Raw genomic sequence first — 115343 nt, forward strand, 5'->3', positions numbered from 1 at the left:
GGCACCCGCAGCTGACGGTACGGGGCGCCCCCGCCGCAGCCGCACCCGCCGCCGCAACGGCGAGGTAGTCGGCAAGACCAGCCCGGCCGCCGAGTAGCGACGCCGCGCGACGGCTATGGCAACTCCTTTGTGGACGCCGGACGGCGGGTCGCTGGTGGTACACGCGGACAACGCGGAGTTCCTCCCGACCCTGCCGGACGGCTCCTTCACCATGATTTACGTGGACCCGCCCTTTAACACGGGGCGGGCCCAGCGACGCCAGCAGACCACCATGGTCCGCAGCACCGACGGCAGCGGCGACCGGATCGGTTTCAAGGGCCGCAGCTACAACACGGTCAAGGGGCTGCTTTCCAGCTACGACGACGCGTTCGAGGACTACTGGGCCTTCCTGGAGCCGCGGCTCGCGCAGGCCTGGCGGCTGCTGGCCGACGACGGCACGCTCTACGTGCACCTGGACTACCGCGAGGTGCACTACGCGAAGGTGATGCTCGACGCCCTCTTTGGCCGGGACTGCTTCCTGAACGAGATAATCTGGGCCTACGACTACGGCGGCCGGGCCAAGAACCGCTGGCCGGCGAAGCACGACAACATCCTGGTCTATGTGAAAAACCCGGACTCCTACCACTTCGACAACGCCGAGGTGGACCGCGAACCGTACATGGCACCGGGGCTCGTGACGCCCGAAAAGGTGGCGCTGGGCAAGCTGCCCACCGACGTCTGGTGGCACACCATTGTCTCCCCCACCGGGCGGGAAAAAACGGGATACCCCACGCAAAAGCCCGAAGGCCTGCTGCGCCGTGCTGTGGCTGCCAGCAGCCGCGAAGGCGACTGGGTGCTGGACTTCTTCGCCGGCTCCGGCACGCTGGGTGCCGTGGCGGCCAAGCTCGGACGCAAATTCGTGTGTGTGGATGCCAATCCGCAGGCCATCGAGGTAATGGCCCGCCGGCTCGGCACCGCTGCCGCCGTGGTTTCGGCCGAAACCGGCGAGCCGCTTCCGGCCGCCGGCACGTAGCGCGGGTCTGCCCGGGTTCCTAGCCCGGCAGGTCTCCCACCACGCCGGTGCCGGTTGCCAGTTCGGCAATCCGGGCCAGGACGGCCGGGTCAGTGGTGTTTTCCGCCAGACGGTTCGGCTTGCCGGTGCCGTGATAGTCGCTGGAGCCGGTGACCAGGAGCGAGTTTTCCTTCGCGAACCGCCGCAGCCAGTCCCGGCCCTCGGCGGGGTTGTCCCGGTGGTCCACCTCCACGCCCTGCAGGCCGGCGTCGATCATCTCGTGGAAGGTCTCCTCCCCCACCACCCGGCCGCGGGAGGATGCCACCGGGTGTGCGAACACGGGTACGCCCCCGGCCTGGCGGACCAGTTCCACGGCCCGTGCCGGGTCCGGGGCGTAGTGCGCCACGAAGTACGGGGACCGTGCCGTGAGGATGCCGCTGAATGCCGCCGACCGGTTCGGCACCACCCCGGCGGCCACCAGGGCATCCGCAATGTGCGGCCGGCCAATGGTTGCCCCGGGTGCCACCTGCTCCTGTACGGCGTCCCAGTCGATAGGGAAATCCTCGGCCAGGCGCTGCACCATCAGTTCCGCCCGCGAGACCCGGGCAGCACGGGAGCGGCCTATTTCCTCCAGCAGGCCCGGATGCGCCGGGTCGTGCAGGTAGGAGAGCACATGGACGCTGATCCCGTCGGCGCTGCGGCAGGAAACCTCCATGCCCGGCACCAGCGTGATGCCCAGCCGGCGGGCGGCCGCCGCCGCGGGGTCCCACCCCGCCGTCGTATCGTGGTCGGTCAACGCGATGGCATCCAGCCGTTCGCGGGCGGCCGCGGCGACCACGCCGGCCGGCTCTTCGGTGCCGTCGGACACACTCGAGTGGGTGTGCAGGTCGATTCTCACGCTTACAATCTACGCCCTGGCGGGCATCCGCCCGTGCACACCCGCGGGACCGGTACTGCAGGGTGTTTTGCCGGCCCGGGGGGCAGTGAGAGCATGGAGGGGTGACTACAGACGCTAACTCCTTCCCCGAGAAGACAATGACAGAGCCCGTCCTGCCCGAGCCCTCCGAAGGGCAGCCGCTGGAGGACCGGGTCAACAACCGGTCCCAGCGCCCGTCCTCGGAGGCGTTCAAGAAGTTCATGTCTTCCGGCTGGGCGGCGGAATCCGGTGACCTCCCGGAGCGCGACGCCGTTGCCGCCTTCGCGGCCCGCCGCCGCCGCGCGCTTTCGGAACGGTTCCCGGGCGAACGCCTGGTGATCCCGGCCGGGCCGCTGAAGGTCCGCTCCAACGACACCGACTACCGTTTCCGCGCCCACTCCGGCTTCGCCCACATGACCGGCCTGGGCCTGGACCGCGAGCCCGACGCCGTCCTGGTGATGGAGCCCGTCGAATCCGGCAGCGGCGACGACGGCGGCAACCACACTGCCGTCCTGTACTTCCGCCCGCTGGCCGGCACGGACAGCGACGAGTTCTACTCCAACGCCCGCTACGGCTCCTTCTGGATCGGTGACCGGCTGGGCCTGGCAGAAGTCAACGCCCTGCTGGACCTGCCCACCCGGCACCTGGATGAAGCCGAAACCGCCATCACCAACAACGTCGGCGATCCGCAGTTCGGCGGCATCTCCGTACGGCTGCTGCGCGGCGTGGACGAAATGGTCGACGCCCTGGTGGACACCGTCCGCTACAACACCGCCCTGGACCCGGAGAACGCCGACCTCAGCGCCCTGGATGCCCTGGACGGCGAGCTCACGGAAGCCCTCTCCGAACTGCGCCTGATCAAGGACGAGTGGGAAATCGAGCAGATGAAGGCAGCCGTTGCCGCCACGGTCAACGGCTTCACCGAGGTGGTCAAGGCGCTGCCGCGTGCCATCTCGCACCCGCGCGGCGAACGCGTGGTTGAAGGTGCGTTCTTTGCCCGCGCCCGCGAAGAAGGCAACGACCTGGGCTACGACACCATTGCAGCCTCCGGCAACAATGCCACCGTGCTGCACTGGATCCGCAACAACGGCGCGGTCAACGCCGGCGACCTGCTCCTGCTGGACGGCGGCGTGGAGGCCGACAGCCTGTACACCGCAGACGTCACCCGTACCCTGCCGGTGAACGGCACGTACTCCGAGGTGCAGCGCAAGGTCTACCAGGCCGTGCTTGACGCCGCCGACGCCGGTTTCGCTGCGGCAAAGCCGGGCGCGAAGTTCCGCGACGTACACGCCGCATCCGTGAAGGTCCTGGCCGAACGCCTGGATGCCTGGGGCCTGCTGCCGGTGCCGCTGGAGGAAGCACTCTCCCCCGAGGGCCAGCAGCACCGCCGCTGGATGCCGCACGGCGTCAGCCACCATCTGGGCATGGACGTGCACGACTGCGCCCAGGCACGCGCCGAGCTGTACCTGGACGGAACGATCACCGAAGGCATGGTCTTCACCATTGAGCCCGGCCTCTACTTCAAGGACACGGACCTGTCGGTGCCCGAGGAATACCGCGGCATCGGTGTCCGGATCGAGGATGACATCCTCATCACCGCCGACGGTCCCGTGAACCTCAGCAGCGCGCTGCCGCGCAACCCCGGGGACGTCGAGGACTGGATGGCCGGCATCTACGCCGCGGAGTAGTCCCGCCGGACAGCACAGACGCAGGAAACGTAAAAGGCCCGCATCCGAAGATGCGGGCCTTTTACGTACCGGGCGGATGCCCGTTCCCGGGCTACTGCCGGGGCTGTTCGTCCCGGGACTCCGGGGACCCCGGCTGCGGGGCCGAGCTGCCCTCGGGCGCCTTCTCCAGGCTGGGCGCCTGGCCGGCGTCCGGGCCGGAATGCCGCCCGGGGTTCTGCGCGGACGCGGGTCCGGCGGAGCGGCGGATGCCGTACTGCGGCCGGCCGTCCGGGAGGTCGGGGAACTGGCCGCGCCGCGTGGTGCCGGGTGCCACGGGCTTCTCCTGCCCGGCGGAAGCGGGCTGATTCGGCTCTGCCGGAGCACTGTCGGGGCCCGGCCGCCCGTAGGGGTTGGCCCAGCCGGAAGGACGCTCCGGCGACTGTCCGCCTGCCGGCGGGCCGAACGGCGGAACTCCGCCCTGCTGGGGATTACCGGGAGCCTGCGGATGCCCGGCCTGGCCCACCATGGGCAGCTGGTGCAGCAACCGCCGGGCCTCGTTGGCGGCCTCGGGAGCCACAATGACGTCGTAGCTGGTGGCAATGACCTGGCTGGTGGAGGTGAAGTCCCGGCGTCCGCGCTGCAGTGCGTACGCCAGCACCCCGAAGAGCACCCAGAACACGGCGCCGAGCGCCATGGACGGAATCAGTGAGATCCCGGCACCGCTGCCGCCGAACAGCATCAGCGCCAGGCCCACGAAGAGGCCGAACCACGCACCCGTGGCGGCGCTGGACAGGGCCACCCGCGGGTAAGTCAGCCGGCCGGTGACCCGTTCCACGGACTTCAGCTCGTTTCCCACAATCGAGACAAGCTGGACGGGGAACTTGCTGTCCGCGAGATAGTCAACCGCCTTCTGCGCATCCAGGTAGGCCGTGTAGCGTCCCACCGTTTCGCCTTTGGGCAGGCTGCGGGCTGCGTCACGCGGAGGTGTGGCACCAAATAGGTTCGACATTGCTCCATTCTCGCTTATCCGGCGTCCGCACGGGGGAGGTATCGCTCGCAGTGAACGGCCAGCGCCGTCGTACCTCTTAATACGTCGTTAGCCGCGGGCGCAAAGTAGCCTTATAAGGTGAGCACAAATCCTACCCGTGTCTTTATTGCGCGCCTGCTCGGCCTTGACGTCTTCGACCCGCTCGGGGACAGGCTCGGCCGGCTGCGCGATGCCGTGGTGCTCGACCGCGGACCGGGACGGCCGCCCCAGGCGGTGGGCATTGTGGTGGAGGTGCCCGGCAAGAAACGCGTTTTTGTGCCGCTCACCCGTATCACCTCGATGGATCCGAGCCAGATCATCTGCACCGGACTGGTCAACCTGCGCCGGTTCGAACAGCGCGGCGCCGAGATGCTGGTGGTCGGCGAACTCTTCGACCGGCGGGTGAAGCTGCGGGACGGCAGCGGCGAAGCCACCATCGAAGACATAGCCATTGAGCAGAACCGCGCCGGTGACTGGCACGTCTCCAACCTGTTTGTACGCCGCGGCGGCCACGAGTCCCGCCTGCGTCCGCTGCGCCGGCGCGGCGAGCAGATGATTGTGGACTGGAAGGACATCATCCACTGGGACACTTCCGGCCCGCAGGCCGCCACGTCCTTCGTGGCGCAGAATGATGACCTCAAAGCCGCCGACTTCGCGGATGCGCTGCACGAGATGAGCGGCAAGCGCCGTATCGAGGTCGCCAGCGAGCTGCAGGACGAACGCCTCGCGGACGTGCTGCAGGAGCTGCCCGACGACGACCAGGTGGAGATCCTGCAGTCCCTGGATGTGGAACGTGCGGCCGACGTGCTGGAGGAGATGGACCCGGACGACGCAGCCGACCTGCTCAACGAGCTGCCCGAGGACCAGAAGGAAGAGCTCCTGCAGCTTATGGAGCCCGAGGATGCCCGCGACGTGCGCCGCCTGCTGAACTATGAAGAGGACACCGCCGGGTCGCTGATGACTCCGGTGCCCGTCATCCTGCCGCCGGAGGCCACGGTGGCTGAAGCCCTGGCGCACGTGCGGCGCGAAGAACTCACCCCGGCCCTTGCTTCCTCGATTTATGTCTGCCGGCCTCCGCTGGAAACCCCCACGGGTAAGTACCTCGGCGTGGTCCACATCCAGGCGCTGCTGCGGTCGGCACCGCCGGAGGCGCTGGGCAACATCCTCGACACGGACCTGGAGCCGGTCCGTGACTATGCCACCATCAGCGAAGTCTCGCGGATGCTGGCAACCTACAACTTGAACTCGCTGCCGGTTATCAACGACGCCGGTCGCCTGGTAGGGGCGGTGACAGTGGACGACGTGCTGGACCACCTCCTGCCGGATGACTGGAGGATCGAAACCGGCCCGATAACGCAGCAGGGAAGGACAAATGGCTGAAAAGATTAAGTCAACTACCAGCGGCCTCGACACTCCCCGCACTGCACGGACCCGATGGATGCCGCGGCTCTCCCCCAACCCGGATGCCTTCGGGCATGCCACGGAGAATTTCGCCCGCTTTATGGGCACCCCCCAGTTCCTGGTCTACATGACGGTGTTCTGCGCTGTCTGGCTGATCTGGAATACGTGGGGCCCGGAATCGGCCCGCTTCGACAGCGCCGCGCTGGGCTTCACCGTGCTGACCCTGATGCTCTCGCTCCAGGCCTCCTACGCCGCTCCGCTGCTGCTGCTGGCGCAGAACCGCCAGGATGACCGGGACCGCGTCTCCGTCCGGCAGGACCGCGAACGCGCTGAGCGCAACCTGATGGACACCGAATACCTGACCCGGGAGATCGCCGAGCTGCGCATCGCCCTGCGCGAGGTTGCCACCCGCGACTACGTCCGCTCCGAAATCCGCGGGCTGCTGGAAGAACTCCTCGAAGCCAATGACGAGGACGGCGGGACTCCCCGGCGGCGGCGCCGGTCCCCGGAGAACGCCGACACCATGCCCAAACTCAATCCCGGTGGAAGGGAACGCTAGGCCGTGGCCGTTTCCGAACCAGCTTCCGCGTTGGAAGCCCAGGTGCTCCGCGCCCTCGACACCGTCCAGGACCCGGAACTGCGCCGCCCGATCACCGAACTCGGCATGCTCAAGGACGTCACGGTGGACCCCTCCGGGCAGGTCAGCGTCGAGGTGCTGCTGACCATTGCCGGCTGCCCGCTCCGCGGCACCATTACCAGCGACGTCGAACGCGCACTGGCCGCGGTGCCCGGTGTCACCGGCGTGGGTGTCAGCCTGGACGTGATGACCCCGGAGCAGCGCAATGCCCTCAAGGACCGGCTGCGGGGCGGCGATCCGGTGCGGACCATTCCCTTCAACCGCCCCGATTCACTGACCCGCGTCTATGCCGTGGCCAGTGGAAAGGGCGGTGTCGGCAAGTCCAGTGTCACGGTCAACCTTGCCGCTGCCATGGCCGCGCAGGGACTGCGGGTAGGCATTGTCGACGCCGACGTGCACGGCTTCTCGGTGCCCGGCCTGCTCGGTATCACCCAGCCGCCGACCCGGGTGGATGAAATGATCCTGCCCCCGGTGGCCTACGGCATCAAGACCATCTCCATCGGGATGTTCGTTGACGGCAACCAACCCGTGGCCTGGCGCGGCCCCATGCTTCACCGCGCGCTGGAGCAGTTCCTCACCGATGTGTACTTCGGGGACCTGGATGTCCTGTTCCTGGACCTTCCCCCGGGGACGGGCGACATTGCCATTTCCGTCGGCCAGCTTCTGCCCGGTTCCGAGATCCTGCTGGTGACCACCCCGCAGTCCGCGGCCGCGGACGTGGCCGAGCGGGCCGGCAGCGTAGCCAAGCAGACCGGGCAGAAGGTGGCCGGGGTGATCGAGAACATGTCCTGGCTGGCCCTGCCCGGCGGGGAACGCCTTGAGGTGTTCGGCTCGGGCGGCGGAACCACGGTGTCCGGGCGGCTCGGCGATGCCCTCGGCTACCCGGTGCCGCTGCTCGGCAGCATCCCGCTGGACGTTGCCCTGCGGGAGGGCGGCGACGGCGGCCTGCCGGTGGTTCTTGATGCAGCCGGCATTGCGGCTGACGGCACTGAGGTCGACAGTGCTGAGGCTGACGGCTCGGCGGCACAGGAGCTGCGCCGCATTGCCCGTGAACTGGCGCGCCGGCCGCGCGGACTGGCAGGACGGAACCTGGGGGTCAGCCCGGTCTAGCCGGGCTCACCGCGCCGTCCGCCGGTCAGGGGAAGCCGGTTACGGGAAACTAGGTGGCTTCGATGTCGAAGGGCGCCGGTTCGCCGGCGGCCAGCCGTTCGAGGGGCTTCACTGCGGGCGGCCGGGAAGCGGCAGGAGCCGCCTGGGCCGGGGCGGCCGCACCTGAGCCCGGCGAGGGGGCCGGAGCGGGGGCTGTTCCGGTACGCGGGGATGCGGGCGCACCCTTCGCAGCCGACGCCGCATCCTCGAAATCGTCCAGCAGCGCTTCCTTAATGATGCGCCGGGGGTCGTACTGCCGTGGATCCAGCTTCCGCCAGTCCACTTCGTCGATTTCCGGGCCCACTTCTTCACGCAGCTGTTCGCGTGCTCCGCTGGCCATCCGCCGCACTTCCCGAACCAGCCGGGCCAGTTGCGAGGCGTATTCGGGCAGGCGTTCGGGGCCCAGTATCACGACGGCGAGGATCGCCAGGATAATGAACTCGTAACCGTTGATTCCTACCACTCTTGAAGACTACCTTTTCCCGGGAGCGGGGAGCCACTTGCGGGCATGTCACAGGCTCCAGCCGTTGCGGGCGAACACGGCCAGTCCGTGGACAAGGCGTTCCACCGGCTCGGCGTCGGCGTCCGGCCGGGCCAGACGTGCCGATTCCAGCAGGAACAGTTCCTCCACGGCGTCCGGCAGCGACTTGACCGGCAGGCTCGAATCGAAGGTGTAGGTGACGTCTCCGGCGGCCAGCACCCGCTGTCCCGGGTGCTCATCGGAACCGAAGACGGCCGGCCCCTCATCCGATCCCAATGCCGTAAATCCGTCGGCCGCGACCGGACGCCCGGTGAAGGCGTTAACCACCGGCTGCTGGTCGTGACCCGGCATGGGGTGCTGCTCTATGAGCCGGATCTGCTCCCCCTCTCCGGTGAAGACCATTTCCACCGCCGGTTGGCCCTGCACCTGCAGGGCCCGTGCGGAGTCCAACTCCAGCCCCAGGTCCGCCAGTTCGGGGCAGGACCAGCCGCGGTCCCGCAGCGAAGCCAACTGGTCCGGTCCCAGGACAACCGGACGGTAACCGGATACTTCCTGCCAGGCGGCAGCCATGGTGGTCCGTGCGCCCGTGTCGGGCGGGACCTCCAGGAGGGCACCGGCAGCGTAGGCACCGCCCAGCAGCACCACCGCCACTGCGGCCAGTGCCGCACCCGCCGCAAGGATGTGACGGTCGGGGGAAGCTGTCCCGCGCGGGTCCTGTATTTCGGGCGCCCGGCCAGCTGAGGCCGTTGCTATCCGGTGCGAGAGTTGCGGTTCCGCCGGAGGGACGCGCAGCGCACGCAGGCGGCTGCGCAGCCGGCGCTCCTCGGCAACGGCAGCACGGCAGGAGGCGCAACGGGACAGATGCGCCTCCACGGCCCGCCGCCGCTCCGGGGTCATTTCGGCGTCTACGTAGTCCCGCAGATATCTTCTGGGATGCCGCACCGTTCAGTTAGCTCCGGCAACTCGGGGCAGTTTCAGCCGCGGGCGGGACACCTGACGCTGTTGAGGGTCCCGGTGGGCCAGCTTCTCTTTGAGCATCGCGCGGCCGCGGTGGATCCGGGAACGGACCGTGCCAAGCTTCACGTCCAGCACCCGGGCCACCTCGTCGTAGGACAGGCCCTCAAGGTCACAGAGCACCACGGCGGCTCGGAAATCCGGGGGAAGTTCCTCCAGCGCGCGGGCAATGTCCACGTCCAGGTTGTTGAATTCGAAGCTGCGTTCCGGGCCGGGACCGTTGCTGGGCAGGCGGCTCTGGGTTTCCTCGGTCATCCCGTCAAAGCGGATCCGGCTCCGGCGTCGGGCCTGGTCCAGGAAAAGGTTGGTGGTGATCCGGTGAAGCCAGCCGTCCAGCGTGCCCGGCTGGAAATTCGCAAGGGATCGGAAGACCCGGACAAACACTTCCTGCGTCAGGTCCTCGGCATCCTGCCTGTTGCCGGTGAGCCGATAGGCCAGCCGGTACACTTTCGCCGAGTGCGCTTCCACCACTTCCTCCCATGTGGGGCGCACCCAGTCCGCAGCCATGTCTGCCGCAGCCGCATCCGGCGTCGCTGCCATAGTCTTCCTCCCTTCCATCTGCTCTGCCACCTGCTCTGCAATCTGCTCCGCCGAACCTGAAAAACCCGCCAATTACCCATGTTTCCGCATCAATCTGGGAGTTGTCTGTTAGCACGCCTTTAGTTCCGGCACAAGGCGCTCCGGCGCGTATACGCGGTTCCGTCCGGCTTGGCCTTAAGCTTGTGGAAGCACAAGCCCCTCCGTACCGAAAGTGACACCATGCGCGCCGACAAGCAGACCAGTTGGTCCTACACGGAGGCTCTGCCTACCGAGGATGAGGTGCTGCTCCGGGCGCGCGAACGGTCCTACGAGCTTGGTGTCAGTGCCGTATCCAGCGGCGTCGGTGCCGCCCTCACGGTGCTGGCCGCGGCCAGCAAGGCCACCACGGTAGTGGAAGTGGGCACCGGTGCGGGAGTTTCCGGTGTCTGCCTGCTGCGCGGCCTTGGCCGGAACGCGGTGCTCACCACCATTGATTCCGATGTGGACCACCTGCGTGCAGCGCGGGAAGCTTATGCGGAGGCGGGCATCCCGGGCAACCGCACCCGCACCATCTCAGGCCGGGCCGCTGCGGTACTGCCCCGGCTCACGGACGCCGCATACGACATGGTCTTCATCGACGCCGACAAGCCCTCTTTCCCGCTTTACGTCACACAGGCGGTACGCCTGCTCAAGCGCGGAGGTCTGTTGGTAGTCAATGACGCCCTGGACCACGGAAAAGTAGCCGATCCCGCCGTCCGCGAGGCAACCACCAACACCATGCGCAAAGTCGGCAAGGCCATCCGGGAAAACGAGGAGCTGGCCTCGGCGCTCCTGCCCACCGGTGACGGCCTGCTCCTGGCCGTCAAGACGGCCTAGCCAGGCCGCAGGCCCAGGGCCAGCGGGCGGCAGTTCCGCAGGCCCCGCGGCTCAGCGGACGGCGGAGTTCCTGCCGTCAAGGTAAGCCAGCAGCAGGCGCACCCCGAAACCGGTAGCCCCCTTGACCAGTTCCCTGCTGTCCTTCCCCGTACGTGCGGGGCCGGCAATATCAACATGTGCCCACGGGACGCCGTGCGTGAATTTCTCCAGGAAGAGCGCGGCAACAATCGCCCCGGCACCAAACTTGGCCTTCACCGGGGCTATGTGGGCAACATCAGCGACGTCGGAGGACAGGATGTCCGCGTATTCGGCCACCAGCGGCATCTGCCAGACGGCGTCGCCGGAATCCTGTCCGGCCGTTTCCAGTGCGGCGAGGACGCCTGGGGCATTGCCGAACAGCGCGGCGTGGTTCAGGCCCAGTCCCAGGGCGGCGGCCCCGGTGAGTGTAGCGACGTCGATCAGGACATCCGGGGACAGTTCCGCGGCCGCGTAGGCCAGGGCGTCGGCCAGCACCATCCGCCCCTCGGCGTCGGTGTTGCCCACCTCCACGGTGGTGCCGTTATAGGTCGTGACCACGTCGGCAGGCCGGTAGGACGCGGCACCGATGGCGTTTTCCGCCAGAGCCAGCACCGCGGTCACCCGAACCGGCAGTTCCAGCTCCGCGGCGGCCTGCGCCACTGCGAGGACTGCGGCTGCTCCGGCCATGTCCGTCTTCATGGTCATCATGGCGTCCCGCGGCTTGAGCGAAATGCCGCCCGAGTCGAAGGTGATCCCCTTGCCCACCAGGACCACGTGCTCCGCGTTCCCGTCCCCCGACGGAACGTAGGAAACCTCCACCAGACGCGGCGGATGCTCAGAGCCGGAGCCTACGGCGAGCAGGCCGCCGAAACCTTCGGCGCGCAGTTCCGCCTCGCTCCGGACCCGGACCTGCAGTCCGCTGCTTCCGGCCACCGAACGTGCCTGTGCGGCTATCCAGTCGGGGGTTGCCGTATCGGCAGGCGTGTTGGTCAGGTCCCGGGCCAGCCATACCGCCCGTGCACCGGCCAGGGCCCGGCGGGCGGCGCCGTCGTCGAGGCCCGTCAGCTCAAGATGGGCGGCCATCGGAGCCGGAGCGTCCGTGATTCCGGCACGCGGCGGGCGGTACCCGCCCAGCAGGAAGCCCTCAATGAACGCTGCCTGGGCGGCCGGGCCAAGCCCGTCCACCACGCTGCTGCGGATTTTGTTTGCGCCCATGGTGGCACGGGCAAGTGCTGCGCCGGCCCGGCGCAGGGCCGCAGGAGATTCGTCGCCGATCCCCGTGAAGATCAGCTTGCCGGGCAGGTCCGCGGCACCGCGGGGCGGTTCGATCACCAGGAGTTCCCCGGCCCGGCCGGTGACCTTGGCGCTGCGCGCCCGTGCGGCAATGTCCGCGCCGTAGCGGACGGCAGCTTCCGCTGCCCCGCGCCGGGGCTGCGGAACCGGATGCGCTGCCTCCTCGGCATCCTCCCGGCCGGAGGCCGGTGCCGGGGCCATGGCCACGGCCAGGACGTCCACGCCCTCGTCCGTCTCCGGTTCCAGTCCGCTGCCGGTTTCCGCCTTGCCGGTGCGGTGGTTCAGTGCGGCCAGGGCAGTGACTCCCGGCAGCGTTGCGGTGGCGAAGGCGGCGGCCGGCACCGGGCCGGACTTGGACGAGGGCTTCGGAGGCAGCTGCATGGTTTAAGGCTAGCCCGTCACGCCCAGAAGGCATTCCTTCAGCTTGCCGGCCTCTTCTGCGTTGAGCTCAACCACCAGGCGCCCGCCGCCGTCGATCGGTACTCGCAAAATGAGGCTGCGCCCCTCCTTTGTAACCTCCATGGGCCCATCGCCCGTTCGCGGTTTCATCGCAGCCATCTCAGATTTCCCCTTTCACAGTGCGCCGGTTTTCCCGGATCACCTGTAATCCGCTGCCGACGAAAGTAAAATATCCCCCCGGCAATTGCTGTCATTATTCCGTACAAGTACCGGGCAAACGAAATTTCGTGTGTTGCGCGCCACAACTCAGGGCGGATAGTCGCCTCCGCCGGGCAGCTCCGTCCAGCGCCACAGCCAGACCACCCACACAATCTGCAGCAGGGCGAACGCCGCTGCGACGGTGCCCCGGTAGGCACGCGAGCGGCTGAGCCAGGCCGTGGACAGTGCCAGTGGGAACAGCGGCAGCAGCAGCCGGAACGTGCTGGTCTGCGGATTCAGAAACACCAGCAGGTACAGCAGGTAGCTCGCGCACCACAGCTGCAGTTCCAGCCCCAGCCTGCGAACGGACGGCGAGGTCAGGTAAAGCACGGCCGCGAGCAGCACAGCCACCAGCAGCACGGGCCCGAAGACCGGCCCGAACAGGTGTCCGGCCATGGTCAGCCACGGTTTGAACGGGACCAGGTCCCCGTACCGCCAGGCGCTTTCCGTGTCCGTGTAAGCCCGCAGGTCACCGGTGGAAAGCCAGGCGATCACCGGCCAGGCCAGCGCGGACACTCCGGCCGCGCCGGTCAGGGCGGCCAGCCGCCAGGCCTGCCCGGCCGGGAACGGGGTGCGACGGCGGCGCAGGAACCGGACGGCGAACACCAGCCCGACGGCGAGCGCGAACGGAACGCCTACCGGCCGGGACAGGCACATCAGGGCCACCACCGGGATGGCGGTGAGGTACCGTCCGGCCAGGAGCAGGTACAGCGACCCCGCCAGCAGCAGCAGGTTCAGCGCTTCCGCGTAGGGCACCTGCAGGATCGGGGACACCGGGAAAACGGCTACGAACGCCACACCCCACAACGCGGTCCCGTGCGGTGCCTTCAGCCGGAACAACCGGTAAATGACCACTGCAGCGGCAAAGCCGGCCACGGTGGCAACCGCCGGGGCCAGGACGTCCCAGCCCAGTCCGGTCACCGCGTTCAGGCCCCGGATCAGGAGCGGGAACAGGGCATAGAACGCCCACTCGTTCTCCAGCGCATTTCCGGCTGCGTCCCGGGGCACTGTGGAGGGATACCCGTCCGCGTAGATCCGCGAATACCACTGGGCATCCCAGATGTTGATGAACTGCCAGTACGACGGCGATGGCCCGCCCCAGGGTCCGGCCGGTTGGAACCGCGCCGCCCCGGCCAGCACGGCAACCGAGAACAGCCGGGCGGCGGCCCACAGTGCCAGGACCTGGACATACCAGGGCCAGCAGGCCATGGCAGCGGTTGCCCGCCTTCCCAGGCGGGCTGCGGCGGAGGGTGCGGCGCCGTCGCCGGCGGGGACAGCGGAGGTAGTCGGAGCTTCTTCAGCCATTGCGCACCCAGCAGCCGGCGAGGTGGTCGTTGACGTACCCGGTGGCCTGCAGCATGGCATACGCCGTGGTGGGTCCGACAAAGCGGAAACCCCGCTTCTTCAGGTCCTTCGCCAGCGCCGTGGATTCCGGCGTGGTTGCCGGTACGTCGGCAAGTGTCTGCGGGGCGGGCCGGTCGGCAGGCGCCCGGTAGCGTTCCAGCAGCCCGCCGAGGGTTTCGCCGTCTTCCAGCGCCAGCAGCGCGCGCGCATTGCTGATCACCGCATCAATTTTCGCCCCGTTGCGCACAATGCCGGCGTCCATAAGCAGGCGTGCCCGGTCGGCGTCGCCGAACCCGGCCACCCGTACCGGGTCAAACCCGGCAAAGGCGGCCCGGAATGCTTCCCGCTTGCGCAGGATGGTGATCCAGCTCAGCCCGGACTGGAAGGCTTCAAGGCTCAGCCGTTCAAAGAGCGCGGCCTCGCCCTGCACGGGCCGGCCCCACTCGGTGTCGTGGTAGTGCTGGTAGTCCCCGCTTGCCAGGGCCCAGCCGCAGCGGGGGCGGCCGTCGGTACCGGGAACCGCACTCACGCCCCGTCCCCGTCCGTGGCCTTCGGTACGCCGCCGGCTTCGAGTTCGCTGATCCTGGCGTCCCGCTCCGCCAGGGCATCGGCGAGCCGTTCCAGGACCGCGTCCACCTGGTCCATCCGGTAGCCACGCGGGGCCACGGAGAGCCGGAGCCGGCCTACGTCTGCGGCAGCGGGATACTCGGGCAGCAGCACCGGCGGCAACCGGGGGTCCGGTTCCGGCAGGCCCTGCACCGCGTCCCGGGCACGCCCGGGGGTGCTGTCCGGACGCAGCCGGCCGACACCGAGGGCGATCGTCAGGCCCAGGACGGCGATGGCCAGGAATACGAGGAGGAGTGTCACAGGACCATGGTGCCAGATCGCTTCGGCCGCACGTCGTCAGGGCGAAATGTGCCCCGCAGTGTCGGCGATCATCAGCCGGACCGCTTCGGCGGGATCATCCACCACGTGCAGGAGTTTGAGGTCCGGTTCGGACACCATGCCTTCGGCCAGCAGTGTGTGGCGGATCCAGTCCAGCAGCGGGTTCCAGAACTCCGAGCCGATCAGCACAATCGGGAAGGAGGTGACTTTCTGGGTTTGGACCAGGGTCATGGCCTCGAACAGCTCGTCCAGTGTCCCGAATCCGCCGGGCAGCACAATGAACCCCTGGGCATATTTGACGAACATGGTCTTGCGGACAAAGAAGTACCGGAAGTTGACCCCCAGGTCCACCCATTCATTCAGGCCCGTTTCGAACGGCAGCTCAATGCCCAGCCCCACGGACAATCCGTCGGCTCCCACTGCTCCCTTGTTAGCCGCTTCCATGGAGCCGGGACCGCCGCCGGTGATCACGGCCAGGCCGGCCTCCGCCAGCAGCCGTCCCACTTCCTCCCCCAGCTTGTAGTAGCGCGAACCGGGAACGCTGCGTGCCGAACCAAAAACGCTCACGGCCGGACCCAGCTCCGAGAGCGTCCCGAAGCCCTCCACGAACTCGCTCTGGATCCGCAGCACCCGCCACGGATCGGTATGCGTGAAGTGGGCCGTGTCCGCGGAATCAAGCAGGAAACGGTCCGACTGCGGGGTCAGGGCGGCACCCCTGCGCAGTTCCACCATGCCCCGCTTGCGCGGGCGGCCGGCGGACGTGGAACGGGGGTCTTCGCTGATAGGCATGCCTCTAGGCTAGCCGTCTGGACGCGGCTGGCAACGAGGCCGGACGCTTCCGGCGGGAAAGCCGGGATTTGGTTGCTCTTACGTCACGATTACCTGCCGCGGTGGGCCGCGACACATACTGGCAACAATCTCTGGTTAGATTTTCCTTATGACCAGTGACACATCCCCAGGCACGTCCGCGCCTGAAACCTCTGCACCGCTTGTTTCGCTGAAGAATGTGAACAAGCATTTCGGGGACCTCCACGTCCTGCAGAACATCAATCTCGACATTGCCCGCGGCGAGGTCGTCGTGGTGATCGGCCCCTCCGGGTCCGGCAAGTCGACCCTGTGCCGTGCGATCAACCGCCTCGAGACCATCGACGACGGCGAGATCACCGTCGACGGCGCCGTCCTGCCGGCCGAAGGCCGCGCCCTGGCGAAGCTCCGGGCCGACGTCGGGATGGTCTTCCAGTCCTTCAACCTCTTTGCGCACAAGTCCATCGTGGACAACGTGGCGCTGGGGCCTGTGAAGGTCCGCAAGTCCAAGCCGGCCGAGGCCAAGAAGCTGGCCATGGAGCTGCTCGAACGCGTCGGGGTGGCCAACCAGGCCAACAAGCTGCCCGCCCAGCTCTCGGGCGGCCAGCAGCAGCGCGTGGCCATTGCCCGCGCCCTCGCCATGAAACCCAAGGTAATGCTCTTCGACGAGCCCACCTCCGCCCTCGACCCGGAAATGATCAACGAGGTCCTGGACACCATGGTGGGGCTGGCCAAGGAGGGCATGACCATGGTTGTGGTCACCCACGAGATGGGCTTCGCCCGCAAGGCGGCAGACCGGGTCATCTTTATGGCCGACGGACAGATTGTCGAAGAAGCCACTCCCGAGGAGTTCTTCACCAACCCGAAGAGCGACCGTGCCAAGGACTTCCTCGGCAAGATCCTCTCGCACTAGATTCGTCCACCGCAGTACCTGCAGTAACCGCAGTACCCGGGTTTCACCAGTTGGGGGAAATCCTTATGAGGCTAGGTGCCCCGTCCACCGGAGCACCGCAATGCAAGGAGAAAACATGCGCAAGACCCGTATGGCCGCAGCCGCAATCGCTGCAGTGGCCGCACTGACCCTGTCCGCCTGCGGTTCCGAGTCCGGCTCGGAATCCGGCAGCACCGAAGGTGCCGGAGAGAAGATCCGCATCGGCATCAAGTTCGACCAGCCGGGCCTTGGCTTCAAGGACGGCAGCGCGTACACCGGGTTCGACGTCGACGTCGCCAAGTACGTGGCCAACGAGCTCGGCTACCCCGAGGACCGGATCGAGTTCATCTCCAGCCCCTCCGCCCAGCGCGAGAACATGCTCGAGAATGACCAGCTGGACATGATCTTTGCGACCTACTCCATCACGGACACCCGCAAGGAAAAGGTTGCCTTCGCCGGGCCGTACTTCGTGGCCGGCCAGGACCTGCTCGTTCCCTCCGACAGCGACATTTCCGGCCCCGAGGACCTGGATGGCAAGACGCTGTGCTCGGTCACCGGCTCCACCTCGGCGCAGAAGATCAAGGACAACTACGCTGCCGGCGTGAACCTGCTGGAGCAGCCGAGCTACGCCGAGTGCGTGACCGCCATGCAGGGCGGCTCCATTGACGCCGTCACCACCGATGACATCATCCTTGCCGGCCTGGCCTCCACGGATGCCAACAAGGGCAAGTTCAAGGTTGTCGGCAACACGTTCTCCGAGGAGAAGTACGGCGTCGGCCTGCCCAAGGAAGGCGGCATCGTCAAGTGCGAGGACATTAACGCAGCGATCACCAAGATGATCGAGGACGGCGCCTGGGAAGAAGCCATCAAGAAGAACACCGAGGGCGCTGACTACACCTTCAACGCAGAGCTGAACCCGCCTGCAATGGACGCCTGCGCCTAACCTGTACCACCGGTGCTCCGGCACCTTCCGTTCCACCCCGCGGCCGGGAGAGCTACCTGCTCTCCCGGCCCGGGCTTCGTCCACCATAAAGAGGTGAAACATGGAGGGTTTTACTGCCCTCTTCGAGCAGTACGACGTCGTCGGCGCTTTCTGGGTCAACATCCAGCTCGCGTTCTGGGCGGCTCTCTGGTCGCTGATTCTCGGTACCGTCCTGGCGCTGATGCGGATCTCGCCGATCCCCAGCCTGCAGTGGTTCGGTGCCGCCTACGTGAATATTTTCCGGAACACACCGCTGACCATCATCATGGTGTTCGGTTCGCTTGCCCTGTGGTCGCAGCTGAACGTCAGCCTGTCTTCTGACTTCACCACCAACTTCTTCCGCCTGGCCGTGCTGTCGCTGACCATCTACCACGCGGCATTCTTCTGCGAGGCAATCCGCAGCGGTGTCAACACCGTTCCGCTGGGACAGGCCGAAGCTGCCCGGGCCATCGGTTTGGGCTTCCTGCCGGCCGCACGGATCATCATCATGCCGCAGGCTTTCCGCGGCGCCATTGCCCCGATGGGCAACGTGCTGATCGCCCTGGTGAAGAACACCACCGTGGCCGCCACGGCCGGCGTAGCGGTGGAAACCTCCAGCACGATGAAAACAATGATTGAGTTCTACCCCAACCTGATGACGCAGATCTTCCTGACCTTCGCCATCGGTTACGTCATTATCGTCATCCCCATCGGCCTGCTCACCACCTGGGCCTCGAAGAAACTGGCGGTGGCACGATGAGCGCACAAAACGTCCTGTTCGACACCCCGGGTCCCAAGGCCCGGCGGAACATCATGATCGGCAACGTCCTCGGCGTCCTGCTGGTCCTGGCACTGCTCTGGCTGGCGGTTTCCGGCCTGGCCGAGAAGGGCCAGTTCGAGGCGGCCAAGTGGACGCCGTTCCTTGAATGGGGAACCTGGCAGTACTACCTGCTCCCCGGTCTGCTCTCCACCCTGAAGGCTGCCGCCGTGGCCGTGGTGGCGTCCATTGCCTTCGGCCTGCTGTTCGGCATCGGCCGGCTCTCCGCCTTCAAGCCCATCAGCTGGATCTGCGGCATTGTGGTGGAGTTCTTCCGCGCCGTTCCCGTGCTGCTGATGATGGTGTTCTTCTACCAGTTCCTCTCCAAGTCCACCTCCGTGGACCCGGCACAGGTTCCGTTCTGGGCCGTGGTCATTGCCCTGACCCTCTACAACGGGTCCGTGATTGCAGAACTCGTACGCTCGGGCGTCTTCGGCCTCCCGAAGGGGCAGCGCGAGGCCGGCCTGGCCATCGGGCTGACGCCGGGACAGTCGCTGCGCAGCATTGAAATGCCGCAGGCACTGGTAGCCATGCTGCCGGCCCTGCTGAGCCAGTTCGTGGTGATCCTCAAGGACTCCGCGCTGGGCACGTTTATCGGTTACACGGAGCTGCTCGAATACGCGCGCCGCCTGGCCTCGGGCGAGGGCAACATCCTGCCGGCCCTGATAATCACCGCGGCCATCTTCATTCTGTTGAATTTCCTGCTGACATTCGCAGCCCAGCGCCTCTCCCGGCGGCTGGGTGCCCGTGCCGGCAAGCTGCTCAAGATCGAAGACACCATCGATCCCGAAGGCATCGAAGCCCCCGCTACCGCCCGGTAGCAGGACGCAACACTGCAAAAGCATCAAAAGGCGTCAACGGGGAGGACAGGCAGTGCCTGTCCTCCCCTTTGTTTGTCCCGGGCCATTCGTCCCGGTTGATTCGCCCCGGGGCATTCGTCCCGGGCCGCTCAGGCCAGCCAGGTGCGCAGCGCGGCCAGGCAGTTCCGGATGGCGGCGGCCTCTACGTGCTCGTTGTCCGTATGGGCCAGCAGGGCATCCCCGGGACCGAAGTTCACCGCGGGGATACCGAGTTCGCTGAAGCGTGCGACGTCGGTCCAGCCGTACTTGGGCTTGGGTTCCTCCCCGACCACGGCCACAAAGCTCGCCGCGGCAGGCTGGTCCAGGCCGGGCCGCGCGCCGGCAGCCGCGTCGGTGCGAACCACATCGAAGCCGGACAGCAGGTCACGGACGTAGGCTTCGGCTTGCTCAATGCCCTTGTCCGGGGCAAAACGGTAGTTGATCTCGACGGTGGCAGCATCGGGGATAACGTTGCCGGCCGTGCCGCCCCAGATGCGCACGGCATTGAGCGATTCGCGGTAGTCCAGGCCCTCCACGGACACGGTGGCCGGCGTGTGGTCGCGCAGGCGTTCCAGGATTTCCGCGGCGGCATGGATGGCGTTCTCCCCCATCCAGGCCCGGGCTGAATGGGCGGCGCGGCCGGTGGTGGTGGCATGGAAGCGCATGGTGCCGTTGCAGCCGCCCTCCACGGTCCCGTTGGTGGGTTCGAGCAGGATGGCGAAGTCCGCCTTCAGCCAGTCAGCGTGGCTTACCGCCAGCCGTCCGAGCCCGCTGAGCGAGGCTTCCACTTCCTCGTGGTCGTAGAACACATAGGTCACGTCGCGGGAGGGGTTGGTGAGCGAGGCGGCCAGCGCCAGCTGCACCGCCACGCCGCCTTTCATGTCCGTGGCGCCCCGGCCGTACAGGACCTCGCCGTCCCAGGAGGAAGGAACGGTGCCCCGCGACCCGGGCACAGTGGGCAGCGGCACGGTGTCCAGGTGGCCGGCCAGGATCACCCGTTCGGGCCGGCCCAGGTTGGTTCGGGCTACTACGGAGTCGCCGTCCCGGGAGACTTCCAGATGCGGATATGCCCGCAGCGCCGTTTCGACGGCGTCCGCAAGCGTCTTTTCGTTGCCGGAAACGCTTTCGATGTCCATCAGGGTCGCGGTAAGCTGCGCCACATCGTCGGTCAGGTCCAGGGAAATCGCATCAGTCTCAGTCACGTTCCCACAGTACCGCTCGGTAGACTGGGGCCCATGACTTCAAGCACTGCCCCCACTCCCCCTGAAGCCCCCACCGAGGCCCGCACCGCCTCCGGACTCGGCCTTGCCACGGTTACGGCCAACGGAGACGTGCTCGACGTGTGGTTCCCCCGCCCCGTGCTGGATGGAGCCACCCCGGATTCCACCCTGCAAAGCGATCTCGAAGCCGCGGCCGCTGCCATGGCTGACGGTATCCGCGGTACGCACGGCGAGGTCCTGGACACCCGGATCGACCTTGACGCAGCCCCGGCCGGCACCGCGGACGCCTACCTGCGCCTGCACCTGCTCTCCCACCGCCTCGTCCGGCCGAACAGCATCAATCTGGACGGAATCTTCGCAGCCCTGCCCAACGTGGTCTGGACCAACCACGGTCCGTGTGCGGTGGCGGACTTCGACGCCGTCCGGCTGCGGCTGCGCAGCCGCGGACAGGTGACCGTGTTCGGGGTGGATAAGTTCCCCCGCATGACCGACTACGTCCTTCCCTCCGGCGTGCGGATTGCCGACGCAGGGCGCGTCCGCCTGGGCGCGCACCTGGCCGAAGGCACCACGGTGATGCACGAGGGCTTCGTGAACTTCAACGCCGGGACACTCGGCACGTCCATGGTCGAGGGCCGGATCTCGGCCGGCGTCGTGGTGGGTGACGGCACCGACGTCGGCGGCGGCGCCTCGATCATGGGCACCCTTTCCGGCGGCGGCAAGGAAAAGATCACCCTCGGTGAGCGTGTGCTCCTCGGCGCCAATTCCGGCGTCGGCATCAGCATCGGCGATGACAGCGTGGTGGAGGCCGGGCTGTATGTCACGGCAGGAACCCGCGTGACGGTCCTGGACGGCGAGGGGCAGCGCCAGGTGAAGGCCGCCGAGCTCTCCGGCGTACCCAACCTGCTCTTCCGCCGCGATTCGGTTTCCGGTGCCGTCCAGGCCCTGCCCCGCAACGGCCGCACGGTGGAACTGAATTCCGCCCTGCACGCCAACTAGCAGGGAAGCACCATGCAACGGCTCCAGCGGCATGAGACCCGCAGCTTCCGGCTGCTGGTCCTGCTGCTGGGGCTGTGCGTGGCAGCGTTTGTCTCGCTCTTTGCCGTCTCGGCGCTCACCGGCAAGAAGCAGACGCCCGTCATCGCCGAGCGCTGCATCGCCTCCGTGGGCGGTACCGACTACTCGCTGACCCTGGAACAGGCACGGAACGCGTCGATCATCTCCGGTGTCGCCGTCGCCCGCGGCCTGCCGCCGCGCGCGGTGTCCATTGCGCTGGCCACTGCCCTGCAGGAATCCGGCCTGCGCAACCTGGACTACGGCGACGACGCCGGCCCGGACTCGCGCGGGCTGTTCCAGCAACGCCCCACGCAGGGCTGGGGCAGCGAAGCGCAGGTAATGGACCCCGTGTACGCTGCCAACGCCTTCTACAACGGACTGGAAAAGGTGCCGGGGTACCTGGACCTGCCCATCACGGACGCGGCCCAGGCCGTCCAGCGCAGCGCCTTCCCGCAGGCCTACGCCAAGCACGAGGGGCCCGCCCGGGCCTTTGCCTCAGCGCTCACCGGCCAAACACCGGCGGCGCTCTCCTGCTCCCTCCACCTCCCCGCCGCCTCCGCGGATGCCGCCGCGTTCCCCGCCTCGGTCGAAGAGATCTACGGGCCGCTGGGCGGGTCGGTGCTCGGCCCCCTGTACCTGGCCGACGTCGACGGTGCCTACGGTTGGTCCGTTGCACAGTGGTTCGTGGCCAACGCCGGCCTGCTCGGCATCGAGTCCGTGGCTTATGACGGCCGTACCTGGCATATCGGCAGCCCGGTGTGGGCGGAGTCCGCCGCCGTTCCCGGGCAGGTGGCCGTCACCGCTTTCAGCCTGCCCGCCGAATAGCGCGCCGCGCGCCCCTCACGGCATGCCCTGAGGCAAGCGATTAGGCTTAGGGCATGCGTATTCTTGTCACCGGTGGCACCGGCTATATTGGATCCCACACCACTCTTGCCCTGCTCGAAGCGGGCCATGACGTGGTGGTCCTGGACAACCTGATGAACTCCAGCGAGGAGTCTCTTCGCCGGGTCCAGGAACTGACCGGGCGGAAGGCCTCGTTCGTCAAGGCCGACCTGCTGGATCCGGCAGCGCTGGAAACCGTCTTCGCGGAGGGTTCCCTGGACGCCGTCATCCACTTCGCCGGGCTCAAGGCGGTGGGTGAATCCGTTGCCAAGCCGCTGTTCTACTACCACAACAACGTAGTGGGCACCATCAACCTCCTCGAAGCCATGGACCGGCACAACGTGCGCACCCTGGTGTTCAGTTCCTCCGCCACCGTCTACGGCGCGTCCGAGGAAGTGCCGCTGACCGAAGACGCACCCATGGACGCCGTGAACCCCTACGGCCGGACCAAGGAGCAGATCGAGGACATCCTCAGCGATCTGGGGGCTGCCGACGGCCGCTGGAACATCGCCCTGCTGCGCTACTTCAACCCGGCCGGCGCCCACGAGTCCGGACGGATCGGCGAAGACCCCACGGGCATCCCCAACAACCTGCTGCCGTTCGTGGCGCAGGTGGCCGTGGGCCGCCGCGAGAAGGTGATGGTTTTCGGTAACGACTACCCCACCCCGGACGGCACCGGAGTTCGCGACTACATCCACGTTGTAGACCTTGCGGCAGGCCACCTTGCCGCCCTGAACTTCCTGCAGGGTACCGGCGGCGTGCACCGCTGGAACCTCGGCACCGGCAACGGCTCCTCCGTCCTGGAGGTCCTGGGGGCCTTCTCCGCCGCGGCCGGGCGCGACATTCCCTACGAATTCGCCGACCGGCGCCCGGGCGACGCGGCCGTCAGCTACGCCGATCCGTCCGCTGCCCACGCCGACCTGGGCTGGCGTGCCGAACGCAGCCTGGCCACCATGTGCGAGGACCACTGGCGCTGGCAGAAGAACAACCCCAACGGCTACGCCGCGTCCTAACCGGGCCGTCAGCCGGGCTTGCCGGCCGGGAAAAACCTCCTGGCCGGTGGGCCCGGAAAAAACAGTCAGGTCGGCAGGGCCGGAAAAAACAGACAAAAAGGGCAGGCCCCCGGAAAGTCCGGGGGCCTGCCCTTTTATTCAGCCCTTATGCGAAGAAATCAGCGCTGCGGGTAGTTGCGCTCGGGAGCGCCCGTGTACAGCTGGCGCGGACGGCCGATCTTCGTCTGCGGATCCTGCATCATTTCGCGCCACTGGGCAATCCAGCCCGGCAGGCGTCCGATGGCGAAGAGCACGGTGAACATCTTCTCCGGGAAGCCCATGGCCTTGTAGATCAGGCCGGTGTAGAAGTCTACGTTCGGGTACAGCTTGCGCTCGATGAAGTAATCGTCGGCCAGGGCCTTTTCCTCCAGGCGCATGGCGATGTCCAGCAGCTCGTCGTTGCCGCCGAGCTTGGCCAGGATTTCGTGGGCCGTGGCCTTGACGATCTTGGCGCGCGGATCGTAGTTCTTGTAGACGCGGTGCCCGAAGCCCATAAGCTTCACGCCGTCTTCCTTGTTCTTGACCTTCTCCATGAAGGTTTCCGGCTGCATTCCGGTGGCCTGGATGTCGCGGAGCATGTTCAGCACTGCCTCGTTGGCGCCGCCGTGCAGCGGACCGAAGAGGGCACTGATGCCGGCGGAAACCGAGGCGAACATGTTGGCGTTGGAGCTGCCGACCAGGCGCACGGTGGAGGTGGAGCAGTTCTGCTCGTGGTCCGCGTGCAGGATCAGCAGCAGGTCCAGGGCCTTCACCAGGTCCGGGTCGATTTCGTACGGCTCGGCGGGCAGGCCGAAGGAGAGCCGCATGAAGTTCTCCACCAGGTTCATGGAGTTGTCCGGGTAGAGCATCGGCTGGCCGATGGACTTCTTGTGCGCGTACGCAGCAATCACCGGCAGCTTCGCCATGAGGCGGACGGTGGAAAGCTCAACCTGTTCTTCATCGAACGGGTCCAGGGAATCCTGGTAGAACGTGGACAGTGCGCTCACGGCCGAGGACAGCACCGGCATCGGGTGGGCGTCGCGCGGGAAGCCGCCGAAGAAGCCCTTGAGGTCTTCGTGCAGCAGGGTGTGGCGGCGGATCCGCTGGTCGAAGTTTTCCAGCTCGGCGGGGGCCGGCAGTTCCCCGTAGATCAGCAGGTACGAGGTCTCAAGGAAGCTCGAGTGCTTGGCCAGCTGTTCGATCGGATAGCCGCGGTACCGCAGGATGCCCTGGTCGCCGTCGATGTAGGTGATCGCGGACGTGGTGGCCGCCGTGTTCATGAACCCGGGGTCAAACGTGACGGTACCGGTCTGCTTCAGCAGCTTGGAAACGTCGAGTCCGTCGTTTCCTTCCGCTGCGGCAACACGCGGCAGCACAAGCTCGTCTTCCGGGTTTGCCCCGTACTGAAGCTTGGCACTAGGTTGCTCAGTCATTAAGTCTCCTTTAGGAGTTTTCGAAACCGCCGCTATGTGGATCCGCTTCCAACGGGACATAGTGCATTCCGCTAAACTATTTCGCTAAAACGCTACCCGTTTCGGTGCCCTTACCACTAATCGGAGCGGGCACCGTTGTACAAGCGCAACATGGGCAGGGACTGTTTTCCGGTGCAGTGCCCAATACTATTCCTGCGCGGCTATTCCTGCGCGGCGGAGTGCAGCCGACCGGCGGCGGCACTGATGCCGGCGTCGGAGCCCGTCAGGGCAATCCGCACAAAGCCTGCGCCGGCGTCGCCGTAGAAAACGCCCGGGCCCACGACAATACCCAGTTCCGCGAACCGGGAAACCGTGGTCCAGGTGTCTTCACCGGCACTTGCCCACAGGTACAGCCCGGCCTCGGAATGCTCGATCTTCAGGCCGAAGGCTTCCAGCGCCGGCACCAGCTGCTCCCGCCGGGACCGGTAGAGGTCCTTCTGGGCAGCCACGTGCTCGTCGTCCCGCAGGGCGGCGGCCATGGCGGCCTGTACCGGTGCGGGGACGATCATGCCGGCATGCTTGCGGCTGTTGACCAGGTTGGCGATCAGGGCGGGGTCACCGGCGGTGAACGCGGCGCGGTAGCCGGCCATGTTGGACTGCTTGCTCAGGGAATAGACGGCGAGCAGCGACTCGGTGCTGCTGCCGGCAATCCGCGGGTCCAGGATGCTGGGGACGGGCTCGCCGCCCCGCGCAGGATCCCAGGCGCCCCAGCCCAACTCGGCGTAGCACTCGTCCGATGCCACCACCGCGCCGATTTCCCTCGCCTGTTCCACGAGGGTGCGCAGCGATGCCGCCTGGCGCACAATGCCGGTGGGGTTGCCGGGAGAGTTCACCCAAATGAGCCGCACGCGTGAGCGCGTCTCATCATCCAGCTCGTCAAGGTTATCCGCGGCCACGGCCGTGGCACCGGCAAAAACCGCTCCCATGTCATAGGTGGGGTAGGCCACCACGGGGCGGACGACGACGTCGCCCTCCCCCAGCCCGAGCAGCAGCGGCAGCCAGGCCACCAGTTCCTTGGACCCGACCGTGGGCATCACCGCCTGCGGATCCAAGCCCGGTACACCTCGGCGCCGGGCGAACCATTCGGACACCGCGGCCCGCAGGTCCGCGGTCCCGTGGGTGGTGGGGTAGCCCGGGGCGTCTGCGGCGGCGCTGAGCGCCTCGCGTACGACGCCGGGGGTCGGGTCCACCGGGGTGCCGATGGAGAGGTTAACGGCACCCTCAGGATGCTCTGCGGCCCGGCGCTGGTACGGCGCCATGGCGTCCCAGGGGTACTCCGGGAGGTCCAGGCCGAAGCTCCGGGGTGCTGCGGGGCTCATGCCTGGTTCTGCGGAGGCAGGGCAGCGATAATCGGGTGGTCCTTGTGGGTGTTGCCCACCTTGGCTGCTCCGCCCGGGGAACCCAGGTCATCGAAGAACTCGACGTTGGCCTTGTAGTAGTCGGCCCATTCCTCGGGGGTGTCATCCTCGTAGTAGATGGCCTCTACCGGGCAGACAGGTTCGCAGGCACCGCAGTCCACGCATTCGTCCGGGTGGATGTAGAGGGAGCGTTCACCTTCATAGATGCAGTCCACGGGGCATTCTTCGATACATGCCTTGTCTTTTACATCTACGCACGGCTGCGCAATTACGTACGTCACGTCCCTTGCCTTCCTGATCTGCGGACCGCCTGCCGGCGGGTCGCGGGGGTGTTGGTTCCACGTTAGTAGCCGAAACCATTATCTCCCAGCCGGAGTGCCCCCGGGCACGGTGCAGGCCGCCCGGCGGCCAGGGCCCGGCCGGCTGTTCCAGCGTCTGCCGGACACCGGGACATAGGATGGGGGCATGACTTTCCAGGAACCGGCGGCCCTGCTGCGCAGCCTGCAGCCGGGTGTGCGGGTGGTGGTCCGGTACCGGATCGAGGGCGGCGTCACGGATGCCCTGGGGACGTTGGAGGCCGTGGGCGATGCCGGCTGCACCGTGGCCACCCGGCGCGGCGCCGTCGTCATCCCCTATCCGCTGGTGACCGCGGCCAAGACCGTCCCGCCGCCTCCCCCGCACCGGGCTCCCCGCCGGGTGTAAGGCTGCTGCCGAAGGCCCGGAACACGAAAAGGCCGCCGGAACACATTGTTCCGGCGGCCTTTTCGGTGCCTGGTTGCCCGCGGCTACTGCTTGGCGGCCCGGTCGCGGGCCAGCACCCGTGAGCAGGCCAGTACGGCCCCCACGGTGGCCACGGCCTGGCCGAACAGCCAGACCAAACCGGCCGTCACCACGGGCGGCGTCTGGTCTGCGGCGGCGCCGGTCACGATCAGGGGTGCCTCGTTGAGCAGGTCCAACGAGAACAGTCCCAGCAGCAGGTAGGTGATGACGCCGGTCGCGGCGCTGAGTGCCATACTGCGCTGCCACAACCCGACCAGCAGGGCCACGGCGCAGCTGAAGACCACGGCCAGCACCGCGCCTACCGGCAGGCCGGCATCCCCGGCATACACCACCTGGCTATGCAGTGAGGTGCCGAGTACGGCGGCGAGGATGCCGCCGATCACAGCGGCCAAAGGCCCCCGCCAACGCGGGGGCCTCCGGGCGGATTCTGCGGGTGTGGCGATGATGCTAGGCCTTTGCCCGTGCGCGGTAAGCCTTGGCGCGCTCGTTGGCATCCAGGATCAGCTTGCGGATGCGGATGGACTCCGGAGTAACCTCCACGCACTCGTCCTCGCGGGCGAATTCGAGGGACTCTTCCAGGGTGAGCTTCCGCGGCGGGGTGAGGTTCTCGAAGGTGTCCGAGGAAGCGGCACGCATGTTGGTGAGCTTCTTTTCCTTCGTGATGTTCACGTCCATGTCATCGGCGCGCGAGTTCTCGCCCACGATCATGCCTTCGTAAACCTCGGAGGTGGGCTCCACGAAGAAGGAGCCGCGTTCCTGCAGGTTGATCATGGCGAACGGGGTCACCACGCCGGCGCGGTCAGCGATCATCGAACCGTTGGTGCGGTACTCGATGGGGCCGGCCCACGGCTCGTAGCCTTCGGCGATGGATGCGGAGATGCCGGCGCCGCGGGTTTCCGTGAGGAAGCGGGTGCGGAAACCGATCAGGCCGCGGGCGGGAACGATGAATTCCATGCGGACCCAGCCGGTGCCGTGGTTGGCCATGTTGACCATCCGGCCCTTGCGGGCGGCCATCAGCTGGGTGACGGCACCGAGGTATTCCTCGGGTACGTCAATGGTCATGTGTTCCATCGGCTCGTGGACCTTGCCGTCGATCATCTTGGTGACAACCTGCGGCTTGCCGACGGTGAGCTCGAAGCCTTCGCGGCGCATCTGCTCCACGAGGATGGCCAGGGCAAGCTCGCCACGGCCCTGGACTTCCCAGGCATCCGGACGCTCGGTCGGCAGGACCTTCAGGGACACGTTGCCGATCAGTTCCTTGTCGAGGCGGTCCTTCACCTGGCGGGCGGTAACCTTGGCGCCCTTGACCTTGCCGGCCAGCGGCGAGGTGTTGATACCGATGGTCATGGAGATCGCAGGATCATCCACGGTGATCAGCGGCAGCGGCTTGGGGTTGTCGACGTCGGTCAGGGTTTCACCGATGGTGATGTCTTCGATACCGGCCACGGCCACGATTTCGCCGGGTCCGGCGGATTCGGTGGGTACGCGCTCCAGCGCCTTGGTGGCGAGGAGTTCGGTGATCTTGACGGTCTTCAGGGTGCCGTCCTGGCGGGCCCAGGCAACCTGCTGGCCCTTGCGGAGGGTGCCGTTGAAGATACGCAGCAGGGCAAGGCGGCCCAGGAACGGCGAGGCGTCCAGGTTGGTGACGTGCGCCTGGAGGACACCTTCGGGGTCGTACGTGGGAGCGGGGATGTGCTCCAGGATGGTCTGGAACAGCGGTTCCAGGTTGTCGTTCGCGGGAGCTTCGCCGTCGGCCGGCTGCTCCAGGGAGGCGGCGCCGACGCGGGCTGCGGCGTAGACAACGGGAACGTTCAGGACCAGGTCAAGGTCCAGGTCCGGAACTTCGTCCGCGAGGTCGGAGGCCAGGCCGAGCAGCAGGTCCATGGACTCGCTGACGACTTCGTCGATCCGGGCATCGGGACGGTCGGTCTTGTTGACCAGCAGGACTACCGGCAGCTTCGCGGCAAGTGCCTTACGCAGCACGAAGCGCGTCTGGGGCAGCGGGCCTTCCGAGGCATCAACCAGCAGGACAACGCCGTCGACCATGGACAGGCCGCGCTCGACCTCGCCGCCGAAGTCGGCGTGGCCGGGGGTGTCGATGACGTTGATGGTGATGGTTTCGCCGTTGGCAGCCGGGCCGTTGTAGAACACGGTGGTGTTCTTGGCCAGGATGGTGATGCCCTTTTCGCGCTCCAGGTCACCGGAGTCCATCACGCGTTCTTCCACGTCTCCGTGGGCGGCAAACGAGTTCGTCTGCTTCAGCATGGCGTCGACGAGGGTCGTCTTACCGTGGTCAACGTGGGCCACAATAGCAACGTTGCGGAGATCGCTTCGCACTGCGCTGTTTACAGCCGTGTTGGTTTCTGACATGCGTGAGGACTCAATTCATAGGAGATCAGTTCGGGGGTGTTTCTTATCGGCCGGATTGGTTCCGGCGTATCCGGCTGTTCTGTACGAATGCTGATTCAATCTCTTGCTCAATCACCAGTCAGAATCCACCGAAGGCCCCGCCGTCAGCGGGCACGCTAACATTCTAGTCCCAAGACCATATCTTCCCTAATGCAGCTTCACCGAGGGCGCAAATCCGGGGCGGAAGCGCTTGCCGGCCAAGCGGTACAGACGCCGAAGGCGGGGAACCCCCATGGGGCTCCCCGCCTTCGGTGCGGTCAGGCGCTTGTCAGGCGACTTCCGGCGGCAGTTCCAGGCGCGAGCCCGGGATGGCCGCCAGCAGGGCCTGCGTGTAGGCCTGCTGCGGGGCGTCGAACACGTCGTCCGTGGAACCGGTTTCGACCAGCTTGCCCTTCTCCATCACGCAGACAAAGTCGGCGATCTGGCGGACCACGGCGAGGTCGTGGGTGATGAACAGGTAGCTCAGCCCCAGCTCCGACTGCAGTTCCGCGAGCAGGTTCAGGATCTGGGCCTGCACCAGCACGTCCAGTGCCGACACGGCTTCGTCGCAGATGACCACTTCGGGATCCAGGGCCAGTGCCCGCGCAATGGCGACGCGCTGGCGCTGGCCGCCGGAGAGCTCGTTCGGGAACCGGCGCATGACCGACGACGGCAGGGCCACCTGGTCCAGGAGCTCGCGCACCTTCGCCTCACGGCTCTTGGCAGTGCCGATCTTGTGCACCCGCAGCGGTTCTTCGATGGTGCGGAAGATGTTGTACATCGGGTCCAGGGAACCGTAGGGGTCCTGGAAGATCGGCTGTACTCGGCGGCGGAACTCGAACAGGCGCTTGCTGTTCAGCGTGGTCATGTCGACGCCGTTGAACAGGATGGAGCCGCTGGTGGGCGTCTCCAGGTTCAGCACCATGCGCGCCACCGTGGACTTGCCCGAGCCGGACTCCCCCACGACGGCGGTGGTGGTGCCGCGCTTGATGTTAAAGGACACGTTGTCCACAGCCGTGAAGTCGGTGGACCGGCCCAGGCCGCTGCGCAGCTTGAACACCTTGGTCAGGTCCTTGACCTCGATGACGTTGTCCGCCGCTTCCAGCTTCGTCTCGTCTTCGGACGTCAGCAGGTCCGCGCTCTCCAGGCCGAGGCTCTTGGCGGAGTCGATCCGCTTCGAGGCCAGCGAGGGCGCCGATTCCACGAGCTTGCGCGTGTAGGGGTGGCGCGGGTTGGTGAGGATTTCCAGGGCAGGCCCGGCTTCCACCACGCGCCCCTTGTACATCACCACCACCTTCTGCGCACGCTCCGCGGCCAGGCCGAGGTCGTGGGTGATCAGCAGTACGGCGGTTCCCAGTTCATCGGTCAGGGTGCCCAGGTGGTCCAGGATCTGCCGCTGCACGGTAACGTCCAGTGCCGACGTCGGCTCATCGGCGATCAGCAGGCGGGGCCGGCAGGAAAGGCCGATGGCGATCAGCGCGCGCTGGCGCATGCCGCCGGAGAACTCGTGCGGGTACTGCTTGGCACGGCGGGCGGCGTCCGGCAGGCCGGCCTGCTCCAGCACCTTGGCAATGTCTGCCGGTGCGTGGGGCAGCCCGTTGGCGCGCAGGGTTTCCTTGACCTGGAAACCGATCTTCCAGACCGGGTTGAGGTTGGACATCGGATCCTGCGGAACCATGCCGATGGAGTTGCCGCGCAGTTCCTGGATCCGCTTGGCGCTGGCGTTGGAGATGTCCTCGCCGTCGAACAGGATCTGTCCGCCGCTGACGCGGCCGTTGCCGGGCAGCAGCCCGATGGCAGCCAGCGCGGTGGTGGACTTGCCGGAGCCGGACTCACCCACGATGGCCACGGTCTCGCCGGGCATGATCGTCAGGTGCGCATCGCGGACCGCTTCGACGTCGCCGTTGGCGGTGGCAAAGGTAATGGCCAGGTCGCGGATTTCGAGCAGCGGCTTCACAGCCGTGGTTTCAGTGTTGGTGGTCATCGTTTGCGCGCCTTCGGATCAAGAGCATCACGGACCGCGTCACCGAGCATGATGAAGCTCAGCACGGTAATGGACAGGGCGGCAGCCGGCCAGAGCAGCGTCGCCGGGTTGGACCGCAGCGAGGTCTGCGCTGCCGAGATGTCGTTACCCCAGGACATGATGCTGGGCGGCAGGCCGATGCCCAGGAAGGACAGCGTGGCCTCGGCGACAATGAACGTGCCCAGCGAAATGGTCGCGATCACGATCACGGGAGCAATCGAGTTGGGGATGACGTGCTTCATCAGCGCGGAGAACTTCGAGACGCCCAGGGAGCGCGAGGCCACCACGAAGTCGGCGTTGCGCACCGAGATCACGGCACCGCGGGTAATGCGGGCAACCTGCGGCCAGCCGAAGATCAGCAATGTGAAGACCACCGTCAGGACGGTGCGGTTTTCACGGAACGCCGGCAGCTGCATGATGATGATGGCGCCGAGGATCAGCGGCAGGGCGAAGAAGATGTCGCCGAGGCGGGCAATAACGGCGTCGAGCCAGCCGCCGTAGTAGCCGGCCAGGGCGCCGAGGATCCCGCCGATGATGACCACGGCAATGGTGGTCAGCAGGCCGACCATAACGGAGGCACGGGCGCCGTAGATGACGCGGGCGTACACGTCGCAACCCTGGAGGGTGAACCCGAGCGGATGCCCGGGCGCGGGGCCGCCGTCGGAATTGGACAGCAGGCAGCCTTCGTCCGGCGATGCGCTGGTGAACAGGCCCGGGAAGGCCGCGACGGCAAGGATCAGCAGGATCAGCAGGGCGGAAATGATGAACAGCGGCTGCTTGCGCAGGTTGCGCCAGGCCTCCCCCCAGAGGCTCAGCGGCTGGACATCTTCCTTGACGCTGTCGGTTGCTGCCAGAGGGGTCTCCTCCAGCGGAGCCACGTAGTGCTCGGTGCTTGTGGTGTCTTTATGCATAACGGATCCTCGGATCAAGCCAGGCGTACAGGAGGTCTACCAGGAGGTTGGCGATCACGTAGACGAAAACGAGGACGCTCACGATCGAAACGATTGTGGGACCCTCTCCCCTGATGACGGACTGGTAAAGTCGCTGTCCCACTCCGGGGACGTTGAAGATGCCTTCGGTGACGATGGCGCCGCCCATCAGCGCACCCAGGTCGGCCCCGAGGAACGTCACCACGGGAATCAGTGAGTTGCGCAGGATGTGGACGGTAACTACACGCGGACGGGAAAGGCCCTTGGCGGTAGCGGTGCGGACGTAGTCGGCGTTCATGTTTTCGATGACCGATGTACGGGTCAGGCGAAGCACATAGGCGAAGGACGCCAGGCCGAGCACAAGTGCCGGCAATATCAGGTCCGTAAACCCGGCGTCGCCGCCCACTGTCGGGGACGTCCATTGGAGTTTCACGCCTACCAGGAACTGCAGCAGGAAGCCGAGGACGAAAACCGGGATCGCGATCACGATCAGGGAAACAACCAGTACCGTGCTGTCGAAGATCTTGCCCTTCTTGAGGCCGGCAATGAGGCCGAACACAATACCGAAAACGGCTTCGAAGAGCAGGGCCAGGATGGCCAGGCGGATCGTCACGGGGAAGGCCTGGGCAAGGACGTCGGTGACCTGGCGGCCGGAGAAGTCGACGCCGAGGTCGAAGGTGACCAGGTTCTTCAGGTACAGGAGGTACTGGACGATAAAGGGCTGGTCCAGGTTGTACTGGCTGCGCAGCTGGGCGGCAACGGCCTCATTAACGGGCTTGTCGCCGAAGAGCGCGGCGATCGGGTCGCCGGGCAGGGAGAAAACGAGGAAATAGACGAGGAAGGTGGCCCCGAAGAAAACGGGAATCATTTGAAGGAAGCGTCGGATGACGTAGCCGGCCATTAGGGGTGGCCTCCTGCCAGCTGTGGGAGATTGGAGTCTCGCATTTTTTGTATGCCTGTTCTTGGGGGTAAGAACCCGAATACAAGCCGGGGCCCGGCCTTTTGGCCGGGCCCCGGTTCGGTCGGTCTAGATAGTGCTACTTGGCCGTGACGTTGTAGTAAACCGGGACGCCGTTCCAGCCGGTCTCAACGTTATCCACGTTGGAGCTCCAGCCGGACTGTGCCACCTGGTACCACAGCGGGACAACCGGGAGGTCCTTCAGGAGGACTTCCTGTGCCTGGTTGAGAATCTTCGCTCCGTCTTCCGGAGTCGAAGCGGCCAGGCCTTCGGTCAGCAGGCTGTCGAACTCTTCGCTCGAGTAGTCGCCGTCGTTGGAACCTGCACCGGTGCCGTACAGCGGGCCGAGGAAGTTGTTCAGCGACGGGTAGTCTGCCTGCCAGCCGGTGCGGATGGCACCGGACAGGGTCTTGGCGGTAGCGTCTGCGCGCAGTTCCTTGAACGTAGCGTAGGGCTTGCCTTCGGCGTTGATGCCCAGGTTGTTCTTCAGGCCGTTGGCGACGGCGTCAACCCATTCCTTGTGGTTGGCGTCGGCGTTGTAGCCAATAGTGAAGGCCTTGTCAGCGGGCCACGGCGAAATCTTCTCCGCCTGCTCCCACAGTTCCTTGGCCTTCTCGGGGTTGAACTCGAGCACCTCGTTGCCGGGGATGCTGTCGCTGTAGCCCTCGATCACCGGAGCGGTGAAGTCCTTGGCGGGTTCACGCGAGCCGGAGAAGATCACGTCGGTGATCTGGTTCCGGTCGATGGCCATGGAGATGGCCTGGCGGCGCAGCTCGCCGGCTTCACCGGAGAACTCCGGCAGGTAGCCCGGGATGGTGATGGTCTGGTTGCCGGCGTACGCCTTCTCGGAGTAGCGGCCTTCACCCAGGTCGGTCTTGAATGTCTTCAGCGCAGGCGTCGGAATGGTGTCCAGGATGTCCAGGTGGTCGGACTGCAGGTCCGCGTAGGCTGCATCGAAGGAGGAGTAGAACTTGAAGGTCACTCCACCGTTCTGCGGCACACGGGTTCCGGTGTAGTCCGGGTTCTTGACCAGTTCAATCTGGACCTCGTGCTGCCAGGCGTCGTCGCCGGCCAGCATGTACGGGCCGTTGCCGACCGGCTTCTCGCCGAAGGCTGCGGGGTCCGCGATGGCACCGGCGGGCAGCGGGAAGAATGCCGTGTAGCCCAGGCGCTGCGGGAAGTCGGACTCAGGCTGGCTGAGCTTGACCGTGAACGTGGTGTCATCGACGACGGCGAGGCCGCTCATCGTGTCAGCCGTTGCACCCTCTGCGCTGACTTCGTCATAGCCTTCGATGCTCTCGAAGAAGTACGAGTTCAGCTGGGCGTTCTTGGCAGCTGCGCCGAAGTTCCAGGCATCCACGAAGGACTTGGCCGTGATGGCCTCGCCGTTGGTGAACTTCTGGTCAGCCTTGATCTTGATCGTGTAGGTCTGGGAATCCTCGGTATCGATGGATTCAGCCAGCTCATTTACGGTGTTGCCGTCAGCGTCGTAGCTGACCAGGCCTTCGAAGAGCAGGTCCATGATGCGTCCGCCGCCAACTTCGTTGGTGTTGACCGGCATCAGCGGGTTCTGCGGCTCGGTGCCGTTGGCCGTGATGATCGCGGTGCTGTTGCCCTCGCTGTCACCGGAGCCTTCAGCCGATTCGTCGGATCCTCCACCGCAGGCGCTCAGCGCAAGTGCGGCAACCGCCGCTACGCTCAGCATTTTGGAAGTGCGTGTGACGCGCATTCCGCCTCCTAGTTCTGTTCGGTTCCGGCGTAAATAACGCCGGTGTTGCGGCTCCGCCAAATGGTGAACCGACTCACAAAGCCAACAGCATAAGCCCAAGTTGTTTCACCGCGGTAACAAAGTCCGGCAGCCGCCTTCGGCACGGGGCGCCCGGTGCCGTCGGCGGGCTCCGAAAGACGCTCCCCACATGGGATTAAAGCGTACGGAAGCCATGGGTAACAATTTGGCATACCGCCCCTGTATTACATGCGTTGGCATGTCACATTTGGATGTTCGATGGCACACTGATGCGCTGTTTGACGCCGTTCACGTTTTTCCAGCACGGCCAGCGAAAGCAACGGGCTGCGGTGGGATGATGGGAGGGACAATTGCCTGTTCGCAACCATCCGAAGGACGTCATGAAGATCACCGTTGTCGGAGGATCACAGGGAACCGGCGCCCAGTTGGCCTCACTTGCCGCTGCAGCCGGGCACGAGATGACGGTCCTCTCGCGCAGCGGCCGCGCTCCGACCGTAGTCCGTGCCCTTAGCGGAGACGCTGCGGATCCCGCTGTTGTGTCCGGCGCCGTCGCAGATGCCGACGCCGTTGTGGTCACCGTGGGCGGAGCCAAGGGTGTCCACCACCAACGCACTGCCGTGACCAGGGCCGTCATCAAGGCCATGCAGCAGGCCGGCGTGAGCAGGCTGGTGGTGCAGTCATCCCTGGGAGCCGGCGATTCCTCCTCGCAGCTGCCCGGTCCGCTGGGACTGATTACCCGGGTGGTGCTGGCCAAGCCGCTGGCGGACCACAATGAGCAGGAAGCGGCTGTCCGCGCCTCGGGCCTGGACTGGACGATCGTCCGACCCACCGGCCTCACGGACAAACAGCCTGCCGGGACGTGGCGTTCGTTTGAAGTGGGCAGTGACGGAAAGCTGGGCGGGTCCATTCCGCGCGGGGACCTTGCCGCGTGCATGCTCCAGGCCCTTACCGACGATTCCACCGTCGGCAAGGCGCTGGGCGTGAGCAGCTAAGCGTCAGGATGGTATCTGCGCCGGCCGTAATCTCAGAGAAGTGCTGAACGGACAGCTGTGAGGATGGCACGCTGATCGCTCCGGAGGCGGTGCATCGCGGAAAACACGAGATTCATGTATCCGTGCCCTACCCACTCCGCATCGTCCCGCAGGGCCTCTTCAACAGCGGCCTTAGTCATAGGAATGAACTCGAGTCGGTTCGACTCCCAGTCGTCCGGTCCCAAGCCGAGACGGCGGGCCTGGATGAATGACGAGTTGGTCCATGCTGTCTGGGCCAGGTTGACGTGGCCCAGCAGCGCCCACTCATACCGGGTGACGTCGCAGACGAGACCGTGGAAGGTAATCCGGTTCCGAATATCCGGTTCGTCCCCGAGGTCGACTCCCAGTTCCTCCGAGATGCCGCGCAACGCCGTGCGGTACGGGTCCGGAATCCCGGTTCTCGGGTCCATGTCCATCAGCGCCATGCCCTCATTCACCGAGATGTGCCGCAGGTTGCGGCCGCCGGACGTTTTCGCGCTTCTACGGGTGAGAAGCAGCTGATCATCTGCGGTTTCAATGGTCAGATTGATGCCAAAGGAATGCGACAGGCCCGGCAGCACATCAAGCAGTTCCTCGCCGAGGATTTCTCCACCTTCCAGTCCCCCGGCGAAACATTTCTCCCATTCCGAGGCAATAACCTGAAAAGACGCATAATCGGTTTTCGCATAATGGAGCTTCAATGCCGGCAACTCATGGGAACCAACCCGTGAGACTTCCAGTCTGCGCAGGGCAAGCATTTCAGCGTTCCAAGCTCCCGGGGCTGCATCCAGCTCTCTGCGTTTATCCTCGATCATCTGCTCAATTTCAGCGGCTTCCCGCGGCTGCATCCTTGCGGGAAGCCGTTCAATAAGTATGCGCGGAGACTGTGCCGGCAGGGTTGCGGAGACCAAATGCTCAGGGCGGAAACCGTCCACGGCAAACTGCCTGACGTAGATCTCATGTTTGGCCGCGCCAACGGCAAAGGTTTCTCCGGCACCGAGGAGGCGGGATTCTTTGCGCAGCCGGCGTTGCCGGTAGATTCTGCCAAAGGTTTTGTACCAGAGCGGTTGGACCAAACGGCCGGATATGTTGAGGAATTTCTCCGCGACCACCCCTGCCGACGCACTTAGTAAAAGTGCAAAACTGTAGGACCACGCGCCGGAAACCCATTCAAACATGAATTCATCCTAGGGGTTCCGGAAGTTAGGGCCCTGCGCACTGCACTAATGCGACACCCCGCTGCGGATCTCCCATACCGGCTCGCGATGCAGACATCCCGTGCCCCACGGCCCGGATCCCCTGTCTGCTAGAATCATTGCTGGCCTCTGGCCCCCACGGCATCGATGACACGACACGCGAAGTCCATATAAGAACTTTCTGACACGGCACGGTCGATAGCCCTCCACCCCGCCGACTGTCAGGAGATTTCATGGCGCCCCCTCACTCTTCCCGTCCGGACATCAAGGGACGTGCAGGTGGAATGATCGCGGTCGCGGCCGCCGCGGCGTTCCTTGCCACTTTCAACGAGACGTTCCTCAACGTCGCCTTCACGCCGATCATGCAGGACTTCGGCGTCAATGTGAGTACCGTGCAGTGGCTGACCACCGGCTACCTGCTTGTCGCAGCGGTGTTTGTCCCTGTCGCGAACGTTCTCTACCACCGGTTCCCCACACGCCCGCTGTTCGTCGCCGTCGTCGCTCTTATGACGATCGGTTCTGTGGTGGGAGCCCTGGCCCCCACCTTCGAAGTACTGTTGATCGCGCGTTTGCTGCAGGCGGTTGGCACCGGCCTGCTCACCCCTATCGGCATGAACATCACACTTGCCGTGTCCCCGCGCGAAAAGCTTGGCCTCAATATGGGCATCATGGCTGCGATGACCACGCTGGGACCGTCGCTGGCGATCGTCCTGTCCGGTGTCATCCTGACCGCCGCTCCGTGGACAACTCTGATGTGGGTATTCGGCGGCCTCACGCTCGCTGTGCTGATCGCCGGCGCGATTGTCCTGCGGAACGTTACTGAGCTGGGCCGCCCGGTTCTCGATATCCTCTCGTTCATCCTCGTTGCTGTCGGCTTGGCCGGCATCCTCTACGGTGTCTCCAGCGCATTCGAGGGATCCGCCCTTTACGCAGGCATCGCCGGCGTCGTCGGCCTGCTCGCAATGTGGCTGTTCATCGTGCGCCAGCGCCGCATCGAGCATCCCCTGATCGATCTGCGGCCGTTCTCCAGCGCGCCTTTCGTGCTCGGCGTGCTGATGACGATGCTGGGCCTGGTCTTCGTGTTCGCCATGAACGTCACCATCCCGCTGTTCCTGCAGGGTGCGCTCGACATGCCCCCGCTGGGCGCTTCGCTCACCCTCGCACCCGGAATCCTGCTGACCGTGGGGATGGGGCCGATCGCCGGCCGCCTGTTCGACCGGCACGGCGGACGCTGGTCCATCCCGCTCGGGTTCCTCGTTATGGCCATCTTCGTCACGCTCGTCGGAGTCGCTGCCGGACACACATCTGTCTGGATCTTCGGCATCCTCTACGTGCCGGCAGTGCTGGCTACGGCATTCGTCGTCGGGCCTGCACAGACGTTTGCACTGTCCAACCTCGACCGTGAGACCAGCCCGCACGGCGTCACGATTGTCTCCACCAGCTTCCAGATCGCCGGTTGCGTGGGCACCTCCCTTGCCACCGGTATCTACGGCGCCCTGATTGCGGCGAAGCTGGGCGCAGGACGCAGCGAAGGCGACGCGCTGCTCACCGGCTTCCACGGTTCGGTGGCCCTGGTGGTTGTCACCTCGCTTATCGGCATTCTGCTCGCTTTCCTGGCCTACCGTTCGGTGCGGTCACGTCGCTCGGCTGAAAGCGTCCAGGCTCCGGCGGACAGCGTCCAGTCGATCATGAAGACCGATGTGTATGCCCTCTCCTCGGACTCCACCGTGCTTGATGCCCTGCAGACCTTTGCCGAGCGCGGCATCTCGGGGGCACCGGTCCTCAACGCTGACGGCACCCTGGCCGGCTTCCTGTCCGACGGTGACGTCCTGCGCTACCTGTCGGCCACCCATCCGTCGTCGACGTCGATCTACTCCTACGCGATCGGCGCGGACGATGACCTCGAACAGGCAATGTCCGACCTGGCAAACCTGAATGTCATGAGGCTCGCCACGCACGACGTCGTCACCATCGACGCCGGCGCATCCGTCAGTGACGCTGTCGCTGCGCTGTCGGACGCGCGGCTCAAAAAGGTGCCGGTGGTCAACGGGGACGACTCCCGGCCGGTCGGCATCGTGAGCCGATCTGCGATCAACCGGCTGGCCATCGGAACTTACCTGCGCTCGCGCGGGGAATCGTTGCCTGAAGCCGGCACGACCGTCTAAGCAGCTGCCCAGCCAGATACGCAGTAACTAAAAGCAGGCCGGACCCATTGGGTCCGGCCTGCTTTTATGTTGCGGCTGGCCGGGCTGCTGCCCGGCCACCGGGGATCACAAGGCTACGTCAGGTAAGACGCGGCCGGTAACGGCAAGGCCGACCAACAGCTAGTTTCGGCCGTCCGAAAACGTGGTCCCAACCGGAGGACACCGGACGCAGCCCTGTGAATCAAAACGAACGGGTGCGTTGGGGCGTCCGTCCACCAGTCTCTGGGAGGCAGATCCCCTAGATCTCAGCTGAGTCAGTCGACTTTTTCGTATGAAGAAACCACTGGCTTCATACCGATGACGTCAAAGAAACCCATCAAGGTGCGCGTCGCCTGGCCCAGTTCGAATTCGAACCTACCTCCCTGCGCCAGGTCAGCAGCCATCACCTCGTTGGCCGCCTGGTCAGACTCATGGATCAAGGTCAACGTCCCGCAGTCCGACGTCCTGATGATTAGCTCCGGCCTCGATCCGACATTACGACCGGCACCACTATAGGTACCTCCCTCAGCATCTATGACGGTGCATTCCATTCGAACCCGATGGTCGTCGTCATAGGAGTTAATAACCCACGGTCCAACCGTAAGCGCTAGGACGAGCACCCCAAAGGTGGGCAAAATTCCCCAAAAGGCCAAATTACTCTTCAACGACCGTGACGGCTTCTTCGGCGGATCCGCTGAGACGTTGCCCTCGGTTTGTGGGGTCAATTCATCGCTCCTGTCCTTTACCCAATTAAACCTGTTTCCCCTTGATACTAATTTCATAACTCATGGTGCCGGACGATGGATCCACCGAAGCCGTTGAGCCCGCTGCTGATAACGGCCGGAACCAGATCTTTTGTGGTGGGGATGGTGCAGCTATCGATTTTTGTACAAGAAACGCCGCCCTGATTCGTTCTCACGAGGGGCGGCATGTCTATTGATTCAGGCGAGGAATCGAGACGTTAAACCTAAACTCCACCACATTCGCAGACTCAATACGCGAAACTGTACAGACGACGCCCATCCGCATTAGGACCTTTCGACTTCTAGCGGACACCCATACATTAGCGGGGCTGATTCGTTGCCAAGAACGACAAAGTAGCCGTTAGCAGCTCTGTAACGTCCTGACCCCCCGCGTTAGCGAAGTCGATGTCTACAATTGCCTGATATCGCAGAGCACCGTCTCCGTAGAATGGAGGCTGAGTGCTACGCCGGGTGTTCTTCTTACCGCCGTGGAGAGGAGCCCCTGCGAATCCGTGGAGGATGACTCGCTCCCAATCGCCCTTTCCAATTGGGCGGGTATTCGCCTTTCGACCCAGCAACCCCGCGAGTCTCGGGTTAGCACCCTTGAGATGCTCTCTCAATGCCTTAAATTCGATGTACCGATCCATGCTGCATGCCAAGTCGAAGGCCGCTCGGCGCACCTCTTCGTCTTCTGGATGGCCGGGGCGAGGCTCGAAGTCGACGCCGAACCTCAGTTCACCTCCAGGTTTTCCATCCCACCAACGGACTTCAGCTATAAAACACCTATCTTTTCCCTCGTTCCTGATGGGTATCCATGCTTGGATGATCGGCAGCCCTCCCCCACTGGTCACTCCTGCCCAAGCCATCAACTCTCGTTCTTCAAGGTCAGATTCTATTCGCCGAGTGATTCCCCTTGCGAGAAACTTCTGGTTTAGGGCGGCAAGGGGCTTGGCACCATCTTCTCCATATGGTTTGAGTACCGCGGCAATTTCAGCATCCCATTCAGTGAGCAACCCTGCGACCTCGACGGAGATGGCCCGTGCCAGATCGTCACCTACTCCGACCCAGGCAGTAAAGAGCCCGGCAAGGCTAAGGAACCTCCAGCGGCTTGCCAATCCCGCCGCCAAACGCGGCCTGTCCACGGTGAGCGCCGCGAGATATAGCTCGGTGTCCTCCGGGAGGCTTTCATAGGCCGCCTGCTGCTTCTTTCCCAGGTTATGGCCCAGCTTCACTTCCACCACAACTTGTCGTCCGTCTTCGGCAACCAACAACAAGTCCGCATTGTTCGCGGCGAATTCCTCGCGTCTAACTTCAACCGGGGCAAACCCAACTAAACCTGTCCACGGCGAACTGTCACGATCGCTCAGAAACTGCAAAAGGTCCGATATGTTTGTCTCCTTTGCAAGAAGCCGGCTAAACCCGCGGCCTCGGACCCAAGGTAATATTCTCGTCATGCGACGAGCCTTACACATGTCCTCAGATCCACCTAGTCGTTCGTCGCGGCTTCGTTTTTCGCCATGATTGGCTGTGAATCGCTCGGGGGCGGGCGATCATCGATGCGGGCACGTAGACTGGAGCCCGCTGCCCCCTATCCGATTAGCCCGGCGGGCTCACACATTCACTAGTCAGCAGCGCCACGCTTTTCCTCTTGTGGTCTAATTCATTACAGGAAGCGTGCTGAACAACGTGTTCGCAGCAATCACACGGACAAAGGACAACGACATGGCCAAGGGACATCTCTGCCCACTCTGCAATACCTACACCGTTCAACCACAGAGCACGAACCGATTGAAATGCTCTACCTGTAAGACAGTGTTCGACAGGGAGCAGATCACATCCCGCTGAGCAATCTGGCCCCTGTCAATGGGTGGTCCACAACTACCGACTCCAGCCCCACCTAGGTAAAAGGAGTCGGGCTCCATATGCTCGAACAGTTAGACAGAGAACCTGTCGGAGAGAATATCTTGTTGCATACAGACGTTATGCATCCGAGGGAAAGAACCCTCGTTTGGGGACATTCAGCGGTAACAGCGCTAGACGGACTGAAGAACCAGACGCTCGTCCTCATCAACCACTGAAGTGAACTGCGAAGCTGGGACAGCATCCACTCCGAGCCAAACCTCGCTAATACTCATATTGCCTCTCGTGCTACTAGCACCTCAAATTGGCCAGTGACCGCATGACCAGACTCAAATTACCTAGATCAGGTAAACAATTGAATACTTCACTGAGCCTAATAAGATACTGCATCAGCTAAATCGACTGCCGGTACCTGGTGGTGTATCGAAGCCGCTTCATGCCGTGCGAAGGCCTCGCCTCGGATCAGCGGGGCGAGGCCTCATAGCAGGTGAGGGGAGTGTCTCTAGACGTTGAAGCGGAACTCCACCACGTCGCCGTCGGCCATGACGTAGTCCTTGCCTTCGATGCGGACCTTGCCGCGGGACTTAGCTTCGGCCATGGAGCCGGCCTCCACCAGGTCGTCGAAGGACACGACCTCGGCCTTGATGAAGCCGCGCTGGAAGTCGGAATGGATTACGCCGGCAGCCTGCGGAGCGGTATCGCCCTGTTTGATGGTCCAGGCGCGCGTTTCCTTCGGGCCGGCAGTGAGGTAGGTCTGCAGGCCCAGAGTGTGGAAGCCGACACGGGCCAGCTGGTCCAGTCCGGATTCCTCCTGGCCGTTCATTTCCAGCATCTCGCGGGCTTCTTCTTCGTCCAGCTCCACCAGGTCGGCTTCGAGCTTGGCGTCCAGGAAGATGCAGTCGGCAGGAGCTACGAGTTCACGGAGTTCGGCCTGGCGGTCGGGGTTGCCGAGCACGGCATCGTCCACGTTGAACACGTAGATGAACGGCTTGGCGGTAAGCAGGCTCAGCTCACGCAGGTGCTCCATGTCCAGCTTGTCGCTGGCAACGGAAGAGAAGATGGTATCGCCGCGTTCGAGCACGGCCTGCGCTGCCTGCATGGCAGCCAGCTGCGCGGCGTCGCGCTTCTTGATCTTCACTTCCTTCTCCACCCGCGGGATCGCCTTTTCCAGCGTCTGCAGGTCCGCGAGGATGAGTTCGGTGTTGATCGTTTCCATGTCCGAGCGCGGGTCGACCTTGCCGTCCACGTGGATGACGTCGGGGTCATCGAACACGCGGATAACCTGGGCGATGGCTTCAGCCTCGCGGATGTTGGCCAGGAACTGGTTGCCCAGACCTTCGCCTTCCGAGGCGCCCTTGACGATGCCGGCAATGTCCACGAAGGACACCGTTGCCGGCAGGATGCGTGCACTTCCGAAGATTTCGGCCAGCTTGGCCAGCCGCGGGTCGGGCAGGGACACGACGCCGACGTTCGGTTCGATGGTGGCGAACGGATAGTTCGCCGCCAGCACGTTGTTCCGGGTCAGCGCATTGAACAGGGTTGATTTGCCGACGTTGGGCAGGCCGACGATGCCAATAGTAAGAGCCACGGTAGTAAATGATACCGGGCATGAGCCGGTAACCCGCACGCCCACCGCATGGGAGGGGCCTGGCTATGGCTGCATCGCCGGGATAGGCAGGCCGGATGGATGGAGGGACTCATCCGGTTGGAGTTTGCCACGTGGGGCGCCTGGCAGTGGCGGCGTTGTTGATCGGTAGCGGTGGCCTGTCGGCGTTGCGACTTCCACCGTATGGCGGGTCTGCGCCTGCTGATCCTGCATGGATTCGGCCGCCCACCCGGGTGCTTCCTTCGCGTGGTTGCAGGCCTCGCACAGCCCTTGGATGTTTCGGACCTCAGTGACTCCGCCGTCCTTGTGCGGCCGGATGTGGTCCATGTGCCGGATGGGTGCATCACACCACGGCGTTCGGCAGGTCTGGTCTCTGGCCGTGATCAGCCGGGCCAGGTTCGCAGGCACAAAACGGGCCTTCGAATCCATGCCGATCAACTCGCCTGTGGCCGGTGCGGTGTAGAGGCGGCGCAGCCAGAAACCCGGCTCATCGGCGGGCAGGAGCGCGGCATCCGCGGGAGGCACGGCCGGATTTCCCGCTGCTGTCCGGCAGTCTGTCTCGCTTCGTTGCCCGGTGGCCTTGCGGACCAGGTCCCGTGCCCACAATGCCGGCACGATCCCGTACCCGGCCAGGAACGCCGGCTCACGGTCCCCGGCCAGCAGGGACCGGTCCGTCATTACCAGCTGCACCTCGACCGGCACCTGCTCCGTCTGGGCCTGCCCGGTGATCCGTTCCACCATCGTGTCGGCCATGATCTGGCCCCGGCCCCTCACATCACCGCGGGCACGAAGCACATCCGCTTCCCGGCTCAACGCCGCGAACACCGCCACACCCTGCGCCACCGGCAACAACCCGGTCAGATAGGTCATGGTGTCCGGGGCAGGCCGGCAGGACACGAACCGGTCCTCCACCGCCTTCGCCGCCCGCCGCACCAACGCCGCCTGATCAATCCGGCACGTGATCTTCCGGACCAAAGCAATCAACCGCCCATCCCCCAAACCGTCCAACACGGCAGGATCCCCGGCGACCTCCCGATCCACCAACATTCGGTCCTCAACGCTCAGGCATGCCGTCTCCCTCACCAGCAGGGTGGCCCGCCACTCGCTGATCCGCCCCTCAGACAACGCCGAAAGAGTGCAGGGCATCTCCGTAGTCAGGGCCTTCGCGAAACCCAGGATCCGGCCACCCCTGGCCGGGGACTCACGCCGGGCCAGAGCAACCTGTGCGGCCACTCCGACCCCCTGTTTCTCCGCCGGCAACCCCGCCCGGGCATGGCCAGCCCGCGCCGATGCGTCCAACGCGGTCGCGGCGCGAGCCTGGGCGGCACTAGCGGCAGCCTTCAATTCCTCCAGGGCCCTCAACCGGTCCACCAGCCCTGCCTGGGAATCAGCAGCAATACCGGCGAGCGCCTCGGCCGAGGACAATTCCCGGATCATCGATGCCACCACAGCAACGGACCCGGGATCCTGATTGGAGGGAAGGGCGGGTCCGCCCTCCCCCACACCGGCCACAGCACCAGCCATAGCAGTAGCCCCCACGCCAGCCACAGCAGCAGCCGCACCAGAGGTCATGGAACTCGAATGGGGGCGGTCGCCGCGAGAGGGCTTTGCCGCCCAGTTTGATTCGAACATGTGTTCGACTCTATGCAGCCAAAAGGGCCGCAACAACAAGTAGTTTCAAGCTGTGGACGGACTACCTATCCACGTGGGTAAGGGGCATTTCAGTGCTCCGCAGATGCCCGGACCGCTTTCACTGCGGGGCTGCAACAAGACTGCGGTCCAACAGGCCCACGGCATCGGGCATCAGGCAACCAGCGCCATGCATCAAGCAGGGTGCACAGGGCAATCGGTACCGCAACTGAGACGGGCTAAACCCCGACGAAAGCTACTCAGCAGCCTCGCGGCGTCGTCCGCCCAGGCCGCGGGACGAATCGCCCATGGCCTTGAGCGTGGCCCGGATTTCCTTGGGCAGGGAGAACATGATGTCCTCTTCGGCCGTCACAACCTCTTCGACGTCGCCGTAGCCGTACTCGGCCAGCAGGTTGAGCACGTCCCGGACCAGGTTCTCGGGAACGGACGCACCGGAGGTAACCCCTACGGTTGCTACGCCCTCGAACCAGCTTTCATCCACCTCGTTGGCGAAATCGACTCGGTAGGAGGCCTTGGCGCCGTATTCCAGCGCCACTTCCACCAGACGGACGGAGTTGGAGGAGTTGGCCGACCCGACCACCAGCACCAGGTCCGCCTCGGGTGCAATCTTCTTAATGGCCGCCTGCCGGTTGGAGGTGGCATAGCAGATGTCGTCGCTGGGCGGATCCTGCAGGGACGGGAACCGCTTACGCAGCAGGTTCACGGTGTGCATGGCTTCATCCACGCTGAGCGTGGTCTGGGAAAGCCAGATGACCTTCTCGGGGTCGCGGACGGTGACCTTGTCCACGTCTTCGGGCCCGTTAACAATCTGCATGTGTTCCGGCGCTTCGCCGTACGTGCCTTCGACCTCTTCGTGCCCCTCGTGCCCGATCAGCAGGATGTCGAAATCGTCGCGGGCAAAACGCACAGCCTCGCGGTGCACCTTGGTGACCAGCGGGCAGGTGGCGTCGATGGTCTGCAGGTTCCGGTCCTTCGCGGACTGCACGACGGCGGGTGAGACGCCGTGCGCGGAGAAGATCAGCCGGGCGCCTTCGGGCACCTCATCGGTCTCATCCACGAAGATGGCACCCTTTTCCTCCAGGGTCTGCACCACATGGAGGTTATGGACAATCTGCTTGCGGACATAAACCGGGGGCCCATAGGCCTCCAGCGCCTTCTCGACGGCAATGACTGCGCGGTCCACTCCGGCGCAGTAGCCGCGAGGTGCCGCCAGCAGGACGCGCCGGGGCCCGTAGACGGGAGCGGCCGCAGCCACCTCCGCGGGGGTGCGGCGCCTGCGGGGGACTGTGGGCATAGGCACGGAGATAACTGTGCTGGTCATGCACCCATGCTATCGGGTATAGGTCCCCGTCCCGGGCCCCGGACGCGTGGGTACGCTCACAGCAGACCTGCCGCCGGGAACCGGACACCACGACGCCGGCAGACTACCGCCGGGAGCCGCGCACCACACGTGCCAGCGACCCGGCCACCAGTGCGGCCGCCCCGCCCAGCATCAGGCCGATGGTCCAGGTGCGCAGGCTCCGGGCCGCCTGCCCGGTGAAGGCCTCCGCGAAGGCGGACGCTACGGCGCTGCCGAGCTGCTGGGCGGCCACCCGCTCCGGCAGTATCCCGGCGGCCAGCCACAGTGCCGCGCCTGCGAGCGCAATACCCAGCCCCATCAGCGCAAAGGTGGTGGACCGCCGTCGCGCCACCAGCAGGGCCAGGATCCCGGCCACACCGGCAGCAAGGGCGAGCACCGGCCAGGCCTCGCCGGCCCGCTGGACGTTCTTCACGAGTTCAGCATGGCCAGCCCCGCCGATCTCCACCGGAACCTGCCCGGGCTCCGGCACGTCCACATCCAGTTCCCCGCCGACCGTTCCGGTCACGAGCGAGACCAGGGGCGCGACGTCGAGCGTCACGCCGCCGTCGGCGTCGCCGAAGGTGAGCGCGTGGGAACGGCGCAGCGTCTCGTTCCATGCCTGCGGGTATTCGGGCAGGGACTGGACGCCTTCCACGGCGGAGGTGATCACCGGCGCCACCAGCCCGGCCAGCGGCCCGGGAAGGTCCACCGATTCGGTGGCCCGGGCTGACAGGTCAGCGGCCAGCTCACGCTGTAGGGCGTCGTCTTCGGCCAGCGGCTCCCCCAGCGCGGCGAAGCCGTCTTCGGAGACGACGTTGGTGTTCAGCCATGCCCCGCCGAAGGCTGCCGCGGCGAGCAGGATTGCCAACAGACCGAAGACCGCTGAGGCGAATGTGCGCATAAAAAAGCTTCCTTGTCCGTTGCCACCGGCCAACCCGAAAGCGCGGCCGGAACCGGACCGGGGGATGCACCTGATAGACATTAAGCCTGTGCCGGTTTTCCATCCCGGCCCGAGAGCCAGTTCCAATCCACCGCGGGAGCATCCAGATGCAAGACGACAGCGGACCGTTGAGTCCCGAGAATACCCCGGAGAAGACCACCCTGCCCGCGACGGCCGCCCAGACCTCCCCCGAGAACCCCTGGCCTTTGGCCCTGCTCTCCAAGAACCTCAAGGCCTACATCGACCGGGCTCCGGCCACCTGGGTGGAGGGCCAGGTGATCGAGCTCAACCGCCGCGCCAACGCCTCGTACATCACCCTGCGCGACGTCGACGCCGAGGTCTCGCTGTCGCTGACGGTGTGGAGCACGGTCATGAACCGGCTGGAACTGCCGCTGGAGCGCGGGGCCCGGGTGGTGGCCCAGGTGAAACCGGATTTCTGGGTCAAGACCGGCCGGCTGTCCATGCAGACCAGGGACATCCGGCCCGTGGGGCTCGGCGATCTGCTGGCACGGATTGAACGGCTGCGGCATGCGCTGGCGGCCGAAGGGCTGTTCAGTGAAGACCGCAAGCTGCCGCTGCCGCTGCTGCCGGGCCGGATCGGGCTGATTACCGGCCGGAACTCCGATGCCATGAAGGACGTCATGCGCAACGCGGCGCTGCGCTGGCCCGCCGTCGCCTTCGAGGTGCGGGAAGTGGCCGTCCAGGGCGTCAATGCGGTGGCCGAGGTGACCCGGGCGCTGGCGGAACTCGATGCCATGCCCGAGGTGGACGTGATCGTGATTGCCCGCGGCGGCGGCTCCCTGGAGGACCTGCTTCCGTTCAGCCACGAGGACCTGGTCCGGGCCGTTTCCGCCGCGTTGACGCCGGTGGTCAGCGCCATCGGGCACGAAGCCGACCGGCCCCTGCTGGATGAGGTGGCGGATCTGCGTGCATCCACTCCCACCGATGCCGCCAAGCGCATTGTTCCCGACGTCGGCGAGGAACTCTCCCGGGTCCGGCAGTCCCGGGCCCAGCTCCGCCGGGTGCTCACCATGCTGGTCAGCCGCGAAACCGACCGGCTGAACCACATCCGTTCCCGGCCCGTGATGGCCGCGCCCGAAACCATGGTGGAGCGGCGTGCCGAAGAGGTTGCCCGCCTGCGCTCCCGCGCCCTGTCCGCCGTCACCGCGGAGGTCCGCCGCGATGCGGACCGGATCGGGCACCTGCGTGCCCAGGTCCGGGCCCTCTCGCCGCAGAACACCCTGGACCGCGGCTACGCGGTGGTCCAGCTGCAGGACGGCGCAGTGGTGCGCGACCCCGCCGAAGTACCTGCCGCCGCCCGCCTCCGGATCCGCGTGGCGGCCGGCGAACTCACCGCCACCGAAGGAACCCGGTAGCAGCCCGCTGCCGCATTTACCGAAACCCCTAAAGGACAAGACATGAGTGAAACACCCGTAACCCCGGCAGTACCCGCGGACATTGAGGCCATGAGCTACGAACAGGCCCGTGACGAGCTGGTCTCCGTGGTGGGACGGCTGGAAACCGGCGGCGCCAGCCTGGAGGAATCCCTGGCGCTGTGGGAGCGCGGCGAACACCTCGCCAACCGCTGCGAAGCCTGGCTTGAGGGCGCACGCCAGCGGCTGGACGCTGCACGGAGTGCCGCCGCCGGCGAGTAAGCCGCCCTACGGCTTGTAGCTGTCCAGGAACTCCGCCAGCCGCGACATGGCATCGTCGATGTCTTCAACGCTGGGCAGGAACACCATGCGGAAGTGGTCCGGGCGGACCCAGTTGAACGCGGTCCCCACGGAAATCAGGATCTTCTGCTGCTTGAGCAGGTCCAGGGCAAACTGTTCGTCGTCCTTGATCGGATAAACATCCGGGTCCAACCGCGGGAACAGGTACAGCGCGCCCTGGGCCCGTTCACAGGTCACCCCTGGAATGTCGTTGAGCATCTGGTAGGCCTTGTCGCGCTGGGCACGCAGCCGGCCGCCGGGCAGGATCAGGTCATTGATGCTCTGGTAGCCGCCCAGCGCGGTCTGGATGGCGTGCTGGGCCGGCACGTTGGCGCACAGCCGCATGTTGGCCAGCAGGTTGATGCCTTCAATGTAATCGGCGGCATCGCGCTTCGGTCCGGAAATGGCCATCCAGCCGCTGCGGTACCCCGCGATGCGGTAGGCCTTGGACAGGCCGCTGAAGGTGAGGCAGAGGACATCGTCGCCGGTGAGGCTGGCGGCGTTCACGTGCACCGCGTCGTCGTACAGGATCTTTTCGTAGATCTCGTCCGAGAAGATGATCAGCCCGTGCTTGCGTGCCAGTTCCACGATCGACTTGACTACATGCTCCGGGTACACGGCACCGGTGGGGTTGTTCGGGTTGATCAGGACAATGCCCTTGGTCCGGTCCGTGATCTTCGCGGCAAGGTCGTCGACGTCGGGCCACCAGTTCGCCTTTTCGTCGCACAGGTAATGCACCGCCGTGCCGCCGGCCAGCGATACCGAGGCCGTCCAGAGCGGATAGTCGGGGGCCGGCACCAGGATCTCGTCACCGTTGTTCAGCAACGCCTGCATGGACAGGGTGATCAGCTCGCTGACCCCGTTGCCCAGGTACACATCGTCCACGTCGATGTTGTTGATGCCGCGGCCCTGGTAGTACTGCACCACGGCCGTGCGGGCGGAAAAGATGCCGCGTGAGTCGCTGTAGCCCTGCGCGGTGGGCAGGTGCCGCATCATGTCCACGAGGATGGCTTCGGGCGCTTCAAAACCGAATGGTGCGGGGTTGCCGATGTTCAGCTTCAGGATCCGGTGGCCCGCCGCTTCCATCCGCTGGGCGTGTTCGAGCAAGGGTCCACGGATGTCGTAGAGAACGTTGTGGAGTTTGTGCGACTGCTTGAATTCGGCCATTTCATTAGGATGCCATACGCCGGCGCCCCCGCAGCGTATGTTTCGCTGCAGGGGCGCCGGTCATGACAAACGGGACGGCCGGGGATCAGGCCAGGCCCTTCTCCTCCAGCCAGTCCTTCGCCGCTTCACTCGGATCCAGCTTCTGGTCGCCGCTAACGGCCTGGTTCAGCGAGATCAGGTCCTCGGTGGTCAGCTGGGCCGATACCTTGTCCAGCACCTCCCGTGCCTGGTCGCTGACGCGGTCGTCGGCAACGAGCGGGATGACCTGCTGGGCGGGCCAGTTCTGCTTGGGGTCCTCGAGGACCACCAGTCCGTTTTCCTCGATGGCGGGCGTGGTGGTGAAGATATCGGCCACCTGGATATCGCCCTTGAGCAGCGCATCCACGGTCAGCGGACCGCCGGCGTCGCCGATCGCAGTGAACTCCTTGAACTCGCAGCCGTACTTGTCCTTCAAGCCGGCCAGGCCCTGGGTACGTTCGGCGAACTCGGCCGGCGCGCCGAGGGTGAGCTCCCCGCACACCTTCGCCAGGTCTTCGATGCTGGTGAGCTGGTACTTTTCGGCTGTGGCGGCGGTGACCACCATGGCGTCCTTGTCCTCGGCGTCGGAGGGCTCAAGGACCACCAGGTTCTCCGGCAGCTTCTCGGCCAGGGCATCGACAATCTCGCCCGGGTCCACCAGCTCGGTTTCCGGATCCACGTTTACCAGCAGTGCCCCGGTGTATTCGGGAATCAGGTCGATCGACCCGTCCTCCAACGCAGGGATGTAAACCTCGCGGGATCCGATGCCCAACCGGGTCTCGGCCGGAATGCCGGCAGCGTTCAGGGCACCGGCATAGATCTCGGCAATGGTGCTGCTTTCCGGGAAATCGGCGGACCCAACCACCAGGGTTTCGCTTGAGGCACTGCCGGAGGCGGCAGCCGTGCTTTCCTCCTGCAGCGGATCCCCTCCCCCGCTGCAACCGGCCAGGGCCAGGGCCAGGCCGCCGGCAAGGACAGTCAGTGCTTTCCGCCGGGATTTCCGGGGCGCGTGCTGCTTCATGGTTTTCCTCCTTGTGCGCCGGCTGCGGGTACTCCGCTGCCGGTCGATGTGTTGGCAGCCTGTCGGCGGCCGAGTCCGGTGGGGATCAGAAAGCGTGACCCCAAGGCAATCACGGCGTCCACGGCGAGCGCCAGCACTGCGATGATTACTGCGCCCCCGAAGACCCTGCCGTAGTCGGCCAGCGCGAGTCCGTCGATCAGGTAGCGGCCCAGCCCGCCGAGGTTGATGGTGGCGACTACGGCCGCGGTGGCAACCACCTGCAGGGTGGCCCCCCGCAGCCCGCCGAGGATGACCCGCATGCCGTTGGGCACTTCCACCCGGAACAGGACCTGGGCCTCGGTCATCCCCAGGCTCCGTGCCGCGTCCACAACGCTGGGGTCCACGGCGGCCACTCCGGCGTAGGTACCGGCCAGGAGCGGCGGGACGGCCAGCAGCACCAGCGCCCAGATGGGCGGCATCAGGCCCAGCCCGGCCAGCAGCACGAACAGGGTGAGCATGCCCAGGGTCGGCAGCGCCCGCAGCAGCCCCGACACCGCCACCACGGTGAACGCACCCCGGCCGGTGTGGCCGATCAGCAGTCCCAGCGGCACGGCGATCAGGGCTGCGATCAGCAGGGCCAGGCCGGTGTACTGCAGGTGTTCCAGGCTGCGCACCGGGATACCGGCGGCGCCGGTCCAGTTTGCCGGGTCGGTCAGCCATTCCCAGCCCTGCCCCAGTGCGTTGGTGCTTGTGTAGTCGGTGCGCGGAACGTACATGCTCAGGCCCCCTTGAGTGCGGCGTCGGGAGCCGCGGCCAGGGGTTCGGGACGGCGCACCGTCGGCGTACCGGCCGCACCGCCGCTGCCGCCGGAACGGGCGGCTCCGCGGGTCCTGCTGCCGCCGCGGAGCCACGGTGTGAGGCCGCGCTGCAGGAGGACGAAGAACAGGTCCATCACGAAGGCCAGGACGAGGGTGGCGAGGATGCCCACCACGATTTCGGTGAGGAAGAAACGGCGCAGCCCGTCGCTGAAGAAGAAGCCCAGGTTCTGAACCCCGATCAGGGCACCGACGCTGACCATGGAAATGTTGCTGACGGACACCACCCGCAGTCCGGCGATCAACACGGGGACGGACAGCGGCAGGTCAACGGTCAGGAAGCGGCGCAGTGGCCGGTAGCCCATGGCGACCGCGGCCTGGCGGACGCCGTCGTCCACGGAATCGAACGCGTCGATCGCCACCCGCAGCATCAGGGCCACCGCATAGATGGTCAGCGCCACAATGATGTTGGCCAGGTCCAGGATCCGGGTCCCCAGGATGGCCGGCAGCGTAACGAACAGCGCCAGCGAGGGAATGGTGTACAGCAGGGACCCGGCGGACAGCACAAAGCCGCGGATCTTCGGCCGGTCCCGGACCAGCTGGGCCAGCGGCAGGGCGATCAGCACACCAATGAGCAGCGGCAGCACCGATTGGTACAGGTGCAGGGCGCTCAGCCGCAGCACGTCGTCGGTATGGGCGAGGAACCACTGCATTTCAGCCGCCGCTCCGCGAGAGCCGGGCGGCCTCGATCAGTGCCAGCACCTCCGCCGCCTTGACGACGCCGACGGCACGGCCGGCGTCGTCCACCGCCACGCCCAGCCCCGAAGGCGAGGACAGAGCGGCATCAAGTGCCCGCCGCAGGCTCTCGCCGCGCGGGTACAGGGAGCCGCCCGGCACCAGGTCCGCCGCCGAGGTAACGGCACTGCGACCGCCTCCCGGCACCCACCCCAGCGGGCCGCCGTCGGCGTCCACGCACAGCGCCCAGCCGTCGAGGACCCGGACCGCGGGGTCCGGCAGCGCTCTGACGTCGATCAGCTGCACCGGGTGCACGGGTACATCGTCCCCGTGCTGGAAGGACAGGTGGCGGAAGCCCCGGTCGCGGCCCACGAACCCTGCCACGAAGTCGTCCACGGGCGCCCGCAGGATTTCCTCCGGTGCAGCGTACTGGGCCAGCCTGCCACCGGTGCCGAATACGGCCACCTTGTCACCCAGGATCGTGGCCTCGTCAATGTCGTGGGTGACGAACACAATGGTCTTGGACAGGTCCTGCTGCAGGCGCAGGAGCTCTTCCTGCAGCTCGGCCCGCACCACCGGGTCCACGGCGCTGAAGGGTTCATCCATCAGCAGCACGGGCGGATCCGCGGCCAGTGCCCGCGCCACTCCCACACGCTGCTGCTGGCCGCCGGACAGCTGGCCCGGGTACCGGCCGCCGAGGGCACGGTCCAGCCCGACGACGTCAAGCAGCTCCGCGGCCCGGCGGCGGGCTTCCGCCCGGGGCGTGCCGTTCAGGCGGGGCACGGTGGCCACGTTGTCCAGCACCGTCCGGTGCGGCAGCAGCCCGGAGGACTGCATGACGTAGCCCATGGAGCGGCGAAGCCGAGCGGCGGGAACCTCGGAAATATCCTGCCCGTCCACCTCCACGGTTCCGGAGGTGGGTTCGACCATGCGGTTGATCATGCGCAGCGACGTGGTTTTCCCACAGCCCGAGGGACCGACAAAGACCGTAATCGATCCCCGGTCAATGTCCAGGTCCAGCTTGTTCACGGCTGGTGCGGCCTCGCCATAGGTCTTGGTCACCTGCCGGAAGCGGATCATGGGAGTCGCCCGGGCAGCGCCGGGTGCGGCCTGCTCAGGGCCGGCCTGGTCTGGCAGCGGGGTCATGGGGTATGCCTTCCGTGGGAATGCCGGTGCATGCGGCAACCGGCGACGTGGCGTGATGCATCACGGTATTTCACGGATGCGCGGTGCGTCCAGCAGTACGGGAACACGCCTGGCCGGACCGGGAGCCGGCAGCCATCAGCTGCTGCCGGCGGCGCCGTTGGTGCTGGCCCCGCTGGCCTGATGCAGCAGGTAGGCCGTTCCGAAGACGGGGTCGGCAGCCAGGAAGCGGATGTCCGTCAGGCCGGCGGTCCGGAGCCTGTCCCGCAGCAGGTCCTGGAGCAGTGGCTGGTGCATTCCGAGCCCCCCGCCGATCACCACCGGACCGGAGATCTTCAGCTGGCGGGCAACGTCCACCGTCAGTCCGGCCAGGTGCCCCGCCGCCGCGTGCACAATCTCCGCCGCAGCCGGATTGCCTGCCCGCGCGGCATCGAAAACCAGCCCGGCCTTGCCCGCCCAGTACCGTCGGTCGGTGGGTCCGTGGAAAAGCCCGATGAGTTCGGCGGGCCCGGCAACCCCGCAGGCAGAAACGAGCGCCGTGGCCAGGTCATCCGGTTCCTGTCCCAGATCGTGGCACCGCAGGGCATGCCGGACGGCTTCACGTCCCACCCAGTAGCCGCTGCCTTCGTCCCCCAGCAGGTAGCCCCAGCCTCCGGAGCGGGCCTGCCGGCCTGAGGCATCAATGCCCCAGGCCACGGAGCCGGTGCCGGCGATGACGGCGATGCCTTCGGAGGCTTCGCCCGCGGCGAGGATCAGGCGGGTGTCGTGGACAACCCGGACGACGGCGCCGGGCATGTGTTCGGCGATCAGCGCACGCAGCGCTTCCTCGTCGCGGGCGGTGTCCACACCGCCGGAGCCGGCGATCACCGTGGTGACGCCGTCGGTGCCCAGCCCGGCAAAGATTTCGGCCAATGCAGCGCGGGCCGCGTCCACCGGCACATTCTGCACGTTGGCACTGCCGGCCAGTGCCTCACCGGTGACGGTTCCTCCCCGGAGCCGGATGCCGTGGGTCTTGGTTCCCCCGATATCGAGGCCGATGGCGTCGGGGCCGGCAGGGTCCTGGGTGGGAAGAGCATGCATTCCTCCAGCCTACTTTCCCGTCGGCGCCGGGCGAACCGGAAGGGGCTAAGCGGCAGGGTTCCGGCGCAGGGACCGCCGCAGGCTCAGGACGGCCAGGGTGAGGCAGGCGGCCGTGATGCCGGCCGAGAACCAGGCGACGGAGGGCTCCAGCCCCCAGATGCCGCCCGCGGCACCCAGCCCGAGCACTGGGAAGGCGCTGCCCAGATAGGTGATGACGTAGACGGTGCTGATGATCCGGGCATGTTCGGCCGCTTCAACTGCCGCCGCCACTTCATTGAAGACCACCCGGAAGGCCATGCCCTGGCCAAAGCCCGCCATCAGGCAGGCAACGGTCAGCAGGAGGAGGCTGCCGGTGGCGCCGGCCGCCGGAATCAGCGCGACGCCGGTGCCCATGGCGGCCAGTCCGACAGGCGCGGTAAACCGGCCGCGGATACCGGTGAGCTGGCTGACCGCAGAGGCGCCCAGGGCCAGGGCTGCCAGCAGTCCGATGGCCGGACGCCAGGTGGTGCCGGCTATGGAGGAGAAGTAGGTGGGCGCCAGCGAGAGGCAGAAACCGAAGGCGGCAAAGCTGAGGAACCCGGTGATGGATGCTATCCAGAACTGGGTGCGGGCACGGTGCGACACCGCAGGCTTGCGCGGCCGCAGCATGGCCATGGGGCGGCCTTCAGCCAGGGAGATGGCAGGCCGGGCCTTGAGCAGGCACAGCGGAACCAGCAGCGCCGCCAGCACTGCCGAGTGGATGAGGAACGGTGTCATGGTGGGGGCCGGCAGCAGCGACAGGAGCCCGCCGATCACCGGACCGGCAGCCACTCCCCCTGCAGAAACCAGGAGGGTGAAGCGGGTGGCCCATTCCGGTTTATGCGGCAGCAGTTCTCGCAAGGCTGCGGAGCTGGCACCGGTCGCCAGGGCAACGGATGCCCCTTGGAGTGCGCGTCCCAGCATCAGGGCGCCTACGCCGGTGGCGGTGCCAAAGATCAGGCCTCCGGCCAGGGAGACGACGCCGGCAACCACCAGTGCGGCGCGCCGCCCGATGTAGTCGGACCAGTGTCCTACCAGCAGCAGCCCGGCCACGAGGACCAGCACATACGAGGCAAAAGCGAGCGTCACGCCGAAGTAGGACAGGCCCAGGGATTCCCCCAGCAGCGGGTACAACGGGGTGGCCAGGTTGGCGCCGATGAGCAGAGTGGTCATCACGGCGAGCGTGAGGACCAGCCGGGGACGGATGGCGGCGTCCCATTCTTTCCGGGTGGTCCGGGCTGCGGGCTGCATGCGCAGCTCACTCAGCACTGTCACTGGGAACTTTCCAAGGTCACCGGGGTACTTCCATCCTCTATAAAGCTAATGCTTCTACAGGATGGGGTGTCAGCGAGCAGACCGGGCACACTAGAGTGTCCTTTTGATCGATCTGCTCAATATGATGAGCTGCTACTGACAGGAGATGCGCTAAATGGCCAATCTGGACGCACTGGACCGCCGCCTGCTGCTGGAGCTGGTAAGGGATCCCCGGGCCCAGATCAGCGACCTGAGCGAAAAGCTCGGCGTGGCCCGCAACACCGCGCAGAGCCACGTGCGCCACCTGATGCGGGCCGGCGTGATCCGCCACGCGGGCCGGGATGTGGACCTTGCCCAGCTCGGGTACGACGTCCAGGCCTTTGTGACCATCGAGGTGACGCACCGCGAACTGGACGGGGTGATCGCCGGGCTGCGCACCCTGCCCCAGGTGCTGGAGGTGCATGAGATTTCCGGACGCGGAGATGTCTGGTGCCGGCTGACGGCCACCGACACCCAGCAGCTGCAGCAGGCGCTGCGCTCCGTACTGCGGATCAAGGGGGTCATCAGGACCGAGACCGTCCTGGCGCTGCACGAGCACATTCCCTACCGCACCGAGCCCCTGCTCGAGAAGCTCGTGCCACCGGCCGACTGATCCGGGCAGGATTTGATCCGGGCCTGCTCGATTCCGGCGGGGTCGATTCCGGCAGGGTCGATGCCGGCGAGGTCAGCCCCGGGCAGGGTCGATCCGGGCGGGGTCAGCCCCGGGCTGCGCGCAGGAGCCCCTCTGCCACTTCCAGCCGGAGCCTGGCCTGGTGGCTGCGGCTGCTCTGCTTGACGGGCCGGGCGCCGGCCACCAGGGTTAGGACCACTCCAGCCGTGCGGGCATTCAGGGCCGCGGGGTCAACGGCTTCCTGGAACACCCCGCGGTAACGCTGCAGCGTACGGGTAAAGTGCGGCTGGTTCGGGTGCGCCGCTGCAAGGACGGCCAGGTGCCCCAGCAGGCAGGCCAAGTCGTCGGCCCGTTGCCCGGGACCCAGCCCGTCAATATCCAGCAGACCGGTGATCTCGGAACCGGTCACCAGCAGGTTGCCTTCGTGGAAGTCCCCGTGGACCGGAACCTGCGGACCCGCCGGGGCGGACGCCAGCACGTGGGCGATGCCGGCGGCCAGACTGTGTATCCGGTGCGCTTCGGCGGGCAGCACCGCCGCGGCAGCAGCTGCGTAGTCGCCGGCACGGTCCGCCCAGGCTTTGCGGTGCGGAAGCGCCAAGGCTTGCGCCGGAAGCGAGTCGAGCAACTGCAGGAGGCTTTCGGGAGCGATGCCGGGGGCTCCGTCCTCCGCGACCCGGCGGAACAGCGACGTCCCCGGCAGCGCACCCAGAACTGCCACGTCCCGACCCCTGGGTGCCGCCAGGAGCGGCGGTGCGGGGACCCCGGCCCCGGCCAGCAACTCATGCCGGTGCCGGAGTCCGGGCAGCATGGCCTTGGGGAGGAGTTTGAGGTAGGCGGATCCCCCGGCGTGTTCCGCGGAAACCACTGCACGGCGCAGCGGTCGGTAGGCCAGCAGTGACAGCCGGGCCGCCGCTTCGGACCCGAACACATCCCGGCCCACCGCTTCACCGTCCGTGGCCCACGGCAGGGACGCCAGCACCGGGTCATGCGGATGCAGCCACATACCCAACGCCAGTCCGGCAATGCGAGCCGGGACAAGTCCCGGCCCCGCCGTGGTGCCGGCGGTGGTGACACCCACATACAGTGTCAGGCTGTCCGCAACGGCGCCGGCAGCAGGGGCCGAGGCGCCGGCAGGGGAACCGCTCCCCCGCGGGAACGGGGTGTCCGGGGCGACCGCAGTCCGGGGGCGGCAGCGGACCCGGTACAGGGCGGAAACGGCACCCTGCGGCCGGTGATGGCTGCGCAGGTGCTTCCAGTCCTCAAGCCGAAGGCCGCGGGCCGAAAGCATCTCCTGCAGCGGGCCGCGCATGGCTGCGCTGCTGAAAACGGCCACCGCTTCGGCAGCACGGCCGGGTCCGGCCGCGGCGGCAGTACTGCCAGCCACTGCTAGGCGCGGCGGCGCTGCAGGACGTCGTCGAGGTTGATCTTGCCGGTTTCCTGGCGTTCGGGGCCGGCCGGTGCCGGAACGGCTCCGGGGCGCAGCGGCGTCTTGGTCAGCGACCGCGGCGGTTCGGGCAGGACGATCGGTTCGGGCGCGGGGCGTTCGGCCTTGGGCGCGTCGACGTAGACCGGCTTCGGGACTTCCACCGGCTGCCACGGCGTGGTGCCCGGCTTGGCGGGCTGCGCAGCCGCTGCCACTTTCAGGGCCTCGGTGCGCAACTCTTCCGCCGTGAACGGTGCCGGTGCAGGCTCCACCGGAGCGGGGACGCTGTCCGGTGCCGGTGCGGCTTCGAGGTCGAAGAGGACGGTTTCCCGCGGGGCGGCCGCTGCTCCGGTACCGTTTTCGGCAGCCTCACGGACCGCGCCGGATTCGGCGGCGCCGCGGGCATCGGCGACACCGTCCGTTCCGGCGTCGCTGTCTGTTTCGTTGATGCTGTCCGTTCCGGCGTTGCTGCCTTCAGCGAACGGGCGCTGCTGCGGCTGCGGGCCCATGGCTGCACGGAACGCGTTCTCCATCCGTCGCCGCCGGTCCCGCAGGGCCAGCGAACGCAGGGTAGCCACCACTGCTGCCGAAACGGTCAGGCCGGCGAGCGGCAGCAACCAGGAAACGGAGGTGAAGGCGGCGAGGATTCCGCCCACCGGGATAGTCAGGAGCGCGATGAGGCCCACCGCTGCCAGGACCGCCCGCCCGGTCCGGATCCGCAGGGCGCCGGGTGCCTGGACCGGGCGCGCCGGTCCCCCCTGGCTGTACAAAGACCCGCCCCCGCTGGGTGCCTGGCTGGTGTTTTGCATGATGTTCCCCTGGGACCCGTTGCCCGGCGAGGCGGGCGGGTGGATGGTGGTTGCGGTTGAGCGGAAAGCGGTGCTGTCCTGCGGTGCTGCTGCCGGACGGCGGAAGAAATACGGGCCGACCCACAGCAGCCACAGCGTCACGGCCAGTGCCAGCACCAGCGAGCTGTTCAGGGAGCTGTTAAGAGGGAAGTCCACACCTACGACCGTAGAAGCTCACGGGCGCCCGCCGCCGCATTCACGCCGGTGTGTCGGCGTGTCAGATGTGAAAAAAGTTGACTAGGCGTTGCGGCGGGAGTTCCACCGGTTCAGCAGTCCTTCCGGCACTTCCTCAGCGGTCAGTGCGAAGCTGCGGTGGTCCGTCCAGCGACCGTTGATATGCAGGTAGCGCAGTCGAAGCCCTTCGTCCCGGAAACCGAGCTTTTCCACCACCCGCAGGCTGGGCCCGTTCTCCGGCCGGATATTGATCTCCATCCGGTGCAGGTGCAGCGTGGAGAAGCAGTAATCCGTGGCCAGCGCCACGGCCGTGGGCACTATCCCCCGGCCGGCACGTGCCCGGTCCACCCAGTAACCCAGGGTGGCCATGCGGGCGGAACCCCAGACGATGGTGGAGACGGTCAGCTGTCCCACGATCGCCGGTTCACGGGCGGGGTCCTGGCGTTCGGTGATAACGAACGGCAGGGCTGAGTCCTGGCGGGCCTGCCGGTTAAGGCTGCGGACCATGTCGCCGTAGGTGGGCGGTTCACCCCCGGGCACCGGGTTGGTGGCCTCCCAGGGACCGACCCAGGCCGAGTTGCGAGCCCGGACTTCGGTCCACTCGCGCCGGTCCCGGTGCCGGATCGGCCGGAGCACAATGTCGTCACTCTCCAGCGTCACCGGCCACGGTACCGAACCCCACATGGTGTTTTAGTTTTCGAAGGTACCGGTGAAGTCCTTGAGCCAGTCGCGCAGGCCCGGACCCAGGTCTTCACGCTCGCTGGCGAGTGTGACCACGGCCTTGAGGTAGCTCATCTTGTCGCCGGTGTCGTAGCGGCGGCCGCGGAAGACGACGCCGTAGACGCCCGAGCCTTCGCCTTCGCCGGCGGCGAGGGTCTGCAGTGCGTCGGTCAGCTGGATTTCCCCGCCGCGGCCGGGACCGGTTTCCTCCAGCACATCGAAAACGGCGGGGTGCAGCACGTAACGGCCGATCACGGCGAGGTTCGAGGGGGCCTCGTCGACGTCGGGCTTTTCCACGAGCTTGTTGACGCGGACGTAGTCCTCGCCTTCCACGACGGAGATATCGGCGCATCCGTAGGCGCTGATCTGTTCGGGGTCCACCTCGATGAGGGCAATGACGGAGCCGCCGGTCTTGGCCTGAACTTCCACCATCTGCTCGAGCAGGTCGTCGCGGGCATCGATGAGGTCATCACCCAGCAGGACGGCAAACGGCTCATCGCCGACGTGCAGCTTGGCCCGCAGCACTGCGTGGCCCAGACCCTTGGGATCGCCCTGGCGAAGGTAGTGGATCTCGCCCAGTTCCGAGGCGGCGCGCACCATTGCGAGCTTCTCCATGTCGCCCTTGTCTTCAAGGGTCTTTTCGATGAACGGGACGCGGTCAAAATGGTCTTCAAGGGAGCGCTTGTTCCGCCCGGTGATCATGAGGATGTCCGGCATGCCCGCATTTACGGCTTCTTCAACCACGTACTGGATGGCCGGCTTGTCGACCACGGGGAGCATTTCCTTGGGCATCGCTTTGGTGGCGGGCAGGAAGCGGGTACCCAGGCCAGCGGCGGGAATTACGGCTTTGGTTATGGTGGGGCGTGACGTCGTCATAGTGGTAAGCGTACCTAAGAGCGCTGATGTTGCACCAAATAAGCATGCTTATTGGGGACAATAGGTTTTATGCACCAACTGGACAAAGAACAGGCCCGCAGGGATTTCCTGCAGCACCGCCGCGCCATGGACCGGAGCCGGCGGGCCGCTGCGGCCCGGGCTCTTGCCGACCGGGGCCTCCAGGGAGCACAGGAACTCCTCCCTTCCGGAGGTACCGTAGCCTGCTACCTTTCCGTCGGAACCGAACCGGGGACGGCGGAACTGCTTGATGCCCTGCATGCGTCCGGCTATCAGGTGGTGGTTCCGGTGTGCGAACCGGACCGGCAGTTGTCCTGGTGCTACTGGATGCCCGGGATCGAGATGGTGCCGGGACTGCACGGTTCCCTGCTGGAACCGACCGGGCCACGCTACAGCGCAGCCGAACTGCCCGGCCTCGACCTGGTCTTTGTTCCCGCGCTGGCGGCCGACGACGCCGGCGGACGGATGGGCAAGGGTGGCGGCTACTATGACCGGTTCCTGGCCCGGCTGAGGGCCGCCGGCAACGCGGCACCCGCGGTCGCCGTGGTGTTCGAACAGGAGTTCGTGCCGGCCGGGAGCTTTGAAACCACCCCGCTGGACGCCGCGGTTGATGCGGTGCTGACGCCGGACGCATGGCGGAAAGTGCCGGTTTAGCGCATGTATACTTAGCACTCAAGGCCATAGAGTGCCAAGGAGGATTACCAGAGTGCCCACGTACGCCTACGCCTGCAAGGACTGCTCCCATTCGTTCGATATCCAGCAGTCCTTCAGCGATGATTCCCTGACCGTCTGCCCTGAGTGCGGCGGCCGTCTGCGCAAGAAGTTCAACAGCGTTGGAGTTGTCTTCAAGGGATCCGGTTTCTACCGCACAGATTCCCGCGATGCTGCCTCCTCCGTTCCGGCAGCACCCGCCAAGAGCGACGCCGGCACGGCGCCGGCCGCCAAGGCTGAAAGCAGCTCCGCAACCGCTGCCCCTGCGGCAAGCGCCGGCTCCTCCCCCGCGTAAAGCACGCGCAGGGCTCGTCCCCCGCTTGAGTCAAGAGCAGAGCTCGTCCCCCGCTTAACTGCTCTGCGGCCGGGCCGTCCCCACCCGTCACATCGGTTGCGGACCCTGTCTCCACAACCCGTTTCTGCGCAGGTCCGTCCCGGCATTGTGCACTGAGCGCGCGACCGGCGGAGTCAGTACGCCCAGCTACCCATAGCGTGGCGGCATGCCTTTCCTCCGCCGGCCTGCTCCGGGTCTGAACAACAACATCGGTTTCCGCAGCGACATCGGTTTCCGCAGCGCCTCCGGCCGCCCGGCCGGCTCCGGACGGTTCCTGCGCTTTATGGTCCGCCACCGCCGCTTGATCGCCGCCTTGGCGTGCTGCGCTGCAGCCGGAGCAGCCGTACACGCGCTGGTTCCTCCGGAAGCCGAACATGCCTCTATTATCCAGGCCGCGCATGACCTTCCGGCCGGCAGCGTCCTGGAGGCCGGTTCCCTGGCGACGGGCTCCATCCCCTCCGAAGCTGTCCCTCCGGGTGCGCATTCACATCCTGACGGGCTCCTTGGGCGGCGCCTGGCCACACCGCTGCTGCAGGGAAGCCCCGTCACGGAGCTCTCGCTGGCCGGACCAGGGCTGCTTTCCGGTTCGCCGCCGGGCACCGTCGCCATCCCGCTCCGACCTGCAGATCCATCCGTCCTTGACCTGCTGGCGCCGGGACAGCCGGTTACCGTCGTGGCCGCACCCCGGGACGGAGCATGGGAGACCGCGCCGGGCGGGGTGGACGGCGCCGTGGTGCTGGCTACCTCGGTGCCCGTGCTGTGGGTTTCCGGCGCGGGATCCACCGACGGGTGGCCTGCCGCCTCGAGCGGCACCGGAGAAGGCCTCGTGGTGGTGGCCGCAGACCGGAAGGATGCCGCCCGCCTCACGGCGGCATCGGGAGCCGGCGGTATTTACCTGGTCCTGACCGGTGGATGACGCAACCCGTGTACCTGGTCCTGACCGGTGGATGAGGAAACCGCTGCCTGAGTCAGCCCCAGTGTGGCGGGCGCTGCTCCAGCAGCCAGGAGTCGCGGTCCTCCGGGCTGTCTCCCCATACCCGGGGATCGTCTTCCTTCGCCTTGACCGGGACCAGGCCCGTCGCCCCTGCCGAACCGGCACGCCGGTTGCCCCGCCGCCGCGGCGCGGATCCGGCCTGCGGCTGCTGCTCCGCTCCGCCGCTGTGCTGCTCCTGCGGTTCGTCCTGCTCCGCGCCGCCGCTGTGCAGCTCGTGCTCCTCAACCGGTTCCTGCTCCTCAACCGGTTCGTGCTGCTCAACCGGTTCCTGCTGCTCAGTCAATGGTTCACTCTCCTTTGCTGCTGTCCGGAAGGGACCCCGACCTCCGTTCGCGCATCCGGCTGCTGCCATGCGGTGTCACGGTAACCGTTTCCCGGGCCGCTGCGGCCGGCGCGGGAGCGCTGCCTGCTGCAGCGGCCGGTGCCTTGGAGCCCCCGCGCGGTGTTGACTTCTGCGCCGGGGCTTCGTCGGGCAGGTCCAGATAGCGGCTGACGAGGTCGGCACAGGCGGACGGATCGCTGAAGACCTCAATGGTCCACAACGGCATGTACCGCCAGCCGCGGCGTTCCAGCAGCTGCGGGCGCAGCCGGCTCCGCTCACGGACCGACATGGCACGGTAGCGCTCGGTGCCGTCGGACTCGATCGCCAGCGGTACGGCAGCGGCGGGGTCACCGGAGGCCGGTGCCGCGGCAACAATATCGATGGCGCCGTCGTAGTGGTCCCAGACCCGGGCCCCGCGGTCGCGCAGCCGGCCCACCAGGTCCGCTACCAGCGGATCTTCTTCCATGATGCCCCCGGCAGCTGCGGGCGTTTCGGCCTTAACCGCTTCCGGTTCCAGTTCGCGCTTGATCAGCTCATAGAAGTCCAAGGCGCCGTAGCCCAGCCGGGACCGGTCAAGGTCCGCCGGCTGGAAACAGGTCAGCACGTGCTGCTTGTAGCGTGCCCGCGTCATGGCAGTGACGAATTTCTTGCGTCCGTCGGGCGCCGAGAGCGGTCCGAAGTTGTGCAGGGCACGCCCGTGCGGGGTACGGCCGAAGCCCAGGGAGAAGATGACGCAGTCGCGCACCATTCCCACTGCCCGGTCCACCGGGACCACCCGGAAGGACTCGGGCTTCGCCGTGAAGAAGTCGGCTGCCCAGGGGAAGTTGGCCATCTGCACCCGGATCGCCTCGGCCACGCGCACGGCATGGCGGGGGCTGGCCGTGATGACGCCCAGGGACTGGTGCGGCCGGCGGCGGATGTGTTCGAAGACCAGGTCGACAACACGGTTGACCTCGGCTGCCACGCTTTCCACACCCTCGTGGTCGGCGCTGGGCATCCCGGTGCCGTCCGCCAGGTATTCGACGGACAGGGCGCGGTGGCCGCTTGTGACCTCTTCCGCGCTCGGAACCATGGAGAGGCGGCCGTCGTAGAAGGAATCGCTGAGCTGGCGCAGCAGGGCCTTGTCCGTCCCCCGGTACACGGTGGACAGGCTGCGGGTGGGCAGCACCCGCTGCAGCGCATCGAAGGCGCTGAGCAGTTCCACGTGCTGCAGCGGTGCACCGGCCGGTTCCACGCCAATGGTGAACGGGCGCGGTCCGCCCAGCCAGCTGTCACCGAAGGCCACCACCTGGGAAGCACGGGCCAGGGCCGGCACCGCGGACTGCAGGCTGGTGGACTCGGCATCCAGCAGGACTACGGTGTCGAAGCGGCGGTCCTCCGGAAGGACCATCGGCAGCACCAGCGGGCTGGCAGCCCAGACGGGAAGCAGGGCGGACACCAGTTCACCGGACTGCCGGCACAGGCTCGCCAGGGACAGGTCGCCGTCCTTGATCAGCTCACGCAGGTCCTGCGCGGCGCCCTGGTTGCTTTCGACGCCGTTGCGCCAGCGGGAGGCAAGGCTCCAGCGCAGCCGGGCGCTGCCCGAGGCGATGTGCGCATTGTCGGCCAGCCGGTATTCGGCCTCGAGGCGGCGCAGGCTGTTGCCGTCGGACATGGCAAGGTAGTCGTCGCCGCTGATCATGGCTTCCAGTGCGGACTGCCACCAGGCCAGTTCCAGTTCGTAGCCCACATGCTTGGGCTGGACCTCGCGCTCGGCCAGGTCATCCAGCAGTTCGCCCAGGCCCTGGGCACGCATTTCATCCAGCAGCAGGGTGCGCTCGGGCAGCGTTTCGAGGGTTTCGCGGTCGCCTGCCAGTTCACTGAGCTGCTTCTCCAGCTCATCCAGCTGCAGGGAGGCCAGGTCCGGGTGCAACGGCGTTTCAGCCAGGATGCCGGTGAGGGTGTCCAGTTGCTTCTTGACCAGCAGGTAGGACCGGTTGATCTCGGCCAGCCCGGTGGGCACGGACGGGTGGCGCTGGGTGGTGGCGTAGCGGGTCCAGGTGGCGCGCTGCTGCTGCACTTCAACCAGGGAGGCATGCAGATCCGAGATGTGCACGCCCGGCCGGACGTATTCCTTGGCTACGCGGCGCAGCCGGGAACGGGTCATGGAGCTCATGTCGATGCCGCGTTCACGCCGCCAGGCGGAAGACGCGGTGGCCGAAATCAGGTCGGTGACCGGACGGTCGAAGATGTCGGGGGTGAATTTGTCCAGGCTCTCGCGGACGGCCACCAGCAGTTCCAGCTGTTCGCCCCACTGGGCGAAGGTCTCCCCCAGCCGGATTTCGGAGTGCTCGGCCACGTCCTGCACCTTGGCGCGCAGGGCGGGCAGGTCCGTCGCCAGCGTCTGGGTCAGCGCGTAGGCCTCTTCCGTTTCCTTGCGGTTCAGGAGCTTGGCGCCGTACCAGGGACTGGTGGTGGCGGCCCGGCTGAAGCTGCCCAGCTCGGCGGCGCGGCGCAGCCGGCCGGTCAGTTCCGTGCGGTCGGTGATGCTGTCCAGGACGCTGCGCTTGAGCCGCACGGTGGTGGCCGGGGCAGGGTTCATGGAGGTCAGCTCCGCCAGGGACTGCATCGCCTGGTAGGGAGAGCAGCCCCACCGGCGCCGCACGTTGTGCAGCGACTTCACGTGGTCGCGCAGCTGGTGGCGGTTTTCGAGCAGGACCTTGTGCAGGCTCTGCAGCTCGGGGGCCTTGGCCTTCTCGTTGCGCACGATGGCGCGCACCAGCTGGTCCTTCAGCTGCTGTTCGGTGAGTCCGGCATTGACCTGCAGCACCAGGGATCCCAGCTGCAGGGCATCAAGTTCGGAGACGAACTGGTTCAGGGTGCCGCGCCGTTCGGCGACCACGAGCACGGACTTGCCGGCGTTGGCCAGGGCGGCGACGGCGTTCAGGGCAGTCTGCGTCTGCCCGGTGCCGGCGGGTGCCGAGACCACCAGGGACTGGCCCGCGTTGACCAGGTCCAGCACTTCCTGCTGCTGCCGGTCGGCGTCGAGAATCAGCAGTTCGTCCGCCGGATCACGGTCATCCAGGGGCGGGAGATCCAGCGGGCGGGCCGCAGCCGGACCGGCAGAGCCGTCACGGGCGGCGTCGATCAGTGCGCGGAGGATCGGATGGGCGGGGTCCAGTGCCGGATCCTCCGCCAGGTCCGCCAGGTCTGCGAAGGTGGAGACAAGCAGCCGGTGCTCAATGTTGATGCCGCGGACGCTGCCCGTGACCGCCCGGAGCTTCTCCAGCACGGGATGCGGGTCAAAGCGCGCCGTGCCGTAGGCCAGGCGCGTGAGGGCTTCAACGTCGATGTCCAGGCCCTGTTCGTGCTGCAGGTGGCGCACCAGTGCGGGGTTCAGGGCGGCCTTCTCCGTCAGCTGGAGCTCGTAGTCGTCCTGCGAGGCATGGACGGTCAGGGCCACCGGAGTCAGCAGCACCGGCGCTGTCAGGGATTCGGGGCGGAGCGCTTCATCCGAGGCATAACGCCAGGACGCGGTACCGGCGGCCATGTAGCCCACGTCGATGCCGCGGTCGGTACCGAGCTCGTAGATCTTGGCGCGCAGCAGCCGACCCGCCTTCATGGCGGCGCCGTACTGGTCCGGATCCCGCAGCAGGGTCGACAGGCGCGTGCGGCGGCCGGCCAGCAGCTGGGCCAGGCCGGAAGGATGCGCGTGCGTCAGGTCGATGCTGTTCGCCGCGGAGGGGGTGAAATGCAGCAAGGTGTCCGTTCCGGCGTGCTGTCCCAATTGTCCCAGCCACGGCAGCAGGAAGTCCGAGGGATTCTCCCCGGTATTCTGCTCAGACACTAGTGCCCTCTTTTCTGCACTTCCGCGCGTTTTCGACCAAATCGGCATACGTTCAAAACTATCGCGTCGGGCCCGGTTTCCCGAACATAGCAACGCGGGGGACGGCAAGGGGGATGACAAAGGGGACGGCCGGAATCGGCCGTCCCCTTTGTCTTTACGCTATTCCCACTCGATCGTTCCCGGCGGCTTGCTGGTGACGTCCAGCACCACCCGGTTGATTCCGTCCACCTCGTTGGTGATCCGGTTGGAGATGCGTGCCAGCAGGTCATACGGCAGGCGTGACCAGTCCGCCGTCATGGCGTCCTCGCTGGATACCGGGCGGAGCACAATGGGGTGGCCGTAGGTACGGCCGTCGCCCTGCACGCCCACGCTGCGCACGTCGGCCAGCAGGACCACCGGCATCTGCCAGACGTCGTTGTCCAAACCGGCTGCGGTCAGCTCGGCACGGGCAATCGCGTCTGCGCGGCGCAGCAGGTCCAGGCGCTCCTTGGTGACCTCGCCGACAATGCGGATACCCAGGCCGGGGCCGGGGAAGGGCTGGCGCCCTACGATTTCGGCCGGCAGGCCGAGTTCGGCGCCCACGGCGCGGACCTCGTCCTTGAAGAGCGCCCGCAGGGGCTCCACCAGTTCGAACTTCATGTCCTCGGGCAGCCCGCCCACATTGTGGTGGCTCTTGATGTTGGCTGCGCCTTCGCCGCCGCCGGACTCGACGACGTCGGGGTACAGGGTGCCCTGCACCAGGAAGCGGATGGGCTCGCCCTCTGCCTCGGCCTTGGCCATGATGGCCCGCTCAGCCTCTTCGAACGCGCGGATGAATTCGCGGCCGATGATCTTGCGCTTGGTCTCGGGGTCGGAGACGCCGGCCAGGGCGGACAGGAAGCGTTCCTGTTCGTTGGCCACGTAGAGGTTGACGCCGGTGGCTGCCACGAAGTCGCGTTCCACCTGCTCTGCCTCGCCTTCGCGCAGCAGGCCGTGGTCGACGAAGACACAGGTCAGCTGGTCGCCGACGGCGCGCTGCACCAGGGCCGCGGCAACGGCGGAGTCAACGCCGCCGGACAGGCCGCAGATCACCCGGGAGTTTCCGACCTGGGCGCGGATGCGGGCAACCTGCTCTTCGACAATGTTGCCGGTGGTCCAGCTGCGTTCGAGCTTGGCTCCCTTGAACAGGAAGTTCTCCAGCACGGCCTGGCCGTGGGCGGAGTGCTTGACCTCGGGGTGCCACTGCACACCGTAGAGGCCCTTCTCCTCGTTGGCGAAAGCCGCCACGGGGGCGCCGGCGGTGCTGGCCAGCACATCGAAGCCCTCAGGTGCTTCCTGGACGCTGTCGCCGTGGCTCATCCAGGTGTTCTGCTCCTCGGGGGTTCCCTCGAGGATGGAGCGGGCACCGCCCACCACGCGGGCGTCGGTGGAACCGTACTCACGCAGGCCGGTCTTGGCCACCTTGCCGCCCAGGGCGGCGGCCATGGCCTGGAAGCCGTAGCAGATGCCGAACACGGGGACACCGGATTCGAACAGGTCGGTCTGTACCTTGGGGGCGCCTTCGGCGTAAACGCTGGAGGGGCCGCCGGACAGGATGATGGCAGCGGGATTCTTCGCCAGCAGCTGCTCGGTGCTGTAGGTGTGGGGAACCACCTCGGAGTAGACGTCGGCTTCGCGCACCCGGCGGGCAATCAACTGGGCGTACTGTGCTCCGTAGTCCACAACAAGGACGGGCCGCTCTTCAATGGGGTCAGTCGCGGGATTAGTCACGTTCCAAGGATAGTCGGCCTGCCGCCGCGCATGCACACCGGCCGGCGTCTGATGCACGGCCGGGGTGCCGCCCCGGGGTGCCGGTCAGTAGCGCTTGGCCGCTTCAGGATGCGCTTCGAGCTCGGCCAGCACCTGCTTGTGGACCCGCCCCTCCACCACAAAGGAGAGGAACGGCACAACGCCGCCGAGGGCGATGAGGATGAACTTGGAGAACGGCCAGCGCATCAGCTGCCAGAGCCGGAAGTCGGAGAGCAGGTAGACCACGTACATCCAGCCGTGCAGGATCAGCACCCCGATGGAGAGGTTGACACTGCCGACGATGATTTCGGTGTTGAAACCGTACTTGGCGATCATCTCCACCACCAGGGCCAGCAGCAGGATGCCCGTGACGTAGGAAAACACCTTGTAGAACTTCAGCGCCGACCGGATCTGGGCGTGCGTTCCGCCGAACCGGCGCTTCTTTTTCTTCGGGCTTGCCTTGGCGGTGCCTGTGGATTCGCTCACTTGGTTACCTCGCTGCTGGGGTGTTCGGGTTCGGTGTCGGGTTCATCGTCGTCGTACTCGTCCTCGTATTCGTCCTCCTCGAGGCTGAGGCGGTAGTCGTCGGCCACCAGGCGCCACCACAGGAAGACGGAGAAACCGGCGAAGACAATCCATTCCAGGGCATAGAAAATGTTGAGCCAGTTCACCGGGGTCTCTTCCGGCTGCGCGTCCACCCGCACGGCCTCCATGCTGCCGGTGTCCGGCGCCGCGCCGTCGACCGTGAGCTCGTGGGCGGTGACGAAGGCAGAGTACGAGGGGGTGTCCCAGAGATTGACCAGCTCGGCAGTGGACAGGGAGGGAACGCGGCCCTGGACGGGCGTCTGCGCCAGCGGCGCTTCGGAGGGCAGCAGGCGGCCGACGACGGCGGCCTTGCCCTCGGGAGCGGGTTCGGCGTCGCCGGGCTCCGCCACCCAGCCGCGGACAACGGGAATGACTTCGCCGCCCGGGGCACCGTCCACCTTGAAGGCGGTGACCACCCAGTAGCCCTCTTCGCCGTCCTGCAGCCGCTGGTCCACGATCACCGATTTGTCCGGTTCGAAGGACCCGGTCAGGGAGACCATCTGGTCCGCTTCGGACTCGAAGATCGGCTTGCCGGGGGTGAAGGATTCGGTCAGCGGACGGACGTCTTCAGTGGCCCGGGGAACGGCGGGCTCATCGGATTCGGCGCTGGAGAACTGCCACTGGCTCAACAGCACAAAAACGGTCGAAATGACCAGGGCAAAGAGCAGTCCGGCGATCCAACGCGGCTGCAAGGCAGTTTTGAGCACGGGTTAACGGTACTTCGTCCGGCTGTAGAAAACCCAATGCCGCCGGTGGGGCCCTAATGGTCGAAGAACACCAGGGAGGAGTTAATCAGTTCGGAAATGACCTCTTCATCGTTGGCCCGGCGCAGGGAATCCCGGAAGGAGGGCCGGAACAGGGACCGGGCGATGGTGGCCAGGACCTCCAGGTGCTGGGAGTAGGACGCGGCGGGGGTGGCGATGAGCAGGATCACGGTGGCCGGACCGTCGGACGCGCCGAAGTCCACGCTGTGGCCGTACCGGGTGATGCCCACGGCAATGGAGGTTTCCCGGACGTACTCGCTGCGGGCATGCGGCAGGCCGATCCCGCCGGGCAGGCCGGTGGCCATCTGGTGTTCACGCGCCTTGACCTGTTCCAGGAACCCGTCCAGGTTACTGATCCGCCCGGTGCGGTGGAGCCGCTCGGCCAGTTGCGCGGCGGCGTCGTAGCGGTCCGCCGCTTCCATTTCCAGGATTACCAGCGCGGGTTCGGTGAGCACCGCACCGGATTCGTTCAGGGACAGTTCTGTATTGCTCAAGGTCTGCTGCTGCCGCCTAGATTCGAGGGGCGATGTCTTCAGCCGCCAGCCGGGCGGCGTCCGCACTCTTGTCGTCGGGCTGTTCCTGGCTCAGGCGTTCGGCTTCCACCCGGGCCACGTAGTGGGCCACTTCGCTTCCCACCCGTTCCAGGTCCCAGTCCAGCAGCGGCGCCATCAGCTCGGCGACCACCGGAGCGGCGGAAACCCCGCGGTCCCAGGTTTCGATGGAGATCCGGGTGCGCCGGGCCAGCACGTCTTCCACATGCCGGGCACCTTCGTGCGTGGTGGCGTACACCACCTCGGCCCGCAGATAGTCGTCGGCGCCGGGCAGCGGCTCGGCCAGGGCGGAATCCGCCTTGATCAGGTCCAGCACGTCGTAGGCCATGGAACCGTACCGGTTGAGCAGGTGCTCCACCCGGGCCACATGCACGCCGTACTCGTCGGCGGTGCGGTGCCGGCGGTTCCAGGCGGCCTTGTAGCCGACCGCGCCCAGCAGCGGGATGGTCTGCGTGCAGCTCTCGGGCACCTTTTCGTCCAAGGCGCGGGCCGCCTCGTCCACGGCGTCCTTGGCCATCACCCGGTAGGTGGTCCACTTGCCGCCGGCCACCACCACCAGGCCGGGCACGGGGTGTGCCACCACGTGTTCGCGGGACAGCTTGGCCGTGGAATCGTTTTCGCCGGCCAGCAGCGGCCGCAGGCCGGCGTAGACACCCTCCACGTCCTCGCGCGTCAACGGGGTCTTCAGCACCAGGTTCACATGCTCGAGGATGTAGTCGATGTCCGCCGACGTGGCGGCAGGGTGGGCCTTGTCGAGGTTCCAATCGGTATCCGTGGTCCCGACGATCCAGTGCCGCCCCCAGGGGATAACGAACAGCACGGATTTCTCCGTCCGCAGGATCATGCCCACCGTGGACTGGATCCGGTCCTTCGGCACCACCAGGTGCACGCCCTTGGAGGCACGGACCTTCAATTGGCCGCGCTCAGTGACCATGGCCTGGGTTTCGTCCGTCCATACGCCGGTGGCGTTGACCACCTGGCTGGCGGCAATGTCGAACTCCGCGCCGGTTTCCTGGTCCCGGACCCGGGCACCGACCACCCGCTCCCCCTCGCGCAGGAAATCGACGACGGCGAGCCGGTTCACCACTGCTGCTCCGTAGTGCGCCGCGGTGCGGGCCATGTTCGCGACGTACCGCGCGTCATCGACCTGGCCGTCGTAGTAGCGGATGGCGCCGACCATGGCGTCGTCCTTCAGGCTCGGGGCCATGCGCAGGGTCTGCCGGCGGGTCAGGTGCTTCTGCATGGGCACGCCCCGGGAGTTGCCCGAGGTCATGCCCATGGTGTCGTACAGGAAAATGCCGGCCCCCACATAGGGCCGCTCGATGAACCGCTTGGTCAGCGGATACAGGAACGCCACCGGCTTCACCAGGTGCGGCGCGATGCGCTGCAGCAGCAGTCCGCGCTCCTTCAGCGCTTCCTGCACCAGTGCGAAGTCCAGCATCTCCAGGTAGCGCAGGCCGCCATGGATGAGCTTGGAGGACCGCGACGAGGTTCCGGAGGCCCAGTCACGGGCTTCCACCATGCCCACCTTGAGTCCCCGGGTGACGGCGTCGAGCGCCGCTCCGGCGCCCACCACGCCACCGCCCACAATCAGGATGTCCAGTTCATTGCCGGGCTGTGACGTGGCCCGAAGCCTGTCCATGGCTTCGGTGCGGTACTCGGGACTCAGGGCGTCTGCAGACATGGTGCCGGTTCCTCTCTAGGGTCCTGCCGTAACTGCTTCCACTCTAGGCAAAGCCCGCCGGTAATTAAAGGTTGTACTGGTACGGGGAAACCAGCACCTCAATACGCTGGAATGCCTTCAGGTCCGAATAGCCGGTGGTGGCCATGGCCCGGCGCAGGGCGCCCATCAGGTTGGAGGTGCCGTTGGTGTGGTGCGAGGGACCCCAGAGGACTTCCTTCAGCGGTCCCACGGTGTCCAGCCGGACCCTGTCGCCGCGCGGCAGTTCGCTGTGGTGTGCTTCCTGCCCCCAGTGCCAGCCCTGGCCCGGTGCTTCTTCGGCACGGGCCAGCGCAGAGCCGAGCATCACGGCGTCGGCCCCCATGGCGAAAGCCTTGATGATGTCGCCGCTGGTACCCATGCCGCCGTCGGCAATAACGTGCACGTACCGGCCGCCGGACTCGTCCATGTAGTCCCGGCGGGCCTCGGCAATGTCCGAAATAGCGGTGGCCATGGGGGCGTGGATGCCCAGGGCGCGGCGGGTGGTGGTGGTGGCACCGCCGCCGAAGCCGACCAGGACGCCGGCCGCGCCGGTGCGCATCAGGTGCAGGGCCGGGGTGTAGCCGGCGGCTCCGCCGACAATGACCGGGACGTCCAGTTCGTAGATGAACTGCTTCAGGTTCAGGGGTTCCACGTTCTTGGACACGTGCTCGGCCGAGACCGTGGTGCCGCGGATAACGAACACGTCGACGCCGGCGGCCAGGACCGTCTTGTAGAACTGCTGGGTGCGCTGCGGCGTGAGCGATCCCGCCACGGTCACGCCCGCCTCCCGCATCTCGGCCAGCCGGGAGCTGATCAGTTCGGCGCGGATGGGTGCGTCGTAGATTTCCTGCAGGCGGCGGGTGGCGGCGGGGTTGAAGTTGTCGCGGCTCAGCTCGGCAATTTCGTCCAGCAGCGGCTGCGGGTCTTCGTACCTGGTCCAGAGGCCTTCAAGGTTCAGTACGCCCAGCCCGCCCAGCTTGCCCAGGGCAATGGCGGAAGCCGGGGACATTACCGAGTCCATCGGCGCGCCGATAACCGGCATCTCGAACTGATAGGCGTCTATCTGCCAGTTGATCGAGACATCCTGCGGGTCGCGGGTACGCCGCGAGGGCACGATTGCCACATCATCCAGGGAGTAGGCTCTGCGCCCTTGCTTGCCACGGCCAATTTCAATCTCGTTACTCACGCTCCCTAGGTTATCCCAGCAGGCGCGCGCTGCCTTAAAGTGTCCGGCACCCGCAGTAAAAGACCGGAAAGCAAAAGGCAGCCGCAGCGCAGTAGCGCGGCGGCTGCCTTTGGCGGACGGGCGGGCTGCCTAGCGGCGCGAACCGTAGTTCGGGGCTTCGACCGTCATCATGATGTCGTGCGGGTGGGATTCCTTGAGGCCGGCGGGCGTGATGCGGACAAACTTGCCCTTGGCCTTCAGCTCGGGGATGGTGCGTGCGCCGGTGTAGAACATGGTCTGGCGCAGGCCGCCCACCAGCTGGTGTGCCACGGCTGAAAGCGGGCCGCGGTACGGCACCTGGCCTTCGATGCCTTCCGGGATCAGCTTCTCGTCGCTGGGCACGTCGGCCTGGAAGTAGCGGTCCTTGGAGTAGGAGGTGTTCTTGCCGCGGGACTGCATGGCGCCGAGGGAGCCCATGCCGCGGTAGGACTTGAACTGCTTGCCGTTCACGAACACCAGGTCGCCCGGGCTTTCGGCGGAGCCGGCCAGCAGCCCGCCCAGCATCACGGTGTCGGCGCCGGCCACGATGGCCTTGCCGATGTCGCCCGAGTACTGCAGGCCGCCGTCCGCAATAAGCGGGACTCCGGCGGGGATGGCAGCCTTGGAGGCTTCGTAGATGGCGGTAATCTGCGGAACGCCGACACCGGCCACCACGCGGGTGGTGCAGATGGAGCCGGGGCCCACGCCTACCTTGATGGCATCCGCGCCGGCATCAATCAGGGCCTGGGCACCTTCGCGGGTGGCGGCCTGGCCGCCGATGATGTCCACGTGCGCGGCTGCCGGATCCTTCTTGAGGCGGGCAATCATTTCCAGCACGCCCGCGCTGTGGCCGTTGGCGGTGTCCACCACCAGGATGTCGACGCCGGCCTCCACCATGGCCATGGCGCGCTCGTAGCCGTCACCGAAGAAACCGATGGCCGCACCGACGCGCAGCCGGCCTTCGTCATCCTTCGTGGCCAGCGGGTACTGCTCGGCCTTGTCGAAGTCCTTGACCGTGATCAGTCCCTGCAGCTTGCCGTTGTCGTCCACCAGCGGCAGCTTCTCAATGCGGTTCTTTCCCAGCAGCTCAACGGTTTCCTCGGCGCTGATCCCCACCCGGCCGGTGATGAGCGGCATCCGCGTCATCACTTCCTCGACCTTGCGGTTCGGGTACTCGGACACGGGGATGAAACGCGTGTCGCGGTTGGTGACGATGCCCAGCAGGGTGTTTTCCTCATCGACCACCGGCAGGCCGGAGACGCGGAAATGCGCGCACAGGTCATCGAGTTCGCGCAGGGTGGCTCCGGGGGAAATGGTGACCGGGTTGGTGATCATGCCCGATTCGCTGCGCTTGACCCGGTCCACGTGCTCCGCCTGGTCCGCGATGGACAGGTTCCGGTGGATCACGCCGAGGCCGCCCTGGCGGGCCATGGCGATGGCCATGCGGGACTCGGTGACGGTATCCATGGCGGCCGAGAGCAGCGGAGTCTGCACGGTGATGCGCTTGGAGAGGCGTGAGCTGGTGTCCGCCTCGGAGGGGATGACGTCCGTCGGGCCAGGCAGCAGGAGGACGTCGTCGTAGGTCAGGCCGACGAAGCCGAACGGATCATGTTCTGGGTACTGCTGACTCAAAGCTGCGCCTCTTTCGGGGGGATGAGAGGAAGGAAAAGGCCCGATTTAGCCTGTACCTATCCTAAAACGAAAGAGGCCATCCCCCTATTCCAGCGGTTCGTATCCTTCTGCCGGGACGGGAACGCCATCCCAGCCGGTCGCGGCCAGAATGCGCTGGGACAGCACCCGCGCCGTGGTCTTCAGGTAGGTCTTGCCCAGGTGGTCGTGGTCCATGTACACCAGCATGTTGCCCACGATGCCCGGGCACTGCTCCTGCGTGCACAGCTGGTCGCTCATGTCCACCGCGGCGGTCCCAGGAATCCGCGCGGACAAGCCCTCCAGCGGTGAAACGGGTGCCAGCACCCGGCTGCGCGGAAGGGCGCAGCTTTCAGCGTCGAGCTGGTGGCTTTCGAGGCATTTGACCATGTCGTACTCAAAACGCGGATTGTCGCGCAGCGCAATGACATCGATGCCGGCCTCGGCGAACGGCCGGATTCCCTCGTCATAGCCCGGGACCAGAATCTCGTCCGGGGAGCTTTCCCTTGTGAGCGATGCCACGGTGAAAACGCCGTCCGGGGCCGTGTCCAGGACATAGCGGGCGGCCGCGGCGTTGAAGGCGTTGCACTCGTCACTTCGTTCAGGCACCTCGGCCCCGTAACGGCAGCCGGGCTTCAGCACGGTGACCAGGTGCCAGTTGTTGGTCTCCGCCACCGGCCCCATCGCCGCCATCCACTGCTGGGCGTGGGAGTCCCCCAGCACCACGATGGTGCGCACGGCGGTTTCGGCCGAACCGATCTCCAGGCACTTTTCCAGCAGCGGATCGGTTGGCGCATACTCCGGCGCGCACGCCCCGTCGAAGTCTGCCCATTCCTTGCCCACACCGCTGACGGAAGGTTTGAGCACCGCTTCCGTGGACGCTGCCTGCACGAAGGCCGGATCCAGAGCGAGGGCTCCCGGGTTGTCCGCGACGCCCTGGCTCATGACCTTGATCTGGTTCGAGTGCACCTGGCGCTGCCAGGCGGACAGCGGGGCGGCGACCACCGCCAGCAACGCGGCAATAACGACGGCGGAACGCCAGCGCCCGGCTGCGCTCCATCTCCGGTTGCGCAGCGGTTTTTCCACGAACCGGGTGCTCAGCACGGCCAGGACCAGGGATACCGCAACCACTGCCGCGCCGTCGGCCAGGCCCGCGGCGTCCTGGCCGGAATACACCAGCCAGAGGACCAGCACCGGCCAGTGCCACAGGTAGAGGCCGTAGGAGTTGTTGCCCAGCTTCACCAGCGCGGGCGAGGACAGGAAGCGGTCCGCTCCGGCGCGGCTGCCGGTTTCCCCCGCCGCGATGATCAGTGCGGCGGACAGCAGCGGCCACAGGGCTATGTAGCCCGGGAACTGCTGCTGGACCTGCAGCAGCAAACCGCAGCTGAGCATTCCGGCGACGCCGGTCCAGCCCATCAGGATCCTGGCCAGGCGCCGCGGGCGAAGGTACGGCAGCGCCAGGGCCAGCAGCGAGCCGAGCGCAAACTCCCACAGGCGGGTGCGGGTATCGAAGTAGGCATAGGCCTGGTTGGTGGCGGTTTCCCAGATGGAAAAAACCAGCGAGGCTGAGAAAACGGTACCGAAAACGCCCAGCAGGACCAGCCGGTAACGCCACCCGAAGGCGGCCGCGGCTGCGGCCGCAGCGGCAAAAAGCAGGGGCCAGAGAATGAATACCTGGCCTTGGACCGAGAGGGACCAGAAGTGCTGCAGCGGGCTGGCGCTGCTGTGGTCACGGGCGTAGTAGTCCACGGAACTGTTGGCCAGCGTCCAGTTCTGCACATAGAAGAGCGAGGACCACGCCTGCTGGAAGATGCCGCCCCAGTCACTGGCGGGCAGCAGCAGGCGGGCTGCCGCCAGCACGGCCAGAAGGACAACGGCCACGGACGGCAGCAGGCGCTGGAAGAGGTGCAGCCAGTACCGGCCCAACTGCAGCGGGCCGCCCGCCTCCACCTTCCGGGCAAAGGAACCGGTCAGCAGGAACGCGGAAACCAGCAGGAAGATGTCCACGCCGCCGGACACCCGGTCCAGCCACACGTGGTACACCACCACCAGCAGCACTGCCAGGGCGCGCAGGCCCTGCACTTCCGGCCGGTACCGCCGCTCCGCCGTGGTGTCGGGCGTTCCCCCGGTCCGGTCCTGCGTGTGTTTCTCCGGCACCCGGTGCCCTTTCAGATTGTGGAACAAACAACCGAAAGAGCTTACCGGCTGCGGCGCCGGCTCCCGCAGCCGGACAGCACAAAGCCCCGCCGCGGAAAGGTTTCCAGGGCGGGGCTTGGTGCCTGACGAGGCGGCTTACCTGCTAGTGCTGGTGGCCGTGGTCTTCGTCGTCTTCGGCCGGCTTCTCCACCACGAGGGCTTCGGTGGTGAGCACCAGCGAAGCAATCGAGGCGGCGTTGCGCAGGGCCGAACGGGTGACCTTGACCGGGTCGATGATGCCGGCGGCAATCAGGTCTTCGTACTCGCCGGTGGCGGCGTTGAAGCCGTTGTTGACCTTCAGCTCACCAACCTTGGCGACAACGACCATGCCTTCGGAGCCGGCATTCTCGGCAATCCAGCGCAGCGGCTGGGCCAGGGCACGGCGCACCAGCCCGACGGCGGTGGCGGCGTCGCCTTCCAGCTTCAGCACCTCCGGATCGGTGTCCAGTGCCTGCGAGGCGTGGACCAGCGCGGAACCGCCGCCGGCCACGATGCCTTCCTCGAGGGCTGCACGGGTGGAGGACACTGCATCTTCGATGCGGTGCTTCTTTTCCTTCAGCTCAACTTCGGTGGCTGCGCCGACGCGGATGACGCCGATGCCGCCGGAGAGCTTGGCCAGGCGTTCCTGCAGCTTCTCGCGGTCCCAGTCCGAATCCGTGCGCTCGATCTCGGCACGGATCTGCGCCACGCGGTCGGCGACGTCGGCTTCGGAGCCGGCGCCGTCAACAATGGTGGTGTTGTCCTTGGTGACGGTGATCCGGCGGGCGGAGCCCAGGACCTCCAGTCCGACCTGGTCCAGCTTCAGGCCGAGGTCGGGGCTGACCACCTGCGCACCGGTGAGGGTCGCAATGTCCTGCATCATGGCCTTGCGGCGGTCACCGAAGCCCGGAGCCTTGACGGCAACCACGTTCAGCGTGCCGCGGATCTTGTTGACCACCAGCGTGGACAGGGCCTCGCCGTCGACGTCTTCGGCAATGATGAACAGCGGCTTGGAGGCCTGCAGCGCCTTTTCCAGCAGCGGCAGGAACTCGGCAACCGAGGAGATCTTGCCGGAGTTGATCAGGATCAGTGCATCTTCGAGCACCGCTTCCTGGCGCTCCGGGTCCGTGACGAAGTACGGGGAGAGGTAGCCCTTGTCGAACTGCATGCCCTCGGTGATGGCCAGTTCGGTCTGCGTCGAGGAGGATTCCTCGATGGTGATCACGCCGTCCTTGCCGACGGTGTCGAAGGCCTGGGCGAGCAGTTCACCGATCTCGGTGCTCTGCGCGGAGATGGCGGCCACGTGGGCCACCTGGTTGCCTTCAACCGGCTTGGCGTTTTCCAGCAGCCGCTTGGCAACGGCGTCCACGGACACCTCGATGCCGCGCTTGAGCTGGGCCGGAGCGGCTCCGGCGGCTACGTTGCGCAGGCCTTCCTTCACCAGGGCCTGGGCCAGGACGGTAGCGGTGGTGGTGCCGTCACCGGCAACATCGTTGGTCTTGGTGGCTACTTCCTTGGCCAGCTGTGCACCAAGGTTTTCGTACGGGTCATCGAGCTCGACTTCGCGGGCAATCGTGACGCCGTCGTTGGTGATGGTGGGAGCGCCCCAGGTCTTGGCCAGGACGACGTTGCGGCCGCGCGGGCCGAGGGTCACCTTGACCGCGTTGGCGAGCTTATCGACGCCGGCTTCCAGCGATCGACGGGCGGAGTCATTGAACTCCAACTGCTTTGCCATGTGTGTGTCCTTTCCGACAACTACATCTGCACCTACATCAGAAAACCCCGGCCAGGATTGTGGCCGGGGTTTTCAGGGGGAACTACTTTACGACGACGGCCAGCACGTCGCGGGCGGACAGCACCAGGTACTCCTGGCCACCGTGCTTGACTTCGGTTCCGCCGTACTTGGAGTAGATGACTACGTCGCCTTCGGCAACGTCAACCGGAACGCGGTTGCCGTTGTCGTCAACGCGGCCGGGTCCAACTGCAACTACTTCGCCCTCCTGGGGCTTTTCCTTGGCAGTGTCCGGGATAACGAGGCCGGAAGCAGTGGTCTGCTCGGCTTCGAGCGGGCGGACAACAATACGATCTTCAAGGGGCTTAATAGAGACCGACACTCGGGCTCTCCTTTGCGTAGTTTCTAACGGAATGGGGCCGTCGGTTGGCGCTGGCCGTCGTCGCGGTGCCGGTTCGCGCTGTCCCTTCGGGAGTTAGCACCCTCACGTTCGGAGTGCTAAGTCAGACTTTATGCAACGGTTAGCACTCGGTCAAGGTGAGTGCCAGCGCCGGACAGGGGTCCATGGCGCGCCACGCCTCCAGGCACACCGTCCAAGGCCGCCGCCCCGACCCGTGAAGGGCCGATATCTCCCGACACGGGATTTGCTTAGGCTCACCTAACCCGATAGTTTTCATCTGCGCGCATCATTAGAAAACATTTCTGTGCCCTATTCCCTGAACGGGTACATCGACTCTTACCGGAGCCCCCATGATCACCAAGTCCCGCCTGCTGGCCGGCACTGCCCTTGTGTCCCTCCTTGCGCTCAGCGCCTGCTCCACCGATGCAGCAGAAGCCGATGCCGAGGCCACACAGGCCTCAACCGTGACGGTTGAGCACGCCCAGGGCAGCACCGAAGTTCCGGTGAACCCGGAAACCGTCTACACCTTCGACCTCGGCGCGCTCGATACCATGGACGCCCTCGACATCGACGTCGACGGCGTACCGGCCGCCAACTTCCCCGAGAGCCTTTCCAAATACGGTGCCGACGACGTCACCAAGATCGGCAGCATGAAGGAGCCGGACTTCGAGGCCATCAGCGCCGAGGCTCCGGACCTGATCATCATTTCCGGCCGCGTTGCCGACTCCTACGGGGAACTGAGCAAGATTGCCCCGACCATCGACCTGAGCGTGGACAACGCCGATGCGTGGAACTCCTTCGAGGAAAACACCCGGACCATCGGGAAGATCTTCGACAAGGAAGACCTCGTCGAAGAGAAGCTCTCCGCCCTTGACGGCAAGGTCGAGGACACCAAGACGCTGGCTGCAGATGCGGGCAACGGCCTGATCGTGATGACGAGCGGCGGCGAAATGACCGCCTACGGCGCCGGCTCCCGCTTCGGCATCGTCCACGACGTGCTCGGCGTGGAACCGGCCTCCGAAGTGAAGTCCGAAGGCACCCACGGCGAGTCCGTCTCCTTCAACTACATCGCCGACACCAACCCGGACCACCTGTTCGTGATTGACCGCGACGTGGCCGTGGGCGAATCCGGACAGGCTGCCTCCGCCGTGCTGGACAACGAGCTGGTCCAGAGCACCAAGGCTGCACAGAACGGCAAGATCACCATGCTGGATTCCGCCAGCTGGTACCTGGTCGGCTACGGCCTGAACAACGTGGAGACCATGGTTTCCACCATCCACGACGCTCTCTAGCCGCACTTCTTCACACTCCGCGGCCCGGCACCCGTGCCGGGCCGCGGAGGAACTGGACTCCCTATGACCGCCACCGCCGTGCCCGCCAAACACCCGGCACCCGCGCCCGCCGCCGCTTCCACGGAACGGCGGCGCTTTGTGCGTTCCGCAGCCGGACTTGCCGCCGGTGCCGGCGCCGTCGTTGTCCTCGCCGCCGTGAGCCTCTTCGTAGGCGTGGGCGACCTGTCGCTGTCCTCACTGCTCGGCGGTGACCCCACCACGCGCATGCTGTTCTGGGCCAGCCAGCTGCCGCGCACGCTGAGCATCATCCTGGCGGGTGTGGCGCTGAGCATTGCCGGCCTCATCATGCAGCTCATGGCCCGCAACAAGTTCGTTGAACCCTCCACGGTGGGAACGGTCGAATCGGCCCAGCTGGGCATCCTGGCCGTGACCGTCCTGCTGCCCGGCGCGTCCATGTTCCTGAAAATGTCCACGGCCGCCGTGTTCGCCGCCGCCGGCACCGCGCTGTTCCTGCTGGTGCTGCGCCGGATACCGCTGCGCAACACCCTGATCGTCCCCCTGGTGGGCATCATGCTGGGCGGGGTCATTTCCGCCGTCACCACGTTTTTCGCCTACCGCACGGACCTGCTGCAGACCCTCAACAGCTGGATGATCGGCGACTTCTCCGGCGTCCTGCGGGGCCGCTACGAGCTCCTGTGGATCGTGGGGGCACTGGCGCTGGTCGGCTACCTCGCGGCCGACCGCTTCACCGTAGCGGGCATGGGACAGGACTTCACCACCAACCTGGGGCTGAACTACAACCGGGTGATGGCCCTGGGACTGGTCATCGTCTCGCTGATCAGCGCCGTGGTGGTGGTCAATGTGGGGTCCATTCCCTTCCTCGGCCTGATCGTGCCCAACCTGGTTTCCCTGCTGATCGGCGACAACGTGCGCCGGGCCGTCCCCTGGGTAGCGGTCTTCGGTGCGGGATTCGTCCTGGTGTGCGACATCATCGGACGCACCATCCGCTACCCCTATGAAATTCCCGTGGGCGTGGTGGTTTCCGCCGTCGGCAGCGTCATTTTCCTGTACCTCCTCCTGCGCAAACGGGGTTCCCGTGCCTGAAGCCTCCCCCAGTGCCCTGCCCGCAGCGGTGACCGAACACCGGCGCCGGCCGGTCCGGTCCGTACCGGCAGCATTCTGGATCATCACCCTGGGCGTGGTCGCCGCCGTCCTCGTGACGGTGTTCATGACCATCGAACTGCGCGGCAACCTGGGCTACATCCTGCCCCGCCGGGCCGTGAAGGTGGGTTCGATGATCCTGGTGGCCTACGCCGTCGGCGTCTCCACCGTGCTGTTCCAGACGGTCACCGCCAACCGGATCCTCACCCCCTCGATCATGGGCTTCGACGCACTCTACGTGCTGATCCAGACCGTCCTGGTTTTCGCGCTGGGCGGCGGAGCCCTGCTGTCCCTGGGTGCCCCCGTCCGCTTCGCCCTCGAGGTGCTGCTGATGGTGGGATTCTCGTTCCTGCTCTACCGGTGGCTCTTCACCGGCGGCGGAAAATCGCTGCACCTGATGCTGCTGGTGGGCATTGTCTTCGGCACCATGTTCCGCGGCTTTTCCTCGCTGCTGCAGCGGCTGATCGACCCGAGCGAATTCATCATCCTGCAGGACCTGTTCTTCGCCAGCTTCAACAACGTGGACGCCGGACTGCTGGGTTACTCCGCCGTGGCCGTCGCCGCAGTGTCCGTCATTGCCTGGCGCATGCGCCACTCCTTCGATGTCCTGGCGCTGGGACGGGAGACGGCGATCAACCTCGGCGTCGACCACAAACGCGCGGTCACCGCCACCCTGGTGATCTGCTCCGTACTGGTGGCCGTCTCCACCGCACTGGTGGGCCCGGTGACGTTCTTCGGACTGCTCGTCGCGTCCCTCGCCTACCAGCTGTGCGCCCACTTCCGACACGCCGCTGTCCTGCCGATAGCCGTGCTCCTGGGCATCATTGCCCTGGTGGGCGGCCAGCTGGTGCTGGAGCGGATCTTCGATTTCGATACCGCCCTGAGCATCGTCATCGAATTCGTGGGCGGCATCGTCTTCCTCATCCTGCTCCTGCGGGGATCGGTGAAATGACCGCGTCCCCGCTGCAACGCCCGAAAGGCCCCGCATCATGATTACCGTTTCCGGCGTGACCAAGCGCTACTCATCCGCCGTCGTGGTGGACGGGGTCAGCTGCGAGATCAAGGAAGGCGGCATCACGTCCATCATCGGCCCCAACGGCGCCGGGAAATCCACGCTGCTCTCCATGATCAGCCGGCTGCTGGGGATGGACTCGGGGACGGTCACGGTGGACGGGCTCGACGTCGTGTCCGCCCCCGGCCGCGACCTCGCCCGCAAAATGGCGATCCTGCGCCAGGACAACCAGCTCACCGTCCGGCTGACCGTGCGGGACCTGGTCGGTTTCGGCCGCTACCCGCACAACGGCGGACGCCCCGGCCCGGAGGACAAGGTCCACATCGACACCGCCATGGAGTACCTGGACCTGACCGCCCTGGCGGACAAGTTCGTGGACGAGCTCTCCGGCGGCCAGCGCCAGCGCGCATTCATCGCCATGGTGCTGGCGCAGGACACCGACTACCTGCTGCTGGATGAGCCGCTGAACAACCTGGACATGAAGCACTCGGTGGAAATGATGCGGCTGCTGCGCCGGCTCACCGACGACTTCGGCAAGACGGTGGTGCTGGTCATCCACGACATCAACTTCGCGTCCTGCTACTCCGACGACATCATCGCCATGTGCGAAGGCCGCCTGGTCCATCAGGGCCCGCCGGCGGAAATCATGCGGCCCGAGGTCCTGAAGGACATCTATGACATCGATATCCGGATCGAGGAAATCGAGGGCAACCGGATCGGCGTGTATTTCGCCTAGCCGTTGAAACCCGGCACTTCCGGAAGCAGGAGCGGGGCGCCCTCCACGGAGGCATGGATGAACCGGACCAGCACGTCCCAGACGACGGCGGAGGACATCGGCTCCAGGCAGACGTTATCCCCCTGGCCGGGCGTCAGCCGGTACTGGCCAGCGGGCCCCGCATTCACCCATCCGAACCATCCGCCCGTGCGCTCCTCCACCACCTGCCACTGCGTCCACGGCTGCTTCCACATCCGTGTTCCGCCCTCGTCCAGGTCCTTGGGAGCAATGGTCCCCGCGTCCCCCAGACGGGCCAGATAATGTTGCTTCGGCAGGAGCAGCGGCGCGTGTGGGAGGCTCCAGGCCGGGGACAAACCCGCCCAGTCCGCTATCAGCTTCGGTACGGCATTGGCCTGGATGAGGCGAACGAACAACTCGTCGGAACCCAGCTCCGGACCGGATGCACGGGAGCCGGAAAACAGCGACGGCGCCGTTGTCACCTTCGCAAGGCCGCCTCCGATCCACGCCTGCATCACCGATCCCCCGGCCCCGTCCGCAGCGTCCACCAGGAACGTTGCATCACTCACGCGGGTGGGTGTCAGGAACTGCTCGCCGGCAGAGGTCAGCGTGCCCTCCGCTGTGAGCAGCCCGGCAGACTGCAGCTGCCGCGCGGCGGCTTCCTTCCGCTGGAACCGGCCCAGCCGGGCCCTGTCCGCGAGGGTATCCAGCAGTTCAAGGGAGGCAATCGGAAATACTGCCCCCGTTTCGCGGTACGGCTGGGCGCCGGCAACCCCGGACAGGTCCTCGACGTCGGTGCCCAGCCAACGGGACGCAAACTCATCGCGCCGGGGCTCCCGGGGGGCAATGCGGTCCAGATCCTTGATCTCCAAGTCGGCGACGGACGTGCCGTCCAGCACGGCCGGGTCCACGGTGATATCCCGGATCATCTGTTCGAACAGCAGCTTCATGCCGGTGTGCTGCTCCACCGCATAGCTGGCGGTCGCCTCCAGCGCGTACCCGCCGGCAATCCAGATCCAGCGGTCAACACAGACCGGATGCACCCCGACCTGATGCAGGAACCGCTGGCGCCGCCCCGGAAACGCCCTGCCGCCGGCAGTGTGGGACCAGAGCTCGTGGGCAATGATCCGCGCATCGTCCATCTGTTCCAGCGTCGAGGCGAGGGCCGCCGTCGCATACCGCCCTACCGACACACCGGCGGCAGGTGCCCACCGCAGCACCAGGTTCGGGCGGAAGATTTCCGCCGGGACGGGCGGATGGGCGACCGCCAACATGCCCGCCGGCGCCTCGACCCGCTCCCAGCGGTCCGGGCGGGGCAGCCCGAACCCGTCACGGCGCTCGTAGCTGAAACCCTCGGTAGCCGTCGTCATGACTTTCCTCCCCCGTTCAGGAACTCCCGGGTGTAGCGGTCCTCACCGCGGGCCATCAGCCGGTCCCCTTCCTTCATCCACTCCGGTTGCAGGAACTTGGGCATCCACAGCCAGCCGAGCATTCCGATGCCCTGGCAGGCGAACATAAGAAGGGTATAGGGAACCGAGACCGCCTCGACCTCCGGCACGAAGTCCGACGCTGACAGCAGCATTAGCCATGCGCCCAAATAGGTGCAGGCGAGCGAGGGCTTACCGGGTAAGAAACCGTCGAGGACGATCAAACCCACGAAGATTTTGCGGTAGAGCAGGATTCCGCCGACAAAAAGCAGCAACCCCCACGGGAAGATGATGGCAAACAATGCCCACTCGCTGCTTTCGGATTCCAATACCGTCCCCCCTGTCCGCTGCGCGGCAGCCTGCCACGCGGATCTGTCGCGGGGAAGCACACCGTAGTGCTTCCCATCACAAACTACCGGCTAACCGCCAAAAAGCTTATCCCAGCATTTCCCTGCAACATCCGCGATATTGTCCGCTGCCTTGCGGGCGGCCTGCCCTGCATCCGACTTCATGATGTCCGACTCCATGAAGTCATCCACCACATCCATGGCCTTGTCCGCCAGGGCATCCTTAACCGATTTGCCACCCAGGAAATCGAACTCCACCGAGGTGAAGTATGAGATTCCAATGCCGATCGCGGCCCCGGCTACCGTCCCCACAGGTCCACCGATCGCCGTGCCGATCATCGCCCCCGTACCCGCTGCGGCGAGGTCAATTCCCGCCTTGGTCCCGCCCTTCACGGCCCCCATGGCGTTGGCACGCTCATCCAGTTCAGCGGGATCCATGCCGGGATTCGCCTGCAGCAGCTCGTTGTAGGCGTCCTGGCGTTCGTCCGCAATGGTCAGGCCTGCCGTGGCCACGGTCAGTACACCGCCGCCGACTTTGAAGCCCTTGGCCGTCTTTGACAGGTCCGAGAAGTCGCCGGTGGGAGTAGCCCACCTGGACCGGTTCTTTTCCACCCGGTTCTTGTAGAGATCCGAGTGGTTGTACAGGAACCGGCTGGGTTGGGGTCGCAGGTCCACCAGGGTGACCGGGCTGATCTTCCATTGCCCATCCTTTACCCAACGGCCCCGTGCCATGTGCCGTTCCCTCTCGGCCTGCGTCTCGTAGCGGACATAAACCGGGACGGGAGTGGGTACTTTCACTACTGTCTGGCGTGATGTAACGACCTTGCCGGCGGCGCCCACCAGGCCGAGCAGGGCGGTACCGGCCTTGTCCGTGGCCAGGTTGACCGCCGCGTTGTCCCCGGCGACTACGGTGAGGAGTTTTGCAGCCGTCTCGTCCTCAAGCGCCCGGTAGTCATTCGCGAGTTTCACCACCTCGGCAGGCAGCATAAAATCCACCGGTGGTTGGGGCGTGGTCAGGTCGGCAGGTGCCAGGCATTGCGTTGCATCGGCGCGGGAGTTGGCCGCGTGTACCCGGGGCATCAGCTGATCCCGGCGGCTTTGGAGCCAGCGGATCCCCGCAGCGAAGTCCAGCAGCGTTTGGCCTGCCTCTCGCGCTGTCTGCTCCAATAGCTCCGCGTGGGGCGTCACCGTGCCGAACACCTCGACGATTTCTGCCGCGCCTTCACCCTGGTAGTGCGTGTTCAGCTGCCGCCACGTGTCAGCGGCAGCCTCCACACTCTGCAAATAGGCCGTTCCGCCCTTGCCGATCGCCGGCACCGCACCCTCAACCGCATCGGGGGACACCCATCCGAAAAGACCCGATGTATCGATGGTCATCAGAGGCCTCCGCTCAGCTGAGGGGCCTGGAAGATACCCTCATGCACTTCAGCCAGGCTTGCCCGCGCCTGGTCGGCCATGGACACGTCAGCTTCGGCGATGATGGCTACCGCCTCCCGGACTCCTGCCACGGCGTTGTATATCCGGGCCTCCGCCGCTTCGGCCTGCAACGCCAGCGTGTTGAGCCACAGCTGTCCGAGAGCCTCAGCCACTGCGCCGGTTCCGCCGCTGCAGGCGCCCTGGGCTTCAGCCATGCCGTTCTGCACCGCCGCAAGCGCTTCCTGTCTGGCCGGGTCGTCCTCGACCTCAGCAAGCACCCGCGCACACCCTTCGGTGTTCACGTCGTAGCCGTTCAGCATGTCCCTGTTTCCCCCTTGTCGTTCAAGTTCTTAGTGATGCTGCAAAGACCAGTCCTGCGCCGCCTGTGCGGGCCGCCCGATTTGCGCTGCGGGAGCCGGCTGTTCCGGCACGGCGTAGACAATACACATAAGGATGTCCTGCAGCGTGGACGGCGCGATGGCTTCCACTGCCGTGCCGCCGTCGGGCAGCAGGTCCGCCGCATGGGGCTCGCGTCCTTCCGCACTGATCCAGCTGAACCCTTCCCCCGAGGACTGGTCGGTCAGGGTCCATTCGGTCCAGTCCGCCTCGAGCAGGGCCTGCACCTGCGCGCCTGCTCCTTCCGGCACCGGAACGCGGGCACCGGCGATGCGGTCCTCGTACTCCTGTCCGTCGAGGAGCAGGACCTGGCGTTCCCCTGACGTGAAGCCGCCGGCAATACCGGATTCGGGCGAAGCGGTCCGGCGGGCCAGCGCCGGGGTCAGGGAGGGCAGCGGGAGAAGGGACAGCTGCTCCTGCCCCGTGCCGGTTCCGGATCCGGACAGCAGCAGCGCCGTGCCGTCGCCGGTCCAGATGTCCAGCCTCGTACTGTTCCCCGGGCTGCGGCTGCCAAGTGCCAGCCTGCGCTCGGCCAGGCGCCACGGGGTGACCATCCGGTGTCCCCTGCCGGTCAGGAAAGCATCGGCGGTCAACAGTCCCGCTTCCTGCAGTTCTGCTGCAGCCGCGGGCTGTGCCCGACGACGACGCCGGTCGAGTCCCCCGCGGCTGACCGTTGCCGCGAGCAGCTCCACTGCCTGTACGGAAAGCGTCAGGGTGTCCACTGCCTCCGGAAGCACGCCCGAGGCGCGGTTGCGGGCAGCAAAGGGCGAGGCTGGCTGCGGGTGCGCAACCCGGCGCCGCCCGCGGCTTTCCGGCGTGCTGCCTTGCCCTGTGCTGCCCTGCCCGGTGGGGCGGCCGTGTAGCGGCATTGGTTGTTCTCCCTGATCGAGGTCTCGATCCCAACGTATGACGGGAGGCCAAAAGCGTCGATGGGTAGAACTACCCATCGACCGGGCTTGCGATACCGGGAATCATGGCATCCGTCAACAAAGTGCACCGGTCCCAGGAGCAGTATCGGCCGCGGGCATTGCGCAGCTCCAGGGCACGCTCCTACGTTGATAGACCCCGCATCAACAGAGAGGACCTGCCATGGAACCCAGGCTGCGCGTTGCAATCCGGCTCGACCTGGACCGCCGGCAGGCGCGGGTGGTGGTGCGCGGGAGGGTTACTGAACAGAACTGCAGGGTGCTGTACGTCCTGGCGCGACGCGCCAACTCTGCCCACCCCGGCCTGAACGTGGTGCTGGACCTGACGATGGCCAGCAGCACCGACGGTGCGCTGGCCGGCCTGGCCCGCAGTTCCGAGACAGGTGAGCTGCCGGTGCTGACCTTTGGCCCGGCGGCAGAGACCCTTGCCCCGCGACAGCTGAGCATCCTCGCCCCGGCCGCCTAGGCGCCCTCGGCAGTGTTTATGCCTGGGCGGTTTATGCCTGGGCGCGGACAACGCGCACGTCCTTCAGACGGCTCTTTACTGCTTCAGACGGTCACTGCCGCGAGCCGGTCCACGGCCTCGGTGAGGACATCCGGGGCACAGGCGAAATTCAATCGGGCAAACCCCCTGCCCTGCCGGCCGAACCGCATCCCCGTTTCCAGGGCCACACGGGCCTGTTCCAAGGCCACAGCGGCGGGATCGTCGCCCCAGCCGGCCCTGCCAAAGTCCAACCAGGCCAGGTACCCGGCCGACGGCGGACGGTAACCGACATCTGGCAGCCGGTCCGCCAGCAACTCGCCCAGCAGGGACCGGTTCGCCGCCAGGGACTCCATCACCCCGACCAGCCAGGGACCGCCGTCGTTGTAGGCGGCAACCGAGGCATGCAGCCCGAGGATGCTGGTGCGGGCCGAGACTTCCGCCGGCATGGACGCAAGCTGCAGCCGGGTGCGGTTGGACGCGGCCACCATCACCGCACACTTGGTGCCCGCTATGTTCCAGGCCTTGCTGGCAGCAGTCACGCACAGCCCGTATTCGCGGGCATTGTCCGAGACAGTGAGGTATGGAGTGAAGGAGCCCTGGGCATAGGTCAGAGGAGCATGGATTTCGTCGCTGATGACGGCTACCCCGTACTTCGCGGACAGGTCTGCGAGCGCCCGCAGGGTGTCGGCGGAGTGCACCAGGCCCAGCGGGTTGTGCGGATTGCAGAGCAACAGCGCATCGGCACCGCGGGCAAACGCCCGCTCGATATCCACCAGGTCCAGTTTCCAGCCCTCGCCGGTCAGCAGCAGGGGGACCTCCACCACGGAGGCATCCGCTTCCAGCGGCAGCTCGAAAAACGGCGGATACACCGGCGGGGTGATGACCACACTGCCGTCCACCGGAACGGTCTGCCGCAGGCACTCCACTATCGCCACGCTGACATCGGTGGTGCAGCGCACGTCCTGCGGAGCAACCGTCCATCCCCAGGTGCGGGCCGCGAAGCCGGCAAAGGCCGCCGCGACCGGTTCGGGTCCGGCAATGTAGCCCGTGTCCGACGCCAGCACCCGGTCAATGACCGCCTGCTGCACCGGTCCGGCCAGCGGGTAGTCCATCTCCGCCACGAACAATGGCAGTACATCCGCCGGATAGGTCTGCCATTTGTAACTGGTCCGGGCCCGCAGCGCGGCCAGCGGCTCGGCGGAGATCTTCCTCATGCCGCCTAACCTACAGCTAACGTGCCGGAGCACAGAAGAACTAGGCTGGAGGGCATGCCTGATACTTCCCTTGCCCATGTTCTGACCCCCGAGGGATGGCAGCTGCTGAACTCGCTTCCGCCCTATCTGGAATCCGAGTCGCTGAAGCTGAACACTGATCTGCGCAAGGCCGGGCACTCCCCCGAGCTGGTGGCCGCCGTCCTGACGCAGGCCAAGCTGCGCATGAAGGCCCGCGCGAAGTTCGGCCCGTTCGCCGAACACATGGTCTTCACGGCCCCGGGGTTGGAGCAGGCCACCCGGCTCAACGTGGCCGCCCTGCACGCCCGTCGCTACCAGGATGCGGACCTGGTGAAGGTGGCGGACCTCGGCTGCGGGATCGGCGCCGATTCCCTGGCCCTGGCCACCCTGGACCGGCAGGTGACCGCCGTCGAGCTGGATGAGATCACCGCCGCCGCAGCCACGATCAACCTGATGCCGTGGCCCGAGGCCACCGTGGTGCAGGGCAAGGCCGAGGAGTTCGACCTGGCCGGGTTCGACGGCGTGTGGCTGGATCCCGCGCGGCGGACCACGTCAACGTCCGGCACCACCCGCATCTTCGATCCGGAGGCGTTTTCCCCGCCGCTTTCCTTCGTGGAGTCCCTGGCCGACTCGGGGCTTCCCGTGGGCGTGAAAATGGGGCCCGGCATCCCCCATGAAGCGTTGCCGGCAAACTGCGAGGCGCAGTGGGTTTCCGTGGACGGCGACGTCACCGAAGCCACCCTGTGGTTCAACGCCCTGCGCCGCAGCGGTGTCCGCCGCGCCGCCCTGGTCATCGGTCCGCATGGGGCAGCGGAGCTGACCTCGCCGGTGGATTACGACGCCGGCAGCCAGGACGTGCCCGTCGGCCCGCCCGAGGGCTATCTTTACGAGCCCGACGGCGCCGTGATCCGGGCCGGGCTGGTGGCGGACGTCGCTTCCACCCTGGACGGGCACCTGCTGGATCCGCACATTGCCTACATCTGCGCTCCCGAACTGCGTGAGACCCCGTTTGCCCGCGCCTACCGTGTCCTTGAGGTGCGTCCGTACAACGTGAAGGCGCTGAAGTCCTGGGTGAAGGAACACCGGATCGGCGTCCTGGACATCAAAAAACGGGGCATGTCCGTCACGCCGGAGGAGCTGCGCAGGACCCTGCTTGCCGGTTCCGGCAAGGGCGGGAACAAAGGCGAAAACAAGGCCACGCTGGTCCTCACCCGCATCGGGGAGGACCGGGTGGCTCTGGTGGTGGAACCGGTGTCGCCGGCCTAGGTCAGCTGGAAGCCGCCGGATCCGCTGTCGGCCGGGGCCTTGCCGGTCAGGAACGGGAAAACTCGCTGGCTTCCCGCACCTGCTCCGGCGTGGGCCGGACTCCCGTGTAGAGGACAAACTGCTCCTCGGCCTGGATGGCAATGACTTCCGCTCCTGTGATCACCGGTGTGCCGGCCGCCCGCGCCGCGGCAATCAGCGGCGTTTCCGCCGGGAGGGCGACGACGTCGAACACCACCTTGGCGGCGGCCACCGCGTCGTCGGTGAAGGACTGCACATGCTCGTCCTGCCCGGCCATCCCCAGAGGTGTCACGTTGATCAGCAGGTCCGCCGTCGAGCTGCCCGGTTCCGGTTGCCAGGCGAAGTCGTACAGGTCCGCGAGCGCCCGCCCGGCGGCCTCGTTGCGTGCCGCAATGGTGACGTCGGAGAAGCCAGCATCCCGCAGGGCCGCGGCCACGGCCTTGGCCATTCCGCCGGAGCCGCGCAGCAGCACCGAGTGCGACGAGGGCACGCTGTGGTCGCGCAGCAGCCGGGCGATGGCCAGGTAATCGGTGTTGTAGGCGGTGAGCACGCCGTCGTCGTTGACGATGGTGTTCACCGAATCGATGGCCCGGGCCGAGGGGTCCATCCTGTCCACCAGGGCAATCACGTCCTCCTTGTACGGCATGGACACCGCGCAGCCGCGGATGGGCAGCCCGCGCACCCCCGCGATCGCCTGCGCAAGGTCCGCCGGAGCGAAGGCCTTGTAGACGAAATTCAGCCCGAGCCGGTCATACAGGTAGTTGTGGAAACGGGTTCCGATGTTGCTCGGCCGGGCGGCCAGGGAAATGCACAGGGTCATGTCTTTGTTCAGGATCGGCATCCCTCCATTATGGCTGCCGGGAGGGACCCGTCCCGTTTTGCGTCACAGGTCCGGCCAAGTGTGCCGCCGCTATAGGATTGGGAAGGTTCTCAAGCGCAAAGATGCGGGTCCGGGCGCTGTTAGTTGGTAATGCATGAAGCAGGAGACAGTTTGGAAATCGAGTTCGCCAAGTCCGCGCAGTCAACCCTTGGAGTCGAGTGGGAACTCGCCCTCGTGGACGGCCGCACGGGCGACCTGGTCTCAGTAGCGGACCAGGTGCTGTCCGGTGTCAACGCCAACGATCCTGCACTTCGGGCCGATGAAGAGCACCCGCACATCAAGCAGGAGCTGCTGGAAAACACCGTGGAGCTGGTGACCGGGGTGTGCACCACGGTGGCCGAGGCCAAGGCGGACCTCACCCGTTCGCTCGAGGCGGTCCGCCGGGTGACCGACCCGATGGGCGTGGAGCTGTTCTGCTCCGGATCCCATCCCTTCAGTGCCCCGCGGTCCCAGCCCGTCACGGACAAGGAACGCTACGCCAAACTCATTGACCGCACCCAGTGGTGGGGCCAGCAGATGCTGATTTACGGCGTGCACGTCCATGTGGGTCTGGACAGCCGGGACAAGGTGCTGCCGGTGTTGGACGGCCTGGTGAACTATTTCCCGCACTTCCAGGCCCTCTCGGCTTCCTCGCCGTACTGGTCCGGGGAAGACACCGGCTACGCGTCCCAGCGTGCGCTGATGTTCCAGCAGCTGCCCACCGCCGGGCTGCCGTTCCAGTTTGGTTCCTGGGACGAGTACGAAGCCTACGTAGCGGACATGTTCACCACCGGCGTCATCGATTCCATCAGTGAAATCCGCTGGGACATCCGGCCGGTCCCGGGCCTGGGCACCATTGAGATGCGGGTCTGCGACGGGCTGGCGGACATCCGCGACGTGGGCGCCATTGCGGCGCTGACCCAGTGCCTGGTGCACGAGTTCTCCTCGATCATCGACGCTGGCGGCAGCGTCCCGACCATGCCGCCGTGGCATGTGCAGGAAAACAAGTGGCGGGCGGCCCGGTACGGACTCGAAGCCATCGTGATCCTCGATGCCGCCGGCAACGAAAAGCTGGTCACCGAGCATCTCCTCGAGGACGTGCTGCCCCGGCTGGAACCGGTGGCCGCGGAGCTGGGCTGCAGCGCGGAGCTGGCCGACGTCCGGACCATCATCGAGCGCGGAGCCGGTTACCAGCGGCAGCGCCGGATCGCCGCGGAGAACGACGGCGACCTGCGTGCGGTGGTGTTCGACGGCATCAAGGCGCTGCGCGGAGCGTAGGCAGCAAATACGGCGAAGGGCCCTATGCGGATTCCGCATAGGGCCCTTCGTGCGTTTGCAGGGGCTGCCGGTCAGACGCCTGCCGGTGCCAGGTGGATGCTGGTGACCGGCAGGGACGGGTCGGTGCCGAACCCGATGCCCGACGGTTCCCCGCCGGCCATGACTACCTGGGCGCCCAAGGCCGCGACCATGGCACCGTTGTCGGTGCACAGCGAAATGGGCGGCACCCGCAACGAAATACCGGCGGCGGCGCAGCGCTCCGCAGTGAGGGCCCGGAGCCGGGAATTGGCTGCCACTCCCCCGCCCAGCAGCAGATTGGTGATGCCATGCTCGGTGCACGCGAGCACGGCCTTGGCGGTGATGACGTCCACCACGGCTTCCTGGAAGGACGCGGCAATGTCGGCCACCGGAAGTTGCTGTCCGGCGGCTTCGTACTGCTCCACGCAGCGGGCCACAGCCGTCTTCAGCCCGGAGAAGGACCAGTCGTACCGGTGCGGGCCCGGCTCATCGGCAGACCCCATGTACTTGGGCTGGGTCAGGCCGCGCGGGAAGCGGATCGCCTTCGGGTTGCCCTCGCGGGCCAGCCGGTCAATGGCCGGTCCCCCGGGGTAGCCCAGCCCGAGAATCCGGGCCACCTTGTCATAGGCCTCACCGGCGGCGTCGTCGATGGTTGACCCGAGCAGCTCGACGTCGGAGGTCAGGGAGGTGACCTTCAGGATCTCGGTATGCCCGCCCGACACGAGTAGCGCACCCAGGTTGTCCGGCAGCGCACCGCCGTCGAGCACGCCTACTCCCACATGGGCCACCAGGTGGTTGATCGCGTACAGCGGCTTGCCGGTGGCCAGGGCCAGGGCCTTGGCGGCGCTGACGCCCACCATCAGCGCGCCGGAGAGCCCGGGGCCGGAGGTAACTGCAATGGCATCGAGGTCCGCAAGTGCCACGCCGGCTTCGGCCAGCGCTGCCTGCAGGGCCGGGACCATGGCGTCCAGGTGGGCGCGGGAGGCGATCTCGGGGATGACGCCGCCGAACCGTACGTGCTCGTCCATGGAGGAGGACACCGTATTTGTCAGCAGCTGCGTACCCCGGACAATGCCGATACCGGTTTCGTCGCAGGAGGATTCGATGCCAAGCACCAGAGGTTCGGTGCGGTTCATTTGCTGTCCTTCACGTTCTTGTCAGTCTCAGGCGCCCCGGTCCAGGCGGCCAGTGGCAGGCGCATGATCAGCGCCGAGGCGCCGTCGCGGTAATAGCGCGGCCGGATGTGGATCTGTTCGAAGCCGAACCAGCGGTAGAGGCGCTGGGCGCGCGGGTTGTCGTCCCGCACTTCCAGCAAAACGTCCTCGGCCCCGCGCTGTTTTGCCTCGTCCACCAGGGTGGCCAGCAGCCGGGAACCGATGCCGGCCCCTTCGCTTTCCGGGACGACGGCGATGGTCTGCACGTCCGCGATGGGCAGGACGCACATCAGGCCGGCGTAGCCGATGACCGTGCCGGCGGCGTCCTCGGCCACGTAATACGAGCGGGTGTCGGTCTGGGCGAGTTCGTCGTGGAACATCTGCAGCGGCCAGGCATCGATCGGAAACAGGCGGCGTTCGAGGGTGTCCACTGCGGGGATGTCCGCGGCGGTCATGGGCCGGATGGACACAGTGCTCACAGTGCGCGCTTCCGCGGGCCGGGTACCTTGGCATCGGATTCGCGCAGGTAGAGCGGGGTGCTGCTGCGCAGCGGCAGTCCCCGGACCAGGCGGACGACGGCGGTGCGGCCCAACGCCCCAGCGGTGGGCTGCGCCCCGGCAAAGCTCTCCACGGCGTGCAGGACCTCCGGGTAGAGTCCGGCGCCGGCGCCGTAGACCGGAAGGGCGGGAACGACGGCGGGATCCGAGACGTGCGGGCCGTCCAGCAGCTCGGGGGTACCGCCGGTGCTGCGGTAGCTGGCCCAGTAGACCTCTTTGCGCCGGGCGTCGGTGGCCACGGCGAACTCGTCAATGCCCAGGCGCCAGGCATCCAGGGCGGCGTCAACGGCAATGGCGTCGAGGCTCATCACGCCGTGCAGCGGCTTGTCCCAGGCGAACGCAAGGGTCCGTGCCGTGGCGATGCCGGCACGCAGTCCGGTGAAGGGTCCGGGTCCCACACCTACCACCAGCGCGTCCAGGTCCGTTCCTGCAACGGAAGCATCGGCCAGCAGGCCGGCAATGCCGGGGGCAAGGACTTCGGCATGGGAGCGGGTGTCTTCGGTGGCGAAGGACGCCAAGGTCTCCCCTTCCCCGTTGAGCAGTGCCGCACTGGCTATTGCGGAGGTATCAATGGAGAGAATAAGCACGGTTCCTATTCTACGGCGCCCACCGCAGCGCCTGTTTGCAGTCAGTTGTGCCGGCCTGGCGTTCCGGCGGCGTGGGAAGGAAGTCCAGCAGGCTCCGGCGGCACCAGTTGCAGGTGTCCCGGACCTCTCATGGCCGAAGTCCGTTGGCGCGTTCGGCCGCTTCCACCCAGCGGGGAACCATGAACCGCGGCAGCCACACGCCGCTGAGCAGCATGGTCCAGACACCTGCAATGGAGACCATCAGGAGCAGCCCGATCAGGAACCGGGGCAGGGAATCAGTGTCCAGCCCCACCAGGAGCGTTCCCGCCAGCAGCCCGATTCCCCCGTAAAGCATCCCAAGCGTCGGGTAGGCGCGGAGGCGGGGAACCAGCCCCGGAAAACCAATCCAGGCGCGCCACCGCCCCGTGTAGGCACGCCAGCCCTGGACGATGGTGGCAATGCTCAAGGCTAGTCCCAGAAGGAATCCCATAATTCCTTGACCTTCCCCCCCGCCCTTTTTACCCAGCTCGCTGCCGGCTAGCCGCCCACAGTGCCCCAAGGATACCCAAGGCCACAGCCTCGGATGCTCAATGCTCCTTTCGCGGGGGCATACCCGGCACAGGCCGGCGGCAGGCTTCAGCCCAGCCGGGGAGCGTTGCGCCAGCGCGGGCCGTAGCCGGCGAGCCGGATGGTGCGCTCTTCGTCCGTGTCCTCCTCGGAGAAGTCCGTACCAGGGGCGTCCGGGGCTTCCCCGCCGGCTCCCCGGGCCCCGCCGACTGACCGGATGAGGGTCACTTCCAGCCGGCTGTCGGACAGGTGCTCCACCAGTCCGTGGCCCCACTCGACCACGGTGACCGCACGGTCCATGGTGGCTTCCAGATCAATGTCGTCGATCTCGCCCTCGGACCCGAGGCGGTAGGCGTCCACGTGCACCAGGTTCGGACCGTTCCCCAGGCTCGGGTGTTCCCGGACCAGGACGAACGTGGGCGAGATGATGCCGGGACGCACGCCGAGCCCTTCGCCCAGGCCCTGGGTAAAGGTGGTCTTGCCGGCACCGAGTTCGCCGGTCAGCAGCAGCAGGTCACCGCGCTGCAGGAGGGCACCCAGTCGCGCGGCGAGCGCCTGGGTTTCCGCAGCGCCGGCCGTGGTGTATTCCGCTTCCCAGTGTGCGCTCTGCGTCATCGTGCCCGGACCGCCTGTTCCTGCGCCGCGGAAGCCGACTCTGCGGACGAGGCTGCGGATGCCGGGGCTGCGGATGCCGGCGCTGCGGATGCCGGCTCGAGGGCGATGGCAGGGGCTGCGGGGAGTTCGGTTTGCCCACTGTCGACGTAGGTGCGTTCAACCCGGCCGCTGATCCGGGTGATGAGCTCGTAGTTGATGCTTCCGGCCGCCGAAGCCCAGTCGTCGACACTGGGGTACCCCTCGCCGCCAAAGAGGACCGCTTCCCGTCCCACCAGCGATTCGTCCGTGTCCGCGATGCCGGTACGGCCCAGGTCGATGACCATCTGGTCCATGGCGATGCGGCCTGCCACCCGGTAAACCCGGCCGTCCACCTGGACCGGACCGCCGGTGGCCACGCGCGGCACGCCGTCGGCATACCCCAGCGGCACCAGTGCGAGGGTGGTGCGTTCCTGCGTCCGGTAGTGCAGCCCGTAGGAGACGCCCTGTCCGGCAGGAACCTCCTTGCAGGCGGCGATGGTGGTTTTCAGGGTCATGGCCGGCCGCAGGCCCAGCTCCGAGGCGGTCTGCCCGGCGAAGGGCGAGAGCCCGTACATGCCCAGGCCGATGCGGACCAGGTCGAAGTGCGCGTCGGGCCGGGACAGCGCACCCGGGGTATTGGCGATATGCCGGACTTCGCGGTCCACCCCGGCGTCCTCGGCCACGGCAACGGCGATGCGGAACTTCTCCAGCTGTTCATCGGTTTCCGGGCGGTGCGGCTCATCAGCGACGGCAAAGTGGGAGAAGATGCCCACCACGCGCAGCAGGCCTTCCTCCTGGTAAGCCAGGGCACGGCCCACAAAGGACTCCCACAGTTCCTCGGGGCAGCCGTTGCGGCCCAGCCCGGTGTCGATCTTCAGGTGCACGCGGGCGGGCATTTCCAGCTCGCGGGCCGCCGCGACCACGGCGTCCAGGTCCCAGCCGGAGACGCCGACGTCTACGTTGTCGCGGATTGCCTGCGCGAAGTCCGTGTCCCGGGTGTGCAGCCAGGCCAGCACCGGTTCGGTGATGCCTGCCGCACGCAGCTCCAGCGCTTCACTGATATGCGCGACGCCGAGCCACGCCGCTCCGGCTTCCAGCGCGGCCCGTGCGGTCTGCACGGCACCGTGCCCGTAGGCGTCGGCCTTCACCACGGCCATGACCCGGGCCGGGCTGACGACATGGGAGAGGTGGCGGACATTGTGGCGGATAGCGTTCAGATCGATGACTGCTGTTCGTTCCGCCGGGGGCCGGGATTCAGGGTAGTTCACAGCCCTATTCTTTCACTCCCGCCGGCGTGCGTTGCTCCCGGTCCGCTGCCTGCAGCTGCCGGTGCATGATATGCAGGCCGGTCAACCCCTGCTTCGGATGCCGGAAGGCTTCCGGCACCGTGGCCAGGATCCGGAAACCCAGGGACTGCCAGAGCGCCACGGCGCGGGTGTTTGCCTCAACCACGGCATTGAACTGCATGGACAGATAGCCGCGGCGGGCTGCTTCATCCAGGACGTGTCCGGCCAGTGCCCGTGCAACCCCCTGGCCGCTGAACTCCTGCCCGGTCATAAACGAAGCGTTGGCGACGTGGCTGCCGTTGCCGCCGCGGTTCGGATGCAGCAGTGCAGTGCCGGCAACCACGCCGTCCTGCTCCGCCACGAACACCACCGCAGGAGCAGGCTCGAGCCACAGCGGCCGGGCCTGCTCCTGCGTCAGCGAGGTGTCCCAGCAATAGGTCTCGCCGGCCCGAAGGACGGGTTCCATAACGGCCCAGATGCCCGGCCAGTCCTCGTCCCGGGCCTCCCGGATTGCCAGGGACTCCATTCAGGCCTTGAGCGCGGCGGCCCAAAGGTTGATCTTGGAGTCCACGGCGTAGTCGTCGATGCGGCGCAGCTCATCCTCGGAGAACTCCAAGTTGTTCACCGCTGCCAGCGAGTCCTCGAGCTGCTTCACGCTGGACGCGCCGATCAGTGCCGAGGTGATGGCGGAACCGTTGGGCTGGGTGCGCAGTACCCAGGCGATCGCCATCTGCGCCAGGGACTGCCCGCGTGATTCGGCAATGCTGTTCAGGCCGCGCACGCGTTCCAGGTTCTCGTCGGAGAGCTGGGACGGATCCAGCGACTTCCCGGCAGCCGCCCGGGAGTCCTCCGGCACGCCGCCCAGATACTTGTTGGTCAGCAGCCCCTGTGCCAGCGGCGAGAAGGCGATGGAACCGGCCCCGACCTGGCGCAGCGCCGAGAACAGGTTGGGATCTCCCTGCTCCACCCAGCGGTTGAGCATGGAATAGGAGGGCTGGTGGATCAGCAGCGGGGTGCCCATTTCGCGCAGGATGCGGGCCGCTTCGATGGTCTTTTCCGGTGAGTAGGAAGAGATGCCGGCGTACAGTGCCCGCCCGGAGCGCACCGCGGTGTCCAAGGCACCCATGGTTTCCTCCAGCGGCGTTTCCGGGTCCGGACGGTGGCTGTAGAAAATGTCCACGTAATCCAGGCCCATGCGTTCCAGGGACTGGTCCAGGCTGGCCAGCAGGTACTTGCGCGATCCCCAGTTGCCGTAGGGGCCCGGCCACATATCGTAGCCGGCTTTGCTGGAAATAACCAGCTCGTCGCGGTACGGGCGGAAGTCGTCGCGGAAGTGGCGGCCGAAGTTCGTCTCCGCGGACCCGTAGGGCGGGCCGTAGTTGTTGGCCAGGTCGAAGTGCGTCACGCCCAGGTCGAAGGCACGGCGAAGAATGGCACGCTGGGTGTCAAAGTTCTTGTCATCGCCGAAGTTGTGCCAAAGGCCCAGCGAGACGGCCGGCAGGTGCAGGCCGCTCCGTCCCACCCGGCGGTAGGGCATGGAATCGTATCGGTTTTCCGCAGCAACATAAGTCATGGGGACCATGATGCCACTCACACGCCCAGGACGGCGGCGCCGTAGGCAGGCAGCTGCACGGCATCCCCGTAAACCTCGGCGGGGGCGGTCTGCAGCAGCACCTGCGCGCCGTCGAACGCGACGGGGAGCTCCCGCGCCGAGTCGGCGAAGTTCAGTGCCACCGCCGTATCGCCGCGCCGCAGGACCAGCCAGCGGCCCACCTCGTCGTACTCCACGCTGATGTTCCGCAGATCCGGTTCGGCCAGGTCGGCCCGTTCCCGCCGCAGGGCCAGCAGGTCCCGGTACAGCTGCAGCAGCCGGCCGTGGTCGTCCCGCTCCGCTTCGCTCCAGTCCAGCTTGGAATTGGTGAAGGTTGCGGGGTCCTGCGGGTTCGGAACCGTGTCAGGGTCCCAGCCCATCCGCTCGAACTCCTTCAGCCGCCCTTCCGCCGTTGCCTTGCCCAGCTCGGGTTCGGGGTGCGAGGTGAAGAACTGCCACGGAGTCGAGGCCCCGAACTCCTCGCCCATGAAGATCATGGGCGTGAACGGCGAGGTGAGGTTCAGCACCGCGGCGAGGGCCAGCTGCGGGAACCCCAGCGTGTCGCTGAGCCGGTCCCCGGCGGCACGGTTGCCGATCTGATCATGGTTCTGCGTGGCCACCACCAGCTGCCGCGCGGTCACTACGTCCTTGTCGATGGGCCGGCCGTGGGTCCGGTCCCGGAAGGAGGAGTACGTGCCGTTATGGAAGAACCCTTCCTGCAGGACCTTGGCCAGGGCGCCCAGGGAGTCGAAGTCGCCGTAGTATCCGCCGTTTTCGCCGGTCAGGTTGGCGTGCGCTGCGTGGTGGAAGTCATCGCACCACTGGGCGTCGAGCCCGTAGCCGTTGAGGCCGCGCGGGGTAATGAGCCGGGGATCGTTCAGGTCCGACTCGGCAATCAGGAACAGCGGCTTACCCAGGTCCTGGGCGCACTTCTCCGTTTCGGCGGCGATTTCCTCCAGGATGTGCAGGGCACGCTCGTCATGCAGGGCGTGTACGGCGTCCAGGCGCAGTCCGTCCACGTGGTAGTCGCGGAACCACATGAGCACGTTATCCACGATGTACTCCCGCACGGTGTCGGACAAAGGCCCGTCCAGGTTCAGGGAATCTCCCCACGTGTTGGATTTCCCCTCGGTGAGGTACGGGCCGAACAGGGGAAGATAGTTGCCGCTGGGTCCCAGATGGTTGTACACCACGTCCTGGATTACTCCCAGGCCCTTTCGGTGGGCTGCGTCCACGAACCGCTGATAGGCCTCCGGACCCCCGTAGGTTTCCTGCACGGCGTACCAGAGCACGCCGTCGTACCCCCAGTTATGGGTACCGTTGAAGGCGTTGACCGGCAGGAGTTCAACGAAGCGCACGCCGAGGTCGACCAGGTAGTCCAGCTTCCCGATGGCCGAGTCCAGCGTTCCCTCCGGGGTGAAGGTGCCGATGTGCATTTCGTAGATGGCGCCGCCGTCAAGTCCCGGGGAGACCCAGTCGGCGTCCTGCCACTGGAACAGCTCCGGGTCGAAAGTGCGGGACAGCGCGTGGACGCCGTCGGGCTGGCGGCGGGAGCGGGGGTCCGGGACGGGCGACTGCGCGTCGTCGATGAGGTATCCGTAGTCGATGTCCTCGGTGAGTTCGGCGTGCTGGGCGTGCCACCAGCCGTTCTCGCCCGGGCTCATGGACAGGCGGCGCCCGTCGGCCAGCAAGGTCATGGTGTCGGCTTTCGGAGCCCACACATCGAAATTGGTCCTCATTCCCCATCCTCCCGAACAAGCAGCGCCACCGGATAGGTGCCGAACAGGTCTGCGGCCGCCGGCCGGCCGCCGCTGTGATGTGTGTGCCCCGTAATGACGTCGCGGTAGGTTCCCGGCGCCAGGACGACGGCGGTGTCCTGCCAGCCGCCGCGGCGTTCCAGCCCCAGCGGGAGCCGGGTCGCCAGGGTCACCGCCCCGCCCCGGTCAAACCCGAACAGGTGGTCGGCTGCCGGGCCGTCAACGGCCACGGGAACGTAGCCGGTGAACAGTTCCGGCCGTCCATGCTTGAGCTGCAGCGCGCGGGTGGTGACCAGCAGTTTGGCGGCGCCGCCCTCATCCACGGCCGGCGCGGCTGCTCCCGCGAGGGAGCGCAGGGTGTCCTGCCGCAGGGTGAAGTCCACCTCGCGGCGGTTGTCCGGGTCCACCAGCGAGCGGTCCCAGAATTCGGTGCCCTGGTACACGTCGGGCACGCCGGGCATGGTCAGCTGGACGAGTTTGGCGGCCAGCGAGTTGGAGTACCCGGCGGTCCTGATCCGGTCGGCCAGGGAGTTGAGCACCGCCGCGACCTCGCTGTTGTCGAAGGCCGCGTCGACGGCGGCGTGCATCCGCTGCTCGAAGGCGGTATCCGGCGCGGTCCAGGTGGTGCTGCTGGCAGCCTCCCGTGAAGCCTTCTCCGCGTAGGCATGGGCACGCTCGCGGCTCAGCGGCCAGGCACCGGCGATGGCCTGCCACAGCAGGTTCGCCATGGGCCGGTCACCCATCGGGGCCAGCGCGTCGAGGCGGTTGAACGCCTCGCTCCATTCATCCGGGATCTCTGCGAGCACGGAAATCCGGGCCCGGGTGTCCTCGCTGCGCTTGGTGTCGTGCGTGGTCAGGGCGGTCATGGCCGCCGGCTGTTCCAGCTGCCGGCGCAGCAGCCTGGCGTGCAGCTGCGCCGGCGTCACGGCGAAGTGCGCCGGGTCGGCGCCCACCTCGTTCAGGGACGTCAGGCGGGAGTAGCGGTAGAACGCAGTGTCCTCCACGCCCTTGGCCATCACCATGCCCGAGGTCTGCTGGAAACGGACGGCCAGCTCCCCCAGGTCCGCGGCGGGCTGCGGACCGGTCAGCGGATTCAGCAGTGCGTGCAGGATGTCCAGGGCGCCTGCGAGGTCCGGCCGGGCCACCTTGGCCGCGATCACGGCGTCGGTCAGGTATCCGGCGCCTTCCGGAAGGTAGCTGCGGTACACCGGGAAGCAGGCCAGCAGCTCGGCCAAGGCATCGGCCGCCGTGTCCGGGTCAAGGCCGCTGCCGTCCGGGAGCAGCCGCACCAGCCGCTGCACCTCGGACTGCAACAGGCCGTCGGCAATGGCGCGCTTGGTGCCGTGGATCATTTCGTGGAACGGCTGGGTCGGCACCAGTGCGGTAAGGGTGCCCTCGCCTGCCGCGTCCACCAGGAGCCGGTCGACGTCGGCGAGCGCGTCGTACCCGGTGGTGCCCTCGGTTTCCCAGCCGGCGGGCAGCTTCTCCCCCGGTTCCAGGATTTTCTCCACGAGGATGTAGGCGCCGCCGGTCAGCTCCCGCAGGCGGGCCAGATAACCCTTCGGATCGGCCAGCCCGTCCGGGTGGTCAATGCGCAGGCCGTCCACCAGGCCCTCGTCGAACCAGCGCCTGACTTCGGCATGGGCCTCGTCAAACACCCACGGCTCTTCCACCCGGATGCCGGCCAGGGTGTTGACGCCGAAGAACCGCCGGTAGTTCAGCTCGTTGTCCGCACGACGCCAGTTGGCCAGTTCATAGGCCTGCCGCGCGTGCACCTCGCGGGCGGTATCCCCGGGCCGGGCCGTCCCGGGAGCGACCGGGAACCGGTGGTCGTAGTAGTGCAGTTCGCCGCCGGCCAGCTTCAGTTGGTCAAGCTCGTCCGGCCCGTCCCCCAGCACGGGCAGCAGCAGCTTTCCGTTGCCGGCCTCCCAATCGATGTCGAAGGCTTCGGCGTAGCGGGAATTGCGTCCCTGCTCCAGGACGGACCACCACCACTTGTTCCGTGCGGGCGTGGCGATACCCATGTGGTTGGGGACAATGTCCACCAGGACCCCCATGCCGGCTGCATGGGCGGCGTCGGAGAGGGCTTTGAGTCCCTCGGCACCGCCGCGGGCGGGATCCACCGCGGAGGGGTCGGTGACGTCGTACCCGTGATCGGAGCCCTCCTCCGCCGTGAGGATGGGCGAGAGGTACACCCAGTCCACCCCCAGGCCAGCCAGATACGGGACCAGCTCAGCGGCGTCGAACAGGGTGAAGGACGGGCGGATCTGCAGGCGGTAAGTGGACAGCGGGGTCCTCATACCGCCGCCTCGGTGTTCTGCGCCTTGGAACCGGCCAGCGCGGCCAGCGACGCGGCTACCGAGTGGTCGTGCTCTTCCTCTTCCGCATGGGCCCGCAGCACCACCATGGACTTGGCGGCAACGGTGATCTGCCCGTCGGCCGCCACCGGCTCGGAGTCGGCGTATTCACCGGCGGTGTCGATCACCAGGTCCCACATGGGGGCGTATTCCTTGGCCGGCAGGGTGACTTTTACGTCCTCGTCGTCCGCGTTGAAGTAAAGCAGGAAATTCAGGTCGGTGATCCGCTGCCCGCGGGCATCCTTGCCGGAAATGCCCTGCCCGTTGAGGAACACGCCCAGGGACCGGGCCACCGGGGTGTCCCAGTCATCCGGGGACATGGTGGAGCCGTCTTCGGTCAGCCAGACAATGTCCGGCAGCGCCTCCCCCTCGCCGCGCCGTACCGGGCGGCCGTCGAAGAAGCGGCGGCGGCGGAACGTGGGATGCTCGGCGCGCAGGGTGTTCACCGCCGCGGTGAACTCCATCAGCGGGGCGTCCATCGACTCCCAGTTGATCCAGCTCAGCTCTGAGTCCTGCGCGTAGGTGTTGTTGTTGCCCTGCTGGGTGCGGCCCAGCTCGTCGCCGTGCGCAATCATGGGCACGCCCTGGGAAAGCAGCAGGGTGGCCAGGAAGTTCCGCTGCTGGCGGGCACGCAGCGAAAGGACCGCGGGATCATCAGTGGGCCCCTCGACGCCGCAGTTCCAGGACCGGTTGTGGGATTCGCCGTCGTTGTTGTCCTCGCCGTTGGCCTCGTTGTGCTTTTCGTTATAGGACACCAGGTCATGCAGGGTGAACCCGTCGTGGGCAGTGACGAAGTTGATGGACGCCACCGGCCGCCGGGCAGAGGATTCATAAAGATCCGCGGAACCGGTGATGCGGGAGGCGAATTCGCCGAGCGTGGAAGGTTCCCCGCGCCAGAAGTCACGGACCGTGTCACGGTACTTGCCGTTCCATTCAGTCCACTGGGGCGGGAAGTTGCCCACCTGGTAGCCGCCGGGACCAACGTCCCACGGTTCGGCGATCAGCTTGACCTGGGATACTACCGGGTCCTGCTGCACCAGTTCGAAGAAGGCGGACAGGCGGTCCACATCATAGAACTCGCGGGCCAGTGTGGAGGCCAGGTCAAAGCGGAAGCCGTCCACATGCATTTCGGTCACCCAGTAGCGCAGCGAATCCATCAGCAGCTGCAGCGCGTGCGGGTTGCCCACGTTCAGCGAGTTTCCCGTACCGGTGTAGTCCATGTAGTACTGCTTGTCATCCTCCACCAGCCGGTAGTAGGAGGCGTTGTCAATGCCGCGGAAGGACAGCGTGGGGCCCATGTGGTTGCCCTCGGCGGTGTGGTTGTAGACCACGTCGAGGATGACTTCGATACCGGCAAGGTGCAGGGCCCGGACCATGGCCTTGAACTCCTGCACCTGCTGTCCCCGGTCACCGGTGGCGCTGTAGGCGTTGTGCGGGGCGAAGAAGCCGATGGTGTTGTAGCCCCAGTAGTTGCACAGGCCCTTTTCCTGCAGCGTGGAGTCGTTCACGAACTGGTGCACGGGCATCAGTTCAATGGCGGTGACACCCAGCTTCTGCAGGTGCGCGATGACGGAGGGGTGTGCCACGCCGGCGTAGGTGCCGCGCTGGTCCTCCGGGACGTCGGGGTGCATCTGGGTCAGGCCCTTGACGTGGGCTTCGTAGATGACGGACTGGTGGTACGGGATCTTTGGCTTCCGGTCCCCGTCCCAGTCGAAGAAGGGGTTGATCACCACGCCCATCATCATGTGCGGAGCGGAGTCCTCGTCGTTGCGGGAATGCTCGTCGCCGAAGTTGTAGCCGAACAGCGCCTGGTCCCAGTCGATCTCGCCGGCAACGGCCTTGGCGTAGGGATCAAGAAGCAGCTTGTTCGGGTTGCAGCGGTTGCCGTTTGCCGGATCGTTCGGGCCGTGCACGCGGAAGCCGTACTTCTGCCCGGGCTGCACCTGCGGCAGGTAGCAGTGCCAGACATACCCGTCCACCTCGGTCAGCCGAATACGGTCCTCGTTGCCGTCGTCGTCGAACAGACACAGCGTGACGGACTCGGCCACCTCACTGTAGAGCGCAAAGTTGGTGCCGTTTCCGTCGTAGGTCGCGCCCAGCGGATAGGCATCTCCCGGCCAAACTTCCATGTAGTGCTCCTGAACTAGTTCCTGACAACACCAAAATTAATATGTCTGCTTACTTTTGTACCCCAGACCGGCGGCTTACCTTGAATTCCGGGTTTCGCCGTGGGGTGAATCCGCCGACCAGGGAGCGGATCTGCGGGGCCAGCCGGGAGGGCTGGACCGGTCCGCCGGCGGCGGCCAGCACGCCTGCGCGGCCGTGGAGAGTGGCCGCAGCAGCGGCCAGGCGCGCATAGTGGCCCGGCTCCCGGTCCCGTTCGGGAGTGCGGTCGGTGGCCAGCAGGGCACCCAGGATTCCGGAGAGTGTGTCTCCGCTGCCCGCCGTTGCCAGCCACGGGGTCGCCTCGGCCTGGCTGTACAGCTCTCCGGTGGGCGCAGCGGCGAGGGTGGCCCACCCCTTGAGCAGGACGGTGGCGCCCGTGAGTTCCGCGGCCCGGCGGACGTACCGGACGGGGTCGGCCTCAATGCCGGACCGTTCAGGGTCCTGGCCCAGGGACCGCAGCAGGGCAGTGAGCTCACCGGCATGCGGGGTCAGGACGACGCCGGCATGCAGCCCGGGACGCACGGCGGAGATCGCATCGGCGTCGATCACCGCCGGCAGCCCGGAGGCCATCGCGTCGGAGGCCCGGCGCCGCTGGTCTTCGTCCTCACCCGCTCCGGGACCGGCAAGCCAGGCCTGGACGTGTGTGAGGCCCACCGTTCCGGAACTGCAGACCGCTTCCGGGTGGGCGGCGTTGATCAGCCCGGCCACGGAATCGGGTCCCAGGTAGCGGACCATTCCGACGCCGGTGGCCAGTGCCGCCCCGGTGGCCATCAGTGCCGCGCCCGGGTAGGTGGCGGAGCCGGCAGCGATGCCCAGCACCCCGCGGCTGTATTTGTGGTCTTCCGGGCCGGGTACCGGCAGCAGCCGGGCGAGGTCCGCATCCTCGAGGCGGAAGGCCTCCGGAGTTCCGAGGTGCGGGCCGAGGCCGATGTCGATGCAGCGGATCCTTCCGGCGGCCACTGCCCCGGGGCCGGCCAGCAGGCCGGTTTTGACCGCCCCGAAGGTGACGGTCAGGTCCGCGTGCAGGCAGTCCCCGGCCTGTCCGGAATCGGCGTCCACGCCGCTGGGCAGGTCGCAGGCGACAACCAGCGGTCCCGTGCCGCTGTTGCGCGCGGCATTCAGTTCGGCCGCGAGTACCCGCACCGGGCCGCGCAGTCCGCCGCTGCCTCCGGTGCCCAGCACCCCGTCCAGGACGGCGTCCGCCGTCAGGGCGGCCCGCGCCAGTTCGTGAATGTTCTCCCCGGTCAGGGCCACGGTTGTCCCTCCCTGAGCCCTAAAGGCGGCCAGGGCGGCGGGGTGGGCCTTCTCGGAGGTGAGCAGTGCCGTGGCGGCGGCTCCGCGGCCGCACAGCCGGGCGGCGGCGTAAAGCGCATCGCCGCCGTTGTTGCCGCTGCCGGCGAGCACGATGATCCGCGCCCCGTAGAGCCGGCCGCGGCGGGCCGCCAGCGCGGCAGCCGTGGCGGCGTACAACCCGTAGGCTGCACGCTGCATCAGTTCGGCGCCCTGCCCGGCGGCCAGCAAGGGCGCCTCGGCACGGCGGACGGCGGATCCGGTGTACGCACTGATCATGCGCTAAACCTTAGCCCTCGGCGATCACCATTGCGGTAGCTACGTCGCCGTCATGGCTCAGGGACAGGTGCCAGGTCCGCACACCCTTGCCATCCGCCACGGCGGCCACGGTACCGTCGATCTGCAGCTGCGGGGCCCCGGCGGGATCCAGCCGGACCTGGCAGTCCTGCCAGTTCATGCCGGCGGGGGCGCCGAGGGCCTTGGCCACCGCTTCCTTGGCAGCGAACCGGGCGGCCAGGGAACGCAGGTTCAGTTCCCGCTCCGCCGGAGCGAACAGCCGGGCCCGCAGGCCCGGCGTGCGTTCAAGCTGCCGGCCGAAACGGGGTACGTCCACTACGTCGACGCCGATTCCAACGATCACGGGCTGCTCCTACTCCACGGTCACGGACTTGGCGAGGTTGCGCGGCTGGTCGACGTCATAGCCCTTGGCCGTGGCCAGTTCGCAGGCGAAGATCTGCAGCGGCACGGTGGTCAGCAGAGGAGCGAGCAGCGTAGGCGTCTCCGGCACATAGAAGATGTGCTCGGCGTAAGCCTTCACCGCGTCGTCGCCTTCTTCGGCAATCACGATGGTCTTGGCACCGCGGGCGCGGATCTCCTGGATGTTGGAAACCACCTTTGCGTGCAGGGAATCCCGGCCGCGGGGCGAGGGGACCACCACGAAAACGGGCTGGCCTTCCTCGATCAGGGCGATCGGACCGTGCTTGAGCTCTCCGGCCGCGAACCCCTCGGCGTGGATGTAGGCCAGTTCCTTCAGCTTCAGGGCGCCTTCCATGGCAACCGGGAAACCGACGTGACGGCCCAGGAACAGCACAGAGCCGGTGTTGGCCATGAGCTGGGCCAGCTCCTTGATCTGCCCGGAGTTGTCCAGCACCTGCTGGATCTTGTCCGGCACCTTGGCGAGGTCGGCCAGCATGTCCTTGATTTCGCCCTGGAACTTGTTGCCGCGCAGCTGTGCCAGGTACAGGCCCAGCAGGTACGCGGCCGTGATCTGCGCCAGGAAGGCCTTGGTGGAGGCCACGGCGATTTCCGGTCCGGCGTGCGTGTAGAGCACGGCGTCGGATTCCCGCGGGATGGTGGAGCCGTTGGTGTTGCAGATGGCGAGGACCTTGGCGCCCTGCTCTTTGGCGTACCGCACGGCCATCAGCGTGTCCATGGTTTCGCCGGACTGCGAGATGGCCACGATCAGCGTGTTGGCGTCCACAATGGGGTCGCGGTAGCGGAACTCGTGGCTCAGCTCCACTTCCACCGGTAGCCGGCACCAGTGCTCGATGGCGTACTTGGCCACCTGGCCGGCGTAGGCGGAGGTGCCGCAGGCCAGGACCATGATCTTGTTAACGGACTTGAGCACCTCGGGGCTGACCCGGAGTTCATCGAGGGTCAGGCGTCCGTCCGCGTCGGAACGGCCGAGGAGGGTATCTCCGACTGCCTGCGGCTGGTCGTTGATCTCCTTCTCCATGAAGGAGTCGTATCCGCCCTTTTCGGCAGCGGCCGCGTCCCAGTTGACGTGGAATTCGGTGCCCTCGGCCGGAGCGCCGAAGAAGTCGGTGATCTCCACGGAGTCCGGGGTGATGGTGACCACCTGGTCCTGTCCCAGTTCCACGGCACGGCGGGTGAAGTCGATAAAGCCGGAGACATCCGAACCCAGGAAGTTTTCGCCCTCCCCCAGTCCGACGACGAGCGGGGAGTTGCGGCGGGCGGCAACCACCGTGCCCGGGGAATCGTTGTGCACGGCCAGCAGGGTGAAGGCACCCTCAAGGCGCTGGCAGGCAAGCTGCATGGACCGGGTCAGGTCGCCGGCGCCTTCGCCACGGTAAATGGAGCCCAGCAGGGCTGCGGCCACCTCGGTGTCGGTTTCCGAGACGAACTCCGTGCCGGCGGCCAGCATCTCGGTCTTCAGCTCGGCAAAGTTTTCAATGATGCCGTTGTGGATGACAGCCAGGTGCCCGTTGTCCGCCAGGTGGGGGTGCGCGTTTTCATCGGTGGGCCCGCCGTGGGTGGCCCAGCGGGTGTGGCCGATGCCGGTGGTGGCGGCCGGGAGCGGCGCAGCCTCAAGCTCTGCCACGAGGTTGGCCAGCTTTCCCGACTTCTTGCGGTACTCGATGCCTTGCGGCGTCAGGACCGCCACGCCGGCAGAGTCGTAACCGCGGTACTCCAGGCGGCGGAGTCCCTCCATCACGACGTCGAGGGCGCCATGGCCGGAAACGCCAAGACCTGCTTCAGCACCGGTGCCGGCTGCCATAACAGCGTTCGGGCGGCCTGCATATCCAATAATTCCACACATAGCACTAAGCGTACCGGCACGTGACCGCCATGCTGAAAACCTCCACGCGCACCGGCAGAGCGCTGCGGCCCGCGGGGGCGGGGCCGTTTGGGAATGCCGTCGCTTCGGGGCAGAATTCCTATGGTGACGGAACACCATACCAAGCCCGCTGGAGGCCACTCCCCGGAGAGCAGCTTCACTCCCTTTGTCGAGTTGGACCGGAAAACCTGGTCCCGGCTGTCACACGAGATCCGTTCCCCCCTGAACCAGGACGACATCATGCGCCTGCGCGGGGTGGGCGACCAGCTGAACCTGGATGAGATCCGGGAGGTATATCTGCCTCTGTCGCGCCTGCTGAACCTCTATGTGGCTGCTGCCGGACGCCTGCACAGCGCCACCACCACTTTCCTCGGCGAGAAGACCACCCGCACGCCCTTCGTGATCGGGGTCGCCGGCTCAGTGGCGGTGGGGAAATCCACCACCGCCCGGGTCCTGCGCGAGATGTTGCGCCGCTGGCCGGACACGCCCAACGTCGAGCTGATCACCACGGACGGTTTCCTCTACCCAAACGCGGAGCTGGAGCGCCGCGGCCTGATGCAGCGCAAGGGCTTCCCCGAGAGCTACGACCGCCGCCGCTTGCTGCGCTTTGTCAGTGCGGTCAAGAGCGGGGCGGAGGAAGTACGGGCCCCGAAGTACTCACACCTGACCTATGACATCGTCCCGGGTGAAGAGGTGGTGGTCCGCCGGCCGGATGTACTGATTGTTGAGGGCCTGAATGTCCTGGCCCCGGCCCGTACCCGGGCGGACGGCCGCTCGGGCCTGGCACTGAGCGACTTCTTCGACTTCTCCATCTACGTGGATGCCCGCACCTCCTACATCGAGGAATGGTACGTGCAGCGTTTCCAGTCGCTGCGCAGCGGTGCCTTCGCAGACCCGGCGTCGTATTTCCACCGCTATGCCGACCTTACCGACGATGAGGCCCGGGCCACGGCCCTGGATATCTGGAAACGGATCAACGAGCCGAACCTTGTCACCAATGTCCTGCCCACGAGGGGCCGCGCCCAGCTGGTGCTGACCAAGGACGCGGACCACTCGGTGACCCGGATGCTGCTGCGCAAGACGTAGGAAGCGGCTGCGCCGGAGCGACTAGACTGCGGCTCCGGCGTTCAGGGCAAGGTTGGCTTCGACGGTCTCGGCGAGTCGCCGGGCCGTTGCAGCGGCGGTTTCGGTATCCGCGGCCTCGACCATGACGCGAACCACCGGTTCGGTTCCGGAGGGGCGCAGCAGCACCCGGCCGGTCTCCCCCAGGTCCAGCTGCGCCTGCGCTACGGCCTGCTGCACCGGCTCGTTGCTTTCCACGGCGGACCGGTCCACGCCCTTGACGTTGATGAGCACCTGCGGAAGCTTTTCCATGACTCCGGCCAGCTCCTTGAGGCTGCGGCCTGTCCGGGCTACCTGGGCCGCCAGCTGCAGGCCGGTCAGCACGCCGTCACCCGTGGTGGCGTACTCGGAGAAAATCACATGGCCGGACTGCTCGCCGCCGAGGCTGTAGCCCCCGCTGCGCATGCCTTCCAGGACGTAGCGGTCCCCCACCCCGGTTTCAATGAGCTGGATGCCGGCCTCGCGCAGGGCGAGCTTCAGGCCGAGGTTGCTCATGACGGTGGCCACCAGGGCGTTGTCCTTGAGCTTGCCGGCCTCCTTCATGGCTACGGCCATGATGGCCATGATCTCGTCGCCGTCCACCACAGTGCCCTCGTGGTCCACGGCGAGGCAGCGGTCGGCGTCGCCGTCGTGGGCGATGCCGAGATCGGCACCGTGCTCTACCACGGCTTCCTGCAGCCGCTCCAGGTGTGTGGATCCGTAGCCGTCGTTGATGTTGATGCCGTCCGGTTCGGCACCGATGACCACAACCTCGGCCCCCGCATCCGCGAAGACCTGCGGCGAGCAGCCGCTGGCGGCACCGTGTGCGCAGTCCAGGACTACCTTGAGGCCTTCGATCCGGTTGGGCAGTGTCTGCAGCAGGTGGACCACGTAGCGGTCCTCGGCATCGGCAAAGCGGTGGATCCGGCCTACCTCGGCCCCCGTGGGCCGCAGGTTGGGTCGGGACATTTCCGCTTCGATCTCGTCCTCGACGGCGTCATCCAGCTTCTGCCCGCCCCGGGCCAGGAACTTGATGCCGTTGTCGGGGGCAGCGTTGTGTGATGCGGAAATGACGACGCCGAAGTCGGCGCCGAGGTCCGCAACGAGGAACGCGGCGGCCGGGGTGGGCAGCACGCCCGCGTCGTAGACGTCGACACCGGAGCTCGCCAGGCCTGCCTCCATGGCAGCCGAGATGAAGTCTCCGCTGATCCGCGGATCACGGGCCACAACCGCTACCGGACGCCGGCCTTCCCCCACCCGGCGGTGGCCGAGTACTACGGCAGCAGCCTGGGCGAGGCCGAGGGCCACTTCGGCGGTGATCAGCCCGTTGGCCAGTCCACGGACACCGTCCGTTCCAAACAATCTTTTCATTGCGTATCCTCAAGCAGGTTGTAGCCACAGCGGTAGCCGCATAGGGGCAACGTAGGGCAACTTACTGGCCCATTCTGCCACCGCTGGGGTCCCGGCTCCGAAACGAAACCCCGCAAAGTGCGCGTGGCCCGGGTAAAAACCGGTGTTGCGGTGTGTCCAACCAGACCCTACCGGATCCACATTCAGCCCCTGTTAACGCCAAAAGGCAGCCGCCGTAGCGACTGCCTTTTGAAAAACCCTCTGCTCCCAGCCGCTGAACCAGCGCTTGTGGAGCCAAGCGCCAATTCAGCGCGAGGGCCCCAAGGCGCATTCGCCTCAGCGAATGCGCCTTGGGTAGCGCTGAATTAGCGCTTGGAGTACTGCGGAGCCTTGCGGGCCTTCTTGAGACCGGCCTTCTTGCGCTCGATGACGCGTGCGTCACGAGTCAGGAAGCCTGCCTTCTTCAGGGCCGGGCGGTTGTTCTCGCGGTCGATCTCGTTCAGCGAGCGGGCAACGCCGAGGCGCAGCGCACCGGCCTGGCCGGAGGGGCCGCCGCCGTGGATACGGGCGATGACGTCGTAGGCGCCTTCGAGGTCAAGAAGCTTGAACGGCTCGTTGACTTCCTGCTGGTGCAGCTTGTTCGGGAAGTAGTCTTCGAGCTCGCGATCGTTGACGATCCACTTGCCGGTACCCGGAACAACGCGCACACGGGCAATGGCCTGCTTGCGGCGGCCGACGGCGGAGCCGGCGACGGTCAGGGCGGGGCGTTCCTTGACAGCGGTCTGGGCCGAGTCAGGGGTTTCCGAGGTGTAGCTCGAGAGCTCCTCGGTGTTTTCATTCAGCTCTTCAGTGTTCTGAGCCACGATTCTCCTTGAATTAATTTCTTAGTTGGCGGGCCAGAACTACTGGGCGACCTGGGTGATTTCGAAGGTCTTGGGCTGCTGCGCGGCGTGCGGGTGCTCGGCACCGCGGTAAACCTTCAGCTTGCTGATCTGGTCAGCAGCCAGGGAGTTCTTGGGCAGCATGCCGCGGATGGCCTTCTCAACTGCGCGCACCGGGTTCTTCTCCAGCAGTTCGGCGTAGTTGACGGAGGACAGACCGCCCGGGAAACCCGAGTGGCGGTAGGCACGCTTCTGTTCGAGCTTGGCGCCGGTCAGGGCAACCTTCTCAGCGTTGATGATGATGACGAAATCGCCCATGTCCATGTGGGGAGCAAAGGTCGGCTTGTGCTTTCCGCGCAGCAGTGTTGCGGTCTGGCTGGCAAGACGGCCTAGGACAACGTCGGTGGCGTCAATGACGTGCCACTGGCGGTTGATGTCGCCGGGCTTCGGGGTGTACGTACGCACGGTTTTTGCCTTCGTTTCTTCTTCTTAGGTGGCGCGCTGCCCATGGATGCCATGGCCAGTGCAGCTTCTCTATGCGCTACCGGATGGTCAGGTGAGGACTGAATTAACCAGTGGTCCTGAGATCTCGGCTATTTCCCCGGGGCCAGGTGGCTCTGCAACTGAGCCGCTCCCGTGGGCATAGGCCTATCGAGGTAGGACACGCACAACGACTATAAACAATAGCCTGCTTGCGGAGTCAGGTCAAAAGCTGGCTCCGCGCGCGTTCAGGAACTGGTCCCGGAAGACGGTTCCGGCGGCGGGTATTGTGTTTGGCCCCATTTTAGGCCGACACCGGCGGGTTCGGCTATTCGCGCAGGGCCCGGGTCCGTTCCGCACGCGCGGACAGCTCCTGCGCCGAGGGATACCGCACTTCCTCCAGGACCAGCGGATGCGGCGGTGCCAGCAGGGACTTGGAGTCCCGCACCCGGGCGATCAGCCGTTCGGCCAGCCACTGGGGCCGGCGCTCCCCCGCACCTACCAGCAGCGACCCGCCCACCAGGGAACGGACCATGTTGTGGCAGAAGGCGTCGGCCTGGATGTGGGCAGTGACCGCTCCGTCCGCTCCGCGCTGGAACGTGAATTCCTGGAGCTCTCGGATGGTGGTGGCGCCAAGCCTGGGCTTGCAGAAGGAGAGGAAGTCGCGGATCCCCAGCACCGAAGCGGCGGCCTCGTTCATCGCCCCGGTATCCAGGGGCGACTTGTACCAAAGCGTGGTGTGCCGGGTCAGCGGGTCCCTTGTCCGGGGAAGATCGGCAATCCGGTAGCTGTAGCGCCGCCACAGGGCCGAGAAACGGGCATCGAACCCGGCGGGTGCGGGGGCCGCGGAAAGGATTTCCACCGCTCCGGCCAGTGCCTCGGCGGAGCGGCGCGGAAGCCCGGCGGCCCGCCCGGGAAGGGTCAGGTCCCGGTTCATCACGCCGTGCAGGCGCCGGCGCAGGGAGACGCCGGGATCGAGGTCGCGTCCACGGGCCAGCGAGGCCCACTCGTCCCCGGTGAGGTCAAAGTGGACCACCTGGCCGCGGGCGTGCACGCCGGCGTCGGTCCGTCCTGCGACCGTGACACGGACCGGGCGCCGCAGCAGGACCTCGAGGGCATCCTCCAGCACCCCCTGGACCGTGAGCAGGCCGGGCTGGGCGGCCCAGCCGGAAAACGGGGCGCCG

Annotated in this window: 106 protein-coding genes (1 of these 106 running past the window's edge); 30 read left to right on the plus strand and 76 right to left on the minus strand. The window is 66.5% G+C overall.

Annotation, left to right across the window (positions count from 1 at the left end):
• Positions 1-115 precede the first annotated feature (115 nt).
• Complete coding sequence (locus tag AC5RUF_RS05595) at positions 116-1012, plus strand: DNA-methyltransferase (RefSeq protein WP_494129962.1); 897 nt, start codon at positions 116-118, stop codon at positions 1010-1012.
• A gap of 19 nt (positions 1013-1031) precedes the next feature.
• On the opposite strand, the gene AC5RUF_RS05600 is transcribed toward AC5RUF_RS05595, so the two are convergent.
• Positions 1032-1889 carry a PHP domain-containing protein gene (locus AC5RUF_RS05600; protein ID WP_494129963.1) on the minus strand — a complete coding sequence of 286 codons (858 nt, stop codon included), beginning with the start codon at positions 1887-1889 and terminating at the stop codon, positions 1032-1034.
• A 137-nt stretch (positions 1890-2026) separates the two neighbouring features.
• Between AC5RUF_RS05600 and AC5RUF_RS05605 the strand changes: the two genes are divergently transcribed.
• On the plus strand, positions 2027-3595 hold the full coding sequence (locus tag AC5RUF_RS05605) for an aminopeptidase P family protein (RefSeq protein WP_494130022.1): 1569 nt from the start codon (positions 2027-2029) through the stop codon (positions 3593-3595).
• A gap of 91 nt (positions 3596-3686) precedes the next feature.
• Here AC5RUF_RS05605 and AC5RUF_RS05610 read toward each other — a convergent pair whose 3' ends face one another.
• Complete coding sequence (locus AC5RUF_RS05610) at positions 3687-4583, minus strand: YflT domain-containing protein (RefSeq protein WP_494129964.1); 897 nt, start codon at positions 4581-4583, stop codon at positions 3687-3689.
• Positions 4584-4700: 117 nt separating this feature from the next.
• Here AC5RUF_RS05610 and AC5RUF_RS05615 point away from each other — a divergent pair, with 117 nt between their 5' ends.
• From AC5RUF_RS05615 to AC5RUF_RS05625, 3 genes are read left to right on the plus strand one after another with little or no spacing between them, the layout of a single operon-like run.
• Positions 4701-5981 carry a magnesium transporter gene (locus AC5RUF_RS05615; RefSeq protein WP_493997977.1) on the plus strand — a complete coding sequence of 427 codons (1281 nt, stop codon included), beginning with the start codon at positions 4701-4703 and terminating at the stop codon, positions 5979-5981.
• Complete coding sequence (locus tag AC5RUF_RS05620) at positions 5974-6561, plus strand: DUF1003 domain-containing protein (RefSeq protein WP_493997978.1); 588 nt, start codon at positions 5974-5976, stop codon at positions 6559-6561. Before AC5RUF_RS05615 ends, AC5RUF_RS05620 begins: the two co-directional genes overlap by 8 nt.
• Positions 6562-6564: 3 nt before the next feature.
• Complete coding sequence (locus AC5RUF_RS05625) at positions 6565-7749, plus strand: Mrp/NBP35 family ATP-binding protein (RefSeq protein ID WP_494129965.1); 1185 nt, start codon at positions 6565-6567, stop codon at positions 7747-7749.
• A 49-nt stretch (positions 7750-7798) separates the two neighbouring features.
• Here the strand turns inward: AC5RUF_RS05625 and AC5RUF_RS05630 are convergent, their stop codons facing one another.
• Genes AC5RUF_RS05630 through sigE form a run of 3 tightly spaced genes read right to left on the minus strand, consistent with a single transcriptional unit; the run spans position 7799 to position 9853 of the window.
• The gene (locus tag AC5RUF_RS05630) at positions 7799-8251 is read right to left on the minus strand and encodes a twin-arginine translocase TatA/TatE family subunit (RefSeq protein ID WP_494129966.1); all 453 of its coding nucleotides are present in this window, start codon (positions 8249-8251) and stop codon (positions 7799-7801) included.
• Positions 8252-8299: 48 nt separating this feature from the next.
• Entirely contained in the window at positions 8300-9211 is a 912-nt protein-coding gene (locus AC5RUF_RS05635) for a zf-HC2 domain-containing protein (protein WP_494129967.1), read from the minus strand.
• Between the two features lie 3 nt (positions 9212-9214).
• Positions 9215-9853 (minus strand): RNA polymerase sigma factor SigE, encoded by a 639-nt coding sequence (gene sigE / locus AC5RUF_RS05640; RefSeq protein WP_494130023.1) that lies wholly within the window; start codon positions 9851-9853, stop codon positions 9215-9217.
• 189 nt (positions 9854-10042) lie between these two features.
• Between sigE and AC5RUF_RS05645 the strand changes: the two genes are divergently transcribed.
• Entirely contained in the window at positions 10043-10678 is a 636-nt protein-coding gene (locus tag AC5RUF_RS05645) for an O-methyltransferase (protein WP_493998237.1), read from the plus strand.
• Between the two features lie 51 nt (positions 10679-10729).
• Here AC5RUF_RS05645 and AC5RUF_RS05650 read toward each other — a convergent pair whose 3' ends face one another.
• The 6 genes from AC5RUF_RS05650 to AC5RUF_RS05675 form a co-directional block, all read right to left on the minus strand.
• A complete protein-coding gene (locus tag AC5RUF_RS05650; RefSeq protein WP_494129968.1) occupies positions 10730-12370 on the minus strand; it encodes a leucyl aminopeptidase family protein in 1641 nt (546 codons plus the stop codon).
• A gap of 9 nt (positions 12371-12379) precedes the next feature.
• Positions 12380-12547, minus strand: coding sequence for a DUF3117 domain-containing protein (locus tag AC5RUF_RS05655; RefSeq protein ID WP_083521353.1), 168 nt, complete (start codon positions 12545-12547; stop codon positions 12380-12382).
• Between the two features lie 147 nt (positions 12548-12694).
• Positions 12695-13951: a hypothetical protein gene (locus AC5RUF_RS05660; RefSeq protein WP_494129969.1), complete on the minus strand. Its 1257-nt coding sequence runs from the start codon at positions 13949-13951 to the stop codon at positions 12695-12697.
• A complete protein-coding gene (locus AC5RUF_RS05665; protein ID WP_494129970.1) occupies positions 13944-14519 on the minus strand; it encodes a DNA-3-methyladenine glycosylase I in 576 nt (191 codons plus the stop codon). The genes AC5RUF_RS05660 and AC5RUF_RS05665 overlap by 8 nt, the downstream gene beginning before the upstream one ends.
• Positions 14516-14857, minus strand: coding sequence for a DivIVA domain-containing protein (locus tag AC5RUF_RS05670; RefSeq protein ID WP_494129971.1), 342 nt, complete (start codon positions 14855-14857; stop codon positions 14516-14518). Before AC5RUF_RS05670 ends, AC5RUF_RS05665 begins: the two co-directional genes overlap by 4 nt.
• Before the next feature lie 36 nt (positions 14858-14893).
• Entirely contained in the window at positions 14894-15664 is a 771-nt protein-coding gene (locus AC5RUF_RS05675; RefSeq protein ID WP_493996766.1) for an LOG family protein, read from the minus strand.
• Positions 15665-15812: 148 nt separating this feature from the next.
• On the opposite strand from AC5RUF_RS05675, the gene AC5RUF_RS05680 reads away from it, so the two are divergent.
• The 4 genes from AC5RUF_RS05680 (at position 15813) to AC5RUF_RS05695 (ending at position 19209) form a co-directional block, all read left to right on the plus strand.
• The gene (locus AC5RUF_RS05680) at positions 15813-16592 is read left to right on the plus strand and encodes an amino acid ABC transporter ATP-binding protein (RefSeq protein WP_493996767.1); all 780 of its coding nucleotides are present in this window, start codon (positions 15813-15815) and stop codon (positions 16590-16592) included.
• A gap of 115 nt (positions 16593-16707) precedes the next feature.
• Complete coding sequence (locus AC5RUF_RS05685; RefSeq protein ID WP_493996768.1) at positions 16708-17553, plus strand: glutamate ABC transporter substrate-binding protein; 846 nt, start codon at positions 16708-16710, stop codon at positions 17551-17553.
• 100 nt (positions 17554-17653) lie between these two features.
• Complete coding sequence (locus tag AC5RUF_RS05690) at positions 17654-18331, plus strand: amino acid ABC transporter permease (RefSeq protein WP_493996769.1); 678 nt, start codon at positions 17654-17656, stop codon at positions 18329-18331.
• Entirely contained in the window at positions 18328-19209 is an 882-nt protein-coding gene (locus tag AC5RUF_RS05695) for an amino acid ABC transporter permease (protein WP_493996770.1), read from the plus strand. Before AC5RUF_RS05690 ends, AC5RUF_RS05695 begins: the two co-directional genes overlap by 4 nt.
• 128 nt (positions 19210-19337) lie before the next feature.
• Here AC5RUF_RS05695 and dapE read toward each other — a convergent pair whose 3' ends face one another.
• Positions 19338-20429 (minus strand): succinyl-diaminopimelate desuccinylase, encoded by a 1092-nt coding sequence (dapE, locus tag AC5RUF_RS05700; RefSeq protein WP_494129972.1) that lies wholly within the window; start codon positions 20427-20429, stop codon positions 19338-19340.
• Between the two features lie 33 nt (positions 20430-20462).
• Between dapE and dapD the strand changes: the two genes are divergently transcribed.
• The 3 genes from dapD to galE are packed head-to-tail and all read left to right on the plus strand — an operon-like array spanning position 20463 to position 23395.
• Complete coding sequence (dapD, locus tag AC5RUF_RS05705; protein WP_494129973.1) at positions 20463-21443, plus strand: 2,3,4,5-tetrahydropyridine-2,6-dicarboxylate N-succinyltransferase; 981 nt, start codon at positions 20463-20465, stop codon at positions 21441-21443.
• Positions 21444-21455: 12 nt separating this feature from the next.
• Positions 21456-22325 carry a transglycosylase SLT domain-containing protein gene (locus AC5RUF_RS05710; RefSeq protein ID WP_494129974.1) on the plus strand — a complete coding sequence of 290 codons (870 nt, stop codon included), beginning with the start codon at positions 21456-21458 and terminating at the stop codon, positions 22323-22325.
• Positions 22326-22378: 53 nt separating this feature from the next.
• Positions 22379-23395, plus strand: coding sequence for a UDP-glucose 4-epimerase GalE (gene galE, locus AC5RUF_RS05715; RefSeq protein ID WP_494129975.1), 1017 nt, complete (start codon positions 22379-22381; stop codon positions 23393-23395).
• Between the two features lie 158 nt (positions 23396-23553).
• On the opposite strand, the gene AC5RUF_RS05720 is transcribed toward galE, so the two are convergent.
• The 3 genes from AC5RUF_RS05720 to fdxA all read right to left on the minus strand — a co-directional run bounded on the left by AC5RUF_RS05720 (position 23554) and on the right by fdxA (position 26524).
• Positions 23554-24846 (minus strand): citrate synthase, encoded by a 1293-nt coding sequence (locus AC5RUF_RS05720; RefSeq protein ID WP_493996036.1) that lies wholly within the window; start codon positions 24844-24846, stop codon positions 23554-23556.
• A 200-nt stretch (positions 24847-25046) separates the two neighbouring features.
• Positions 25047-26204 (minus strand): succinyldiaminopimelate transaminase, encoded by a 1158-nt coding sequence (gene dapC, locus AC5RUF_RS05725; protein ID WP_493996037.1) that lies wholly within the window; start codon positions 26202-26204, stop codon positions 25047-25049.
• A complete protein-coding gene (fdxA, locus tag AC5RUF_RS05730) occupies positions 26201-26524 on the minus strand; it encodes a ferredoxin (protein WP_227903680.1) in 324 nt (107 codons plus the stop codon). The genes dapC and fdxA overlap by 4 nt, the downstream gene beginning before the upstream one ends.
• Positions 26525-26708: 184 nt before the next feature.
• Here fdxA and AC5RUF_RS05735 point away from each other — a divergent pair, with 184 nt between their 5' ends.
• Positions 26709-26945: a putative acetyltransferase gene (locus AC5RUF_RS05735; RefSeq protein WP_494129976.1), complete on the plus strand. Its 237-nt coding sequence runs from the start codon at positions 26709-26711 to the stop codon at positions 26943-26945.
• A gap of 83 nt (positions 26946-27028) precedes the next feature.
• Here the strand turns inward: AC5RUF_RS05735 and AC5RUF_RS05740 are convergent, their stop codons facing one another.
• The 6 genes from AC5RUF_RS05740 to AC5RUF_RS05765 form a co-directional block, all read right to left on the minus strand.
• Entirely contained in the window at positions 27029-27415 is a 387-nt protein-coding gene (locus AC5RUF_RS05740; RefSeq protein ID WP_494129977.1) for a hypothetical protein, read from the minus strand.
• 55 nt (positions 27416-27470) lie between these two features.
• Positions 27471-29393, minus strand: a complete 1923-nt coding sequence (typA, locus tag AC5RUF_RS05745) for a translational GTPase TypA (RefSeq protein ID WP_493996040.1) — start codon at positions 29391-29393, stop codon at positions 27471-27473.
• 307 nt (positions 29394-29700) lie between these two features.
• Complete coding sequence (locus AC5RUF_RS05750) at positions 29701-31395, minus strand: ABC transporter ATP-binding protein (RefSeq protein WP_493996041.1); 1695 nt, start codon at positions 31393-31395, stop codon at positions 29701-29703.
• On the minus strand, positions 31392-32345 hold the full coding sequence (locus tag AC5RUF_RS05755; protein ID WP_493996042.1) for an ABC transporter permease: 954 nt from the start codon (positions 32343-32345) through the stop codon (positions 31392-31394). Before AC5RUF_RS05755 ends, AC5RUF_RS05750 begins: the two co-directional genes overlap by 4 nt.
• Complete coding sequence (locus AC5RUF_RS05760) at positions 32338-33264, minus strand: ABC transporter permease (protein WP_493996043.1); 927 nt, start codon at positions 33262-33264, stop codon at positions 32338-32340. Before AC5RUF_RS05760 ends, AC5RUF_RS05755 begins: the two co-directional genes overlap by 8 nt.
• A gap of 136 nt (positions 33265-33400) precedes the next feature.
• The gene (locus tag AC5RUF_RS05765) at positions 33401-35050 is read right to left on the minus strand and encodes a peptide ABC transporter substrate-binding protein (RefSeq protein ID WP_494129978.1); all 1650 of its coding nucleotides are present in this window, start codon (positions 35048-35050) and stop codon (positions 33401-33403) included.
• A 368-nt stretch (positions 35051-35418) separates the two neighbouring features.
• Here AC5RUF_RS05765 and AC5RUF_RS05770 point away from each other — a divergent pair, with 368 nt between their 5' ends.
• Positions 35419-36060, plus strand: a complete 642-nt coding sequence (locus tag AC5RUF_RS05770) for an NAD(P)-dependent oxidoreductase (RefSeq protein WP_494129979.1) — start codon at positions 35419-35421, stop codon at positions 36058-36060.
• A gap of 32 nt (positions 36061-36092) precedes the next feature.
• Here AC5RUF_RS05770 and AC5RUF_RS05775 read toward each other — a convergent pair whose 3' ends face one another.
• Complete coding sequence (locus AC5RUF_RS05775) at positions 36093-37256, minus strand: hypothetical protein (RefSeq protein WP_493996046.1); 1164 nt, start codon at positions 37254-37256, stop codon at positions 36093-36095.
• Between the two features lie 251 nt (positions 37257-37507).
• On the opposite strand from AC5RUF_RS05775, the gene AC5RUF_RS05780 reads away from it, so the two are divergent.
• On the plus strand, positions 37508-39439 hold the full coding sequence (locus AC5RUF_RS05780; RefSeq protein ID WP_494129980.1) for an MFS transporter: 1932 nt from the start codon (positions 37508-37510) through the stop codon (positions 39437-39439).
• A gap of 293 nt (positions 39440-39732) precedes the next feature.
• Here AC5RUF_RS05780 and AC5RUF_RS05785 read toward each other — a convergent pair whose 3' ends face one another.
• The 6 genes from AC5RUF_RS05785 to AC5RUF_RS05810 form a co-directional block, all read right to left on the minus strand.
• Entirely contained in the window at positions 39733-39897 is a 165-nt protein-coding gene (locus AC5RUF_RS05785; protein WP_493996048.1) for a hypothetical protein, read from the minus strand.
• A 623-nt stretch (positions 39898-40520) separates the two neighbouring features.
• On the minus strand, positions 40521-41654 hold the full coding sequence (locus AC5RUF_RS05790; protein ID WP_493996049.1) for a hypothetical protein: 1134 nt from the start codon (positions 41652-41654) through the stop codon (positions 40521-40523).
• A gap of 908 nt (positions 41655-42562) precedes the next feature.
• Positions 42563-43648: a redox-regulated ATPase YchF gene (gene ychF, locus AC5RUF_RS05795; RefSeq protein ID WP_493996050.1), complete on the minus strand. Its 1086-nt coding sequence runs from the start codon at positions 43646-43648 to the stop codon at positions 42563-42565.
• A gap of 63 nt (positions 43649-43711) precedes the next feature.
• Positions 43712-45190 (minus strand): HNH endonuclease, encoded by a 1479-nt coding sequence (locus AC5RUF_RS05800; protein ID WP_494129981.1) that lies wholly within the window; start codon positions 45188-45190, stop codon positions 43712-43714.
• A 361-nt stretch (positions 45191-45551) separates the two neighbouring features.
• Entirely contained in the window at positions 45552-46637 is a 1086-nt protein-coding gene (locus AC5RUF_RS05805) for a 4-hydroxy-3-methylbut-2-enyl diphosphate reductase (RefSeq protein ID WP_494129982.1), read from the minus strand.
• 103 nt (positions 46638-46740) lie between these two features.
• Positions 46741-47556: a hypothetical protein gene (locus tag AC5RUF_RS05810; protein ID WP_494129983.1), complete on the minus strand. Its 816-nt coding sequence runs from the start codon at positions 47554-47556 to the stop codon at positions 46741-46743.
• A 146-nt stretch (positions 47557-47702) separates the two neighbouring features.
• On the opposite strand from AC5RUF_RS05810, the gene xseA reads away from it, so the two are divergent.
• Positions 47703-48971, plus strand: coding sequence for an exodeoxyribonuclease VII large subunit (gene xseA, locus AC5RUF_RS05815; protein WP_494129984.1), 1269 nt, complete (start codon positions 47703-47705; stop codon positions 48969-48971).
• Between the two features lie 42 nt (positions 48972-49013).
• On the plus strand, positions 49014-49250 hold the full coding sequence (locus AC5RUF_RS05820; RefSeq protein ID WP_493998153.1) for an exodeoxyribonuclease VII small subunit: 237 nt from the start codon (positions 49014-49016) through the stop codon (positions 49248-49250).
• Positions 49251-49256: 6 nt separating this feature from the next.
• Here the strand turns inward: AC5RUF_RS05820 and AC5RUF_RS05825 are convergent, their stop codons facing one another.
• The 7 genes from AC5RUF_RS05825 to AC5RUF_RS05855 form a co-directional block, all read right to left on the minus strand.
• On the minus strand, positions 49257-50474 hold the full coding sequence (locus tag AC5RUF_RS05825; protein ID WP_493998152.1) for a pyridoxal phosphate-dependent aminotransferase: 1218 nt from the start codon (positions 50472-50474) through the stop codon (positions 49257-49259).
• 85 nt (positions 50475-50559) lie between these two features.
• Positions 50560-51513, minus strand: coding sequence for an ABC transporter substrate-binding protein (locus tag AC5RUF_RS05830; RefSeq protein ID WP_493998151.1), 954 nt, complete (start codon positions 51511-51513; stop codon positions 50560-50562).
• Positions 51510-52268 (minus strand): ABC transporter permease, encoded by a 759-nt coding sequence (locus tag AC5RUF_RS05835; RefSeq protein WP_494129985.1) that lies wholly within the window; start codon positions 52266-52268, stop codon positions 51510-51512. Before AC5RUF_RS05835 ends, AC5RUF_RS05830 begins: the two co-directional genes overlap by 4 nt.
• Before the next feature lie 2 nt (positions 52269-52270).
• A complete protein-coding gene (locus AC5RUF_RS05840) occupies positions 52271-53020 on the minus strand; it encodes an ABC transporter permease (protein ID WP_494129986.1) in 750 nt (249 codons plus the stop codon).
• A gap of 1 nt (position 53021) precedes the next feature.
• Entirely contained in the window at positions 53022-54122 is a 1101-nt protein-coding gene (locus AC5RUF_RS05845; protein WP_494130024.1) for an ABC transporter ATP-binding protein, read from the minus strand.
• Between the two features lie 201 nt (positions 54123-54323).
• Positions 54324-55265 (minus strand): N-acetylglucosamine kinase, encoded by a 942-nt coding sequence (locus AC5RUF_RS05850; RefSeq protein WP_493998660.1) that lies wholly within the window; start codon positions 55263-55265, stop codon positions 54324-54326.
• A gap of 45 nt (positions 55266-55310) precedes the next feature.
• Positions 55311-56558: an MFS transporter gene (locus AC5RUF_RS05855; RefSeq protein WP_494129987.1), complete on the minus strand. Its 1248-nt coding sequence runs from the start codon at positions 56556-56558 to the stop codon at positions 55311-55313.
• A gap of 154 nt (positions 56559-56712) precedes the next feature.
• Between AC5RUF_RS05855 and AC5RUF_RS05860 the strand changes: the two genes are divergently transcribed.
• Positions 56713-57189: an Lrp/AsnC family transcriptional regulator gene (locus AC5RUF_RS05860; RefSeq protein ID WP_493998314.1), complete on the plus strand. Its 477-nt coding sequence runs from the start codon at positions 56713-56715 to the stop codon at positions 57187-57189.
• 103 nt (positions 57190-57292) lie between these two features.
• On the opposite strand, the gene AC5RUF_RS05865 is transcribed toward AC5RUF_RS05860, so the two are convergent.
• The 4 genes from AC5RUF_RS05865 to galU all read right to left on the minus strand — a co-directional run bounded on the left by AC5RUF_RS05865 (position 57293) and on the right by galU (position 61248).
• Complete coding sequence (locus AC5RUF_RS05865; protein ID WP_494129988.1) at positions 57293-58591, minus strand: phosphotransferase; 1299 nt, start codon at positions 58589-58591, stop codon at positions 57293-57295.
• Positions 58592-58593: 2 nt separating this feature from the next.
• Positions 58594-59634 carry a hypothetical protein gene (locus AC5RUF_RS05870; protein ID WP_494129989.1) on the minus strand — a complete coding sequence of 347 codons (1041 nt, stop codon included), beginning with the start codon at positions 59632-59634 and terminating at the stop codon, positions 58594-58596.
• Positions 59635-59715: 81 nt separating this feature from the next.
• The gene (locus AC5RUF_RS05875) at positions 59716-60336 is read right to left on the minus strand and encodes a GNAT family N-acetyltransferase (RefSeq protein ID WP_493997724.1); all 621 of its coding nucleotides are present in this window, start codon (positions 60334-60336) and stop codon (positions 59716-59718) included.
• 6 nt (positions 60337-60342) lie between these two features.
• Positions 60343-61248: a UTP--glucose-1-phosphate uridylyltransferase GalU gene (galU, locus tag AC5RUF_RS05880; RefSeq protein WP_493997723.1), complete on the minus strand. Its 906-nt coding sequence runs from the start codon at positions 61246-61248 to the stop codon at positions 60343-60345.
• A gap of 69 nt (positions 61249-61317) precedes the next feature.
• Here galU and AC5RUF_RS05885 point away from each other — a divergent pair, with 69 nt between their 5' ends.
• From AC5RUF_RS05885 to AC5RUF_RS05895, 3 genes are all read left to right on the plus strand, one after another.
• A complete protein-coding gene (locus tag AC5RUF_RS05885) occupies positions 61318-61920 on the plus strand; it encodes a 5-formyltetrahydrofolate cyclo-ligase (RefSeq protein ID WP_494129990.1) in 603 nt (200 codons plus the stop codon).
• Positions 61921-61972: 52 nt separating this feature from the next.
• A complete protein-coding gene (locus tag AC5RUF_RS05890) occupies positions 61973-62272 on the plus strand; it encodes an FmdB family zinc ribbon protein (protein WP_494129991.1) in 300 nt (99 codons plus the stop codon).
• Positions 62273-62477: 205 nt separating this feature from the next.
• Entirely contained in the window at positions 62478-63227 is a 750-nt protein-coding gene (locus AC5RUF_RS05895) for an SAF domain-containing protein (RefSeq protein WP_494129992.1), read from the plus strand.
• A gap of 52 nt (positions 63228-63279) precedes the next feature.
• Here the strand turns inward: AC5RUF_RS05895 and AC5RUF_RS05900 are convergent, their stop codons facing one another.
• The 12 genes from AC5RUF_RS05900 to groES all read right to left on the minus strand — a co-directional run bounded on the left by AC5RUF_RS05900 (position 63280) and on the right by groES (position 79962).
• On the minus strand, positions 63280-63588 hold the full coding sequence (locus AC5RUF_RS05900) for a hypothetical protein (protein ID WP_494129993.1): 309 nt from the start codon (positions 63586-63588) through the stop codon (positions 63280-63282).
• 4 nt (positions 63589-63592) lie between these two features.
• Complete coding sequence (locus AC5RUF_RS05905) at positions 63593-67453, minus strand: AAA family ATPase (protein WP_494129994.1); 3861 nt, start codon at positions 67451-67453, stop codon at positions 63593-63595.
• A 159-nt stretch (positions 67454-67612) separates the two neighbouring features.
• Positions 67613-69202, minus strand: a complete 1590-nt coding sequence (gene guaA, locus AC5RUF_RS05910) for a glutamine-hydrolyzing GMP synthase (RefSeq protein WP_494129995.1) — start codon at positions 69200-69202, stop codon at positions 67613-67615.
• An 84-nt stretch (positions 69203-69286) separates the two neighbouring features.
• Positions 69287-69706, minus strand: coding sequence for a DUF3817 domain-containing protein (locus tag AC5RUF_RS05915; protein WP_493998549.1), 420 nt, complete (start codon positions 69704-69706; stop codon positions 69287-69289).
• Positions 69703-70512 carry an SURF1 family protein gene (locus AC5RUF_RS05920; RefSeq protein WP_494129996.1) on the minus strand — a complete coding sequence of 270 codons (810 nt, stop codon included), beginning with the start codon at positions 70510-70512 and terminating at the stop codon, positions 69703-69705. The genes AC5RUF_RS05915 and AC5RUF_RS05920 overlap by 4 nt, the downstream gene beginning before the upstream one ends.
• Before the next feature lie 53 nt (positions 70513-70565).
• Positions 70566-71063: a PTS sugar transporter subunit IIA gene (locus AC5RUF_RS05925; protein WP_493996437.1), complete on the minus strand. Its 498-nt coding sequence runs from the start codon at positions 71061-71063 to the stop codon at positions 70566-70568.
• A 16-nt stretch (positions 71064-71079) separates the two neighbouring features.
• On the minus strand, positions 71080-72804 hold the full coding sequence (locus AC5RUF_RS05930) for a glycerol-3-phosphate dehydrogenase/oxidase (RefSeq protein WP_493996438.1): 1725 nt from the start codon (positions 72802-72804) through the stop codon (positions 71080-71082).
• Positions 72805-72868: 64 nt separating this feature from the next.
• Positions 72869-74008 (minus strand): GuaB3 family IMP dehydrogenase-related protein, encoded by a 1140-nt coding sequence (locus AC5RUF_RS05935; protein ID WP_493996439.1) that lies wholly within the window; start codon positions 74006-74008, stop codon positions 72869-72871.
• A 129-nt stretch (positions 74009-74137) separates the two neighbouring features.
• Positions 74138-75658, minus strand: coding sequence for an IMP dehydrogenase (guaB, locus tag AC5RUF_RS05940; protein ID WP_493996440.1), 1521 nt, complete (start codon positions 75656-75658; stop codon positions 74138-74140).
• A gap of 84 nt (positions 75659-75742) precedes the next feature.
• Entirely contained in the window at positions 75743-77830 is a 2088-nt protein-coding gene (locus tag AC5RUF_RS05945) for an acyltransferase family protein (protein ID WP_494129997.1), read from the minus strand.
• A 142-nt stretch (positions 77831-77972) separates the two neighbouring features.
• A complete protein-coding gene (groL, locus tag AC5RUF_RS05950; protein WP_493996442.1) occupies positions 77973-79583 on the minus strand; it encodes a chaperonin GroEL in 1611 nt (536 codons plus the stop codon).
• An 82-nt stretch (positions 79584-79665) separates the two neighbouring features.
• Positions 79666-79962, minus strand: coding sequence for a co-chaperone GroES (gene groES / locus AC5RUF_RS05955; RefSeq protein ID WP_087076694.1), 297 nt, complete (start codon positions 79960-79962; stop codon positions 79666-79668).
• Positions 79963-80330: 368 nt separating this feature from the next.
• Between groES and AC5RUF_RS05960 the strand changes: the two genes are divergently transcribed.
• From AC5RUF_RS05960 to AC5RUF_RS05975, 4 genes are all read left to right on the plus strand, one after another.
• A complete protein-coding gene (locus tag AC5RUF_RS05960; protein WP_494129998.1) occupies positions 80331-81272 on the plus strand; it encodes a siderophore ABC transporter substrate-binding protein in 942 nt (313 codons plus the stop codon).
• A 63-nt stretch (positions 81273-81335) separates the two neighbouring features.
• Complete coding sequence (locus AC5RUF_RS05965) at positions 81336-82376, plus strand: ABC transporter permease (RefSeq protein ID WP_494129999.1); 1041 nt, start codon at positions 81336-81338, stop codon at positions 82374-82376.
• Positions 82369-83385 carry an iron chelate uptake ABC transporter family permease subunit gene (locus tag AC5RUF_RS05970; RefSeq protein WP_494130000.1) on the plus strand — a complete coding sequence of 339 codons (1017 nt, stop codon included), beginning with the start codon at positions 82369-82371 and terminating at the stop codon, positions 83383-83385. Before AC5RUF_RS05965 ends, AC5RUF_RS05970 begins: the two co-directional genes overlap by 8 nt.
• 37 nt (positions 83386-83422) lie before the next feature.
• Positions 83423-84181 (plus strand): iron ABC transporter ATP-binding protein, encoded by a 759-nt coding sequence (locus AC5RUF_RS05975; protein WP_493996784.1) that lies wholly within the window; start codon positions 83423-83425, stop codon positions 84179-84181.
• On the opposite strand, the gene AC5RUF_RS05980 is transcribed toward AC5RUF_RS05975, so the two are convergent.
• The 5 genes from AC5RUF_RS05980 to AC5RUF_RS06000 form a co-directional block, all read right to left on the minus strand.
• Complete coding sequence (locus tag AC5RUF_RS05980; RefSeq protein WP_494130001.1) at positions 84178-85548, minus strand: hypothetical protein; 1371 nt, start codon at positions 85546-85548, stop codon at positions 84178-84180. The two genes, AC5RUF_RS05975 and AC5RUF_RS05980, sit on opposite strands and share 4 nt — an antisense overlap.
• Positions 85545-85934, minus strand: coding sequence for a hypothetical protein (locus AC5RUF_RS05985; protein ID WP_494130002.1), 390 nt, complete (start codon positions 85932-85934; stop codon positions 85545-85547). The genes AC5RUF_RS05980 and AC5RUF_RS05985 overlap by 4 nt, the downstream gene beginning before the upstream one ends.
• A 90-nt stretch (positions 85935-86024) precedes the next feature.
• Positions 86025-87329, minus strand: a complete 1305-nt coding sequence (locus AC5RUF_RS05990) for a hypothetical protein (RefSeq protein WP_493998171.1) — start codon at positions 87327-87329, stop codon at positions 86025-86027.
• Entirely contained in the window at positions 87329-87688 is a 360-nt protein-coding gene (locus AC5RUF_RS05995) for a hypothetical protein (protein WP_493998170.1), read from the minus strand. Before AC5RUF_RS05995 ends, AC5RUF_RS05990 begins: the two co-directional genes overlap by 1 nt.
• 30 nt (positions 87689-87718) lie before the next feature.
• A complete protein-coding gene (locus AC5RUF_RS06000) occupies positions 87719-88633 on the minus strand; it encodes a hypothetical protein (protein ID WP_494130003.1) in 915 nt (304 codons plus the stop codon).
• Positions 88634-88853: 220 nt separating this feature from the next.
• On the opposite strand from AC5RUF_RS06000, the gene AC5RUF_RS06005 reads away from it, so the two are divergent.
• Complete coding sequence (locus AC5RUF_RS06005) at positions 88854-89156, plus strand: hypothetical protein (protein WP_493997093.1); 303 nt, start codon at positions 88854-88856, stop codon at positions 89154-89156.
• A gap of 83 nt (positions 89157-89239) precedes the next feature.
• Here AC5RUF_RS06005 and AC5RUF_RS06010 read toward each other — a convergent pair whose 3' ends face one another.
• Positions 89240-90388 (minus strand): MalY/PatB family protein, encoded by a 1149-nt coding sequence (locus AC5RUF_RS06010; RefSeq protein ID WP_493997092.1) that lies wholly within the window; start codon positions 90386-90388, stop codon positions 89240-89242.
• Between the two features lie 54 nt (positions 90389-90442).
• Between AC5RUF_RS06010 and AC5RUF_RS06015 the strand changes: the two genes are divergently transcribed.
• The gene (locus tag AC5RUF_RS06015; protein WP_493997091.1) at positions 90443-91672 is read left to right on the plus strand and encodes a class I SAM-dependent methyltransferase; all 1230 of its coding nucleotides are present in this window, start codon (positions 90443-90445) and stop codon (positions 91670-91672) included.
• Between the two features lie 46 nt (positions 91673-91718).
• On the opposite strand, the gene AC5RUF_RS06020 is transcribed toward AC5RUF_RS06015, so the two are convergent.
• Positions 91719-92531 (minus strand): shikimate 5-dehydrogenase, encoded by an 813-nt coding sequence (locus AC5RUF_RS06020; RefSeq protein WP_494130004.1) that lies wholly within the window; start codon positions 92529-92531, stop codon positions 91719-91721.
• Between the two features lie 150 nt (positions 92532-92681).
• Here AC5RUF_RS06020 and AC5RUF_RS06025 point away from each other — a divergent pair, with 150 nt between their 5' ends.
• Positions 92682-93827 (plus strand): glutamate--cysteine ligase, encoded by a 1146-nt coding sequence (locus AC5RUF_RS06025; RefSeq protein WP_494130005.1) that lies wholly within the window; start codon positions 92682-92684, stop codon positions 93825-93827.
• A 71-nt stretch (positions 93828-93898) separates the two neighbouring features.
• On the opposite strand, the gene tsaD is transcribed toward AC5RUF_RS06025, so the two are convergent.
• The 14 genes from tsaD to glmS all read right to left on the minus strand — a co-directional run bounded on the left by tsaD (position 93899) and on the right by glmS (position 110329).
• Complete coding sequence (gene tsaD / locus AC5RUF_RS06030) at positions 93899-94981, minus strand: tRNA (adenosine(37)-N6)-threonylcarbamoyltransferase complex transferase subunit TsaD (protein WP_494130006.1); 1083 nt, start codon at positions 94979-94981, stop codon at positions 93899-93901.
• Positions 94978-95454: a ribosomal protein S18-alanine N-acetyltransferase gene (rimI, locus tag AC5RUF_RS06035; RefSeq protein WP_493997094.1), complete on the minus strand. Its 477-nt coding sequence runs from the start codon at positions 95452-95454 to the stop codon at positions 94978-94980. Before rimI ends, tsaD begins: the two co-directional genes overlap by 4 nt.
• A gap of 20 nt (positions 95455-95474) precedes the next feature.
• Positions 95475-96143, minus strand: a complete 669-nt coding sequence (gene tsaB / locus AC5RUF_RS06040) for a tRNA (adenosine(37)-N6)-threonylcarbamoyltransferase complex dimerization subunit type 1 TsaB (protein WP_494130007.1) — start codon at positions 96141-96143, stop codon at positions 95475-95477.
• Between the two features lie 127 nt (positions 96144-96270).
• Positions 96271-96612, minus strand: a complete 342-nt coding sequence (locus tag AC5RUF_RS06045) for a hypothetical protein (protein WP_494130008.1) — start codon at positions 96610-96612, stop codon at positions 96271-96273.
• A 146-nt stretch (positions 96613-96758) separates the two neighbouring features.
• On the minus strand, positions 96759-97304 hold the full coding sequence (tsaE, locus tag AC5RUF_RS06050; RefSeq protein ID WP_494130009.1) for a tRNA (adenosine(37)-N6)-threonylcarbamoyltransferase complex ATPase subunit type 1 TsaE: 546 nt from the start codon (positions 97302-97304) through the stop codon (positions 96759-96761).
• Positions 97301-98590 carry an alanine racemase gene (alr, locus tag AC5RUF_RS06055; protein ID WP_494130010.1) on the minus strand — a complete coding sequence of 430 codons (1290 nt, stop codon included), beginning with the start codon at positions 98588-98590 and terminating at the stop codon, positions 97301-97303. The genes tsaE and alr overlap by 4 nt, the downstream gene beginning before the upstream one ends.
• Positions 98591-98594: 4 nt before the next feature.
• Entirely contained in the window at positions 98595-99134 is a 540-nt protein-coding gene (locus AC5RUF_RS06060) for a GNAT family N-acetyltransferase (protein ID WP_494130011.1), read from the minus strand.
• Complete coding sequence (gene mgrA / locus AC5RUF_RS06065; protein ID WP_494130012.1) at positions 99135-100181, minus strand: L-glyceraldehyde 3-phosphate reductase; 1047 nt, start codon at positions 100179-100181, stop codon at positions 99135-99137.
• 17 nt (positions 100182-100198) lie between these two features.
• Positions 100199-101938, minus strand: coding sequence for a malto-oligosyltrehalose trehalohydrolase (gene treZ / locus AC5RUF_RS06070; protein WP_494130013.1), 1740 nt, complete (start codon positions 101936-101938; stop codon positions 100199-100201).
• Positions 101935-104256: a malto-oligosyltrehalose synthase gene (gene treY, locus AC5RUF_RS06075; protein ID WP_494130014.1), complete on the minus strand. Its 2322-nt coding sequence runs from the start codon at positions 104254-104256 to the stop codon at positions 101935-101937. The genes treZ and treY overlap by 4 nt, the downstream gene beginning before the upstream one ends.
• The gene (glgX, locus tag AC5RUF_RS06080; protein WP_494130015.1) at positions 104253-106442 is read right to left on the minus strand and encodes a glycogen debranching protein GlgX; all 2190 of its coding nucleotides are present in this window, start codon (positions 106440-106442) and stop codon (positions 104253-104255) included. The genes treY and glgX overlap by 4 nt, the downstream gene beginning before the upstream one ends.
• Positions 106443-106491: 49 nt before the next feature.
• On the minus strand, positions 106492-108048 hold the full coding sequence (locus AC5RUF_RS06085) for an NAD(P)H-hydrate epimerase (protein ID WP_494130016.1): 1557 nt from the start codon (positions 108046-108048) through the stop codon (positions 106492-106494).
• Positions 108049-108058: 10 nt separating this feature from the next.
• Complete coding sequence (locus tag AC5RUF_RS06090; protein WP_493997071.1) at positions 108059-108409, minus strand: holo-ACP synthase; 351 nt, start codon at positions 108407-108409, stop codon at positions 108059-108061.
• Between the two features lie 9 nt (positions 108410-108418).
• A complete protein-coding gene (gene glmS, locus AC5RUF_RS06095; protein WP_493997070.1) occupies positions 108419-110329 on the minus strand; it encodes a glutamine--fructose-6-phosphate transaminase (isomerizing) in 1911 nt (636 codons plus the stop codon).
• 120 nt (positions 110330-110449) lie between these two features.
• Between glmS and coaA the strand changes: the two genes are divergently transcribed.
• Complete coding sequence (gene coaA / locus AC5RUF_RS06100) at positions 110450-111433, plus strand: type I pantothenate kinase (RefSeq protein WP_494130017.1); 984 nt, start codon at positions 110450-110452, stop codon at positions 111431-111433.
• 21 nt (positions 111434-111454) lie between these two features.
• Here the strand turns inward: coaA and glmM are convergent, their stop codons facing one another.
• The 4 genes from glmM to AC5RUF_RS06120 form a co-directional block, all read right to left on the minus strand.
• A complete protein-coding gene (gene glmM, locus AC5RUF_RS06105) occupies positions 111455-112819 on the minus strand; it encodes a phosphoglucosamine mutase (protein ID WP_493997068.1) in 1365 nt (454 codons plus the stop codon).
• A gap of 344 nt (positions 112820-113163) precedes the next feature.
• Positions 113164-113661 (minus strand): 30S ribosomal protein S9, encoded by a 498-nt coding sequence (gene rpsI / locus AC5RUF_RS06110; protein WP_493997067.1) that lies wholly within the window; start codon positions 113659-113661, stop codon positions 113164-113166.
• Positions 113662-113700: 39 nt separating this feature from the next.
• Complete coding sequence (rplM, locus tag AC5RUF_RS06115; protein WP_493992005.1) at positions 113701-114144, minus strand: 50S ribosomal protein L13; 444 nt, start codon at positions 114142-114144, stop codon at positions 113701-113703.
• 343 nt (positions 114145-114487) lie between these two features.
• A protein-coding gene (locus AC5RUF_RS06120) for a tRNA pseudouridine synthase A (protein WP_494130018.1) crosses the window boundary here: on the minus strand, positions 114488-115343 show its 3' portion. 74 nt of this gene lie beyond the right edge of the window; only the last 856 of its 930 coding nucleotides appear in the window; its start codon lies off the right edge, out of view — the gene reads right to left on this strand; the stop codon is at positions 114488-114490.

The sequence above is a fragment of the Arthrobacter sp. Y3224198 genome, assembly GCF_059090025.1.

Coding starts and splice junctions, on each gene's coding strand:
- mgrA (WP_494130012.1), bottom strand. CDS start 100,181: ATGACTTATGTTGCTGCGGAAAACCGATACGATTCCATGCCCTACCGC.
- AC5RUF_RS05780 (WP_494129980.1), top strand. CDS start 37,508: ATGGCGCCCCCTCACTCTTCCCGTCCGGACATCAAGGGACGTGCAGGT.
- AC5RUF_RS05695 (WP_493996770.1), top strand. CDS start 18,328: ATGAGCGCACAAAACGTCCTGTTCGACACCCCGGGTCCCAAGGCCCGG.
- treZ (WP_494130013.1), bottom strand. CDS start 101,938: ATGAGGACCAATTTCGATGTGTGGGCTCCGAAAGCCGACACCATGACC.
- AC5RUF_RS05980 (WP_494130001.1), bottom strand. CDS start 85,548: ATGACGACGGCTACCGAGGGTTTCAGCTACGAGCGCCGTGACGGGTTC.
- AC5RUF_RS05650 (WP_494129968.1), bottom strand. CDS start 12,370: ATGCAGCTGCCTCCGAAGCCCTCGTCCAAGTCCGGCCCGGTGCCGGCC.
- AC5RUF_RS05605 (WP_494130022.1), top strand. CDS start 2,027: ATGACAGAGCCCGTCCTGCCCGAGCCCTCCGAAGGGCAGCCGCTGGAG.
- tsaE (WP_494130009.1), bottom strand. CDS start 97,304: ATGACGCAGAGCGCACACTGGGAAGCGGAATACACCACGGCCGGCGCT.
- AC5RUF_RS05835 (WP_494129985.1), bottom strand. CDS start 52,268: ATGTACGTTCCGCGCACCGACTACACAAGCACCAACGCACTGGGGCAG.
- dapD (WP_494129973.1), top strand. CDS start 20,463: ATGACTTCAAGCACTGCCCCCACTCCCCCTGAAGCCCCCACCGAGGCC.
- AC5RUF_RS05655 (WP_083521353.1), bottom strand. CDS start 12,547: ATGGCTGCGATGAAACCGCGAACGGGCGATGGGCCCATGGAGGTTACA.
- AC5RUF_RS05825 (WP_493998152.1), bottom strand. CDS start 50,474: ATGGCCGAATTCAAGCAGTCGCACAAACTCCACAACGTTCTCTACGAC.
- AC5RUF_RS05690 (WP_493996769.1), top strand. CDS start 17,654: ATGGAGGGTTTTACTGCCCTCTTCGAGCAGTACGACGTCGTCGGCGCT.
- AC5RUF_RS05965 (WP_494129999.1), top strand. CDS start 81,336: ATGACCGCCACCGCCGTGCCCGCCAAACACCCGGCACCCGCGCCCGCC.
- xseA (WP_494129984.1), top strand. CDS start 47,703: ATGCAAGACGACAGCGGACCGTTGAGTCCCGAGAATACCCCGGAGAAG.
- AC5RUF_RS05860 (WP_493998314.1), top strand. CDS start 56,713: ATGGCCAATCTGGACGCACTGGACCGCCGCCTGCTGCTGGAGCTGGTA.
- AC5RUF_RS05710 (WP_494129974.1), top strand. CDS start 21,456: ATGCAACGGCTCCAGCGGCATGAGACCCGCAGCTTCCGGCTGCTGGTC.
- AC5RUF_RS05595 (WP_494129962.1), top strand. CDS start 116: ATGGCAACTCCTTTGTGGACGCCGGACGGCGGGTCGCTGGTGGTACAC.
- AC5RUF_RS05810 (WP_494129983.1), bottom strand. CDS start 47,556: ATGCGCACATTCGCCTCAGCGGTCTTCGGTCTGTTGGCAATCCTGCTC.
- AC5RUF_RS05675 (WP_493996766.1), bottom strand. CDS start 15,664: ATGCCTATCAGCGAAGACCCCCGTTCCACGTCCGCCGGCCGCCCGCGC.
- AC5RUF_RS05680 (WP_493996767.1), top strand. CDS start 15,813: ATGACCAGTGACACATCCCCAGGCACGTCCGCGCCTGAAACCTCTGCA.
- AC5RUF_RS06005 (WP_493997093.1), top strand. CDS start 88,854: ATGGAACCCAGGCTGCGCGTTGCAATCCGGCTCGACCTGGACCGCCGG.
- AC5RUF_RS05975 (WP_493996784.1), top strand. CDS start 83,423: ATGATTACCGTTTCCGGCGTGACCAAGCGCTACTCATCCGCCGTCGTG.
- AC5RUF_RS06085 (WP_494130016.1), bottom strand. CDS start 108,048: ATGATCAGTGCGTACACCGGATCCGCCGTCCGCCGTGCCGAGGCGCCC.
- AC5RUF_RS05720 (WP_493996036.1), bottom strand. CDS start 24,846: ATGACTGAGCAACCTAGTGCCAAGCTTCAGTACGGGGCAAACCCGGAA.
- galU (WP_493997723.1), bottom strand. CDS start 61,248: ATGACGACGTCACGCCCCACCATAACCAAAGCCGTAATTCCCGCCGCT.
- AC5RUF_RS06060 (WP_494130011.1), bottom strand. CDS start 99,134: ATGGAGTCCCTGGCAATCCGGGAGGCCCGGGACGAGGACTGGCCGGGC.
- AC5RUF_RS05735 (WP_494129976.1), top strand. CDS start 26,709: ATGACTTTCCAGGAACCGGCGGCCCTGCTGCGCAGCCTGCAGCCGGGT.
- groL (WP_493996442.1), bottom strand. CDS start 79,583: ATGGCAAAGCAGTTGGAGTTCAATGACTCCGCCCGTCGATCGCTGGAA.
- coaA (WP_494130017.1), top strand. CDS start 110,450: ATGGTGACGGAACACCATACCAAGCCCGCTGGAGGCCACTCCCCGGAG.
- glmM (WP_493997068.1), bottom strand. CDS start 112,819: ATGAAAAGATTGTTTGGAACGGACGGTGTCCGTGGACTGGCCAACGGG.
- AC5RUF_RS05850 (WP_493998660.1), bottom strand. CDS start 55,265: ATGCATGCTCTTCCCACCCAGGACCCTGCCGGCCCCGACGCCATCGGC.
- AC5RUF_RS05960 (WP_494129998.1), top strand. CDS start 80,331: ATGATCACCAAGTCCCGCCTGCTGGCCGGCACTGCCCTTGTGTCCCTC.
- AC5RUF_RS05990 (WP_493998171.1), bottom strand. CDS start 87,329: ATGACCATCGATACATCGGGTCTTTTCGGATGGGTGTCCCCCGATGCG.
- AC5RUF_RS05820 (WP_493998153.1), top strand. CDS start 49,014: ATGAGTGAAACACCCGTAACCCCGGCAGTACCCGCGGACATTGAGGCC.
- AC5RUF_RS06015 (WP_493997091.1), top strand. CDS start 90,443: ATGCCTGATACTTCCCTTGCCCATGTTCTGACCCCCGAGGGATGGCAG.
- AC5RUF_RS05755 (WP_493996042.1), bottom strand. CDS start 32,345: ATGCATAAAGACACCACAAGCACCGAGCACTACGTGGCTCCGCTGGAG.
- AC5RUF_RS06010 (WP_493997092.1), bottom strand. CDS start 90,388: ATGAGGAAGATCTCCGCCGAGCCGCTGGCCGCGCTGCGGGCCCGGACC.
- AC5RUF_RS05775 (WP_493996046.1), bottom strand. CDS start 37,256: ATGTTTGAATGGGTTTCCGGCGCGTGGTCCTACAGTTTTGCACTTTTA.
- AC5RUF_RS05885 (WP_494129990.1), top strand. CDS start 61,318: ATGCACCAACTGGACAAAGAACAGGCCCGCAGGGATTTCCTGCAGCAC.
- AC5RUF_RS05760 (WP_493996043.1), bottom strand. CDS start 33,264: ATGGCCGGCTACGTCATCCGACGCTTCCTTCAAATGATTCCCGTTTTC.
- tsaD (WP_494130006.1), bottom strand. CDS start 94,981: ATGAACCGCACCGAACCTCTGGTGCTTGGCATCGAATCCTCCTGCGAC.
- AC5RUF_RS05875 (WP_493997724.1), bottom strand. CDS start 60,336: ATGTGGGGTTCGGTACCGTGGCCGGTGACGCTGGAGAGTGACGACATT.
- AC5RUF_RS06000 (WP_494130003.1), bottom strand. CDS start 88,633: ATGCCGCTACACGGCCGCCCCACCGGGCAGGGCAGCACAGGGCAAGGC.
- AC5RUF_RS05930 (WP_493996438.1), bottom strand. CDS start 72,804: ATGTCTGCAGACGCCCTGAGTCCCGAGTACCGCACCGAAGCCATGGAC.
- AC5RUF_RS05765 (WP_494129978.1), bottom strand. CDS start 35,050: ATGCGCGTCACACGCACTTCCAAAATGCTGAGCGTAGCGGCGGTTGCC.
- AC5RUF_RS05790 (WP_493996049.1), bottom strand. CDS start 41,654: ATGACGAGAATATTACCTTGGGTCCGAGGCCGCGGGTTTAGCCGGCTT.
- galE (WP_494129975.1), top strand. CDS start 22,379: ATGCGTATTCTTGTCACCGGTGGCACCGGCTATATTGGATCCCACACC.
- rimI (WP_493997094.1), bottom strand. CDS start 95,454: ATGACCGCCGCGGACATCCCCGCAGTGGACACCCTCGAACGCCGCCTG.
- glmS (WP_493997070.1), bottom strand. CDS start 110,329: ATGTGTGGAATTATTGGATATGCAGGCCGCCCGAACGCTGTTATGGCA.
- AC5RUF_RS05840 (WP_494129986.1), bottom strand. CDS start 53,020: ATGCAGTGGTTCCTCGCCCATACCGACGACGTGCTGCGGCTGAGCGCC.
- AC5RUF_RS05800 (WP_494129981.1), bottom strand. CDS start 45,190: ATGGCTGGTGCTGTGGCCGGTGTGGGGGAGGGCGGACCCGCCCTTCCC.
- AC5RUF_RS05750 (WP_493996041.1), bottom strand. CDS start 31,395: ATGACCACCAACACTGAAACCACGGCTGTGAAGCCGCTGCTCGAAATC.
- AC5RUF_RS06020 (WP_494130004.1), bottom strand. CDS start 92,531: ATGCCGATCCTGAACAAAGACATGACCCTGTGCATTTCCCTGGCCGCC.
- AC5RUF_RS05685 (WP_493996768.1), top strand. CDS start 16,708: ATGCGCAAGACCCGTATGGCCGCAGCCGCAATCGCTGCAGTGGCCGCA.
- AC5RUF_RS05895 (WP_494129992.1), top strand. CDS start 62,478: ATGCCTTTCCTCCGCCGGCCTGCTCCGGGTCTGAACAACAACATCGGT.
- AC5RUF_RS05660 (WP_494129969.1), bottom strand. CDS start 13,951: ATGGCTGAAGAAGCTCCGACTACCTCCGCTGTCCCCGCCGGCGACGGC.
- AC5RUF_RS05645 (WP_493998237.1), top strand. CDS start 10,043: ATGCGCGCCGACAAGCAGACCAGTTGGTCCTACACGGAGGCTCTGCCT.
- AC5RUF_RS05610 (WP_494129964.1), bottom strand. CDS start 4,583: ATGTCGAACCTATTTGGTGCCACACCTCCGCGTGACGCAGCCCGCAGC.
- glgX (WP_494130015.1), bottom strand. CDS start 106,442: ATGGAAGTTTGGCCGGGAGATGCCTATCCGCTGGGCGCGACCTACGAC.
- AC5RUF_RS05830 (WP_493998151.1), bottom strand. CDS start 51,513: ATGAAGCAGCACGCGCCCCGGAAATCCCGGCGGAAAGCACTGACTGTC.
- AC5RUF_RS05805 (WP_494129982.1), bottom strand. CDS start 46,637: ATGACCAGCACAGTTATCTCCGTGCCTATGCCCACAGTCCCCCGCAGG.
- dapC (WP_493996037.1), bottom strand. CDS start 26,204: ATGAGCCCCGCAGCACCCCGGAGCTTCGGCCTGGACCTCCCGGAGTAC.
- treY (WP_494130014.1), bottom strand. CDS start 104,256: ATGAGGACCCCGCTGTCCACTTACCGCCTGCAGATCCGCCCGTCCTTC.
- AC5RUF_RS05620 (WP_493997978.1), top strand. CDS start 5,974: ATGGCTGAAAAGATTAAGTCAACTACCAGCGGCCTCGACACTCCCCGC.
- AC5RUF_RS05995 (WP_493998170.1), bottom strand. CDS start 87,688: ATGCTGAACGGCTACGACGTGAACACCGAAGGGTGTGCGCGGGTGCTT.
- AC5RUF_RS06045 (WP_494130008.1), bottom strand. CDS start 96,612: ATGGGATTCCTTCTGGGACTAGCCTTGAGCATTGCCACCATCGTCCAG.
- AC5RUF_RS05845 (WP_494130024.1), bottom strand. CDS start 54,122: ATGATCCGCTTCCGGCAGGTGACCAAGACCTATGGCGAGGCCGCACCA.
- typA (WP_493996040.1), bottom strand. CDS start 29,393: ATGTCAGAAACCAACACGGCTGTAAACAGCGCAGTGCGAAGCGATCTC.